Source organism: Paucibacter sediminis (assembly GCF_030254645.1).
Taxonomy (GTDB): domain Bacteria; phylum Pseudomonadota; class Gammaproteobacteria; order Burkholderiales; family Burkholderiaceae_C; genus Paucibacter_B; species Paucibacter_B sediminis.
On record NZ_CP116346.1, the window covers coordinates 3,137,069 to 3,246,697 of the forward strand.

The window sequence follows — 109,629 nt, forward strand, 5'->3', positions numbered from 1 at the left end:
GCGTTGCCCAGCTCCTTGTAGAAGGGCACGTTGGAGTCGCCATTGATGGTGGAGACCACCGCGGTCTTGCCACCGGCCGAGAACTTCTTGATGTCGGCCACGATGGTCTGGTAGTCGCTGTGGCCAAAGGGCGTGTACTTCTCGTCGATGTCGCCGTCCTTCACGCCCTTGCTCTTCAAGTAGGCGCGCAGGATCTTGTTGGTGGTGCGCGGGTAGACGTAGTCGGTGCCCAGCAGCACCCAGCGCTTGGCCGCGCCGCCGTCCTTGCTCATCAGGTAGTCCACCGCGGGGATGGCCTGCTGGTTGGGCGCGGCGCCGGTGTAGAACACGTTCTTGGAGAGTTCCTCACCCTCGTACTGCACCGGGTAGAAGAGCAGGCCGTTGAGCTCTTCCACCACCGGCAGCACCGACTTGCGCGACACGGAGGTCCAGCAGCCGAAGATCACCGCCACCTTGTCCTGGGTGAGCAGCTGCTTGGTCTTCTCGGCGAACAGCGGCCAGTTGGAGGCCGGGTCCACCACCACCGGCTCGAGCTTCTTGCCCAGCACGCCGCCCTTGGCATTGATCTCGTCGATGGCCATCAGCACCGTGTCCTTGAGCACGGTCTCCGAGATCGCCATCGTGCCCGAGAGGCTGTGCAGCACGCCCACCTTGATGGTGTCGGCCGCCTGGGCCGAGAGGCCCGTGAAGCTCAGGCCCGCCAGGGCGCTCGCAGCGGCGAGGGTCTTGAGGGAGAAGGATCGGCGCTTCAGCATGGGGTTTCGCTCCTGAATGACCGGCATGCGGTCAGGTTGGTGGGCTTGTCGCGCGGCAGCAAGGTTGTGCCAGGCGGACAGGGCCAATGTAGGGAGCGAAGGGCAGGGGGCATATACGGCGGATGGCGTATGGAGACTGTCCGCTCCGTGGCTCAGGACTGCGGGCGAAGCGCAGGCCTTGATGCAGCTGAAGTGCTTGAGCGGTCGCACCTAACGCTGCTCAAGGCAGCACGGGGCGGTGCGCAGTGGTTGGGGTAGGGCGCATTCACAATTCCGTCTCGCGTTGTTGCGCAGGCGGGTGACCCTGCCAGCCTGGGTCGCGATCCGAGCAACAGCCGCTGGCCGCGCCTACCCCCGCACCGCGCTCCTGAACGCCGCCGCAAGCGCTCCCAGCGCCTGGTGCGGCCGGCCACTCTTGACGCGCGAATGCAGCAGCACCGGCAGGCGTGGCAGCGCGGGCAGACCGAGCCTGGGGCCAACGTCGACGGCGCCGAAGGGCAGCATGCGCGGCGCTAACGCCGCAACGCCCAGCCCGGCCATCACGGCCGCGGTGACTGCCGCCACGCCACCTCCGCAGAAGATTTCCTTCCAGGGCTGGCCCGCCGCATCGAGCAGCTGGCCGGCCATCGCCCGCACGCCGCAGGGCTCGGCCAGGGTGGCCAGCGGCAGCGGTTCGCCAGCGCGATGCTGCCAGCCCGGCGCGGCGAACCAGCCGAACTGTTCCTCGGCGAGCAGGGTGCCTCCGCGGCGCCCCAGATGCTGGCGCACGATCACGGTGTCGAGCTCGCGGCGGTCGAAGGCTTGCAGCAGATCGCCCGACGACGCGATGCGGATCTCGATCAGCAGCTGCGGGTCCTGGGCATTCATGCGGGCGATCAGCGCGGGCAGGTCCGGCCCCGCCACGTGGTCGCTGATGCCGATGGTGAGCCGCTGGCGGGCCTCGACAAACACCGCAAGTGCGCGCTCATGGGCGTCCATGAGCGCGTGGGCATGGTCCAGAAAGGCGGCGCCTTGCGCCGAGAGCTGCACATAGCGCGGCGTGCGTTCCAGCAGCCGGCAGCCCAGCCTTGCCTCCAAACGCTTGAGCTTCAGGCTCACCGCGGCCTGCGTGGTCTGCAGCGCTTCGGCCGCGCGCGTGAAGCTGCCGAGTTCGGCGATGCGCACGAAGGTCCGCACGGCATCCAGATCCAAGGGGCGATCAATCATTTCAAGCCATTATCTTTGATATCAGGGTTGATGGCTTGTTGAAATGATTCGTGCCCCTTACCGTGGAGCCCGCACTGACTGAAAGAAACGGACGCCGCACCATGCCCTTGCTTCACCTTTCCATGCGCGCCGGCAAGCCGCCGGCCTACCGCCAGGCGATTCTTGACGGCCTCTACCGCGCCATGCGCGAAACCTTCAACGTGCCGGAAGACGATCAGTTCATGCTCATCACCGAGCATGAGGCGGCGAACTTTTGCTACAACGCGTCCTACCTGGGCGTGGCGCGCAGCGACGCGCTGCTGTTCATCCAGATCACCGCCAACAACACGCGCGGCCTGGAGCAGAAGCGGGCGCTGTACCGGCGCATCGTGGAGCTGCTGGGCGAGCGCCCGGGCATCCGGCCGGACGATGTGTTCATCAACCTCGTGGAGGTGGCGAAGGAGAACTGGTCCTTCGGCCACGGCCTCGCGCAATACGCGTGATGGCTCAGGTCTTGTGCTGCTGCGCTGCCGCCGCGTCCTCGGCGATGTGCCGCAGGAAGTAGCGGATGTAGAACACGCCCATGCCCAGCATGAAGAGCAGGCCGGCCGCGCTCATCAGCCCCACGTCGGAAGTGAACAGATCCTTGAAGACGTTCATGCTTGACTCCAGTCCGGGCTGCTTGCCCATGGCTGAATTGGGCGCCCGGCCGCGCGGCGCTGGCTTGCGCTGGCGCAAGCGGGGGCATCGTTGTGCCGCACCGGCCCGCATCGCATACTGCGCGCTGCGGCCAGCTGCCGCCCATCGAAAGGACCCCATGACGCCTGACCCGATCTCCCGCTGGCACCAGATCATGCAAAACCGCGACGTCGCCGGCCTGGACGCGCTGCTGGCCCCGGACGCGGTGTTCTTCTCGCCGGTGGTGCACAAGCCCCAGCAGGGCAGGGCCATCACCCGCATGTACCTGGCGGCGGCCTTCTCGGTGTTCGGCAACGAGAGCTTCCGCTATGTGCGGGAGCTGAAGTCCGAGCGCGACGCGGTGCTGGAGTTCGAGCTGGAGCTGGACGGCATCAGCATCAACGGCGTGGACATGATCAAGTGGAACGAGGCCGGCCAGATCAGCGAGTTCAAGGTGATGCTGCGCCCGCTCAAGGCGGTGAACCTGATCCACCAGAAGATGGCGGCGATGCTGCAGGCCATGGCCTGAGGCCGGCTGACACCGGAAGACGGGACACAAGCGGCGCCGGCGTCCGGCTCGCTTCGCCTGCGGCTGCCTCAGTCCGGGCCAGATGGCTAAACATACAGGCGGGAAAACCGCGTCATGGCGGGCCTTGACGCAACGCATAGTGGCCTCGCGCAGCTGTGCGCAAGCGCCATCACCAGCGCCTTCTTGGTGAAGGAGTCCTTGCCATGAGTCTCACCAGAATCGCGATCGCCTCGCTCTTCGCATCCGCCACACTCATGCTGGGCAGCGCGGCCAGCGCCCAGAGTTCCAGCTACACGCCCGGCACGGTCTGGACCTTCTCGCACATCAAGGTCGAGCCCGGGCAGTTCGAGAACTACATGGACTTCCTGGCCAAGACCTGGAAGAAGTCCAACGAGTTCGGCATGAAGGAGGGCACGGTGGTTTCCTACCATGTGTTCTCGGTGAACAACCCGCGCGAGGGCGAGCCCGACCTGATCCTGGCGATCGAAGCCAAGGACTACATGAACAACGCCGATCAGCAGGCGCTGCAGAAGAAGTTCGAGGCCTTCATGGCGATGGACCAGCGCAAGATGGACCAGGCCGGTGGCGAGCGCAAGGTGATGCGCAAGCTGGCCGGCAGCATGGAGCTGCAGGAGCTGAAGCTCAAGTAAACGAGCGCAGGCTCAGGCGCCGCGCAGGGCGGCGTCGGCCAGCTTCCAGCTGCGCTCCAGCGCGGGCTTGAGTTGCTCGGCCTCGGCCTGCCGGCCCTGCGCCAGCAGGGCGCGGCGCAGGCCCTGCAGGGCCCAGCCGCTGTGCGGATGCTCGGCCAGGCTGGTGCGGTAGCTGGCCTCGGCCTCGGCATAACGCCTGGCCTGCAGCTGCATGGCGCCCAGCTGCAGGCGCGCGCCGCCGGCCAGCATGGGCGGCTCGCTGCGGTCGGCCACGGCGGCGGCGCTCACCACTTCGGCTTGCAGGGCCAGGGCCTCGTCGACGCGCCGCTCGGCCCATGCCAGCTCGGCGCGCAGCTGCAGCTGCGCACTCTGCGCCAGGCTGCGCAGCATCTTGTGGAACTCGCTCGTGCCGGCAAACTTCTTCAGCAGCGCGGCCGCGGCCGGCTCCAGCTTGGCCAGGGCCTGGGCGGCCTCGGCGGTCTGGCCGCTGCGCGCCAGCGCGGTGCCGCGCGCCAGCTGGCCCAGCAGGGTGGCCACGCCCAGCTCGCCGGCGGGCAGCGGCTCCTTGAGCAGCTCGTCCCAGCGCTGCAGGCGCAGCAGGGTCAGCATCGGCAGGCTGCGCTGGTACTCGGCATAGCTGTAGTTGCCGCTGCCCAGCGCGGCGGCGGCGCGCGCGGATGCCAGCGCCAGCTCGCCGCGGCCCTCCATCAGCGCGCCATACCACTGGAAATGCGTGTTGTGCTGGCGCCAGTCCTTGCTGACGCTGAAGTTCTGCGTCTTCAGCTCGGCCATCATGGCCAGGTCGGCCGCGTTCGCCTGCTGGTTCACGCGCGTGGCGTCGGCATAGCGGCCGATCTGCGCGTAGGTGTGGGCCGGCATGTGCAGCAGATGTGGCGACTTCGGTGCCAGCGCACCCAGGCGGTCGGCGGCGGCCTCGGCGCGCTGCGCCACCTGCGGCGCATCCACCGTGTGGATCAGGTAATGGTTGAGGCCGGTGTGATCGGGATGCCGGGCCAGGCCGGCCTCGAGCCGGTCGGCCAGCTCGCCGATGCGGCCGGCGGGCTTGCCGCTCGCCGGATCCCACCAGTCGCCGCGCGTGGCCACCAGCTCGGCCTCGGCGTAGATCGCCAGCACGTCGGCATCGCCGGCAAAGCGATCGGCCAGCTCGCGCATGCGCTCGGCATAGGCGATGTCCAGCGGGTCGGCCTTGTCCTCGGCCTGGTCCGAGGCGCCGCAGACGGCGGCCTGCAGCGGGGCGAGATTCCTGGCCTCGCTGCCATGGCCGTAGCGCAGTGCCAGCGATTCGATCAGCGCCCGCTCCAGCGGCGTGGCAGCGGCGCTGTGCTTGAGGGCATGGTCGACATGGCGCAGCGCCTCCTTGAGATCGCCGCGCGTGGTGTTGTTGATATTGGGGCCCAGCTGGTAGGCCACGCCCCAGGCGCACAGGGCGCAGCCGGGGTCCTGCGCGAGCGCGGCCTTGAAGGCGCGCACCGCCTCATGCTCGTTGAAGCCGTAGGCCTGGCTCATGCCCTGGGCGAACAGGCGGCGCGCCGCGGCGTTGGCATGGCTGGGCGTGAGGCCCACGGTGCCAAAGCCGTCCAGCAGCGGCGCGGTGGCGTGGCGGTCGGGCCCCCAGGGCAGTATCGCGCAGGCCCCCAGGGCCAGCAGGCTCAGCGTCAGGAGCGTCGGGCGCCAGGCGCGGCGCGCTGGGAGGTGGCTGGGCATGGTGGCTCGCAGTCAGTGGAGGGCGGTGGCGCAGTATCGCCCGCGCCGGCCGGCCTTGGGGGCGCGGCTTGACGCCTGCAAAAGGCCTACCGCCAGGCCGGGGTTCCCGGAATAATGGTGCCTCATTCGCTAGCCCTGGAGTGCACAAGATGACGCATCTGCTCAGCCTCGTGGTCTGTATGGCGGGTATCAGCTGGTTGCTGCTGCTCGCGGCCAGCCTGATACGTGCCCAGGCCTGGACCCCCGCGGGCATGCGCTACGCGATGGGCAATCGCGATCAGGCGCCGGCGGACACGGCCTTTGCCGGGCGCGCCGAGCGCACCGCCAGGAACACGCTGGAGAACTTCGTGCTGTTCGCGGCGCTGGCCCTGGTGGCCCATGTGTCGGGCGTGCAGTCGCCGCGCATTGCCCAGGGCGCCGAGCTGTTCTTCTGGTCGCGCCTGGTGTTCATCGCCGTCTACTACCTGGGCATCCCCTATCTGCGCACCCTGGTGTGGGGCGTGGGCGTGGTGGGCCTGGGGATGATGGCGTCGGCGCTGGCCTGAGGCCGCGGCTGGTAATGGTGGTAATGCCGGCGATGCCGGCATTACCGGTACTGGCCGTTCAGCGCGGCAGCAGGCCCGCCACGCGCAGCACCTCCATGCCCGTGCCGGCCAGCGCCGCTCCCAGCAGCACCGCGGTGGGGATCAGGCTGAGCATGAAGCCGAGGTTGCGGCTGCTGGGCTCGCGCAGGTAGGCGCGCACGTAGACGAGCCGGCCGACCAGATAGACGCAGCCCACCGCGGCCATGCCGCGCGGCCACCAGTATTGCGAGGCTAGCCACAGCGAGGGCACCAGCACGACCAGCAGCTCCAGCGTGTTCATCTGCACACGGTAGTAGCGCTCGAACATTTCGTGGCCCGTGACGGCGGGCCCGCGCACGCCATAGCGTTCGCGCGCGCGCGCCACCAGAGCAGCGAACACCAGGTATTGCAGCAGCGCCAGCGCGGTCACCAATCCGACAGCATGCATGATGTCTTGTCCTCTCTCGTCAGTGAGGCGGCCGGGGTCAGGCCTTGCCACCGCGCCGATGATACGAGGCTTCGCACGGCCGCGGACAAAAGCTGGCACGGAAGCTGCAATACCCAAGCATCTACGTTTGTCTCCTCCACCGCCCCTGGGTGGACTTCAGCCCCAGGCCACAAGCCTGGGGCTTTTTTTATTCATGCCTGCTTGCCGGGCATGCGGCCGCCGCAGCGCACGCTATGCGGGCGGCGATGCACCAGCAGGGCTCAGACGGGGCGCGCCGCGAAGTGCCGGGCCTCGCCGTCCTCGGGCACCCACAGGCGCGGCAGCCAACCCTGGGCGCTGGCCAGCGCGCGCATGCCGGCACGGCTGCCCGGGCAATGGTCCAGCGCTTCCAGATGGTTGGCGATGATGGTGCCCCGCGGTAGCAGGGCGGCGGCGCTGGCCACGTCGGCGGGCGACAGGATGACCTCGCCGCCCATGTCGAAGCGCGCGCCGCCGGCCGGCAGCACCGCCAGGTCGGGGCGCAGTGCCTGCAGGCAATGCCGCAGCGGCGCGCACAACACGGTATCGCCGGCCAGGTAGACGCTGGGCTCGCCGGGCAGTTCGAGCAGATAGCCGTGCCCATGCTCCATCAGCCGGCCCACCAGGCCATGGCCGTGCACGCAGGGCACCGGGGTGATGTGGCCGCCGCCAAAAAAAGGCTGGCGCTCGGCGCCCAGCAGGGGCCAGACCTGCAGGCCGCGCTGGCGCAGATAGTCGGCATCGCGCGGCATGCAGATCACCGGGATCTGGCGCTCGCGCAACCAGCGCTTGCCGGCGCGGTCCAGGTGGTCGAAATGGCCGCGCTGGCAATGCGTGATGAGGCAGTGCGTGACGCGCGCCAGCAGCGCCTCGGCCGCATCCGGCAGCGCCACCAGCGGATTGCGGCGGCGCTGGCCGCCCAGGTACTTGAGGCTGGGCAGGGCGCCCCGTGGGGCCAGCATGGGGTCGACCAGGATCACGAAGTCCTGGCCCTCGGCCTGAAATTCGAGCACCAGGGTGGCGTTGCGCAATTGGGTGATCAGCATGAGCTCGGGCTCCAACTCTTGGGGTGCGGCCATTGTTGGAAAAGCGGTGCCGGCGCAGAATGGCAAAAAATGAAAATCTCCTAGCGTTTCATGCCAAACCCTCTGCCCACCACGCTTGGCCTGCTGCTGTTCGAGGGCTGCATGCCGGCCGGTTTGTTCGCGGTGGCCGATCTGGTGGCCGCCGCCAATTTGCGCGCCGGCCGCGAACTGCTGCGCCTGCGCTGGCTGAGCCTGGATGGCCGGCCGGTGGCGTGCGCCCATGGTCTGGCGCTGCCGGCCGAGGCGGCGCTGGCCGAGCAGCCCTGCGATGCGCTGCTGCTGCCCGGCCTGTGGGTGATCTCCGAGCCTGGGCTGCGCGCCGCGCTGCAGACCCTGGCGCCGCTGGTGCGGGCGCTGCGCGATCTGCCGGCGCGCTGCCAGCTGTGGAGCTACTGCGCGGGCGTGCCGCTGCTGGCGGCCAGCGGGCGGCTGAACGGCCAGCCCGCCACCGCCACCTGGTGGATGGCCGGGCCGCTGCAGGCGCTGTTCCCCAAGGTGCAGTGGCGTTTCGACGCGCCGTTGGTGAGCGCGGCGCGCGGCGTCACCGCGGCGGGGGCCAGCGGCTACCTGCCGCTGATGCTGGCGCAGCTGGCACGCCGCATGGAGCCGGCCGCGCTGCGCGAGGTGCAGGAGGTGCTGATGCTGCCGCTGCCGCGCGTGCGCCACGCGGCCTTCGCCAGCGTGGAGCTGCTGGCCCTGCAGCAGCCCTGGCTGCGCGAGCTGCTGCTCACCGCCCAGCAGACGCCCGCCACGGCGCTGACCCTGGAGGCGGCCGCGGCGGCGCTGGCGCGCTCGCCCCGCACCCTGTGCCGCCATGTGCAGGCCGCCACCGGCCTGCCCGCCGCCCGCTGGCTGCGCCTGGTGAAGCTGCGCCAGGCGGGCGAGCAGCTGATGCGCGGCGGCCAGCCGGTGAAGACGATTGCCGAGCAGCTGGGCTTCAGCAGCGAGGGCGCGCTGCACCGCATGTTCAAGCAGGCCACCGGCATGACGCCGCAGGCCTACCGGCGCGCCTACGCGGAGCGCGCCGCGGCATGACGAATGCATGCGGGCGGCGCGACGCCGATACTCGCCGCTATTGCCAATCCGGGCCTGCCCATGCTCAAACGCGTCCGCCATCTCCTTGCCGGGTTTGCCCTGCTCGCAGGCCTGTCGATGGCCGCCGCCGCGCCGCCCGACTGGGTGGGCAGTTGGTCGGCCTCGCCGCAGGCGGCCATGGCCGGCAAGCCGGCGGCTTATGCGGACCAGAGTCTGCGCCTGATCCTGCGCCCCAGCCTGGGTGGCGAGCGGCTGCGCGTGAAGCTGTCGAACCGCTATGGCGAGCAGCCGCTGGTGCTGGGCAACGCCCGCCTGGCCTTGCGCCAGGCGGGCGCCGGCATCCAGGCGGGCAGCGACAGGGCGCTCAGCTTCGGCGGGCTGCCCGGCGTGACCTTGGCGCCCCATGCCGAGGTCTGGAGCGATGCCCTTGATCTGCCGGTGTCGGCATTCGCCGAGCTGGCACTGAGCCTCTACCTGCCCCAGCCCACGCTGGCCAGCACCTCGCATTTCCTGGCCATGCAGACCAGCTATGTGGCGGCGGGCGACCAGACCGCCGCCGTCGCCTGGCCCGAGGCCAAGACCATCGGCGCCTGGCCCTTTGTGGTGGGCCTGGATGTGCAGCGCGAGGGCGCGGCGGTGCATGCCCTGGTGGTGTTTGGCGACTCCTCGGTGGACGGCGATGGCTCCACCGAAGACGCCAACGGCCGCCTCACCGATGCCCTGGCGCAGCGCCTGCAGGGGCGTGGCTGGGCGGTGCTGAACCAGGGCCTGATCGGCAACCGGCTCTTGCGCGATGCACCGCGCCAGCCCAGCAACCCGGCCGGCGCGGCGCTCGGTGAGGCGGCCACGCTGCGCTTCGAGCGCGATGTGTTGCAGCAATCCGGTGTGCGCGCCGTGTTGCTGCGCATTGGCACCAACGACATCGCCTTCCCCGGCTCGCTGGCCACGCCCGAGGCGCCGGTTTCGGTGGCCGCGCTGATCCAGGGCTACCGGGCGCTCGCCGCGCGTGCGCGCCAGCAGGGCCTGCGCGTGATCGCCAGCACCATCCCGCCCTTCGAGGCGGCCGATATCGCGCCGGGCTACTACAGCCTCGCCAAGGACGGGCAGCGGCGCGCCTTCAACCGCTGGCTGCGTGCCCATGCGCGTGAGTTCGATGCCCTGGTCGATGCGGATGCGGTGCTGCGCGATCCGCGCCGGCCGGCGCGCCTGCTGCCGGCCTACGACAGCGGCGACCATGTGCACCCCAATGACGCCGGCTATGCCGCCATGGCCGCGGCCGTGCCGCTGTCCCTGTTCGTCAACGACTGAAGCTGCGCTTCAGCACCGCCACGCCGGCGCCGCTGCCGCTGTCGGGTGCGGTGCTGTCGCGCGTGTCGAGCGCGGCCTGTGGCGCGCAGCGCAAGGAGGCAAAGGTGGCCGCCAGCTCGGCCCTGAGCTGCTGCAGCTGGCCGATCTGGCCATCGATCTCGGCCATCTTGGCCTGCAGCTTGTGCTCGATCTCGGCGCGCCCGAACTGGCCCTCGGCCAGCTGCGGCAGGATGGCCGCAATCTCCTTCAGCGAGAAACCCAGCGCCTGCGCGCCGCGTATGAAACGCAGCCGCTCCAGCTGCGCCGGCCCGTAGCGGCGATAGCCATTGGGCTGGCGGCCCGCGGCCTGCAGCAGCCCCTGCTTCTCGTAGTAGCGCAGGGTGTCGGTGGAGATCTGGCTGGCCTTGGCAAGCTGGCTGATGTTCATGGCGGCAACAAGGTGCGTGAGGGGCTTGACCTTGGAGCATAGACCCAGCTTTAGGCTGCGCCCATGCTCAAACGAATCCTTCCACTCCTCGCCCTGAGCCTGGCGCTCAGCCATGGTGCCCATGCTGCACCGTCGGTGCAACTGGCCATCATCAAGACCGCCCGCGTCGCCGTGGCCGAGGGCCTGCTGGTGCCCGGCGGCAGTTTCACCAAACAGATCGATTCCAACTTCTCGGCCTTCCTGGTCCGCCATGGCGACGACATGCTGCTCTTCGATACCGGCATGGGCAGCCAGATCGACGCCCAGTACCGGCAGGACATGCCGGCCTGGTGGCGGCCCTTCTTCAAGTACGAGGCGCCGGTGCGGCCGGCGCGCCAGCAGCTGGACGAGGCCGGTCTGGCGCCGCCCGGCCTGCTGCTGCTGAGCCACAGCCATTGGGACCATGCCGGTGGCGTGCCGGACTTTCCGGCCGCGCGCATCGGCGTGGCCGCGGCGGAGCTGCCGCTGATCCAGCGGCCCAGCCGCGGCCCGGGTGGCAGCTGGGCCTCGCAGCTGGCCGCGCCCGGCATCCGCTGGGAGGCGCTGCAGTTCCAGGCCCGGCCGCATCGCGGCTATGCGCAAAGCCTGGACCTGTTTGGCGACGGCACGGTGGTGCTGGTGCCCATGCCCGGCCACACGCCCGGCTCCATGGGCCTGTTCGTCAAGGTGGACTCGGGCCGCGAGTTCTTCTTCATCGGCGACGTGGCCTGGACCCTCGCCGCGCTGCGCGCCGGCACGCCCAAGTTCTGGGCCGCCAGCCTGCTGGTGGACGGCCATGCGCAGCAGACCCTGGAGAGCCTGGCCCAGGTGCGCGCGCTGATGGCCGCCGAGCCCGCCCTGGTGGTGGTGCCGGCGCATGACAGCGCGGTGCAGGACGCGCTGGGTTACTTCCCGCAATGGTTGAATTAGTTCGGTACGCAGGCGCACAGAGCGACGGCACGGCGCGCACTATCCTTCCAACACTGCATTCGTACACCGGAGGATCAAGCCATGCGACACACCCTGGTCATGTTGACGATGCTGATGGGCCTGGCCGGATCCGCCACGGCGCAGTTCACGGTCTCGATCGGCATCAACGTGCCGAGCTATCCCGAGCTGCGGCGCGTGCCCGGCTACCCGGTTTATTACGCCCCGGGCCTGCGCGTCAATTTCTTCTTCTACGACGGGCTTTACTGGGTGCTGGAGGGCGACGACTGGTATGCCAGCCCCTGGTACAACGGGCCCTGGCGGCTGACGCGACCCGAGCTGGTGCCGCTGTATGTGCTGCGCATTCCGGTGCGCTACTACCGCAGCCCGCCCAGCTATTTCCAGGGCTGGCAGCTGGGCGCGCCGCCGCGCTGGGGCGATCACTGGGGCCCCGCCTGGCAGCAGCAGCGTCCGGGCTGGGAGCGCTGGGATCGCCGCAGTGCGCCGGCGCCGGCGCCGCTGCCCAGCTACCAGCGCCAGTACCCGGCCGCGCGCTACCCGCAGCCCGAACAGCAACAGGCGCTGCAGCAACAGCAGTACCGCTATCGGCCACGCGATGCCACGGTGCGTGAGCTGATGCCGCCGCCGCCGGCCCCGCATGCCCCGACGGTGAAGCCCAACCCGCCGCCGCGCAGCGAGGCCCTGCGTCAGGCGCCGCCGCCGGCACCCATGCGCGAGAAGCCTCAGGCTCATGAAAGGCCGCCGGAGCGCGAGCAGCAGCCGCAGGCGCATGAGCCACCGGCACGCGGCAAGCCGCCCGCCGCCGAGAAGCGCAAGGAGCATGGCGACGAACGCGGAAATGAACGCGGCAACGAGCGCGATCAGGATCGCAAGAAGTAGCGAGCGCGCTACAGCTCCCAGCTGGGATGCAGCTGGCGGATGCGCGTGAGCGCCATGGCCGCCGCGGCGGTGCGCGTTTCAACGCCCAGCTTGGCGTGGATGCGCTCGAGGTGCTTTTTCACCGTGGCGGTGCTGGCGCCCAGGATGTCGGCGATGTCGCGGTTGATCTTGCCCTTCACCACCCAGTACAGCACCTCGGCCTCGCGCGAGGTGAGCCTGAAGGCCAGGCCCATCGATTCGATGATGGCGGCATCGCTGAGCTCGTGCATCACGATCAGCCAGTCGCCGCTTTCTTCGCCCGCCTCCTCGCCGGCGCCGAGCCGCTGGTGCAGGCGCAGGCTCAGGCGCTTCTTGCCCAGCTCGGCATAGAGCCGCGGCGGCTCGATCTGGGCCTGGGCCTCGTGCAGATGGCGGCGCAGCCAGGCCAGCACCGGGGCGGGCGTGGTGGGGGCCTGGGTGCCGTAGTAGCTCATCAGCAGCTGGCGCGCCAGGGGGGTCTGCCACATCAGCCGGCCATCCTCGGCATTCACCGTGATGCTGGCATAGCCGAAGGCGTCGAGCGCGCGGCGCGTCTGCTTGGCCTGGCGCGCCTGGCGCGCGCCGCGTAGATGCACCTGCATGCGTGCCAGCACCTCCTTGGGCTTGATGGGTTTGGTGACATAGTCGCTGCCGCCGGCATCCAGCGCCGCCACCAGATGCTCGGTCTCGGTGAGGCCGGTCATGAAGATGATGGGGATATGGGCGGTGGCGGGTGCGGCCTTGAGGCGCTTGGCCACCTCGAAGCCGTCCAGCCCCGGCATCAGCGCGTCCAGCAGCACGATGTCGGGCAGGGCCTGGGCCGCGCGTGCCAGCGCCGCCTCGCCGCTGGTGGCCACCAGCACGGTGTAGCCGGATTCGTCCAGCGCGTCGTGCAGCAGGGCGAGGTTGTCGGGCACGTCGTCGACGATCAGCACCAGCTCGCCGCTGTTTGGCCCGCGTTGTTGTTGCTGCAGCGTCATGCGGTGGACTCCCGGCGCAGCAGCTGGCTCATGGTGTCGAACTGGAACTGCCGCGCCAATTCGCGCAGCTGCTCGATGAAGCCCTGCTGCTCGGGCGCGAGGCGCGCGATCGCGTCCAGCTGCTGCAGCACGCCGCGGTAATAGCCCAGCTGCAGGGCCTCGTGCAGGGCGGCCAGCTCCTGGGCGGGCAGGGCCGTGCCGGCCGGGGCGGCGGGCGGGGGCCCGGCGTCGGCCTGGCTGGTCCAGCCGAGCCGCAGGCGCTGGCCCAGCCAGTCCAGCAGCTCGGCGTGGCGTACCGGTTTGGTGATGAAGTCGGCGGCCGTGATGCCCACCTCGTTCTCCTGCCCCTTCTCGAAGGCATTGGCCGAGACCACCGCCACCGGCAGATCCTGCAGGCCCAGCAGGCGCAGGCGGCGGATGGTTTCCCAGCCGTCGATGCCGGGCATGGCCAGGTCCATCAGTACCGCGTCGGGCCGGTAGCCGCCGGCGATCAGGTCCAGCGCATCGTGGCCGCTGGCCGCGCTGCGCAGCGTAAAACCCAGCGGCTGCAGCAGTTCGACGAGCAGCTGGCGATCGGCGGCCTCGTTGTCCACCAGCAGCAGCCGGCGGCGCGCGCCGCTGTAGCCGCGCCGCGGCGGGGCCGGCCGGCCGCGCGCCGCGTTCGGCGGCGCCTCATGCAGGGCGGGCAGGAACAGCTTGACGGCAAACACCGAGCCTTCGCCCGGCGTGCTGCGCGCGCTCAGCTCGCCGCCCATCAGCTCGGTGAGCATCTTGGCAATCGTGAGGCCCAGGCCCGCGCCCGGCGCCGCGCCGGTGCCGCGCGTGCTGCCGCGGGTGAAGGGCTCGAAGATGCGCTGCAGCTCGGCCTCGCTGAGCCCGGGGCCGCTGTCCTGCACCTCGATCTGTGCAATCTCGCGTGCATGCCGCACGCGCAGCGTGACGCTGCCGCTGGCGGTGAACTTGAGCGCATTGCCCAGCAGGTTGATGAGGATCTGGCGCAGGCGCTTCTCGTCGGCGCGCACCTGGGCCGGCAGCTCGCCCTGCGGCTCGAACACGAAGCTGAGGCCCTGGGCGGCGGCCTGCGGCTCGAACATCTCGGCCAGCTCGTGCATGCAATCCTCGAAGGCCATCGGCGCGGCCTCCAGCGAGAGCTTGCCGGCCTCGATGCGCGCCAGGTCCAGCGTGCCGTCGATCAGCGAGAGCAGGTGCTCGCCGCTGCGCTTGATCACCTGCACCGCCTGGCGCCGGCGCGGCGGCACATCGCCGTCCCCGGCCATCAGCTGGGCGTAGCCAAGGATGCTGTTGAGCGGGGTGCGCAGCTCGTGGCTGATGGCGCTGACGTAGCGGCTCTTGGCCTGGTTGGCGGCCTCGGCGGCGGCCTGCGCGCGCTCGGCCACGGTGCGCGCGGCCTGCAGGGCCTCGTCGGTGCGGCGGTGCGATTCGATCTCGCGCATCAGCGCCTCGGTCTGGCGGTTCGATTCTTCCTGTGCCACCTCGCGGCTCTGGTGGGTGAGCACCAGCCACCAGGCCACGATGCCCGAGCCCAGGCCCAGCAGCGCATAGGCCTTGAGGAAGCCGGCGCCCAGGCTCTGGATCGCGGCCGGGTCGCGCGGTGCCGGCATGCCGCGCAGCTCCTGGTGGTAGAGCAGGCCGAACAGCGCCGCCAGCAGCGGCATCACCACCGCCATCAGCAGGATGAAATGGCCGAGGCCGGTGTCCAGATAGGGCCAGGTCTTGCGCGGCAGCAGCGCGCGCAGCGCCGCCGACCATTGCGCCGCCAGCCGCGCCTGCGGCTTACACAGATCGCCGCAGCGCGCATCCAGGGTGCAGCACAGCGAGCAGATCGGGCCCTGGTAGGCGGGGCAATGCGCCATGTCGGGGCCCTCGTACTCGCGCTCGCAGATCACACAGTGCCTGGCCTGCAGGCGCGCATAGCTGCCCGCCTCGCCCTGGCGTGCCAGGTAGTAGCGCCCCTGCGTGGCCCAGGCGATCAGGGGCGCGGTGATGAAGGCGGTGGCCATCGCGATCAGCGCCGAGAAGGCCTGGGCCAGCTCGCCGAACAGGCCGAGATAGGCGCTCACCGAGAGCGTGGAGGCGAGTGCCATCGCGCCCACGCCCACCGGGTTGATGTCGTAGAGATGGGCGCGCTTGAACTCGATGCCGGGCGGCGACAGGCCCAGTGGCTTGTTGATCACCAGATCGGCCACCACCGCCATGATCCAGGCGATCGCCACATTGGCGTACAGGCCCAGCACCGCGCCCAGCGCCTCGAACACATTCATCTCCATCAGGAGGAAGGCGATCAAGGTGTTGAACACCACCCAGACCACGCGGCCGGGGTGGCTGTGGGTGAGGCGCGAGAAGAAATTGCTCCAGGCGAGCGAGCCCGCATAGGCGTTGGTGACATTGATCTTGAGCTGCGAGATCAGCACGAACAGCGCGGTGGCCGCCACCGCCCAGCCATAGCGCGGGAACACCACCTCGTAGGCCGCCAGGTACATCTGGTTGGGGTCCACCGCGCGCTCGGCCGGCACCATATGGCTGAGCGCCAGCCAGCCGAGCAGGGCGCCGCCCAGCATCTTCAGCACCCCCAGGAGCACCCAGCCCGGGCCGCCGATCAGCACCGCGGCCCACCAGCGCCGGCGGTTGGCGGGGGTCTCGGCCGGCATGAAGCGCAGGTAGTCGGCCTGCTCGCCCATCTGGGTGATGAGGGCGATGCCCACCGTCAGTGCCGCACCAAAGTAACGCAGCTCGAACCCGGCGCTGTGCGATTGCTCCCCGGCATGGTGCACGATGCCCGCGAACGTGCCGGGGTCGCGCCACAGCACCACCGCAAAGGGCAGGATCAGCATCAGCAGCCAGAGCGGCTGGGTGATGAGCTGCAGCCGGCTGATGGCCGAGACGCCGTGCGTGACCAGCGGGATCACCACCAGGGCGCAGATCAGATAGCCCCAGCGCGGCGGGATGTCCAGCGCCAGGTCCAGGGCATAGGCCATCACCGCCGCCTCGAGCGCGAAGAAGATGAAGGTGAAACTGGCGTAGATCAGCGAGGTGAGGGTGGAGCCGATATAGCCGAAGCCCGCGCCGCGGCTCAGCAGGTCCATGTCCACGCCATGCCGGGCCGCGACGATGCTGATGGGCAGGCCGGCCAGGAAGATGATCAGGCCGGTGGCGCAGATCGCCCAGGCGGCGTTGGCCCAGCCGTATTGCAGCAGCAGGGTGGCGCCCACCGCCTCCAGGATCAGGAAGCTGGCGGCGCCAAACGCGGTGTTGGCCACCCGGAACGGCGACCAGCGCCGAAAGCGCTGCGGCGTGAAGCGCAGCGCATAGTCCTCCAGGGTTTCGCTCGCGACCCAGGCGTTGTAGTCGCGGCGCACCTTGATGACGCGTTGGGGGGCGGCAGTCGACATGGCCCTCCCATGTCGCAGCTTCCGTGCCTGGATGGCGAGGCACGGGGCTTGCTATGTCCTGTGCATGGAACTCACACCCAGAGAACGCGACAAGCTCCTGATCTTCGCCGCCGGCCTCTTGGCCGAGCGCCGCCGCGCCCGCGGCCTGAAGCTCAACTACCCGGAAGCGGTGGCCTTCATCAGCGCCGCGGTGATGGAAGGCGCGCGCGACGGCAGGACCGTGGCCCAGCTGATGAGCGAGGGCCGCACGCTGCTGACGCGCGCCGACGTGATGGACGGGGTGGCCGAGATGATCCCCGACATCCAGGTGGAAGCCACCTTTCCGGACGGCACCAAGCTCGTGACCGTTCATCAACCCATCGTCTGAGCCAAGGAACTCCCATGAAGCGCATCCTCACCCTGAGTCTTGCACTGCTGCCGGCGCTGGCCCTGGCCCATGCCGCCGACCAAGCCCACAGCCATGCGGCATTGGACGAACTGCTGGAGTGGCTGTCCGAGCCCGCCGCGCTGGCGGGCCTGGTGCTGCTGCTGCCCGGCGCGGGCGTGGCGCTGCGCCAGCTGTGGCTGAAGCGGCAGGCAAGGGCGGGGCGCGCATGATCCCCGGCGAGCTCTTCACCCCCGCGGGCGAGCACGAGCTCAACCCGGGACGCCGCACCCTCAGCCTGGTGGTGCAGAACCGCGGCGACCGGCCCATCCAGGTGGGCTCGCATTACCACTTTGCCGAAACCAATGCGGCCCTGGCCTTCGATCGCGAGGCCGCGCGCGGCATGCGGCTGAACATCGCCTCGGGCCTGGCGGTGCGCTTCGAGCCGGGCCAGCAACGCACGGTGGAGCTGGTGGCGCTGGCCGGTGCGCGCATCGTCTACGGTTTTCGCGGCCTGGTGCAAGGGAGTCTGTGATGGCCCAGATCGGACGGCGTGCCTATGCCGAGATGTACGGCCCCACCGTGGGCGACCGCCTGCGTCTGGCGGACACCGAGCTGATCATCGAGGTCGAGCAAGACCTGACCCTGCGCGCCGGAGGCTATGGCGAGGAAGTGAAGTTCGGCGGCGGCAAGACCATCCGCGACGGCATGGCGCAATCGCAGCGCGGCAGGGATGAAGGCGCCGTGGACACGGTCATGACGAACGCCCTGATCCTGGACCATTGGGGCATCGTCAAGGCCGATATCGGCCTCAAGAACAGCCGCATCGTCGCCATCGGCAAGGCCGGCAATCCGGACACCCAGCCGGGCGTGGACATCATCATCGGCCCGGGCACCGAGGTGATCGCCTGCGAAGGGCTCATCGTCACCGCCGGCGCGATCGACACCCATATCCACTTCATCTGCCCGCAGCAGATCGAGGAGGCACTGGCCAGCGGCGTCACCACCATGCTGGGCGGCGGCACCGGGCCGGCCACCGGCACCTTTGCCACCACCTGCACGCCGGGGGCCTGGCATATCGAACGCATGCTGCAGGCGGCCGAGGCCTTCCCGATGAACCTGGGTTTTCTGGGCAAGGGCAACGCCAGCCTGCCCGGCGCGCTGCACGAGCAGATAGCCGCGGGCGCGATCGGCCTCAAGCTGCACGAGGACTGGGGCACCACGCCGGCGGCCATCGACAACTGCCTGAACGTGGCCGAGGCCACCGACACCCAGGTGGCCATCCACACCGACACCCTCAACGAGAGCGGTTTTGTGGAAGACACGGTGGCGGCCTTCAAGGGCCGCACCATCCACACCTTCCACACCGAGGGCGCCGGCGGCGGCCATGCGCCGGACATTCTCAAGGTGGTGGGCGAGGCGAATGTGCTGCCCAGCTCCACCAATCCGACGCGGCCCTACACCATCAACACCCTGGACGAGCATGTGGACATGCTGATGGTGTGCCACCACCTGGACCCGGCCATCGCCGAGGACCTGGCCTTTGCCGAGAGCCGCATCCGCCGCGAGACCATCGCGGCCGAGGACATCCTGCACGACCTGGGCGCGATCAGCATGTTCAGCTCCGACTCGCAGGCGATGGGCCGGGTGGGCGAGGTCATCATGCGTTGCTGGCAGACCGCCCACAAGATGAAGCTGCAGCGCGGTGCCTTGCCCGGAGATGGAGCTGGCCACGACAACGCGCGCGTGAAGCGCTATGTGGCCAAGCTCGCCATCAACCCGGCGATCGCGCATGGCATCAGCCATGAGGTGGGCAGCGTGGAGGTGGGCAAGTGGGCCGACCTGGTGCTGTGGAAGCCGGCCTTCTTCGGCGTCAAGCCCAGCATCATCCTGAAGGGCGGCAGCATCGCGATGGCCGCGATGGGCGACCCGAATGCCTCCATCCCGACGCCGCAGCCGGTGCATTACCGGCCCATGTTCGGGGCCTATGGCGGCGCGCTGGCGCGTGGCTCGCTGAGCTTTGTCTCGCAGGCCGCGCTTGCCGCCGGCGTGGGCCAGCGCTATGGCCTGGCCAAGACCCTGGCGGCGGTGAAGCACATCCGCGGCGTTGGTAAGCGCCACATGATCCACAACGACTATGCGCCACGCATGGAAGTCGATGCCCAGACCTATGCGGTGCGCGCCGACGGCCTCTTGCTGACCTGCGAGCCGGCCAGCGTGCTGCCGATGGCGCAGCGCTACTTCCTGTTCTGAATGCGATGAATCCCGCCAGCCTCCTGCAGCTGATCTGGCTGGCCTCGCCGGCCCTGCCGGTAGGGGGCTTCTCCTACTCCGAGGGCCTGGAGTCGGCGATCGAGCATGGGCTGGTGCGCGACGAAGCCAGCGCCGCGAGCTGGCTCGGGCAACACCTGACCCTGGCGCTGGCGCGCGGCGACCTCGCCCTGCTGGCCCAGGCCCTGCCGGCCTGGGCGGCGCACGATGTGACGCGGCTGCGCGCGCTCAACGACTGGGTGCTGCAGACGCGCGAGAGCGCCGAGCTGCGCCTGCAATGCGAGCAGATGGGCCGCTCGCTGATCGAGTGGCTGCGCAACCACGACAGCGCCAGCCCGGCGCAGATCCAGGCCTGCCTGGCGCTGGGCCCGCCCACCTACCCGGTGGTGATGGCGCTGGCCTATGCGGCGGCCGGAGCCGACACCGAAGCCGCCCTCTTGGCCTATGCCTTTGGCTGGGCCGAGAACATGGTGCAGGCCGCCATCAAGGCCGTGCCCCTGGGCCAGCTGGCGGGGCAGCGCATCCTGGCTTCGCTCAGCCATGCGATCCCCTCGGCCGTGCAGGCCGCGCTGACCCTGGGCGACGGCGAGCGCCAGGCCTTTTCTCCCATGCTCGCCATCCTCTCGGCGCGGCATGAAACCCAGTACTCCAGACTGTTCCGATCATGAGCATCCTGCACCACATCCCGAACCGCACCAAGAAGCTGCCGCCGCTGCGCGTGGGCATAGGCGGGCCGGTGGGCTCGGGCAAGACCACCTTGCTGGAGATGCTCTGCAAGGCCATGCGCGAGCGCTGGGACCTGGTGGCCATCACCAACGACATCTACACCAAGGAGGACCAGCGCCTCCTGACCATCAGCGGCGCATTGCCGCCCGAACGCATCATGGGCGTGGAGACGGGCGGTTGCCCGCATACCGCGATCCGCGAGGATGCCTCCATCAACCTCGAGGCGATCGACCGCATGCTGGGTGAGTTCCCCGACGCGGACGTGGTGTTCATTGAGTCGGGCGGCGACAACCTGGCCGCCACCTTCAGCCCCGAGCTCAGCGACCTGACCATCTATGTGATCGACGTGGCGGCGGGCGAGAAGATTCCGCGCAAGGGCGGGCCCGGCATCACCAAGAGCGATCTCTTCGTCATCAACAAGACCGACCTGGCCCCGCATGTGGGGGCCGACCTCGCGGTGATGGAAGCCGACACCCAGCGCATGCGGCCCACCCGCCCCTATGTGATGACGAACCTGAAGACCCTCAGTGGGCTGGATCAGGTGGTGGCCTTCATCGAGCAGCGCGGCATGCTGCTCGGCTGACGTGAGCCTCGCAGGCTCTTGCGCTACATCAAGGCCGCAAGGCGCGAGTCAGGCATCGTAGAGCCATGCCAAGCGGGATTCGCGACCATCAGGGGCGCGGCCGCTGGCGACAACGAGGAGAAGACTCTCATGAGGCAAGCACTGCATGTCCGCTTCCAAGGCATGGAAGAATCCGCCGCCCTGCGCGCCGCCGCCGAGGAGCGCGCGCTCAAGCTGGAGCAATTCTGTGCCGACCTGACCAGCTGCCGCGTCTGCATCGAACTGGACCACAAGCACAGCCAGCAAGGCCGCCCCTTCGTCGTGCGCATCGACCTGACCTTCCCCGGCCACGAGCTGAGCGTCAGCCATGTGCAGAACGAGGATGCCTATGTCGCGCTGCGCGACGCCTTCGACAATATGCGGCGCCAGCTGGAAGACCGCATCGGCCGTCTGCGCGGCCAGCAAAAGGCGCGTGCCGAGCTGGGCGAGTAGCCAGCGCGGCAGCTTATTGAGCCAGCGCAAAGCACCCGGCCCGGCAGCGACTAGATTTGCAATGTGGCGAAGCCGGTAGCAGGGAAAGCAGACGGTAGCGCCACGAGACTGAGGATTCCCCGGGAAGGGGAAACAGCCTGATGTCCCCGACATCAGACGTGGTGAAGGCAGCATCCTCAGGCTGGACGGGCCGTGAAACCGCCGCGTCCTGAGGCCTTCACCTGACCCGCCAGTTCGAAGGAGCTGGCGGGTTTCTTTTTGCCGGCCCTAGACGGCCGGTGTGATGCGCAGCTGCAGCTCGGGCAGGCCGTCGATATGGCACTCGATCAGATCGCCCGGCACGACCGGGCCGACGTTCTCGGGTGTGCCCGAATAGATGATGTCACCGGCCTGCAACTCAAAGGCCTGGGAGAGCTGGCTGATCTGCTCGGCCACGCTCCAGATCATCTGCGAGAGCCGCGCGTTCTGCTTCAGCTCGCCGTTCACCTTGAGCCAGATGGCGCCGTCGGCAAAGGGCGCACCGCCGCGCGCCGGGTGGAGCGGGCCGATCGGCGCCGAGCGGTCGAAGCTCTTGCCAATCTCCCAGGGCTTTTTCTGGTCGCCCATGCCGCGCTGCAGGTCGCGGCGCGTCATGTCCAGGCCGACGGCATAGCCGTAGACCAGGGCGAGGGCCTGCTCGGCCTTGATGTTGCGGCCGCCAGCCTTGAGGGCCGCCACCAGTTCCACCTCGTAGTGGTAGTTCTTGGTGAGCGTCGGGTAGGGGTGGTCGGCAATGCTGCCGGGCGCGACGTTCTGGATCGCGTCGCTGGGCTTCTGGAAGAAGAAGGGGGGCTCGCGCGTCGGGTCCGAGCCCATCTCGCGTGCGTGGGCGGCGTAGTTGCGCCCGATGCAGTAGATGCGCCGCACCGGAAAGCGCTGGCTGCTGCCGGCAATGGCAATCGTGGTGAGCGGCAACTGGAACAGGGGCCCGCCCTCCGCGGCACGCGGCGTGTCGGCACAGGCGGCGCTGAGCGCGCCGGCGCCCAGCAGGGCGGATTGATGCAGCAAGCGGCGACGGTCCATCTCGGCTCCTGGGCAGGGGTTGAGAGCCCAGGGTATGCGGCGCGGCGCGGCGGCACAAGCCGGGTCAATCCCAGATCATCGCTTCGGTGAAACCGAGTTCGGCGAATTCGGCGGCGCGCAGATGGGCCTCGCCGGCGCAGAAGAACTCGTCCAGCTGCGGCGGCTTTACCGAGCTGCTGGAGAGCATGCAATGCGCCTGGCCGCGGTGGTGGATCTGGTGCTGCAGCAGATGCGCCAGCAGGCGGCTGCGCGTGTCCTGCTGCTGGCGGCCGGGGCGGTCTATGGTCACCAGCCGCTCCAGCTCACTGTCCATCAGCTGCGCGCAATAGGCCAGCAGGCGGCGGTCGGATTGACGCTGTTCCTGGCTCAGCTGTTCCAGGCTCTGGCAGGGTTCGTCCTGCGCAAAGAACTGGTAGCAATCCGGGTTGGGCGCCGCGCCGCGCAATTCGCGCTCCAGCGCATCGATATAGAACCAGTCGACCGTCAGGTTGTGGTTCAGCGTGGCGCGCAGCGAGGGGAAGAAGCCGCTGCGCGCGGCCTCGAACTCGCCGGGCTGCAACTTCGCACAGGCCGACAGCAGGCGGTGGTTCGCCCAGGCGTTGTTGTAGGCCATCTGGTGGAAGTGGCGGGCTAGGCTCATGGGCGGCGCCTTTTGGGCTGTGGTGCTGCCGCCAATGCTAGCCGCGCTGGCGCCCGCGGTGTCAACAGGCTGGGCCTATGGCTGGCTGAGCGCTTTCTCGCGCGCCTTGCCGCTGGCCGCCTCCACGCTCGGCGCGGCCGGCTTGCGCCAGTTGCTCAGGCGCGGGATGCGGGGGCCTCGGCTGGGGGCGGGTGCTGTACCGGCGTTTGGCGCGCTGGCTGAGGTTGCCGCGACGGCCACGCGGCGCTGGCGGGTCGAGACGCGCTCGGGCACGGTCCAGAGGCCGATCACGGCGCCCAGGAAGATGCCCACGGTATTCATCAGGCCCCACAGGGGCGGCAGATGGGAAGAGAACAGCATGGACGCGACCGGCCAGGTGCGCTCGCCGGTCTGTACGGCGAAGACGACGAAGCCATACATCAGCCAGCCCAGCCAGCCGGTCACCAGGCCACCGAACAGCCAGGCCACCACATGCTTGCGGCTGCGCTGACGGGCGCGGAGGGTGATGTTGACCCAGATGGCGGCCAGCACCACCAGGGGCAGTGCCAGCAGGCCGGCCTTCCAGGCCTGGGCGATCATGGTGTCGCTGCGCCCTGAGACCAGCACCCAGCTGCGCGGCAAGGTGATGGTGGTGAGCAGATTGGACGCCACCATGGCGCTGGTATAGAGCGCGATGCCGGAAAGAAAGCTGAAGAAGCGGCGTGCGCTTTGCATGGCGGGCCCCGGTGTCTGTATGGCTTCAGATTGTCCTCGCTGGCCCGCCGCGCCGGGGCTGGTGTCCACCCTTGTTCCGCGGGGGGGAGGGTGTGAATTTCTTCACACGAGCGCGCTACAGCGCATGCGTACAGAGCCTGAAGTCCGGGTCCTCGGGGAAGGGCTTGACGGCAAAGCCCAGGCTGCGCATCAGCTTGAGCATGCCGGCGTTGTTGGCCAACACCAAGCCGTCGATCTCAGCCAGGCCCTTGTCGCGCGCCACGTCCATGATGGACTCCATCAGCCGCGAGCCCAGGCCCTTGCCGTTGAAATCATCGGCCACCACCAGGGCGAACTCGCAGCTGCTGCGATCGGGGTTGGTGATGTAGCGCGACACGCCGATGATGCGCTCGCTCTCCACCATCGCGCCATCGGCCCCTGGCTTGCGCTCCTTCACCACCGCCACCAGGGCCATCTCGCGGTCGTAGTCGATCAGGGTGAAGCGCGCCAGCATCGAGGCCGGCAGCTCGCTCATGTGCGAGACGAAGCGGAAGTAGCGGCTCTCGGGCGAGAGCTGTTGCACCAGCACCTGCAGCATCTGCGCATCGTCGGGATGGATGGGGCGCAGCAGGTATTCGCCACCACCGCGCAGCGGCAGCATGCGCTCGTAGCGCGCCGGGTAGGGCAGGATGGCCAGGTGCTGGTAGCTCGGCGCGCGGCCGGCCGCGCCGGCGGGCGGCGCGTGGTCCACCACGATGCGCGCGTCCACCGCCACCGCGCCCTGCGCGTCGATGATGATGGGGTTGATGTCCATCTCGCGCAGCTGGGGCAGCTCGCACACCATCTCGGAGACGCGCAGCAGCAGCTGTTCCAGTGCCTCCATGTGCACGGCCGCCGCGCCGCGCCATTCGCCCAGGGTCTCGGCCACGCGGGCGCGCTCGATCAGGCGCCGCGCCAGAAACTGGTTCAGCGGCGGCAGCTCCATGGCGCGGTCGTTCATCAGCTCGATGCGCGTGCCGCCGGCGCCGAACACCACCACCGGGCCGAAGGGGTCGTCGGTGACCAGACCGATATAGATCTCGCGGCCGCGCCTCGCGCGGGCCATCTTCTGCACCGTCACGCCGTTGATGCGCGCCTGCGGCTGCAGACGCGCCACGCGCTCCACCATCTCGGTATAGGTGTCGCGCGCGCCGGCGCCGTTCATCACGTTCAGGGCCACGCCCTCGACATCGGACTTGTGGCTGATGTCGGGCGAATCGATCTTCAGCGCCACCGGGAAGCCCAGCTGGGTGGCGATCATCATCGCCTCGGTGGCGCTGCGCGCCAGGATGGTCTGCGTGACCGGGATGTGGAAGGCCGAGAGCAGGGTCTTGGATTCCAGCTCGGTCAGCACCTTGCGGCGTTCGGCCAGCACGCTCTCGATCACCAGGCGCGCCGATTCGATGTCGGGCTTGGCCAGGGTGGAGAGCGGCGGCGGGGTCTGCTGCAGCAGGCGCTGGTTCTGGTAATAGGAGGCGATGTTGTCGAAGGCGCCCACCGCCGCCTCCGGGGTGCGGAAGCTCGGGATGCCGGCGCGGTTGAGCAGGCTGCGCGCCGCGCCCACCGAGGCATCGCCCATCCAGCAGGCCAGCAGGGGCTTGCCCAGCGCGGACTTGAGCGCGGCCAGCGCCGCCGCCACCGCCTCGCCATCGCCGCCCGCCTTGGGCGAGCAGATCGCCAGCACGCCGTCGATCTGGGCATCGCGCGCGGCGGCCTCGACGGCGGCGCGGAAATGCGCCGGCCCGGCCTCTTCCGAGAGGTCGACCAGATCGCTCAGCGAGGCCAGCGCCGGCAGCTGCGGCTGCAGGGCTGCCGCCGTCTCGGGCGCGAGTTTGCCCAGCTGCAGGCCCAGCTCGTTGACCCAGTCGGCCGCCAGCACGCCGGGGCCGCCGCCGTTGGTGACGATGGCCAGGCGCCGGCCCACCGGCCGGTAGCGCGAGGCCAGGCATTTGGCGGCCGAGAACAGTTCCACGAAGGAGCGCACGCGCACCGCACCGGCGCGGCGCAGCGCGGCGTCGAACACCTCGTCGCTGCCGATGATGCTGGCGCTGTGGGTGTGCGCGGCCTCGTTGCCGGCCGGCTTGCGGCCCGCCTTCAGCACCACCACCGGCTTGGCGATGGCGGCCGAGCGCAGCGCGCTCATGAAGCGGCGCGCGCTCGAGATGCCCTCCAGGTAGACGATGATGCTTTGCGTCTGCGCGTCATGCGCCAGGAAGTCCAGCACCTCGGCAATGTCCACGCCGGTGTGCGGGCCCAGCGAGACCACGCTGGAAAAACCCACCGCATTCTTGCTGGCCCAGTCCAGCATCGCGGCGGTCAGCGCGCCCGACTGCGACACCAGGGCCAGCGGGCCCGCCGCGGCCAGCGGGCCGGCCACGCTGGCATTCAGCTGCAGGGCGGGGCGCTGCAGGCCCAGGCTGTTGGGCCCGAGCAGATGCACGCCCTCGCGGCGCGCGATCTTCTTCAGCTCCGCCGCCTGCTCGGCGCTGATGCCGCTGCTCAGCAGCAGGGCGGCGCGGCAGGTCATGCGGCCGGCAATCTCCAGCGCGGCGGCCAGGTCGCCGGGTGGCAGGGCGATGATGGCCAGATCGGCGCGCGCCTGGGCCAGGTCGGCCAGCGTGCCGCTGGTGTGGATGTCCAGGAACTGCAGCGTGCCGGTGTAGCGCTGGCCGCGCAGTGCGGCGTGCAGGTTCTGCGCCTGCGGGGTGAGGCCCTCGGGCGTCTCCGCCTGCCCCGCAAACACCACGATGGAGCTGGGCGTGAACAGCGGCGCGAGATAGTGTTTGTCCATGGACGCCGAGTCTAGGCGCGGGCCGCAGGCCGCGGCATGACTTTAATCAGCCCGCGGGTTGAGCTCGGGCAGCAACTGCCGGATCGCCTGGTCGATGCGCTCCATGGTGCGCGGGTCCACCTGCCTGGAGCACATCAGATAGCGCTTGAGGCCCTCGGGAGCGTCCGGGTAGTTGATGCGCACCAGGTTCAGCGCGTTGATCTCGCCCTTGGTGTCGATCCAGTTGAGGTCCTCCTGGTCGATCAGCATGTAGTCGGCGCGCCGCACCGCCACCATCTTGGCGAGCTGCACCGGCGAGATCACCGCGCGTATCGGCGGCCGCGCCATCGCGGCGATCGCCTTGTCGAGCTCGGGTCCGTAGGACACGCCCTCCACCACGCCCAGACTGAAGCGGGTGTCCGCCATCATGGCGGCCATGCTGGCATGGGCGCGCAGGGCCGGCGCGGCCGCGCCGCTGGCCAGCACCACATGCGGCTTGTCCTGGTGGATGGGCAGCGAGAAGCGCGCGAACTTCTCGCGCTCCGGCAGCTTGTACCAGCTCGGCGAGCACAGCTCCTCCTGGTTGGCCTGGATGTCGTTCATGATGCGCTTCAGCGGCATCTCGACATACAGGGCCTCGACCCGGGCCAGCTTCATGATCTCGATGGTGCGCTTGAGCAGGAAGCCGGCGGGCTGGCCGCGGTCGGTGAAGCTGTAGGGGGGCTTGTCGCGGTATTCGACGGTGATGCGCTGGGCCACAGACGCAGTTCCCGCCAGACACAGCAGCGGCATCAAGACGCGACTGGCCTTGAGGAGAAATGGGGTGGGTTGCTGCGTCGACAAGTATTCGGACCCAGGGGCAAAGGTGTTGCCATTCTGATCCAGCCGGGGAGGCTCGCGCGGCGAGGCAGTCGTGACAAGCATCACGCGGTGCTTGGCCTGGTGCGAAGCTGCTTGGCGGAGACGGTGAGATTCGAACTCACGGAGGGGATAAACCCTCGGCGGTTTTCAAGACCGCTGCCTTAAACCACTCGGCCACGTCTCCCGAGTGAAGAGCGCGAATTCTAGCTGTGATTGCATCGGCTATTCCCCGGGTTTCTGGGACTGCGCGCAGGGCACCTGGATCAGTTCCAGCGCGTGGCCGTTCTCCACCCGCGCCGCGCTCAGGCTGCCGCCCCAGACGCAGCCGGTGTCCAGGGCCAGCAGGCCGGGGCGCTGCAGCAGGCCCAGGGTGGACCAATGGCCGAAGGCGATGGGCGTGTCGGCGCTGCGCCGACCCGGCACGTCGAACCAGGGCATGAAGCCGGGCGGGGCGCTGCCGGCGCCGTCCTTGGTCTTGAAGTCCAGCGTGCCGTCGGCGGCGCAAAAGCGCAGCCGCGTCAGCACGTTGACGACGAAGCGCAGGCGAGCGACGCCGGCAAGGCCGGCATCCCAGCGCGCCGGCTCGTTGCCATACATCTGGGCCAGGAACTCGGGCAGTTCCGGGCCGCGCAGCAGCGCCTCCACCTCGCCGGCCAGCGCCAGGGTCTGGGCCAGGTCCCATTGCGGCACCACGCCCGCATGCACCATCAGCCAGCCCTGCTCGAAGCAGGCCATGCGCTGCTGGCGCAGCCACTCGAGCAGGGCGGCGCGGTCGGGTGCTTCGAGGATCTCGTGCAGGGTGTCGCTGCGGCTGGGCTTGCGCGTGCCCTGGGCGGCGGCCAGCAGGTGCAGGTCGTGGTTGCCCAGCAGACAGGTGGCGGCCGCACCCAGGCCCTGCAGGCGGCGCAGGGTCAGCAGCGAGGCCGGGCCGCGGTTCACCAGGTCGCCCAGCAGGTAGATGCGGTCGCGCGAGGGCGAGAAGTCGATCTTCTGCAGCAGGCGCTCGAGCGCATCGCAGCAGCCTTGGAGGTCACCGATCAGGTAGTTCATACCGGGATTGTGCTGTCGGAATCGTCTTGGGCTTCTGCTACTCTTGCCGGCTTCTTCGAACCCACAGCGCCGCATCGCGGGTAAACCCGGATCAGACGGCGCGCTCAATGGATACCGCCTTACTTCTCTTCCTGTTGTTGCTGAACGCCTTTTTTGCGATGTCTGAAATGGCCCTCTCGGCCAGTCGCAAGGCGCGCCTGCAGGTGCTGGTGGAGGCGGGCGAGTCGGGTGCCCAGGCCGCCATGGACCTGCACGACAACCCGACCAAATTCCTCTCCACGGTGCAGATCGGCATCACCTCCATCGGGGTGCTGAACGGCATCGTGGGTGATGCCGCCTTCTCGGCGCCGCTGTCGCGCTGGCTCAGCGAGACCTTCGGCCTGCATGGCAATGCGGTGGACATTGCCGCCACCGCCCTGGTGGTGGTGATCATCACGGTGGTGACCATCATCTTCGGCGAGCTGGTGCCCAAGCGCCTGGGTCAGATCTATCCCGAGACGGTGGCGCGCATGGTGGCGCCGCCGATGGAATTCCTCTCCCTGGTGGCGCGCCCGCTGGTGAGGGCGCTGACCTTCAGCACCGAGGCCACGCTGGGCCTGATGGGTTTGCGCGGCAAGACCCAACGCAGCGTCACCGAGGAAGAGATTGCCGCCAGCCTGGAAGAGGGCCTGGACGCCGGCGTGATCGAGGAGCACGAGCACCAGATGGTGCGCAATGTGTTCCGCCTAGACGAGCGCCAGATCGGCTCGATGATGATCCCGCGCGCCGAGATCGCCTGGCTGGACGTGAGCGATTCGCCCGCCCAGGTGCTGAAGATGCTGCAGGCCCATGGCTACAGCCGCTACCCGGTCTGCCGCGGGGGCCTGGGCGATGTGCTGGGCGTGGCCAGCACCCAGGGCCTGCTGGCGCGCGCGCTCGCCGGGCAAGACCTGGCCCTGGGCGAGGGCCTGGAGGCGCCGGTGTTCGTGCCCGAGACGCTCTCGGGCATGGAGCTGCTGGAACACTTCCGCGCGTCCGACGCGCCGCTGGTGTTTGTGGTGGATGAATACGGCGAGGTGCAGGGGGTGATCTCTGTGCGCGACGTGCTGGAAGCGATCGCTGGCGAGTTCAATGCGCCCAGCGATGGCGATGCCTGGGCGGTGCAACGCGAGGACGGCAGCTGGCTGATGGATGGCCTGATACCCGTGCCCGAGCTGAAGGACCGCCTGGACTTGAAGGAACTGCCCGAAGAGGACCGTGGGCGCTACAACACCCTGGCCGGCATGGTGATGCTGCTGCTGGGGCGCTTGCCGCGCACGGCCGATGTGGTGGAGTGGAACGCCTGGAGATTCGAGGTCGTGGACCTCGATGGCAAGCGTGTGGACAAGGTGCTGGTCTCGAGACTGGCCGCTGATGGAGAAACTGAATGAGCAACCCCCCGATGTACGGCAACCTGGTGCCGCTGGACCGTGAGCAGCACAAGAAGCTGCGCCTGCAGACCGAGCTGAGCAGCGTGGATCGCGTGGCCGGCATGAACTCGCTGTTCCTGGCCGTGGTGGAATTCGCCGACGCCTGCAAGGAGTTCCCGATCGTGTTCGTGCGCGTCGGCGACCCGACCAACGCCACGGGCGGCAAGGCGCCGGTGGCGCCCCTGGCCGTGTTCGGCCTGAAGGCCGGCAGCAATCTGTTCATCAAGAACGGCGAGTGGCAAGGCCAGTACATGCCCGCCTATCTGCGCCGTTATCCCTTCGCGATGGCCCGCATCAATGAGAGCGAGGACATGGCGGTCTGCTACGACGCCGACTGGAAGGGCTTCTCGGACACCGAGGGCACCCAGCTGTTCTCCGAAGATGGCCAGCCCACCGAGTTCACGGTCAACGCCAAGAACTTCCTGGAGAGCTTCGAGCGCGAGGCCGAGCGCACCCGCCTGGCCTGCGAACGCCTGGTGCAGCTGGAACTGCTGCGCGACATGCGCTTCGAGGCCACGCTGACGAACGGCGAGAAGATCGACGTCGAGGGCTTCCTGGCCCTGGACGAAGAGAAGTACGCCGCGCTGGACGATGCCACCGTGGGCGAGCTGCACCGCAACGGCCTGCTGGCCCTGCTGGAAATGCACCGCCTCTCGCTGGGCCATATGAGCCGCCTGGCCGGCATGCATAACGCTGCCTGAGTACATGCAGCCTTGTGACAAACCCGCCCCGGGTTTGTCGCGACGGCTGCCGGGCGCAGCCCTCGCTAGCATCCCGCCGAACAAAGATCCTTTGGGACGCGGTGATGTCAGTGTTGGTATTTGAGGGATTTTTGTCGACGCCCGAGATGGTCGAGGTCTTTGACGAGACCGCGGTCGTGCAGGCGATGATGGATTTCGAGGCCGCGCTGGCACGCGCCCAGGCGAAGGCCGGCGCGATACCGCCGGGCGCTGCGCAGGCCATTGCCAGCCTTTGCCGGGCCGAACTCTACGATGTGGCGGCGATGCTGGCCGCCAGCGGTCGCGCCGGCAGCCTGGCGCTGCCGGTGGTACGCAAGCTCAGCGAGACGGTGGCCCTGTTCGACCCGCTGGCCGCCGGCTTCGTGCACTGGGGCAGCAGCCACCAGGACCTGCTGGATACCGCCATGGTCCTGCAGACGCGCAAGGCCCTGCAGCTGATCGAGCAGGATCTGCTCAGGCTGTGCGGGCAGTTGCTGGACCTGGCCGAGCGCCATGCCCGTACCGCCCTGCTGGCCCGTACCCAGCTGCAGCCGGTGCAGGTGACCAGCCTGCGCCACAAGCTGGTGGCCTGGGTGAGCCCCTTGCTGCGTTCCGCGCAGGCGCTGCGTGAGCGCGCCGACGAGGCGCTGCTCCTGCAACTGGGCGCTGGCGGGGACGGCACCTCCGCACAAGTGAGCGTCTTGATGGGCCAGGAGCTGCAGCTGCCGCTGCCGGCAATGCCCTGGCCGACCCAGCGCGACCGCCTGGCGAGGCTGGCGGCCGAGCTGGGCGTGCTGTGCGGCTCGCTGGGCAAGTTGGCCCTCGACCTGGCGTTGCTGGCGCAGGCCGAACTGGGCGAGCTGAGCGGGCCGGTCGCCTGCCAGCAGGCCCTGGCGGCGGCCCAGCGCGCACCCCAGCGCGTCGCGGCCCTGCTGGGCTGCATGCAGCAGCAGCAGGAGGGCGGCCTGGGCAACTGGCCGGCCGAATGGGCCGAATGCTGCGGGCTGCTGGTGTGCACGCATGGTGCGGTGAAGGCGCTGGCCCAATCTGCCGAAGGCATGCAGCCGCAGGGCGCGCGCATGCTCGAGAACATCGATGCGCAGCGCGATCTGATCTTCGCGCAGGGCCTGAGTATGTTGCTGGCACAGGTGCTGGGCGGCGCACGCGCCCGGCTTTGCGTGGACGCGCTGGTAGCGCGGGTGCGGCAGGGCGAGGCGCCCTTGCGCGTGCTGGCACGCGCGGCCGTGGCCGCCGACGCCGAGCTGGCGGCGGGCATCGTGCCGGCGCAGCTGGAGGCGGTGTTCGATGTGCATGCGGCGGCCCAGCAGGCCGACGAACGCGTGCAAGCCGCGCTGCTGCAGGCGCGCGCTCAATGGGCCGCCCTGATGGACAGCCCGAGGCCTTGATGCCGCCGCGGCTGTGTGTTTGAGGCCACGCCAAGCCCTGCTTGTGTAAGCAACTGCAAGCCTTGAGGCTCATTCGTGTGACAGCGGTGGGTTCGTGAAATTGGTCACGGAGAGTCGCATAGACTCGCGCCTGGCTTGAGGGAGTGGTTGTATGGCGGCGGATGGCATGGACTTGGCGGCGGACATGGCGCAGATGGTGCGCGACCATGGTGCCGGCGCGCTCGTGTCGGCGCGGCGCGGCGAGAGCGATTTCCGCTCCTTGCTGACGCGCACCACCGAGGCCGGCCTGATCAGCGTGCTGGCCGGTGACGCCTCGACCGCCGAACATCCGGCGGGGCAGTTGGTGCGGCGGCGCTATGCCGACAGCGGCTACGACCTGAGCGCAGCCCAGATGGCGCACCGCGGCGTGGTGTGCACGGTGCAGGCCCTGCTGGATCGCCAGATCGCCGGCACGGTGGGCGTGCGCCCCGACAGCATGGAAGGCTTGACCGCCGACCTGGCCTTCGGCCATGTGCTGGATGCGCTGCGCGACGAGGGCTATTCCCTGTGCGAGGTGACGCGCCTTGCGGTGGAGCGCGATGCGCCCGCGCGCGCGGTGCTGGCCAGCCTGTTCCACGTCGTCTACCTGCTGGCCAAGGATCGCTTCCAGGCCGACCGCCTGGTGATCGAGGTGAACCCGCGGCATGTCTCGTTCTACAAGCGCATGCTGGGCTTTGTCGAGCATGGCGAGGTGTGGCGGCATCCGGTGGTGGATGCGCCGGCCACCTTGTTGAGCCTGGACCTGAGCTTTGTGCAGGGTCAGATCATGCTCTATGGCGGTCAGCCCGAGCTGGTGCGCCTGTCGCGCAATCTCTATCCGATGTGCCTGCCGATGGCCGAGGAGGCCGAGGTGATGCGCGCCATCTGGAGCTGGGACTGACTGAGCACCGAGGGCAAGCCCCGCGGCTTGCCCGACGGCTCAGTCAGGCCAGGGCGCCTGCCAGCGCCCGGGCTGACTGAACACCGAAGGCAAGCACGTCACCCCCGCCAACCCAGTTGGCGCGACAGCTCGCTGCCGGTGCGCTTGAGCGCCTGGGCCATCGCACCGTTCGCCGCCAGTTCGAAGCCGCTGCTGGGCCCGATCGCGGTGATGCTCAGCACCATGCGGCCCTGATCGTCGAACACCGGCGCGGCCAGGGCCGAGACGCCCGCCACCACGCCGTCGCGTGAGCTGGCGATGCCCAGCGCGCGCGCCTGATCCAGGTGGGACTGGAGTTCAGCGTCAAACGTCGCTGGGCCGCCCTCGCTGCCCAGCGCCTCCAGCACCTGCTCGCGCGGCAGATAGGCGGCGAACAGCCGGCCCGAGGCGGTGCCACGCAAACTCATCACCGTACCATGGCGCATGCTCACATGCACCGGGCTGGGTGCCTCGGCCACGCGCACGATGGTGGGGCCGCGGTTGCCCCAGACGGCGATCGCCACCGTCACGTCCAGCGCCTGGGCCAGCTCTTCCACGCGCGGCGTGGCCAGGCGCACCGGGTCGTATTGCTGCAGGCTGATCAGGCCCAGCTGCAGGGCCAGCGGCCCCAGGCCGTAGCGGCCGCTGCCGGCCTCCTGCTCCACCAGGCCCAGCTTGATGAAGCTCACCAGATAGGGGTGGGCCTTGGCCGGCGGCATGCCGGCCTCGCGCGCCAGATCCTTCAGCGCCAGCGGCCGGCCCAGATGCGCCAGGGCAATCAGCAGCGCGCCGCCGACCTCCACGCTCTGGATGCCGCGCGGGCCGCGCTCGGCGGCGGGGGCTTCTTCATCAAGGCTCTGGCTATCGGGCATGCGGGTTTATACCTAAAACAATCAATTAGACATTAACAAACGGCCTAACTAAGATCAAGCCCTGTTGTTTGTTATAGGCGAATTAGTTTGCTTATGACGAAATGTAGCCGCCCCATTTGAGGAAAGCCAGTCTCATGAGTACCAAGACCTTTGCCTCCCAGGCCGATCTGGAAGTGAAGCGCGTCAGCTTCGATCGCCTCTCCGACCATGCCTATGCCTATACCGCCGAGGGCGATCCCAATACCGGCATCGTGATCGGTGACGATGCGGTGATGGTGATCGACACCCAGGCCACGCCGGTGATGGCGGCCGACGTGATTCGCCGCATCCGCGAGGTCACCGACAAGCCGATCAAGTACGTGCTCTTGAGCCACTACCACGCGGTGCGGGTGCTGGGTGCCTCGGCCTATCAGCCCGAGCACATCATCGCCAGCCAGGACACCTACGAGCTCATCGTCGAGCGCGGCGAGCAGGACAAGGCGAGCGAGATCGGCCGCTTCCCACGCCTGTTCCAGAACGTCGAATCGGTGCCGCCGGGCCTGACCTGGCCCACGCTCACCTTCCAAAACAAGATGACGCTGTGGCTGGGCAAGCTGGAGGTGCAGATCCTGCAACTGGGCCGCGGCCATACCAAGGGCGATACGGTGGTCTGGCTGCCGCAGGACAAGGTGCTGTTCTCGGGCGATCTGGTCGAGTTCGACGCCACGCCCTATGCCGGCGATGCCTATTTCCAGGACTGGCCGCAGACCCTCGACAACATCGCTGCGCTCAAGCCCGAGAAGCTGGTGCCGGGCCGCGGCGCCGCGCTGCAAAGCCTCGCGCAGGTGGCCGCCGGCCTAGCCGGCACGCGCGCCTTCGTGAGCGAGCTTTATGAAAGCGTCAAGGCCGGTGCCAGCGCCGGCCGTGACCTCAAGACCGTGTACCGCGAGACCTACGAGCGTCTCGCGCCCAAGTACGGCCAGTGGGTGATCTTTGCCCACTGCATGCCGTTTGACGTGACGCGCGCCTACGACGAGGCGACCGCGTACCCGGACCCGCGCATCTGGACCGCCGAGCGCGACATCGCCATGTGGCAAGCCCTGGAAGGGAATTGAAGCAATGACCAAGATCGAACGCATCCACCACGTCGCCTACCGCTGCAAGGACGCCAAGACCACCGTCGAGTGGTACCGCAAGCACCTGGGCATGGATTTCGTGCTCGCCATCGCCGAGGACAAGGTGCCCTCCACCCATGCCCCCGACCCCTATATGCATCTCTTCATGGATGCGGGCAATGGCAACATCCTGGCCTTCTTCGAGCTGCCCAACTCGCCCGAGATGGGGCGCGACACCAACACGCCCGACTGGGTGCAGCACATCGCCTTCAAGGTGGGCAGCGTGGCCGAGCTGGAAGAGACCAAGGCGCGCTTGCAGGCCGAGGGCATCGAGGTGATCGGCATCACCGACCACACCATCTTCAAGAGCATCTATTTCTTCGACCCCAACGGCCACCGCCTCGAACTCGCGGCCGATGTGGGCACGCCGGCGATGTACCAGGCGCTGGATGCCTGCAAATGGGAGATGCTCAATGAATGGGCCGCCACCAAGAAGGCGCCCAAGCATGCCGCCTGGATGCACGACAAGGAATTCGCGCAACCCCGTTGAGTGAGAGAAAAAAAGGGCAGGAGACGGCCATGCAGAAGACATATACCTATCCCGAGTTCGCCTACCGCCAGAGCGAGGAGCAGCGCAGCGGCCGGCCACAGCACCACGCGGTGCTGATCGTCGGCGCCGGGCCCATCGGCCTGACCCTGGCGCTGGACTGCGCCGCGCGCGGCCTGCGCTGCGTGCTGCTGGACGACAACAACAGCGTCAGCATCGGCTCGCGCGCGGTCTGCTATGCCAAGCGTCCGCTGGAGATCTGGGACCGCCTGGGCGTGGGCGCGAGCCTGGTGGAGCAGGGCGTGCGCTGGCAGGTCGGCAAGGTGTTCTTCCGGGACGAGCTGGCCTACCAGTTCGACCTGCTGCCCGAGGCCCATCACCAGATGCCGGCCATGATCAATCTGCAGCAGTACCACCTGGAAGAAAAGCTGGTGGCCGCCTGCGAGGCTGAGCCCCTCATCGACCTGCGCTGGAAGCATCGCCTCTTGAGCCTGGAGCAGGACGTTGATGGCAATGGGGGCGTGCGCCTCACCATCGAGACGCCCGACGGCGTGTTCCACAGCACGGCCGACTGGGTGGTGGCCTGCGACGGCGCCAACAGCGACACGCGCCGCATGATCGGCGCCGAGTTCACCGGCCAGGCCTTCCAGGATCGCTTCCTGATTGCCGACGTGATCATCAAGGACGCGAACTTCCCCACCGAGCGCTGGTTCTGGTTCGACCCGCCCTTCCATCGCGGCCAGTCGGTGCTGCTGCACAAGCAATGCGACGGGGTCTGGCGCATCGACTTCCAGCTCGGCTGGGGCGCCGATCCCAACGAGGAGAAGAAGCCCGAGAAGGTGATCCCGCGCATCCAGGCCATGTTGGGGCCGGAGGTCGAATTCGAGCTGGAGTGGGTGTCGGTCTACCAGTTCGCCTGCCGCCGCATCGACCGCCTGCGCCATGGCCGCGTGCTGTTTGCCGGCGACTCGGCGCACCAGGTCTCGCCCTTCGGCGCGCGCGGTGCCAACACCGGCGTGCAGGATGCCGACAACCTCGCCTGGAAGCTGCAGGCGGTGCTGAGCGGCCGCGCGCCCGAGCATCTGCTGGACAGCTACCACGAGGAGCGTGCCGTCGCCGCCGACGACAACCTCTTGAACTCCACCCGCTCCACCGACTTCATCACGCCCAAGAGCCGCATTTCGCTGCGCCTGCGCAATGCAGTGCTGGAGCTGGCGCGCACCGAGGCCTTTGCGCGCCCGCTGGTCAACAGCGGCCGGCTTTCCACGCCCACGCCCTACCTGAACTCCTCGCTCAACACGCCCGACGAGGAGCTGTTCCGTGGCCGCATGAAGCCCGGCAGCCACTGTGCCGATGCGCCGGTGCACAACCGCGCCGGCCAGCCGGACTGGCTGCTCAAGCACCTGGGCCAGGGCTTTGTGCTGCTGAGCTTCGGGCCGGTGCCGGCCGTCGAGGGCCTGAGCGTGCTGGAGATCGGCCGCGACCTGATCGACAGCGAGGGTGTGCTGGCCCAGCGCTACGATGGCCGGCCCGGCACGGTCTACCTGTTGCGCCCCGACCAGCATGTGGCCGCGCGCTGGCGCGGCTTCGACGCCGCCAAGGTGCAGGCCGCGCTGCGCCGCGCCCTCGCCATCCACTGAACGCCGGAGTGACCATGATGACCCAGCTGATCCGCTCCCCCAATATTCCCGATCCCGACGGCTTCTACGAGCAGCTGATCCATGCCCAGCGCGATCTCAGCGACGAGCAGGCCGAGATGCTGCTGGCCAAGCTGGTGCTGATCCTGGCCAACCAGGTGGGCGACCGCGCGGTGCTGGCCGAGGCGCTGGCGCTGGCCCGTACGAACACGCTGAACTGAGAACGATGAGCGACGACGCATTGCAATACCTGGCCGGCTTCGGCAACCAGCACCAGAGCGAGGCCGTGGCCGGCAGCCTGCCGCGGGGCCAGAACAGCCCGCAGCGCGTGGCCCACGGCCTCTATGCCGAGCTGCTCTCGGGCAGCGCCTTCACCGCGCCGCGCGCCGACAACCAACGCAGCTGGCTCTACCGCCGCCAGCCCTCGGTGGTGGTGGGCGGCTACGCGCCGCTGGCGCATGAGTTCCTGAAAACCGGCGCCGCCGAGGGTCAGGTCGTGCCTCCCGATCCGCTGCGCTGGGCGCCCACGCCGGTGCCCGCGGCCGACTGCGACTTCGTCAGCGGCCTGCGCACCCTGTGCGTGAACGGTGACCCGGATGCGCAAGTGGGCATGGCGGCCCACCTCTATCTGGCGAATCGCTCGATGGAGCGCACGGCCTTCGTCAATGCCGATGGCGAACTGCTGATCGTGCCGCAGCAGGGCCGCCTGTGCATCACGACCGAGCTGGGTCGCCTGGACGTGCGGCCCGCCGAGATCGCGCTGATCCCGCGCGGCCTGGTGTTCAAGGTGGCGGTGGACGGGCCCTCGCGCGGTTATGTGTGCGAGAACTACGGCGCCGCGCTGCGCCTGCCCGAGCTCGGCCCGATCGGCTCCAACGGCCTGGCGAATGCGCGCGACTTCCTCGCGCCGGTGGCCTGGTTCGAGGACGAGGAGCCCGGCGACTACGAGATCGTCAAGAAGTTCGGCGGCAGGCTCTGGCGCGCGCGGCAGGCACACAGCCCCTTCAATGTGGTGGCCTGGCACGGCAATCTGACGCCCTACAAGTACGACACCGCGCACTTCATGACGGTGGGCTCGATCAGCTTCGACCATCCGGACCCCAGCATCTTCACCGTGCTCACCAGCCCCTCGGATACGCCCGGCTGGGCGAATGTGGACTTCGTGATCTTCCCGCCGCGCTGGATGGTGGCCGAGCACAGCTTCCGCCCGCCCTGGTACCACCGCAATGTGATGAGCGAGTTCATGGGCCTGGTGCTGGGCCAGTACGATGCCAAGCCCGAGGGCTTCAAGCCGGGCGGCGCCAGCCTGCACAACGCCTTCGTGCCGCATGGCCCCGACACCGAGGCCTTCGCCAAGGCCTCGGCCGCCGCGCTGACCCCGCACAAGCTGGACCACACCCTGGCCTTCATGTTCGAGACCCGCTACCGCCTCTTGCCCACCGCCTTCGCGATGCAGGCGGGGGGCGCACTTGAAACCACTTATGCCGACTGCTGGAACGGTCTGGCCGACAACTTTACGACACCATGAGCCAACTCGACTTCACCCATGACCCGGCCGCGCAGAGCTGGGTGGTCAGCGCGAATGCCGCCGCCACCGATTTCCCGCTGCAGAACCTGCCCTATGGCCTGTTCCGCCGCGCCGGCAGCAACGAGGCCGCCCGCGTCGGCGTGGCCATCGGCGACCAGATCCTGGACCTGCAGCTGGCCGCGGCCGCGGGCCGCTGGAGCAGCGCCGAGCAGGTGCTCTTGCAGGCCCTGGCCCATGGCGATCTGAACGCCTTCATGGCGCAGTCGCAGGCGCGGCGCCGCGCCCTGCGCCAGGCCCTGTTCCTGGCCCTGCAGGCCGGCAGCAAGCAGGAGGCCGCGCTGCGCCCCTGCCTGCTGGCGCAGGCCGCTGCGCAGATGGCGCTGCCCTGCCGCATCGGCGACTACACCGACTTCTATACCGGCATCCACCATGCCACCACGGTGGGCAAGCTGTTCCGCCCCGACAACCCGCTGCTGCCCAACTACAAATGGGTGCCGATCGGCTATCACGGCCGCAGCTCGTCGATAGTCGTGAGCGGCTCCACGGTACGCCGCCCGCTCGGCCAGCTGATGGCCCCCGGGGCCGAAGCCCCGGTGCAGGCCGCCAGCAAGCGCCTGGACTACGAGCTGGAGCTGGGCCTGTTCGTGGCCGGCGGCAATGCGCTGGGCGAGCCCATCCCGATGGCCGAGGCCGAGCAGCATATGTTCGGCGTGACGCTGCTGAACGACTGGTCGGCGCGCGATATGCAAGGCTGGGAGTACCAGCCGCTGGGCCCCTTCCTGGCCAAGAACTTCGCCACCACGATCTCGCCCTGGATCGTCACCATGGAGGCGCTGGAGCCCTTCCGCACCCCGTTCTCGCACCCGCCCAGCGACCCGCAGCCGCTGCCCTATCTGGACTCGCCGGCCAACCGCGCCGCGGGCGGCTACGAGATCGAGCTGGAGGTGTGGCTGCAGACCGAGGCGATGCGCGCGCAAGACCTGGCCCCGACGCGGCTGATGCGCAGCAACTTCAAGCACGCCTACTGGACGCTGGCGCAGATGCTCACCCACCACGCCAGCAATGGCTGCAATCTGCAGCCCGGCGACCTGCTGGGCACGGGCACGCAGTCGGGCCCGGCGGCGGAGGAGGGCGGCTCGCTGCTGGAACTCTCGAATGGCGGCAAGCAGGCGCTGAGCCTGCCCAATGGCGAGACCCGCAGCTTCCTGCAGGACGGCGATACCGTGATCCTGCGCGGCTATGCGGTCAAGGAGGGGGCGCGCCGCATCGGCTTTGGCGATTGCGCCGGCACCATCACGCCGGCGCCTCGAGCCACAGCAGGCTGAACCAGCCGCGCGCGTCGGTCCAGACCGGGCCGGCGCGAAAACCGGCGCGCGCCGCCTGGGCCTGGAAGCCGGCGATGCTGTACTTGTGCGAGTTCTCGGTGTGTAGGGTCTCGCCGGCGGCAAACTCATAGTCCACCCCGTCCAGCCTGAACCGCTGCTCGCGCAGGCTCAGCAAATGCATCTCGATGCGCTGCTGCGGCGCGTTGTAGAAGGCGCTGTGCTCGAAGCCCGCGGGGTCGAACTCGGCGCCCAGCTCGCGCCGCGCGCGCGCCAGCAGGTTGAGGTTGAAGGCCGCGGTGACGCCGGCGGCATCGTTGTAGGCGGCATGCAGCACGGCGGGGTCCTTGATGAGGTCGATGCCGATCAGCAGGCCGCCGCCGCGCAGCTCCTGGGCTGTCATCTGGAAGAAGGCCTGGGTTTCCGCGGGCGAGAAGTTGCCGATGCTGGAGCCCGGGAAGAAGCCCACGCGGCGGCCGCGTGCGGGCCGCGGCGGCAGGTCATGCGGCTGGGTGAAATCGGCCACCACCGGCTTGATGGCGAGCGCCGGGTAGGCCTGCTGCAACTCCGCGCAGGCGCTCAGCAGATGCGCGCCCGAGATGTCCACCGGCACGAAGGCATGGGGCTCGTCCAGATGCGCGATCAGATGCCGCACCTTGCGCAGTGCGCCGGCGCCGTACTCCACCAGCTGCGCATGCGGCCCCATGCAGGCGGCCATTTCGGCGCCATGGGCCCGCAGCAGGGCCAGCTCGGTACGGGTGGGGTAGTACTCGGGCAGCTCGCAGATCTGCTCGAACAGCTGCGAGCCGATCTCGTCGTAGAAGTACTTGGGCGCAACGCTGCGCGGGCGCTGGCTCAGGGCCAGGTGCAGATCGCTGGCAAACCGCTGTTTGGCGCTGGCCGCTTGATTCATGATGCGTGATCTCCCAGATCGCGCGCCAGGCGCAGGCCGCTGAACTGCCAGCGTGCGGCCGGCGGGAAGAAGTTGCGGTAGCTGGGCCTGGCATGGCCCGGCGGGGTGGCCAGGCTGCCGCCGCGCAGCACCAGCTGGCCCACCATGAACTTGCCGTTGTACTCGCCCACCGCGCCCGCCATCGGGCGAAAGCCCGGATAGGGGTGGTAGGCCGAGTAGGTCCATTGCCAGGCCTGATCGGCCGCCTGCGCGAAGCCGGGCAGGGCGCTGGCGGCCTCCCATTCGAATTCGCTGGGCAGGCGCGCACCCGCCCATTCGGCGAACGCGGCGGCCTCGTAAAAGCTCAGCTGCAGCACCGGCGCCTGCGGGTCCAGCGGCTGCAAGCCGGCGAGGCCGAACACCTGGGTCTGCCCGTCCTGCTCGCGCCAGTAGGCCGGGCCTTGCCAGCCCTGTGCCTGCACCAGCGCCCAGCCGTCCGAGAGCCACAGCGAGGCGCGCCGGTAGCCGCCGTCGGCGATGAAGGCGGCATAGTCGCCGCAGCTCACCAGCCGGTTGGCGATCTCGAAGGGCCGCAGCAGCTGGGCATGGCGCGGCAGCTCGTTGTCGAAGGCAAAGCCCGCGCCCGCATGGCCGATCTCCACCGTGCCGCCGCCATGGGCCAGCCAGCGCAGCGGCGGGGCGGCAGCGGGCGGCGGGTTGTGCGCCCGGTAGGCGGGCAGCAGGGGATGGCAGGAGAAGGCGTGCAGGATGTCGGTGAGCAGCAGCTCCTGGTGCTGCTGCTCGTGCTGCAGGCCCAGCTCGACCAGGGCCAGGTCTTGCGGCCCCAGCGCCTGGCCCAGAAAGTCCCGCATGGCGGCGTCGACATGGCGGCGATAGGCCTGCACCTCGGGCAGGCCGGGCCGGCTCAGCAGGCCGCGCTGCGGGCGCGGATGGCGCGGGCCCAGGGCCTCGTAATAGGAGTTGAACAGGTAGGCGTAGGCGGGGTCGAAGCAGCGGTAGCCCGGCATGCGTGGCGCCAGCAGCAGGGTCTCGAAGAACCAGCTGGTGTGGGCCTGGTGCCATTTGCTGGGGCTGGCATCGGGCATGGACTGCAGCGCCTGGTCTTCCGCCGACAGCGGCGCGGCCAGCGCCTCGGTATGGGCGCGCACGGCCAGATAGCGCTGGCGCAGGGTCTGTGCTGTGCTGCTCATGTTCACCGGGACCTCCTTGGCGCAACGGTAGCCTATCTTGCTGCCCAAAGATGTCAGCAGTTGCAGGGCAAACCTCAGGCGCCCGCCCGCGCCCGTGGGCATAACATCGCCGGCTTGGCGCAGGCCCCCAGAGGAGACATCCGTGACCAACCCCGCAACCCCCTTGTTCCGATCTGCCATGGCCCTGGCCGCCGCGCTGGCCCTGGCCACGCCGGTGCTGGCGCAGGAGCTGACGCTCAAGGTGCATCACTTCTGGCCGCCGGCGGCGATGCCGCCCACCAAGATCCTGCAGCCCTGGTGCGACAAGATCGCCGCCGATTCGGGCGGCAAGCTCAAGTGCCAGATCTTCCCGGCGATGCAGCTGGGTGGCACGCCGGCGCAGCTGATCGACCAGGCCAAGGATGGGGTGGTGGACATCGCCTTCACCCTGCCGGGCTACACGGCCGGGCGCTTCCCCATCATGGAGGTGTTCGAGCTGCCCTTCATGACCAATTCCGCCGAAGCCGGCGCGCGCGCCGCCTGGGACTTCTACGGCAAGTACGCCGGTAAGGAATTCGCCGGCCTCAAGCCGCTGATGTTCAGCGTGCACGACGAGGGCTATCTGCATACGCGCGAGAAGCAGATCAAGACCCTGGCCGACTTCAAGGGTCTGAAGCTGCGTGCGCCCACGCGCCAGACCAACAAGCTGCTGGCCTCGCTGGGTGCCACGCCGGTGGGCATGCCGCTGCCGGCGGTGGCCGATGCGGTGAGCAAGGGCACCATCGACGGTTTTGCCCTGCCCTGGGAGGTGATCCCCTCGGTGAAGCTGCATGAGATGGTGAAGTTCCACACCGAGACCGACCGCACGCGGCCGGCGCTCTACAGCGCGGTGTTTGTGCTGGCGATGAACCAGGCCCGCTACGAGGGCCTGCCCGCCGAGCTGAAGGCTGTGATCGACAAGAATTCCGGCGCCGCGTTCTCGCAGCAGGCCGGCAAGACCTGGGACGAGAGCCAGGCGGTGGGCCGCAAGCCGGCGCTGGACCGCGGCAATGTCTTCTACACCGTGCCGGCCGCCGAGGTCGATCTGTGGATCAAGGCCAGCCATCCGCTCTACGACGAATGGGCGGCCGATATGGACAAGCGCGGTCTGCCCGGCAAGCAGATGCTGCAGGACGCGCAAGGCCTGCTGGCCAAGTACAAGAAGTAAGGCGTGGCCGTGCCCGCCGGCCTGCGAACCCTGGCGCGCTGGTGCGCGCTGGCCGGCTGCCTTTGCGCCAGCCTGACCGCGCTGCTGACCGTGGCCAGCATCATCGGGCGCTCCTGGCTGGCGCGCCCGATCCAGGGCGATGTGGAGCTGACCCAGTTCGGCATCGCGCTGTGCATCGCGCTGTGCCTGCCCTGGTGCCAGCTGCAGCGCGGCAACATCATCGTGGACTTCTTCACCCAGGCCGCGCCCGCGCCGGTGCAGCGCGGGCTGGACCGCCTTGGCGCCCTGCTGTTGGCGGTGATGCTGGGTCTGCTGGCCTGGCGTGCCGGCGCCGGCGCGCTGGCGGTGCGCGAGGCCGGGGAGACCAGCATGATCCTGGGCTGGCCGATGTGGTTCAGCTACGCGGCGCTGGCGCCCGGCCTGGCGCTCAGCGGCCTGATCGCGCTGCTGCAGGCCTGGCGGGGCGGAGCGGGGCGATGACGGTCGGCCTCGCGATCTTCGCCGCCATGCTGCTGCTGATGGCGCTGCGTGTGCCCATCGCCGCGGCGATGTTCATTCCCGGCGCCCTCGGCTACGCCTGGATGACCAGCGACATGGCGCTGCTGAACCTGCTCAAGGGCAGTGCGGTGGCGCGGCTGTCGGTCTACGACCTCTCGGTGATTCCGCTGTTCCTGCTGATGGGCCAGTTCGCCACCCAGGGGGGCTTGAGCCGCGCGCTCTTCAAGGCGGCGGCGGCCTTCGTGGGGCACAAGCGCGGCGGCCTGGCGATGGCGGCCATCATGGCCTCGGCAGCCTTCGGCGCGGTGTGCGGCTCGTCCGTTGCCACCTGTGCCACCATCACCCAGGTGGCCTATGAGGAAATGAAGCGCGGCGGCTACCACGGCCGCCTCTCCACCGCGGTGCTGGCCACCGGCGGCACGCTGGGCATCCTGATCCCGCCCTCGGTGCCCCTGGTGGTCTATGCCATCCTGACCGAGCAGAACATTGCCAAGCTGTTCGCCGCGGCCTTTGTGCCGGGGCTGATCGCCACCGCCGGCTACCTGATCGTGATCGCGCTCTACTGCAGGCTGCGGCCCGAGCTGGCCCAGCCCTCGGTGCGCCTGCCCTGGAGCCAGCGCTGGCGCGCGCTGCTGGGCGTGTGGCCCATGGTGCTGATCTTCGTGATCGTGTTCGGCGGCATCTACGGCGGCCTGTTCTCGCCCACCGAGGGGGCGGCGGTGGGCGCGATCGCCACCTTCGTGACCGGGCGCTTCAGCGGCGAGCTGAACAACGAGGGCCTGCGGCGCAGCTTCCTGGGCACGGCCGAGACCACCGCCATGGTGTTCATGATCTTTCTCGGCGCCGACATGATGAACTCCTCGCTGGCGCTGACCCAGATGCCGGCGCGCCTGGCCGACTGGGTCGGGCATCTGCAGGTGCATCCGCTCGTCATCGTCGCATCCATCCTGGCCTTCTACATCGTGCTGGGCTGCGTGATGGACGAGCTCTCGATGCTGCTGCTGACGATTCCGGTGATCTTCCCTACCGTGATGGGCCTGGACCTCTGGGGCCTCAGCCCCGAGCACAAGGCGATCTGGTTCGGCGTGCTGGTGCTGATGACGGTGGGCATAGGCATGCTGGCGCCGCCGGTGGGTCTGAACGTCTATGTGGTGAACGGCATGGCGCGCGACGTGCCGATGAACGAGACCTACAAGGGTGTGATGCCCTTCCTGGCCTCGGACCTGCTGCGCATCGTGCTGCTGCTGTTCTTCCCGGCCGTCACGCTGGCGGCGCTCAGCCTGTTCTGAATTCACCGGGCTGTCACGGCCGGGGGCTAGGCTGGCGCGCAACGCGACCATGCCGAGCAGCGCCTATGCCGGGACATCCCGCCCATGACTGGACCGAGCCCGACCCGGCCCTGCCCGAGCGCATGGTGGCGGTGGCGGCAGCCAGCCTGGGGCTGCGCCAGCGCGCCGCCTTCTTTGTCTGGGCCCAGACCCAGATGCAGGGCCTGCTGCCGCATCAGCTGCTGGTGTGCGCGCTGGAACAGCAGGGGCAGTGGCGGGCCGATGTGTTCAATAGCCTGCCGCTGCCGGCGCCCTTGGGTGCGCGCCTGCAGGACCTGCGCCAGCCCGCCTGGCTGGCATTGCAGAGGCAATGGCGGCAGGCGCCGCTGAGCATGGCGGTGGCGGAGCTGCCGGATGAGCTGGCCGGGGCGCTGGGCCAGGCGGGCTATGCGCAGCTGCTGCTGCATGGGGCCGCCGCGCCCGGGCGTGCCCAGCGCGCCGAGGCCTGGTTTCTCTGGGCCCGCAGCGGCGCGGCCTATACCCGGGCGCATGGCCAGCTCGCCGCCTGGTTGATGCCCCATCTGCACGCGGCCTGGCGTCAGGTGCAGGCCGCCGGCCAGCGCCTGGCAGAGCCGGGCGACGCAGCGTCGGGCCTCACCGCACGCGAGCAGCAAATCCTTGCCCTGCTGTGCCTGGGCCTGAGCAACCAGGCGATCGCGCAGCGCCTGGACCTGAGCGCGCTGACGGTGAAGAACCATGTGCAGAAGCTGCTGCGCAAGCTGCGCGCCAGCAACCGCGCCCAGGCCGCGGCGATGGCCATGGCGCAGCGCCTTGTCAGCGTTTGAGGGGCGGCAGGCGCTCCAGCCCGGCCAGCAGCAGCAGGCCCAGGGCCACACCCACCATATCGGCCAGCACATCGGCCGCCTCGGCGCTGCGGCCGGGTACCTGGGTCTGCACCAGCTCGATGAAGATGCCGTAGGCCAGCAGGCCCAGCACCACCTTGCCCACCTTCCGCTCGCGCCTTGCGCCCGTCAGGCTCAGTGCGCTCACCACCGCCAGGGTGGCGAAGGCCAGCAGGTGGTTGGCCTTGTCCCAACCGGTATCGATGCCTTCGGGCGGCTTGGGGCTGAAGGCCAGCCAGCTGATCACCAGCAGCAGCAAGGCGAGCAGGGCGCGCCAGCAAGCTCGGCCGCGCGGCGAGAACAGGATATCCATCGAGAGCCTGGTGATGTTGTCGAGGCCGGAATTCTCGTTGATGGCGACGATGCGTCGAGGTTTAATGCGGGCCATGCACCAGGCCGCCAAACTTCTTTCTCTGCCGCTCGCCTGGCTGACCTGCACATGCGCGCATGCGCAGCAGAGCGAGCCCGCCGCCACGCCCTTCCGCCCCACCGTCACCAGCGGCGCGGCGATTTCCCTGCCCGGCTGGCTGGAGCTGGAACTGGGTGGCCAGCGCCTGGGCGGGCACGGCGCCGATCGGCGCAGCAGCCTGCCCTATCTGCTCAAGTACTCGTTCAACGAGCAGTGGGCGCTCTTGCTGGGCGGCGACGCCCGTGTCAGCAGCCGGCCCGCGGGCGCGCCCGCGCTGAGCGGCATGGGCGATACCGCGCTGACGCTCAAATGGCGCGGCAGCGCCGCACCCGAGGGCACGAGCTATGGCGTCGAGGCCAGCATCAAATTCCCCACCGCGGGCACCGGCCTGGGCAGTGGTGAGCGCGACTACGGCCTGAAGGGCATCTACGGTCTGGACATCGCCGAGGGCTGGCATCTGGACGGCAACCTGCTCGCCACCCAGCTGGGTGCGGTGGATACGGGGCAGGGGCGTTTGCAGTCGGCCTGGGCGATGGCCTTGTCGCATAGCGTCGGCCCGGCCTGGACGCTGGCCGCCGACCTCTCGGGCACGCATCAGCGCGGCGCAGCGGACACGGCCCAGCTGCTGGCCGCGGCGAGCTATGCTCTGAGCCCGCGCCTGGTGCTGGACGGCGGGCTGGCGGGTGGCCTCAATCGCAATACGCCCAAGTGGACCCTGTTCGCCGGCATGACGGTGCTGCTTGGCCAGCTGCACTGATCCGCGCCCACAATGAGAAATGGCCCTTCCTTGCGGAAGGGCCATCTTCATTTTTTGGTGCCGGAGAGATGAATCGAACACCCGACCTTCTCATTACGAATGAGCTGCTCTACCGACTGAGCTACACCGGCGTCAAGCCTGCTATTCTAGCAGAGTTTATTGGGCGCTATCAAGATGGTAGGACGTGATGCGCTCAACTTCGTTCTTGGAGCCCAGCACCACGGCCACGCGCTCGTGCAGCTTGCCGGGTTTCAGGTCCATGATGCGTTCGCGCGCATTGGTGGCCGCGCCGCCCGCCTGCTCGACCAGGAAGGCCATCGGATTGGCCTCGTACATCAGGCGCAGCTTGCCGGCCTTGTTGGGCTCGCGCTTGTCCCAGGGGTACATGAAGACGCCGCCGCGGGTGAGGATGCGGTGCACATCGGCCACCATGGAGGCGATCCAGCGCATATTGAAGTTCTTGCCGCGCGGGCCCTCTTCGCCGGCCAGGCATTCATCGATATAGCGCTTCACCGGGGCATCCCAGTGGCGCATGTTCGACATATTGATGGCGAATTCCTTGGTGTCCTCGGGGATCTTCACGTCCTCATGCGTGAGCACGAAGGAGCCCTGCTCGCGGTCCAGCGTGAACATCGCGACGCCGTCGCCCACCGTCAGCACCAGGGTGGTCTGCGGGCCGTAGACGCAGTAGCCGGCCGCGGCCTGGGCCGAGCCGGGCTGCAGGAAGTCGTCCTCGCTGACACCCTTGCTGCCTTCCACCTTCTTGAGCACCGAGAAGATGGTGCCGATGGAGACGTTCACGTCGATGTTCGACGAGCCATCCAGCGGGTCGAACATCAGCAGGTACTCACCCTGCGGGAAGCGGTTCGGCACCAGGTAGATGCCTTCCATCTCCTCCGAGGCCATCGCCGCCAGGTGGCCGCCCCATTCGTTGGCCTCGATCAGCACCTCGTTGGCGATGATGTCGAGCTTCTTCTGCACCTCGCCCTGCACGTTCTCGCTGCCGGCCGTGCCCAGCACATCGCCCAGCTCGCCCTTGTTGACGCTGATGGCGATACGCTTGCAGGCGCGCGCCACCACCTCGATCAAGAGACGCAGCTCCTGCGGGATATGGCCATGCTGGCGCTGCTGCTCGATCAGGTACTGGGTCAGGCTGATGCGGCGCGTCATGCTTGCTCTCCCTTGGCCTCGGAGGCGAGTGCACGCTCGACGATCTCGCGCACATCGTTGGACAGATCGGCCTTGGCGGCGACGCGGGCGATCGCCTCGCGGGCGGCGCTGCGGTAGGGCTCGGCCAGCACGGTCCAGCGGTCCATCACGCGCGCCAGGCGGCTGGCGATCTGCGGATTGATGGCGTCCAGCGCCAGCACCTGCTCGGCCCAGAACACATAGCCGGCCGCGTCCTTGCGATGGAAGGCGGCGGGGTTGAACATGCACAGCGAGAAGATCAGGCTGCGCGCGCGGTTCGGGTTCTTGAGCGTGAAGTCCGGATGCTGCATCAGCTGCTTGACGCGCGCGAAGCTCTTGCCGTCCAGCTCGGGCGTGCGGCCCTGCAGCGCGAACCACTTGTCGATCACCAGCTCGTCGCCCTTGAAGAGGGCGTGGAAGCGTGCCAGCGCCGGCTCGGCCAGCTCGGCATGGGCGGCCACCAGGGCCGACAGGGCGCCCAGGCGGTCGGTCATATTGCCGGCGTCCTTGAAGCGCTGGTAGGCGCGGCCGGGCCACACGCTGTCGCCGCTCTGCGTGGCGTTCAGCACCAGCATCGCCAGCGCCAGATTGGCCAGCGCGCGCCGGCCCGACTGCACCGGATCGGGCGCATAGCCGGCCTTCACCTGGTGGGCCTCATAGGCCTCGGCCCAGTCGGTCGCCAGGGCCTGCGCCAGTTGCAGGCGCGCCGCTTCCACCGCGGCGTGGATGGCCTGCGGGTCGACCACGTCCAGCTGCTCGGCGATATAGGCCTCGCCGGGCAGGGTCAGGGCCAGCTCCTTGAAGGCGGCGTCCAGCTCAGCGTGGCGCAGCACGGCGCGCATCGCCTCGATATAGGCCGCGTCCAGCACCAGCGGCGCGCCGCTGCGCACCGCCGCGAGGATGCGGTTCAGCGCCAGGCGCTGGCTGGCTTCCCAGCGGTTGAAGGCGTCGCTGTCGTGCTTGAGCAGGGTCAGCAGCTCGGCATCGCTGAGGCCGTCGTCCAGCACCACCGGGGCCGAGAAGCCGCGCAGCAGCGAGGGTACGGGGGCGCTCGCCACCTCCACGAACACAAAACTCTGCTCGGCCTGGTCCAGCACCAGCACGCGCTCGGTGCCAGCCGCAGCCGCTTCGCCCTGCAGCTGCAGCGGCAAGGCCTGACCCTCGTGGGTCAGCAGACCCAGCGCCACCGGGATCACCTGGGGCAGCTTGTCGGCCTGGCCCGGCGTGGCGGGGGTGGATTGCTTGAGCGTGAGCGTGTAGGTCCGGGCCTCGGCGTCGTAGCTGCCGCGCGCCTGCAGATGCGGCGTGCCGGCCTGCGAGTACCAGCGCTTGAAGGCGTCCAGGCGCGTCGTCAGGGCGGAGCCGGGGTTGGCGTCGGCAATGGCCTGGGCGAAGTCGTCGCAGGTCACGGCCTGGCCGTCGTGGCGCTCGAAGTAGAGCTTCATGCCGGCCTCGAAGCCGGCGCGGCCGACCAGGGTCTGGTACATGCGCACCACCTCGGAGCCCTTGTCGTAGACCGTGGCGGTGTAGAAGTTGTTGATCTCCACATAGGAGTCGGGGCGCACCGGATGCGCCATCGCGCCCGAGTCCTCGGGGAACTGCATGGCGCGCAGCTGGCGCACGTCCTGGATGCGGCAGACCGCGCGCGCGCTCGGCGTGGCGGCCATGTCCATGCTGAATTCCTGGTCGCGGAAGACCGTCAGGCCTTCCTTCAGCGAGAGCTGGAACCAGTCGCGGCAGGTGACGCGGTTGCCGGTCCAGTTGTGGAAGTACTCATGCGCGACGATGCTCTCGATGCGATGGAAGTCGGCATCGGTGGCGGTGGCGGGCGAGGCCAGCAGGGCGCTGGTGTTGAAGATGTTGAGGCCCTTGTTCTCCATCGCGCCCATATTGAAGTCGGACACGCCGACCACCATGAAGCGTTCCAGATCCAGCGGCAGCTTGAAGCGCGCCTCGTCCCAGACGATGGAGGCGATCAGCGAGTTCATCGCGTGCTCGGTCTTCTCCAGATCGCCGCGGCGCACGAAAACCTGCAGCAGATGGTCCTTGCCGGCGCGGGTGCGGATGCGCTGCTCGCGTGCCACCAGGTCGCCCGCCACCAGGGCGAACAGATAGCTGGGCTTGGGGAAGGGGTCGTGCCACTTGGCAAAGTGGCGGCCATTGTCGAGCTCGCCCGCTTCCAGCAGATTGCCGTTCGACAGCAGCACCGGGTACTTGGCCTTGTCGGCGCGCAGATGCACCGAATAGACCGCCATCACGTCCGGGCGATCCAGGAAGTAGGTGATGCGGCGGAAGCCCTCGGCCTCGCATTGCGTGAAGAAGCTGCCGCCCGAGGTGTAGAGACCGCTCAAGGAGGTGTTCTTCTCGGGCGCGCAGCTGTTGCGGATCTCCAGCGTGAAGTCGGCATCGGGCGCGCCCTCGATGATCAGCTCATGCCCTTCCTGGCGGAAGGACACGCTATCGCCATTGATCAGCACGCGCAGCAGGTTGAGCTCTTCGCCATGCAGGCGCAGCGGGCCATGCGGCACGGCGCTGTTGCGCTCGATCTGCATCTTGCTGGTCACCAGGGTCTTGGCCGGCTCCAGGTCGAAGGTCAGGTCTACGGTGCGAATCCAGAAGGCCGGGGCCAGGTAGTCTTCGCGGCGGATCAGAGTGGCAGAGCCTTCACGCATGGTGGGCATCCTTGGAATAAAGCGAAGCCCCGGCTGGATCGCAGCCGGGGCAGGGTGGGTTTAAACGCCTTGCTTCAGGCTCTCGGAAATGAAGGGGTCGAGATCGCCGTCCAGCACCTTCTGGGTGGCCGAGGTCTCGTAGTTGGTGCGCAGGTCCTTGATACGGCTCTGGTCCAGCACATAGCTGCGGATCTGGTGACCCCAGCCCACATCGGTCTTGGTGTCCTCGAGCTTTTGCTGCTCTTCCTGGCGCTTGCGCATCTCGTGGTCGTACAGGCGCGAGCGCAGGCGCTTCCAGGCCACGTCGCGGTTGCTGTGCTGGCTGCGGCCGTCCTGGCATTGCACCACGATGCCGGTCGGGATGTGGGTCAGGCGCACCGCCGAGTCGGTCTTGTTGATGTGCTGGCCGCCGGCGCCCGAGGCGCGGAAGGTGTCGGTGCGTACATCGGCCGGGTTGATGTCGATCTCGATCGAGTCATCGATCTCGGGGTAGACGAACAGCGAGGCAAAGCTGGTGTGGCGGCCGCCCGAAGAGTCGAACGGGCTCTTGCGCACCAGGCGGTGCACGCCGGTCTCGGTGCGCAGCAGGCCGAAGGCATATTCGCCCTCCACCTTGATGGTGGCGCTCTTGATGCCGGCCACGTCGCCAGGGGTCTCGTCTTCCAGCGTTGCCTTGAAGCCCTTGCGTTCGCAGTACTTCAGGTACTGACGCAGCAGCATGCCGGCCCAGTCGCAGGCCTCGGTGCCACCGGCGCCGGCCTGGATGTCGATGAAGCAGTTGCTCGGATCGGCCGGGTTGTTGAACATGCGGCGGAACTCGAACTGCTCGACGATCTCCCGCAGCTTGGCCGCGTCGGCCTCGATCGCCTCCAGGCCGGCGAAGTCGTCGTCGGCCTTGGACATCTCGTACAGCTCGCTGTTGTCCGAGAGGTTGCTGGTGAGGTGGTTGATGGTCTCGACCACGTTTTCCAGCGTGCGCTTTTCCTTGCCCAGCTCCTGGGCCCGCTTGGGCTCGTTCCAGACGTTGGGGTTCTCCAGCGCGGCGTTGACCTCGTTCAGTCGCAGTGCTTTGCGGTCGTAGTCAAAGATACCCCCTTAGCGCGTCGGTACGCGCTGTCAGATCGGCGAGGGTGGACCCGATGGCATTGATGCGTTCGATATCCATGGTGTTTCCAGTTCTAGGCTCGGGTGCGAGCAACCGCGCATTTTTACATGAGCCGGCATGGGGCACACTGGGAGCCCTGCTCATTCAGCCACGGAATCGGTGCCCATGAACCTTGAATCCGACCCCAGCCGGCCCAGTCTTGCCGAGGCGCAGCGGCAGAGTTACTGGCTCAGGACGCGGCGCCTGACGCTGTGGCTGCTGCTGATCTGGGCCGGGGTGAGCTTCGGCCTGATCTACTTTGCGCGCGATCTGAGCTTCACCTTCTTCGGCTGGCCGTTCAGCTTCTGGGTGGCTTCGCAGGGCGCGCTGCTGGTCTATCTGGCCATCGTCGTCTACTACGCCTGGGCGATGCGGCGGCTGGACGCGGCCCAGCGCGAGCTGGACTGAGTGCGCACCGAGGGCGAGCCCTGCGGCTTGCCCGACGGCCCACGAAGGCCCGGGCGCCTGCCCGCGCCCGGGCTGACCGGTCAGCCCAGAAAGGCCGCCAGGGCCTCGGCCAGCTCCTCCGGCTGGTCGTGGTGCAGCATATGGCCGGCATCCTTGAGCGTGACGCTGCGCACGCTGGGCACCACCGCCAGGCGGGCCTCGAAATCGGCGCGCGGGTAGCGATCGCCCCACCATTTCGTCATGTCGGTGCTGTCCCCCTCGACCCAAAGCGTGGGCGCCTGGATGCGCGCCCAGGTGGCGAGGATCTCGGCCTTGCGGTAGAGCACCGGATTGCTGCGCTTGTGGGCGGCATCGCCCAGGATGTGCCAGGCGCCGTCGATCTCGCGCGACCAATGCGGCGCCAGCCAGGCGGCCTTGGCCGGCGAGAGGCGCGGGTTGGTCTTCATCAGGCGCTCCGCCACCGCCTGCAGGCTGCCATAGGTCTTGAGTTGGGGCTGCTGCTTCAGCTCGTCCAGCCATTGCGTCAGGCGGCCTGGCGCCTGGGCGGGGATGGTCTCGGGCAGACCGAAACCCTCCAGGTTGACGAGGCGGCGGATGCGCGCCGGCCGCACGCCGGCGTAGCTCATCACCACATTGCCGCCCATGCTGTGGCCCAGCAGATCCACCGCTGCCTCGGGGCTGACGGCGTCCAGCAGGGCGTCCAGATCGCCCAGGTAGTCGGGGAACCAGTAGCTGTCGGCGCCGCTCGAGTCGGTGAGACCGAAGCCGCGCCAGTCCATCGCCACCACATGGCGATCCTGCTGCAGCGCGTCCACCACGAACTGGAAGGAGGCTCCCACGTCCATCCAGCCATGCAGCATCACCAGGCTGGGCCGGCCGGGCTGCGGCTGGCCCCAGCTCAGCACATGGTGCCTGAGCCCCCGCAACGTGAGGAACTGGCTTTGATGGGGCCGGCGGGCGAGGTAGGGCGTGGCTTGCATGGCGGCAATGTAGCGCGCACAAGCGCGGCACGCTGTCGGCCGCGGGACAAGACCCGGCAGGCAGAATTGCGGCCATGAGCACCCCTGACTATCAATTGCGCCCCGCCGAGCCCCGCGACATTGCCGCCATCGTGGGCCTGATCGCCGAACTCGCCGAGTTCGAGCAACTCAGCCACCTGCTGGAACTGCGCCCGCAGGACTTGCAGCGCCATATGTTCGGCGAACGCCCGGTGGTGGAGGGTCTGGTCGGCGAACTGGCCGGCGAGGTGGTGGGCTACGCGCTCTTCTTCACCAACTTCTCCACCTTCCTGGGCAAGCCGGGCCTGTATCTGGAGGATTTGTATGTGCGCCCCGCGCACCGCGGCAGCGGCCTGGGCAAGCGCATGCTGAGTCGGCTGGCGCAGCTCGCGGTGGAGCGCGACTATGGCCGCTTCGAGTGGAGCGTGCTGGACTGGAACGAGAGCGCGATCCGCTTCTACGAGAAGATGGGCGCCAGCCTGCTGCCCGACTGGCGCATCTGCCGGCTCAGCGGCGCGGCGCTGCAGGCCTACCGTTAGAGAACGGTGAGCGCCAGCTCGGGCGGCCGGGCGATCACGGCGCGCCGGCCGTTCACCACGATGGGGCGCTGCAGCAGCCTGGGATGGCTGGCAATGGCTTGCAGCAGCGCGTCGTCGCCGAGCTCGGTGTCGGCCAGGCCCAGCTGGACATATTCGTCCTCGCCACTGCGCAGCAGCGCACGCGCGCTCACGCCCAGACGCTGCTGCAAGGCCTGCAAATCGGCCATGCCGGGCGGGGTCTGCAGATACTCGATCACCTCGGGCCGCAGGCCGCGCTCGGTCAGCAGGGCCAGCGCCTCGCGGGACTTGGAGCAGCGCGGGTTGTGGTAGATCTGCAGCGACATATGGATTCTGGGGATGGACGGGCGCTCAGTGTAGGGGCCGCGGACACTCGGGGAATCCATGACTTGTGGCAGGGCGAGTGTCGCTAGCATGTGCCCTCCGTTGCCGCGACTGAGGATGGAGGGTGCATGACCAAGCGTTCCGAGTTGCCGTGTGATGCCCGATTCGATGGGTATGCGGCCCTGCATCAGGCCTTCCGCTGGCAGGTGCCGGAGGACTTCAGCATCGCCGAGGCCTGCTGCGGCCGCTGGGCGCGCGAGACGCCCAATGCCCCGGCCATCCTGTTCGAAAGCGACAGCGGCTGCCGCGCGCAGTACAGCTATGGCCAGCTGCAGCGTGCCGCCAACCGCCTCGCCAACGCCTTGCAGCGCCTGGGCGTGCAGGCCGGCGACCGCGTCGCCATCGTGCTGCCGCAACGCTTCGAGACCGCGGTGGCGCAAATCGCGGTGAACCAGCTGGGCGCGGTGGCCATGCCGCTGTCCATGCTGTTCGGCCCCGAGGCCCTGGAATTCCGCCTGCAGGACAGTGCGGCGGTGGTCGCCATCGTGGAGGGCGCGGCGCTGGCGTCGATGCGCCAGGTGCGCGCGCGCTGCCCGGCACTGCGCCAGCTGCTGGCGGTGGGCGAGGGTGCGCAGGCCGACGAGCTGGAATGGATGGCCGCCCTGCAGGCCGAGGATGCCCGTTTCGTGTCGGCGCGCCGCAAGGCCGACGATGCCGCGGTGCTGATCTACACCAGCGGCACCACCGGCCCGCCCAAGGGCGCCCTGATTCCGCAGCGCGCGCTGATCGGCAATCTGAGCGGTTTCGTGGCCAGCCAGAACTGGTTCGGCTTCGATCCGGCGGCGCCGGAGCGCGGCACCGAGGCGGTGTTCTGGAGCCCGGCCGACTGGGCCTGGACCGGCGGACTGATGGACGCGCTGCTGCCCACGCTCTACTTCGGCCGCCCCATCGTGGCGTACCAGGGCCGCTTTGCACCCGAGCGCGCCTTCGAGCTGATGCAGCAGCATGGCGTGACGCACAGCTTTCTCTTCCCTACCGCGCTGAAGGCGATGATGAAGGCCGTACCCGCGCCGCGTCAGCGTTATGCCCTGAAGCTGCAGGCCATCATGAGCGCCGGCGAGGCGGTGGGCGATGCGGTGTTCGGCTGGTGCGAGCAGCAGCTGGGCATCACCGTCAACGAGATGTTCGGCCAGACCGAGATCAACTACGTGGTGGGCAATTGCAGCCTGCTGTGGCCGGCGCGGCCCGGCAGCATGGGGCGCGCCTACCCGGGGCACCGCGTGGCGGTGGTCGACGACGAGGGCAAGATCTGCCCCCCCGGCGAGCCCGGCGACGTGGCGGTGCATCGGCGCGATGTGCATGGCGATCCCGACCCGGTGTTCTTCCTGGGCTACTGGAACAAGCCCGAGGCCACCGCGGCCAAGTTCACCGGCGAGCCGAGCAACAGCTGGTGCCGCACCGGCGACACCGCCATCATGGATGAGCAGGGCTATCTCTGGTACCAGGGCCGCAGCGACGATGTCTTCAAGGCCGCCGGCTACCGCATCGGCCCCAGCGAGATCGAGAACTGCCTGGTCAAGCACGAGGCGGTCGCGAACGCGGCGGTGGTGCCCAAGCCCGATGCCGAGCGCGGCGCGCTGGTGAAGGCCTATGTGGTGCTGGCGCCCGGCCACCAGGGCAGCCCCGAGCTGGTGGCGGCCTTGCAGGCCCATGTGCGCGGGCGCCTTGCGCCCTATGAATATCCCAAGGACATCGAGTTCATCGAGGCATTGCCCATGACCACCACCGGCAAGGTGCAACGCCGCGTGCTGCGCCTGCAGGAGGAGCAGCGCGCACGCGAAGCGGCACTTGCCTGATCACCAACTGCAGGGTTTGAGCTGCGCCGGCGCCTGCTTGACGCTGGCGTTGAAGGGGTCGAGCTGGGCGTCGCGCGACTGCTGCACGTCGTAGCAGCCACCGCGGTAGCGGATGCGGCGCCGGGTCGGGCCGTGGATCTCGTCGGGCTGGTCGGCCTCGCCGCCAATGGCGCGCGCGATGCGCTGCTCCACGCTCGCCCGGGGGCTGTTGCTGCGCTCGTCGGCCAGGGCCGGATTGCGCCAGGCTTGCGACGCGGCCGGACCGGCCGGCAGGGCCAGCTGCAGCGGCGCAACGCTGCCGCGCGGCGTGGCAGCCGGCTCCTCGGGCACAGCGGTGCGGGTCGGCGTTGCGGGAGCCGGCTCCAAAATCGTCTTGAATGGGGGAGCTGCCGCGGGACGCTCGGCCCGAGGCATGGCATGAGCTGGCACGGGCGTCGCAGTCGGCAACTTCGGCTGCGGCTGCAGCAGCCAGACCACCAGGCGCTCGCGCATCTGCGGCACGCCACGCGTGCCTTGCCGCTGGGCGAGCAATATCAGGCCCGCCGCATGCAGCATGAGCACCAGCATCCAGACCCAGTGCGGGCGCCTGGGCGAAGCGAGGCTTGGCATCTCAGCCGCCGAACAACTTGCCCAGCAGGCGCACGCTCAGCTTGCTGCCGGCGGGCGCCAGCAGGCGCGCCGCATCGGGCCAGCGCTCTTCGCCGCTCAGCGTGGTGCAGCTGCGCGACGGCTGGCCGGGCTTGGCGTCGGGGTCCTGGTCGCTAGGGTCGGCGGCCAGCGGCAGGCCCAGCAGCTGGCCTTGTTCGCGCCATTCCAGCTCCCATTGCGGGCTGCTGCTGCAGACGCGCACACCGGCGATCTGCGGAAACGCCCAGCGCAAATACCAGGGCAGCAGCTCGCTGCGCAAGCGCCGCGCCACCGCGACGATGCGGCGCACCATCGCCATGTCCAGCTCGGCGGCGGGCACCGTCAGTGCCAGCGTGCCGCGCAGCAGCGCGCTGCCCTTGGGCAGGTTGGAGCTCAGCGAGCTGCCCTTGGCCTGCTCCAGCGGCAGCACGGGCAGCAGCAGGCTGCCGTCGTCGGCCGGGCGGAAGGGCAGGTATTGCTCGTCGCTCACGATCGCCAACCGGGCCGCGGGCAGGGGCTGCTGGGTGTCGCGCGCAAGCAGCCGCATGTCGATGCGGAACAGCCCTTCGCCATGCCGGTGCAGCTCGTGCAGCACGCGGTTGATGGGCTCGTAATCCATCAGCTGGCCGGCGCGGGTGATCTTGACCTCCACCTGCTCCAGCTGCGTCACCGGCCCCCGCGCCAGATCCTGGGCGCCCGCCATGGCCGCGGCCAGGCCCAGCGCGCAGGCGGCGCTCATGCGCTTGTTCATCTGCTCACTCCCTCAAGGTTCTTGTTGTTCCGCCGGCGCGTCGGCGCCCGCCTGGTAGGCCAGCAGGTCGGCCGGCTGGCATTGCAGCACCTCGCAGATGCGCGCCAGCGTGTCGAAGCGCACGCCGCGCACCTTGCCGCTCTTCAGCAGGGACAGATTGGCCTCGGTGATGCCCACGCGCTCGGCCAGCTCCTTGGAGCGCATCTTGCGTTTGGCCAGCATCAGGTCCAGGGTCACGACGATGCTCATCAGACGAACTCCGCGTTCTCCTCGGCCACGCGCGTGGCCTCGGCCATCACCGTGGCCATGGCCAGCAGCACCAGGCCGAACATCAGGGCCAGGTAATGGTGGAAGGCCAGCGCCACCACCAGCACACGCTGGCCCGGTGGGTTCTGCCAGGTCAGTGCCAGCACCGAGAGCGTGTGCGAGAGCGGCAGCGCGGGCGCCAGCACCACCAGGGCCAGGCCCATGCGGCGCAGCCGCTGCACCGGTTCGGCGCTGAAGATCCGGCCGCGCGCATAGCAGCCGAACAGCGACCACAGCTGCCACAGCGCCAGCAGCGCGGCCGTGCCGGGCAGGGCGGCAATGGCCAGGCCGAGGCCGCGCGTGAGCGGGTTCAGGTTCAGCGGCTGCTGGCCGGCCTCCCATTGATGCCTTGCCACCTGCAGCAGCCAGACATCGCTGGTCCACAGCAGCAGCGGCGTCAGCAACACCGCGGCCGCGCCCAGCACGCACATCAGGCGCAGCCAGAAGGCCAGGCGGCGGATGCGCGGCAGGCCGGCAAATGACGAGGTCGCGATGGGCATGGGGAAGGGGCGTGAACGGAATGAAATTACTGTAAAACAATAATATATTTTTGTGAAGCAGAAAACTTTTGGCATGGGTGGGCGCCGCAAGCGCAGCGGCGGCTTCTGCGGCACACTGCCGGCCACGCGTTTTTTTGCTGCTGCAAGGAGTTGTTGATGGACATGGAATTCACCACGCTGGGCCGTTCGGATCTGCGGGTCAGCAAGATCTGCCTGGGCACCATGACCTTCGGGGAGCAGGTGGACGAGGCGGGCAGCCAGGCGCTGCTGGACCATGCGGTGGCGCGCGGCATCAATTTCATCGACACCGCCGAGATGTATCCGGTGCCGGCGCGTGCCGCCACCTTTGCGCAGACCGAGGCCATCATCGGCCGCTGGCTGGCGGCCCGCCCGGGCCTGCGCAGCCGGCTGGTGCTGGCCACCAAGGTGGCCGGCCCTTCGCGCGGTTATGACTGGATACGCCAGGGCTCACCCGATCTGAGCGCGGCCGACATCGTGCAGGCCTGCGAGGACAGCCTGCGCCGCCTGCAGACCGACGTCATCGATCTCTACCAGATCCATTGGCCGGCCCGCCATGTGCCGATGTTCGGCGGCGTCTATTTCGAACCCGCCAAGGACCAGGCGGTGACGCCCATGCTGGCCCAGCTGGAGGCGCTCGACCGCCTGGTGCGCGCCGGCAAGCTGCGCCAGGTGGGCCTGTCCAACGAGACCGCCTATGGCGTGAGTGAATTCGTGCACCTGGCCGAGCGCCATGGACTGGCCCGCATCGTCTCGGTGCAGAACCCCTATTCGCTGGTGAACCGGGTGCTCGAGAACGGCCTGGACGAGGCGCTCTACCGCCACCAGGTCGGCCTGCTGGCCTACTCGCCGCTGGGCTTTGGCGTGCTCACCGGCAAGTACGACGCGCTGCGCCTGGACGACCCGGCCCGCCCCGGCCGCCTGAGCCTGTTCGAGAGCATGAAGAAGCAGCGCTGGGCCCGCCCCGAGACCCTCGCCGCGGCCAAGCGCTACAACGCCCTGGCGCGCGCGCATGACCTGACCCCCACCCAGCTGGCGCTGGCCTGGTGCGGCTCGCGCTGGCAGACCGCCAGCACCATCATCGGGGTGACCACGCGCGCGCAACTGGACGAGAACATCGAGGCCTTTGCCGCCAGCCTCGCGCCCGAGCTCGTGGCCGAGATCAACCGCATCCGCTGGGAGCTGCGCGACCCGGCGCAGTGAATGAAGGGGCGCAGGCGGCGACAATCCGGTCATGGCCAAGAAGCAAGCCCATGTCAGCGAGACCCCCGCCACGCAGTTCCTGCGCGAGCGCCAGGTCACCTTCACCGAGCATGTCTACGATTATGTGGAGCATGGCGGCACCGCCGAGTCCTCGCGCCAGCTGGGCGTGCCCGAGCACGAGGTGGTGAAGACCCTGGTGATGCAGGACGAGCGCGCCCAAGCCCTGATCGTGCTGATGCATGGCGATTGCCAGGTCAGCCTCAAGGAGCTGGCGCGCCAGATTCCCTGCAAGAAGGTGGAGCCCTGCAAGCCCGAGGTGGCACAGCGCCACAGCGGCTATCTGGTGGGCGGCACCTCGCCCTTCGGCACGCGCAAGCCCATGCCGGTGTTCGTCGAGGCCAGCATCCTGGCCTTGCCGAGGATCTGCATCAATGGCGGGCGGCGCGGCTATCTGGTGGGGCTGGACCCGAAGGTCTTGCCAGCGCTGCTGGGGGCGCGGGCGGTCGAGTGCGCGATCCGGAGCGAGGCGCGGGGCAGTGCAGAATAGCGCCCCATGCAAGAACTGCTTCCCCCCCTGCTGGCCACCCTGCTGGCCTATCTGATCGGCTCGCTCTCGTTTGCCGTCATCATCAGCCGCCTGATGGGTCTGTCGGACCCGCGCAGCTATGGCTCGGGCAATCCCGGCGCCACCAATGTGCTGCGCTCGGGCAACAAGGCCGCGGCCATCCTTACCCTGCTGTTCGATGCCTTGAAGGGCTATCTGCCGGTGCTGGCGGTGGCGCTGTGGGGCGAGCGTTACGGCCTGGGCGAGGGGACGGTGGCGCTGGTGGGCCTGGCGGCCTTCGTGGGCCATCTCTGGCCGGTGTTCTTTCGCTTCGTGGGTGGCAAGGGCGTGGCCACCGCGGCCGGCGTGCTGCTGGCGATCAACCCCTGGCTGGGCGGCGCCACCCTGCTGACCTGGCTCATCATCGCCTACTTCTTCCGCTACTCCTCGCTGGCCTCCATCGTGGCGGCGGTGTTCGCGCCCTTCTACCAGATGCTGATCTGGGGCTCGAGCCCGGCGGTGCTGAGCATCGCGCTGATGAGCCTGCTGCTGGTGTGGCGCCATGAGGCCAATATCAAGAAGCTGCTCAAGGGCACCGAGAGCAAGCTGGGCCAGAAGGCGGCCGGCGCCAAGCCGGCCGAGGGCACCAGCAAGAAGCACCCGCATGGCGAGGGTTACCAGGCCCATGGCCACTCTCACCATCACGGCCCATCGCATTCCCACAAAGCTGCCAAGAAGGGCAAGAAATCATGATCGAACGTTTTGAAGTCGGCGCGCGCATGTCCGAGATGGCCGTGCACAACGGCGTGGTCTACCTGGCGGGCCAGGTGGCCTCCGACGCGAGCCTGGACATCACCGGCCAGACCGCGGATGTGCTGGCCCAGATCGACCGCCTGCTCAAGCTCGCCGGCAGCGACAAGACCAAGATCCTGCGTGCCCAGATCTATATCGCCGATGTGGCCGAGTTCGCCGGCATGAACAAGGCCTGGGATGCCTGGGTCGTGGCCGGCCACACGCCGCCGCGCGCCACCGTCGAGGCCAAGCTGGCCAAGCCGGAGTGGAAGGTCGAGGTCGTCATCACCGCCGCGGTCTGAACCTGTCTTCGCGCGGCTTGATCCGACTCAAGCCGCGCCGGGGCACGCTCGCCTAGAGTTGGCGCTCGCCAACCCTGGGGGTGCCTGTGCCCGTTGAACTCTTCCGCCGCGATCAGCATGTCTGCCTGATGTTCTCCAAGCTCAGCACGGAGGACGGCGAGGCGGTGCAATCCAACCAGTTCCTGCTGGTGAACCGCGGCACCGGGGCCATCCTGGACCCGGGCGGCAACATCGCCTACAACGAGCTCTACCTCGGCATGACGGCGCATTTCCCGCCGCACAAGCTGGCCGCCATCCTGGCCTCGCATGCCGACCCCGACATCATCGCCTCGCTCGACCGCTGGATGACGGCCAGCAGCGCGCCGGTCTATATCTCGCGCATCTGGGAGCGCTTTGCGCCGCATTTCTGCAAGCCCGGCAAGACGCTGGGCCGGGTGATCGGCATTCCCGACGCCGGCGCGCGCCTGCGCCTGGGCGAGGGCGACGCGGCCTTCGAGCTGCTGGCCCTGCCCGCGCATTTCCTGCATTCCGAGGGCAATTTCCAGTTCTACGACCCGCTCAGCAAGATCCTGTTCTCGGGTGACCTGGGCGCCTCGCTGGGGCCGGATCTGAAACCGGAGCAGATCGTCACCAGCCTGGCCGAGCATGTGCCGCGCATGGAGGCCTTCCACCGCCGCTACATGGTCAGCAACAAGGTGCTGCGCCTGTGGGCGGCGATGGTGCGCGAGCTCGACATCCGCATGATCGTGCCGCAGCATGGCGCGCCGCTGGCGGGCGAGGCGGTGCCGGCGTTCATCCGCTGGGCCGAGAACCTCGCCTGCGGCATCGACCTGGTCGGGCCGCAGGACTACCGCGTGCCGCAGGAGGCCCTGCCGGCGTAGCATGGCGCCATGGGCGAACGTATCTCGGCCGCGTTGAGTGGCCCCATCGGTCTGGTGGTGCTGGTGCTGGCGGTGCTGGGCCTGAGCCAGGCCGCGCGCAGCTGGAACGAGGCCGGGCAGGCGCAGCAGCTGCGCGAGCGGGCCCGGCCGGGCGACATCCTGATGCTGGCCAGCAGCAGCTGTGTCTACTGCCAGCGTGCGCAGCGCTGGCTGGACGCCGAACGCGTGCCCTATCGCATGTGCCTGATCGAACAGGATGCCGCATGCGCGCGCGACTATGTCGCGCTGCAGGCGCCCGGCACGCCGACCTTTCTGGTGCGGGGTGTCCGGGTGGTGGGCTGGGACCGGGCGACGCTGCTGAAGGCGCTGGAGTGAACGCCTCATCAGCCTCTGCGCTTGCAAGCGCAGGGGCCTCAATCAGTCTTCGTTGCTGAAGACCAGCTTCACCTCGTGGCTCTGCTTCTCGCCGGTGCCTTCGAACTTCCACTCCATCAGGGCATTGATCACCGCCTTGTCGAACACGCGCTTGGGCTCGGCCTCGACGATGGCCACCTCGCTGACCTTGCCGTCGGCCTCAATGGTGAGCTTGGCCTTCACCGTGCCCTTGTTGACGCCCTTGCGCGAGGCCTCGGCCGGGAACTCGGGGGGCACCTTCTTGATCACCTTGGGCGCCGCCTGCGCGGCCGTGGCGATCAGCAGGGCGCCCAGCAGACCCAGGGCCAAGCGCGCCGCGCTCGAAATCTTCGACATGGTGTAGTTCTCCTTGCAGCTTGCGGAATGGGGTGCGGGATAGGTCGCGGGATTAACGGGTACGGAAGAAGCCGACGGCCTCCAGCAGGCGCGATGAGCTGCCGGTCAGCTCTTCGGTGGAGCGGGTCAGCTCGCTGACTAGGCTGGCGTTCTGCTGGGTGCTGCGGTCCAGCTCGTTCATGGCCTGGTTCACCACGCCCACGCCGCTGGCCTGCTCCTGGGCCGAGTGCGAGATCTCCTCGATCAGCTGGCCCATGTTGTTGACCTCGTCCACCACGCTGTTGATGGTGTTGCCGGCGTTGTTGACCAGGGTGGTGCCGTTCTCGACCTTGACCGAGGATTCCTGGATCAGCACCTTGATCTCCTTGGCGGCGGCGGCCGAGCGCGAGGCCAGCGCGCGCACCTCGGAGGCCACCACGGCGAAGCCGCGGCCATGCTCGCCGGCGCGCGCCGCTTCCACCGCGGCGTTCAGCGCCAGGATGTTGGTCTGGAAGGCGATGCCGTCGATCACGCCGATGATGTCGCCGATCTTGCGCGAGCTGGCGCTGATCTCCTGCATGGTGTGCACCACCTGGGCCACCACCTGGCCGCCGGCCGAGGCCGACTGGCGCGCCTTGGTGGCGATGCCGGCGGCCTTGCGGGTCAGCTCGCTGGCGCCGCTGAGGTTGGCGGCAATCTCTTCCACCGAGGCGGCGGTGGTCTGCAGGCTGGAGGCCGAGCGGGCGGTGCGGTCCGACAGGTCGTTGTTGCCGCCGGCGATCGCACTGGAGCTGTGCGCCACGTCGCTGGCCGCGCTGCTGACGCTGCTGACCACGCCCGAGAGCGCCTGCTGCATGTCGCGCATCGCGGTGAGCATCTGGCTCAACTCGTCGCTGCCCTCGGTGCTGATCTCGTGGGTGAGGTCGCCGTCGCGGATCGCCTCAGCGGCCGAGCGCGCCTTGTTCACCGGCGCCACGATGGAGCGTGCAATGGCGAGGCCACCCACGCCGCCGATCACCACCGCGGCCACCACCAGGATCAGCGTCACCAGCACCGAGTTGCGCGCCAGCTCGCCACCGGCGACGGCCAGGTCATGGGCGCTCTCGAACTGCAGGTCCACCAGGCCCTTGAGGCCGTCCTGGTAGGCCTGCTGGGCCGGGCGCACGTCGGTGATCAGGCTTTCGCGTGCCTCGTCGGGGCTGCCGTCCTTCTGCACCTTGCGGAACTTCTCCACCGCGGCGAAGAACTTGCCCTGGCGTTCCTTCACCTGGGCCAGCAGATCGCTTTCCTTGGCACCCTCGATGCTGCCCTGCAGGCTGCCGAGCTGCTTCTCGCTGTCCTGCAGCGCGCCGTCGATGGCAGCCTGCTGCTTCTTGATCTGGCGCGCCTCGTCGAGCAGCAACAGGTCGCGCGCGGCACGCGCCACCACATTGACGTTACCCTCCAGCGAGTTCGCCGCGGCGATCTTCACCAGGCTCTGGTTGGCGGTGCGATCCAGGTCTTTGGAGAGGCGGTTGGCGCTGTAGGCGCCGTAGCTTCCGATGATGACGAGCAGGACGATCAACAGACCGTAGCTCAATGCGAGGCGCTGGCTGATGCGCAGCTGGGTCAACAGACTCATGCTCTGCCCTTTCGGAGGCTTCTTCGTTTCCCGACGACCATTCTTTGTGCAGCGCAGGGGTGCCGTGTCAGCTCACCCCTGATCTGATGGCTATCGGCACGGTCTGCCGCGGCTTGAGGACAAAAGTCACGCTTCCTGCAAGCCCAGCGTGGCCGGGTCGCCGCGGCCGCGGCGTATCAGCTGGGCCTCGTCGGCGGTGAGGTCCACCACCGTGGTGGGCTGCAGGGGGCAGGCGCCGGCGTCGACGATCACCTGCAGCACGCGGTCGAAGCGCTCGCTGATCTCGCCGGCGTCATTCAGCGCCTCGCTCTCGCCGGGCGGGATCAGGGTGGTGGCCAGCAGCGGCTCGCCCATCAGGGCCAGCAGATCCTGGGTGACCTTGTGATCCGGCACGCGCAGGCCGATGGTGCGGCGCGAAGGGTGCGAGACGCGCCGCGGCACTTCCTTGGTGGCTTCCAGGATGAAGGTGAAGGGGCCAGGTGTTGCCAGCTTGAGCAGGCGGTACTGGCGGTTGTCGACGCGGGCGAAATTGGCCAGTTCGCTGAGATCGCGGCACAAGAGCGTGAGGTGATGCTTGTCGTCCACGCCGCGCACGCGGCGCAGCTGGTCGACGGCGGCCTTGTCGTCCAGCCGGCATACCAGCGCGTAGCTGGAGTCGGTCGGGATCGCACCGACGCCGCCGGACTGGAGGATTTGCGCGGCCTGCTTGAGGAAGCGCTGTTGCGGGTTCTCGGGGTGGACTTCGAAGAATTGCGCCATGGCTTATTGTTGACCAAGCCGAGGGCCCGGCGCATCAGTCGGCGATGGTGTCGGCGGTGACTGTGGCGGGCCGGGTACGCTGACGCACGTTCAGCCAGGCCGAGCTGGCGCCGCTGGCCGACACCACCGCCATGCCCAGCCAGGCATAGCCATCGGGCACATGGTCGAAGGCCAGCCAGCCGATCGCCGCCGCCACCGCGATCTGCACATAGACAAAAGGCATCAGCACGCCGGTGGGTGCCAGGCCCAGGGCCAGGATCAGCAGCAGATGGCCCACCGTGCCGAGCGCGCCGATACCCAGCAGCAAGCCCCATTGCCAGGGCGGCGCGGCGCGCAGCGGCGCCATCACCTCGACAGGCCCCAGCGCCAGCAGCAGGCTCAGCAGCAGGGCGCCGGTGAGGCCGGTGTAGAAATGCGTGGTGTAGGGGTCTTCCAGCGAGGCCAGCTTGGCCGTCAGCACCTGGAAGCTGGCGTAGAAGCAGGCGCCGGCAAGCGGGAACAGCACCGCCCAGCCGAAGGTGCCGCTGCCCGGTCGGATCACGATCAGCGCGCCGGCGAAGCCGCCCACCACCAGGGCCCAGCGCAGCGGCGAGACATGCTCGTGCAGCAGGGTGGCGGCCAGCAGGGTGACGATCACCGGGGTGAGCATATTGATGGCGCTGAACTCGGCCACCGGCATCGCCTGCACGCCGTAGAAGCTCATCGCGCTGGTGGCCAGCAGCAGCAGGCCGCGCACCAGCTGGAAGCGCGGATGGGCGGCGCGCAGCCCCGCCAGCGAGCCCTGCCGGGCGGCGCGCCAGCCCAGCCAGGCCGCCATCACCAGGGCCTGCACGCTGTAGCGCGCCCACAGGATCAGCAGCACCGGCAGGAAGGCGCCGAGATAGCGGATCGTGCTGTCCATGCTGGCGAAGCAGCTCGCCATCAGGATGATCAGCGCAATGCCCAGGCCCGGGCGCTGTGCGTTCACGGGGCGGGGCGCTGCACGCGGTGTTGCAGCGCCTGCCAGACCGGCGTGAGGCGGCCGGAGAGATCGGGCAGGCGGCCCAGATCGGTGTGGCTCTCGGTGGGGCTGTGGAAGTCCGAGCCGCGCGAGGCCAGCAGGCCGAACTCCAGCGCCGTCTCGGTGTACTTCTGGGCCTCGGCGGCGGTGTGGCTGCCGGTCACCACCTCGATGCCGCGCCCGCCATGGGCGATGAATTCGGTGATGAGGGCGTATTCCTCGGTGGGCGTGAAGTCGTAGCGGCCCGGGTGGGCGATCACCGCCAAGCCCTCGGCCTCGTTGATCCAGCGCACCGCATCGCCCAGCGCGGCCCAGCGGTGCGGCACATAGCCGGGCTTGCCCTCGGTGAGGAAGCGGCGGAACACCTCGGAGACATCGCTGCAGACACCGCTGTCGACCAGGAAGCGCGCGAAATGGGTGCGCGAGATCAGCTCGGGGTTGCCCACATAGTGGCTGGCGCCCTCGAAGGCGCCCTTGATGCCCACCTGGGCCAGGCCGGCCGCCATCTCGCGGGCACGCGCCTCGCGGCCGCCGCGGGTGGCATGCAGGCCGGCCACCAGGGCGGCGTTCTGAGGGTCGAAACCCAGGCCGACGATGTGCACCACGCGCCCGGCAAAGCTCACCGAGATCTCGGTGCCGGTCAGATAGGGCAGGCCCAGCGCCAGCGCGGCATCGCGGGCGCGCGCCTGGCCGCCCACCTCGTCGTGATCGGTCAGCGCCCACAACTCCACGCCATTGGCCTTGGCGCGCGCGGCCAGCAGTTCGGGGCTCAGGGTGCCGTCGGAGACGACCGAGTGGCAGTGCAGATCGGCGTTGGTACAGGCATGCAGGGTAGTCACGCCCCGATTCTAGGTGGCGGGCCTCAGACGAGCGCCTCGACCACCATTTGGATGCGCTCCTGACCCTGGTATTCGTCCAGGCTCAGGCGGTAGGCCAGGCGTGCCTCGTCGGGCACCGGCTCGCTGCGGCCGAACCAGATCGCATCGCGCAGCAAGCCGCCCTGGCGCAGGCGCAGCTTCAGGTGCCGCTCGCCCACCAGGCGCTGCGAGACGATCTGCACCTGGTCGCAGAACAGCGGTGCCTCGAAGGCCTGGCCCCAGACCTGGGCATCGAGCTCGCGCACCGTGGCGGCGTTGAAGAGCTCGGGCGCCAGCGGGCCGTCGGTGCGCAGGGTGCGCGTGAGGGCCTGCTCATCCAGCCACTCGGCCGCGACCTGCTGGAAGGCACTGTTGAAGCGCTCGAAACCGTCGTCGGCCAGGGTGCAGCCGGCCGCCATCGCATGGCCGCCGAACTTCTTCAGCAGATCGGGATGGCGCTTGGTGATCAGGTCCAGCGCGTCGCGCAGATGGAAGCCGGGGATCGAACGCCCCGAGCCCTTCAGCTGGCCGTCGGCGCCGCGCGCGAACACGAAGGCGGGGCGGTGCACGCGGTCCTTCAGGCGCGAGGCGACGATGCCCACCACGCCCTCGTGGAAGGCGGGGTCGAAGATGGCCAGCGCGGCCGGGGCATCGCCGGCCGGCATGAGGGCCTCCAGCTGGGCCTCGGCCTGCTCGCGCATGCCGGCCTCGATCTCGCGGCGCTCGCGGTTGATGGCGTCCAGCAGCTTGGCGAGTTCGAGCGCGCGCGTGCTGTCATCGCAGAGCAGGCATTCGATGCCCACCGTCATGTCGGACAGGCGGCCGGCGGCATTGATGCGCGGGCCCAGCGCAAAGCCGAGGTCGAAGGCATTGGCGCGGCTGGCATCGCGGCCCGCCGCGGTGAAGAGCGCGGCGATGCCCGGCTGCATGCGGCCGGCGCGCATGCGGCGCAGGCCCTGCGCCACCAGGCGGCGGTTGTTGGCATCGAGCTTCACCACATCGGCCACCGTGCCCAGCGCCACCAGGTCGAGCAGGCCATCCAACTTGGGTTGCGTGCTGGAATCAAATCGACCGCGCTTGCGCAACTCACCGCGCAGCGCCAGCAGCAGGTAAAAAGCCACGCCCACGCCCGCCAGGTTCTTGCTCGCGAACTCGCAGCCCGGCTGGTTGGGGTTGAGCATCGCGTGCGCCTCGGGCAGCAGCACCGCGCCGTCCACCAGGGCCGGCAGATGGTGGTCGGTCACCAGCACCTTCAGCCCGAGCGCGCGCGCATGCGCCACGCCGGCATGGCTGGCGATGCCGTTGTCCACCGTCATCAGGAGTTGCGGCCGCAGCGGCAGCGCCAGCTCGACGATGGTGGGCGTGAGGCCATAGCCATGCACGGCGCGGTCCGGCACCACATAGTGCAGGGTGTCGGGTCTTGCCCCCAGCAGGGCCAGGCCGCGCAGCGCCACGGCGCAGGCGGTGGCGCCGTCGCAGTCGTAGTCGGCCACGATGCAGATGTGCTCGCCGGCGAGCAGGCTGTCGGCCAGCAGGCCGGCGGCCTCGGCGATGCCCTTCAGGCCCTCGGGCGGCAGCAGCTTGGCAAGCCCGTCGTCCAGCTCCTCGGCCGAGCGCACGCCGCGCGCGGCGAACAGGCGCGCCAGCAAGGGCGAGATGCCAGCCTGCTCCAGCGCCCAGGCCTCGCGGGGCGGTACATCGCGGGTGACGAGGCGCGGCTGATTCATAAGGCCTCCAGTGTGAGAGTCGCGTCTGCGCTGGGCGGCAGCAGCGCCTGCCTGAGCTTGCGCCAGCCCTGGGCGGGCGTGCCGGCCCAGCTGCGCGCATGGCGCTCGCCACACAGGGTGAGGCGCACCGGCTGCGTGGCCGAGGCGCGCAGCAGCGCCGCCAGCGGGCCGGCGTCGAGCGCGCGCCAGGCCTCCATCCAGGCCGGCCAGTCGCCGCTCAGCAGGGGCTCGCGCAGGCCGAATTCCTGCTGCAGCTCGGCCGGCAAGACCTGGCCCCGGCCGATGCCGCAGCCGCTGATCCAAACCGAGTTCAGCGCCAGGGCGCCGCGCGCCTCGCGCGCGGCGTTGAGCGGCAGGCCGTGCAGCATCAGCTGGATCTCGTTCTGCAAGAGGCGCAGCGCGCGCGCCTCCGGCATCCAGCTGCTGACGCTGCGGTCCAGCACGCGCTCCAGGCTGGCGCTGGGCAGGGCGTCGAGGCTGGGATGGGCGACCAGCCATTGGTCGGGCGCCAGGAATTCGCAGGCCCAGCCCTCATCGGCGGGGAACAGCGGCGCCAGGGCCGCGAAAAAGGCGCGCGCCTCGGCCTCGTCCAAGGCCAGATGGCGCGGGCCCAGGGCGGTGACCTGGTCGGTGCCCACCGAGAGGTGCAGGGGCGTCAGCAGCGCCCAGGCCTGGCCGTCGCGCGGCCTCGTCTGTTCGCGCAGCCAGGCGGCGGTCGGCAGTGCGGTGGCGGCTGGCAAACCGCGCAAGCGGGCCAGCGCCAGCTCCTGGGCGGTGTTCAGGCTGTACTCATCCTCGCCCAGCAGTTCGGGCTCGGCGACCAGGCGCCCCAGCAGGGCAGAGAGATTGGGCAGGGTCAGTTCACGCAGGCAGTGCCGCGCTTCCTCGCCCAGCGCGCTGGCGTAGGGAATCATCAAATGCATGGGCCGCATTATCCGGGTCGTCACCGGCGCGTCATGCCGGCTTGGCAAGCTTGCGGTCCATGCAGCCCGATTACGTGATGGCGCGCGTCGCCAGCCCCAGCGCCTTCATCGCCGAGCCGGCCGCGCCCGCCGACGCGGAAGAGGGGCGCTTGCGCTACCGCAGCGTCTGGATTTCCGATCTGCACCTGGGCACGCCCGGTTGCCAGGCCGGCGCGCTGCTGGAATTCCTGCGCACGGTGGAATGCGAGCAGCTCTTTCTGGTGGGCGACATCATCGACGGCTGGCAGCTGCGCCGCAGCTGGTACTGGCCGCAGACGCACAACGACGTGGTGCAGAAGCTGCTGCGCAAGGCGCGCAAGGGCTGTCGGGTGATCTTCATCCCGGGCAACCACGACGAGTTCGCGCGCAAATACCTGCAGCACAGCTTCGGTGGCATCGAGGTGGCCGAGGACTGGATCCACGAGACGGCGGATGGCCGCAAGCTCTGGATCACCCACGGCGACCTGTTCGACGGCGTGATCCAGTGCGCGCGCTGGCTCGCGCATCTGGGCGACAGCGCCTACGAATTCACCCTCAAGCTGAACCGGCACCTGAACTCGCTGCGCGCGCGCCTGGGCCTGCCCTACTGGAGCCTGTCCAAATACCTCAAGCTCAAGGTCAAGCGCGCGGTCAGCTATGTCTCCGACTTCGAGGTGGCGGTGGCGCGCGAGGCGCGCAAGCGCGGCGTGCAGGGCGTGGTGTGCGGCCATATCCACCATGCCGAGCTCCGCATGATCGACGGCATCCTCTACTGCAACGACGGCGACTGGGTGGAAAGCCTGACCGCCCTGGTCGAGCATGCCGATGGCGAGCTGGAGATCCTGGACTGGGCGGCCGTCACGAATTCGTCACGAGGCGTTCATAGAATCGGCGCATGACCCTGCCAGACGTCGCCTTGCTCAATCGCGAGCAGGCCATCCTCGAATTCAACAAACGTGTGCTGGCCCAGGCTGAACGCAGCGATGTACCGCTGCTGGAGCGGCTGCGCTATATCTGCATCGTCTCGTCCAATCTCGACGAGTTCTTCGAGGTGCGCTTCGCCGACATGCTGGATGCCGCGCGCGACCCGGTGAATGCGGTGAGCTCGCGCGACGTGGAGCGGGTGGCGCGTGCCGCCCATGACCTAATCGACGAGCAGTACGCGATCTTCAACGAGCAGGTGATGCCGGCGCTGCGCGAGGAGCGCATCGTCATCCTCAACCATGCCGATCGCAACGAGACCCAGCGCCACTGGGTGGCCAAGTTCTTCGAGCGCGAGGTGCGCCCGCTGCTGGTGCCGGTGGGCCTGGACCCCGCCCATCCTTTTCCGCAGGTAGCCAACAAGTCGCTGCACTTCATTGCGCGGCTGTCGGGCAAGGACGCCTTCGGGCGCGACAACCGCATCGCCATCGTCAAGGTGCCGCGCGTGCTGCCGCGCGTCATCAAGCTGCCGGCCACCGTCAGCGAGGGCCAGCAGGCCTTTGTGCTGCTGACCAGCGTGATCCGCGCGCACCTGGAGGAGCTGTTCCCGGGCCGCCATGTGGAGGCCTTTTCGCAGTTCCGCGTCACGCGCGACTCCGACCTGGAGGTCGACGAGGAGGAGGTGGCGAACCTGCGCCATGCGCTGCGCTCGGGCCTGACGACGCGCCACTTCGGCCGCGCGGTGCGGCTGGAGGTGGTGAACACCTGCCCGGCCGAGCTCTCCAACTTCCTGCTCGAGCAGTTCGACATGCCGGCGGCGGCGCTCTACCACGTCAACGGCCCGGTGAACCTGGTGCGCCTGAACGAGCTGATCGACCAGTGCGATGCGCCCGAGCTGCGCTTCCTGCCGCACGAACCGGTCTGGCCGCAGGGCCGGCTGCCGCGCCAGAAGTCCATATTCCACCGCCTGCGCAAGGGCGATGTGCTGCTGCACCATCCCTTCGAGAGCTTCGAGCCGGTGGTGCAGTTCCTGCGCGAGGCGGTCGAGGACCCCGACGTGCTGGCCATCAAGCAGACGGTCTACCGCACCGGCAGCAAGTCCGAACTGATGGACCTGCTGATCGAGGCGGCGCGGCGCGGCAAGGAAGTGATGGTGGTGGTGGAGCTGAAGGCGCGCTTCGACGAAGAGGCCAATATCAACTGGGCCGAGCGCCTGGAGGCGGTGGGCGCTCAGGTGGTGTACGGCATCGTCGGCATGAAGACCCATGCCAAGCTCTTGCTGGTGACGCGCCGCGAGGTCGGCAAGCTGGGCAAGCCGGTGCTGCGCCGCTATGCCCATCTCTCCACCGGCAACTACAACCCCAAGACCGCGCGCCTCTATACCGATCTGGGCCACCTGACCGCCGACCCCGAGCTCACCGCCGACGCCGATCTGGTGTTCCGCGAGCTGGCCGCGCTCTCCAAGTTCAAGGCGCCCAAGCGCCTGCTGCTGGCGCCCTTCAATATGCACAGCCGCATGCTCGAGCACCTGGCACAGGTGGCGCGGGCGGCGCGCGCGGGGCAGCCGGCGCGCGTGGTGGTGAAGATCAATGCGCTCACCGATGCCGAGCTGATCGCGGGCCTGATCGCGGCCGGCCAGGCCGGCGCCAGGATCGACCTGATCGTGCGCGGCGCCTGCATGCTGCCGCCGGGCCTGCCCGGCCAGACCGACAACATCCTGGTGCGCTCGGTGGTGGGGCGCTTCCTCGAGCACACGCGCATCTGCTACTTCCGCTGGGGCGTCAGCGAAGCCGACGAAGTTTTGTATTTGTCCAGTGCGGATTGGATGAGCCGCAATATGTTCCGCCGCATCGAGGTGGCCTGGCCGGTGCTCGACCCGGCGCTGCGTCAGCGCGTCATCGACGAGGCGCTGATGCCCTATCTGCACGACCGTCTGGACGCCTGGCAGCTCGGCCCGGACGGGCACAGCCAGCGCGTCGCCGAGACGGGCGTGAGCGCGCAGCAGGCGCTGATGCGCCGCTATATCGCTGGTTGAGCGGCCGGCTGATCGGCAGCCGACCGCTCAGGCCTGCAGCGTCAGCTCGACCAGCTCGAGCTTGGACCAGGCCTGCAGCTCTTCCTGCATCAGGTAGAAGGCGCGCGGCTGTGCCGCGGCCCAGTCCCGGTCCAGCTGCACCCGCACGCGCCGGCCCTGGCGCTGCAGGCGCATGGAGCCCTCGGCGATGGCGCCGCGCGCATGGGCATGGATGACGGCCAGGCGCAGCGCCAGCACCTGCCACAGCAGGGTCTCGTCGCCGAGCTGCGGTTCCAGCTTGCGCAGGCCGCCGCGCTGGCCCAGGGCCAGATCGCCCAGGCGCTTGAGCTGGTTCTGCGAGAAGCCGCTGGCATCCACATGGGCGAGCAGGTAGGCGGTGTGGCGGTGGTGGTCGTGGTGCGAGACCATCATGCCCAGCTCATGCAGGGCGGCGGCCCAGCCCAGCTCGCGCTGCAGCTCGCGCGGCGCGCGCGGCTGCAGCTGCTTGTAGAGCGCCAGGGCCAGGTCTTGCACGCGGCCGGCCTGCTCGCGGTCCACGCCGAAGCGCCGCTGTAGCTCGGCCACCGACTGGTCGCGCATGTCGCGGCCCTGGGCCAGCTGGGCGGCCTCCAGGCGTTCCGCCAGATCGAAGATCACGCCCTGGCGCAGCGCGCCCTTGGCGGGCTGCAGGCGCTCGATGCCGAACTGCGTCAGCAGGGTGTAGAGGATGCACAGGCCGCCACCCACCACGGCGCGGCGGTCTTCTTTCAGCCCTGGCAGCTTGAGCTTGTCCATATGGCCCACCGCGATGCATTGCTCGATGCACCAGCGCAGCGCCTCGGGGGTGATGCTGCCATCGGTGACGCCGGTGGCGGCGAGGATCTGCGCCACCGCGCCGACCGTGCCGGAGGAGCCCAGCGCCTCCACCCAGGCGGGCTGGGCGAGCGGGCGCGAGAACTGGCTCAGCGCCTCTTCCAGCTCGGCGCCGGCGGCCACCTGGGCGGCACGGAAGGCCTCGGCGCTGAAGCGGCCCTCGGGAAAGAAGCGCATCGACAGGCTGACGCTGCCGACCTGGAAGGACTCGGCCTTCAGCGGCACGCGGCCATGGCCCAGGATCATTTCGGTGGAGCGGCCGCCGATGTCGATCACCAGGCGCGGCGTCTGCGAAGGCTGCAGCCGCGCCACCCCCGCAAAGATCAGGCGCGCTTCCTCGCGGCCCGAGATCACCTCGATCGGATGGCCCAGCACCGCCTGGGCACGCGCCAGAAAGCTGTTGCGGTTGCGCGCCTCGCGCAGCGTCTGCGTGGCCACCGCACGCACCCGGCCGGGCTCGAAGCCCTGCAGACGCTGGGCAAAGCGGGCCAGGCAATCCAGGCCGCGCTGCATGGCCGCCTCGGTGAGCTCGCCGTTGGCGTCAAGACCTGCCCCCAGGCGCACCGTCTCCTTCAGGTATTCCTGGCGGCGGTAGTTGCTGCGGTTGAGCTGGGCAATCTCGAGCCTGAAGCTGTTGGAGCCCATGTCGATGGCGGCAAGGGCAGGGGGGGCGGTACGGGGCACGGTCATGGGCGGCGATTGTCGCTGCTGATTGCGTCAAATCACGCCGCCATGGGCGTCCTGCCACGAGGTCTTGACAGGTCTGCGAGAATCAAAGCCAACAAGTCTTCGCTGCCGGCGCACCATCGGGTGCGCCTTTTGTTTGCCATCCATGACCCTGCTCTATATCGTGCTCGCGACCCTGGCCGGCGGCCTGCTGTCGGTGCTCATCGCGGCCAGCCTGACGGTGGCGCTGCTGAGCCGCGTGGTCAAGCATCTGGTGAGCCTGTCGACCGGCGTGCTGCTGGCCACCGCGCTGCTGCATGTGCTGCCCGAGGCCTTCGAGAGCCAGGCCAGCCCGCACAGCCTGTTCCTGACGCTGCTGGGCGGCCTGATGTTCTTCTTCCTGCTGGAGAAGGCCGAGCTCTACCGCCATACCCACCACCACGAGGGCGACGGCCACCACCACCATCATCACTTCGACGAGGAGCAGGCCGGGCGCGGCGGCCTGGCGGTGCTGGTGGGCGACAGCATCCACAATTTCTGCGACGGCATCATCATCGCCGCGGCCTTTCTGGCCGACCAGCACCTGGGCTGGATCACCGCGCTGGCCATCATCGCGCACGAGATCCCGCAGGAGGTGGGCGACTACATCGTGCTGCTGAACGCCGGTTTCTCGCGCGCCAAGGCGCTGCTGTTCAATGCCATCTCGGGCCTGGCGGCGGTGGCCGGCGGGGTGCTGGGCTACTTCCTGGTGGGGCCCTGGGAGCAGCTGTTCCCCTATCTGCTGGTGGCGGCCTCGAGCAGCTTTGTCTATGTGGCGGTGGCCGATCTGATCCCGCAGTTGCAGCGCCGCCTGCCCTGGCGCGAAACCGCGCTGCAGCTGCTGTGGCTGGCTGTGGGCATGGGCATCGTGGTGCTGGCGGTGGGCGGCCAGCACTGAAAGAAAAAACGCCCCGGCCGCGAGGCACGGGGCGTTGGCGCGCGCGGGCGCTGAGGCGTCAGCGCACCACCAGCACCGGGATGGTGCTGTGGGTCAGCACCTTCTGGGTCTCGCTGCCGAGCAGCAGGGCCTGCACACCGCGACGGCCATGCGAGGCCATCACCACCAGGTCGCCGTCGACACGCTTGGCATGCTCGATGATGGCTTCCCAGGCGTGCAGGGCTTCGATGCTGTGGGCCTCGCAGGGCACGCCGCCGGCTTCGGCCGCGGCCAGCACGCTCTTCAGGCGGCTCTGGGCAATGCGCTCCTGGGCGTCGAAGAACTCCTGCGGCGGGGTCGGCTGCATCTCGGAGACTGCGCTGTAGGGGAAGGGTTCCTTGACGCTCACGGCATAGAGCTTGGCGCCATGCACCTTGGCCAGCGCCACGGCGGTGCTGATGGCGTTGCTGGTGATGTCCGAGCCGTCGGTCGGGACGATGATGCGTTTGAACATGGCGGTCCTCCTGTCTCAGGGTGGGGTTTTGATGCGTCCAGTGTGGCGCCCTGATCTTCCGCCCGCCTTGCGCTATGTCAAGGCTAGCCTTGCGCCACCGGTCGCGAGGGGTCGGACGACCATTCGCTCCACGAGCCCGGGTAGAGCTGCGAGCCCGCTAGCCCGGCTACTTCCATTGCCAGCAGGTTGTGACAGGCGGTGACGCCCGAGCCGCACTGGTGCACCACGGCCTCGGCCGCATAGGGCGCGAGCAGGGGGGCGAACTCGGCGCGCAGGGTGTCGGCGCTCTTGAAACAGCCGTCGGCCTGCAGGTTGTCCTTGAAGAAGCGGTTGCTGGCGCCGGGGATATGGCCGGCCCGTGCATCCAGCGGCTCGACCTCGCCGCGGAAGCGCTCGCCGGCGCGCGCGTCGATCAGGCGCACCCGGCCAAGCTGGGCTTGCAGGGCGGAGGCGTCCAGCGCGGGAGCCAAGGAATCGCCCGCCACGAAGTGGCCGGCCAACGCCGGCACGACGGGCGCCTCGGTGCCGAGCGCGCCGCCGCTGGCCAGCCAGGCCGCCTTGCCGCCGTCCAGCACCGCCACGGCCTCATGGCCCAGCCAGCGCAACATCCACCAGAGCCGGGCGGCGTACATGCCGCCCTGGGCGTCGTAGGCTACCACCTGGGTCTGGGGCGTCAGGCCCAGCGCGGCCATGCGTGCGGCAAAGGCGCCGCGCTCGGGCAGGGGGTGGCGGCCATTGCTTCCCGTCTTGGCGCCGCTCAGCTCGCGATCCAGGTGCAGATAGTGGGCGCCGGGCAGATGGCCCTCGGCATGGCTGCGCTCGCCGGCGCCGGTGTCGGCGAGGTCGAAGCTGGCGTCCACGATCAGCAAGACCTGACCCTGTGCTTGCAGGGCGCGCAGCTCGCTGGCGCTGATGAGTGTGCGGTAGGGCATGTTCATGATTCGCTCACGGAATGTTGGCTGTCGATCGGTGTGCTGCGGGTGCGCAGCAGGGTGGCGGCCAGGCCGGCGGCAATGATGAGGGCGATGCCCAGCAGGGCGCTGGCCCCCAGCGCATCCTTGAACAGCAGCACGCCGTAAAGGGCCGAGAACACGATGCCCAGGTATTGCAGGCTGGCGTTCACCAGGGTCTTGCCGCGCCCGTAGGCACGCGTCATCAGCCATTGTGCCGTGGTGGCCAGCAGGCCCACGGCGAGCAGCAGGGTCAGGCCTTGCGGATCGTGGCCATGCCAGTCGCCCTGGCCGCCCAGTTTCAGCGCCAGCGTGCTGATGCATCCCGCCAGCGCCCCGCCCAGCGAGAAGTAGAAGACGATGCGCACCTCGGGCTCGCCGGCCCGACCCAGCGCGGTGACCTGCAGATAGGCCATCGCCGAGAGCATGCCCGAGAGCAGGCCGGCGATGCCATGCCAGGCCTGCTGCTGATCAATGGTGGGGCGCAGCACCAGGGCCACGCCGGCAAAGCCCAGCAGCACCGCGGCAACCAGGCGGCCATCGATGCGGGCGCTGCCCAGCATCACCGCGCCGCCGATCAGGAACAGCGCCATCCACACCGAGGACATGTAGTTGAGCGTCATCGCGGTGGCGAGCGGCAGCTTGCCGATCGAGTAGAACCACAGCGAGAGCGCGATCACGCCCGAGAGGCTGCGCCAGAAATGCATCGCCGGCACCTGGGTGCGCAGGCTGATGCCCTGCTGCCAGGCCAGGCCCGCCATCACCAGGGTGCCGACCAGGCCGCGGTACATGACGATCTCGCCCGCGTCGTACTGGCCCGAGGCCAGCTTGACGCACACGCCCATGGAGGCGAACAAAAAGGTGGCAAGCACCATCATCAGGGAAGCGGGCATGGCCGGCATTCTCCACGCGGGCATGAAAAAACCGCCCGACCGATCTTTCGGTGGGGCGGTGTGTGGATGGCCTGCAAAGGCCTCAGAGCTGCATTTCGCGGCGGTACCACTCGTGGAAATGCTGCATGCCGTCCTCCATCGGGCTCTGGTAGGGCCCGACCTCGTTGTCGCCGCGCTCCATCAAGGCCTTGCGGCCCCAGTCCATGCGCAGCGCGATCTCGTCGTCCTCGATGCAGGTCTCCATATAGGCGGCCTGGTTGGCTTCGACGAACTCACGCTCGAAGGCGGCGATCTCCTCAGGGTAGTAGAACTCCACCACATTGGTGGTCTTCTGCGGGCCCTTGGGGAACAGCGTCGACACCACCAGCACATGCGGATACCACTCCACCATGATGTGCGGGTAGTAGGTCAGCCAGATCGCGCCCTGCTTGGGCGGCTCGCCGCCGCGGAACTGCAGCACCTGCTGGTGCCACTTGCTGTAGACCTCGGAGCCGGGCTTCTCGAGCGCCTTGTGGATGCCCACCGTCTGCACCGAGTGGTGCTTGCCGAATTCCCAGGCCAGATCGTCGCAGGTGACGAACTTGCCCAGTCCGGGGTGGAAGGGGCCGACGTGGTAGTCCTCCAGATAGACCTCGATGAAGGTCTTCCAGTTGTAGTCGCACTCGTGCACATGGATCTTGTCGAGCACATAGCCACTGAAGTCCAGCTCGGCGCGCGGGCCCACGGCCGCCAGTTCGGCCGCGATGTCGCGACCGTTGTCCTCGAACAGCAGGCCGTTCCAATCCCTGAGCTGGTAGCGGTTCAGGTTCAGGCAGGGGTCCTGCTCGAAATGCGGCGCGCCGACCAATTGGCCCTTCAAATCGTAGGTCCATCGGTGCAGCGGGCAGACCACATTGCTCTTGGTATTGCCGCGGCCACGCAGCATCACCGCCTGGCGGTGCCGGCAGACGTTGGAGATCAGCTCCAGGCCCTCGGGCGTGCGCACGATGGCGCGGCCCTCGCCCTCCTGGGGCAGTGCATAGAAGTCGCCTACCTCGGGCACGGCGAGCGCATGCCCCAGGTAGCGAGGCCCAGGCTGGAAGATCAGTTCCTGTTCCTTGCGGAACAGGCCCTCATCGAAATAGGAAGTGACAGGCAGCTGCGTCTTGCTGCGTTCAAGCGCCGAGAGAGGGATGCTCAGGTCGGACATGATCCAAGAGGGTCTCCAAGAAACCAATGTCAACCCCCCGAGTCCGTCGCGGTGGGGCGCCAATGAAGCTTGACGCCTGGGCGCGGAGCCGGGTTTGTGTCAAAAAGCCCGGCCAGAAGGTTGCTTCCAGGCCGGGCTCCCATACGCCGCGCCACCGTCGCAAGGGCGGTGGGCAGCGAGGGCGGGATTGTACCCATGCCGCGGCATTCCGGGCAGGGTCTCGGCAATGGCCGCCATCGCCATCCTCCCTGCGGGGGGTGTGGTGGGTGTGTGACAAGGTGTGGGTGCTCTAAGACCGGCCTTGCGCCGGTGACTACAATCCCGCTTTCGCATTTCGACATGAGCAAGCCTCCCATGCCCACCAGCAAAGCCGCTGCACCAGCGGCAGTTCCAGCCAGTTACGAGCTCGCGCTCGACGAGCTGGAGCGCCTGGTCGCATCCATGGAGGCCGGGGCATTGCCGCTGGATCAATTGCTGGACAGCTATCGCCGTGGCGCGGAGCTGCTGGGTTTTTGCCGCGCCCGCCTGCAGGCCGTGGAGCAACAGGTCAAGGTGCTGGAGGGTGGCGAGATGAAAACCTGGGAGGAGTCCTGAGCGTGGATGCAGGCGTATTTGAACAATGGATGCAGCGCGCTCTGCTGGCTTACGAGCGGGCGCTGGACGAATGGGTGCCTGCGGATGCGCCCGCCGGACTGGGCGAGGCGATGCGTTATGGCGTGCTGGGTGCCGGCAAGCGCCTGCGGCCGCTGCTGGTGCTGGCCGCCTGCGAGGCGGTCGACGGCGACGCCCCGGCCGCCCTGCGTGCCGGCACGGCGGTGGAGCTGATCCACGCCTACTCCCTGATCCATGACGATATGCCCTGCATGGACAACGACGTGCTGCGCCGTGGCAAGCCCACCGTGCATGTGCAATTCGGCGAGGCCCAGGCCATGCTGGCGGGCGACGCCATGCAGGCCCTGGCCTTCGAGGTTCTGACGCCGGAGGCCGGCATCGCGCCGGCCCTGCAGGCGCGCCTGTGCGCGCTGCTGGCGCGCGCCTCGGGCCATGCCGGCATGGCCGGCGGCCAGGCCATCGATCTGGCCAGCGTTGGCAAGGACCTGGACGAGGCCACGTTGCGCGACATGCACCGCCGCAAGACCGGCGTGCTGCTGCAGGGCAGCGTGCTGATGGGCGCCGCCTGTGGCGAGACCACGCCCGCGACCTGGGCCGCGCTGACCGACTATGGCGCCGCCATCGGCCTGGCCTTCCAGGTGGTGGACGACATCCTGGACGTGACCCAGGACTCCGCCGTGCTGGGCAAGACCGCCGGCAAGGACCAGGAGGCCAACAAGCCCACCTATGTGAGCCTGATGGGCCTGGACGGCGCGCGCCGCTACGCCGATGAACTGCGCGCGCAAGCCCATGCGGCGCTGGCGCGCTCGGGGCTCACCAACACCGCCTGGCTCAGCCTGCTGGCCGACCGCGTGGTGGACCGGGACAACTGACAGCTCGGGATGCATCGCACATGAATTTCTCGCTCCTGCGCACCATCAACAGCCCGGCCGATCTGCGCCGGCTGCCGCGCACCGATCTGGCCAAGCTGGCCGACGAGCTGCGCGCCTATGTGCTGGAGAGCGTCTCCAAGACCGGTGGCCACCTGGGCTCCAACCTGGGCGCGGTGGAACTGACTGTGGCGCTGCACTATGTGTTCAACACCCCGCATGACCGGCTGGTCTGGGATGTGGGCCACCAGACCTATCCGCACAAGGTGCTGACGGGCCGCCGCGAGGCCATGGCGGGCCTGCGCCAGCTGGGCGGCATCAGCGGCTTTCCGCGCCGCGACGAGAGCGAGTACGACACCTTCGGCACCGGCCATTCCTCCACCTCGATCTCGGCCGCCCATGGCATGGCCATGGCCGCCAAGCTCAAGGGCGAGCATCGCAAGGCCGTGGCCATCATCGGCGACGGCTCGATGACGGCGGGCATGGCCTTCGAGGCACTCAACAATGCCGGCGTCTCGCATGGCGGCCTGATGGGCGACGTGCTGGTGATACTGAACGACAACGACATGTCGATCAGCCCGCCGGTGGGCGCACTCAACAAGTATCTGGCGCGCCTGATGAGCGGCAAGTTCTACGGCGCCGCGCGCGAGGGCGCCAAGAGCGTGCTGAAGAACACGCCGCTGTACGAGTTTGCGCGCCGCTTCGAGGAGCACACCAAGGGCATGGTCGTGCCCGGCACCATCTTCGAGGAGTTCGGCTTCAACTATGTGGGCCCGATCGATGGCCATGACCTCGATGCGCTGATCCCCACGCTGGAGAACCTGCGCAGCCGCTCGGGCCCGCAGTTCCTGCATGTGGTGACCAAGAAGGGTCAGGGCTACAAGCTGGCCGAGGCCGATCCGGTCAAGTACCACGCCGCCTCGGGCAAGTTCGATCCGGCGGTGGGTTTCGTCAAGCCGGCCACGCCGCCCAAGCCCACCTTCACCCAGATCTTCGGTGACTGGCTGTGCGACATGGCCGAGGCCGACGCGCGCCTGGTGGGCATCACCCCCGCGATGCGCGAGGGTTCGGGCATGGTGGACTTCCACAAGCGCTTCCCGACCCGCTATCACGACGTCGGCATTGCCGAGCAGCATGCGGTGACCTTCGGCGCGGGCCTGGCCTGCGAGGGGCTGAAGCCGGTGGTGGCGATCTACTCCACCTTCCTGCAGCGCGCCTACGACCAGATGATCCACGATGTGGCGATCCAGAACCTGCCGGTGCTGTTCGCGCTCGATCGTGCCGGCCTGGTGGGTGCCGATGGTGCCACCCATGCCGGCAACTACGACATTGCCTACACGCGCTGCATTCCGAACATGGCCCTGCTGACGCCGGCGGACGAGAACGAATGCCGCCAGGCGCTCTACACCGGCTTCCAGCACGATGGCCCGGCCACGGTGCGCTATCCGCGCGGCGCTGGCGTGGGTGTGCCGGTGCAGAAGCAGATGACGGCCCTGCCATGGGGCAAGGGCGAAATGCGCCGCGAGAGCGGCCGCCTGCAGGGCCAGGGGCCGCGCATCGCCATCCTGGCCTTTGGCACCTTGCTCTACCCCTGCCTGCAGGCGGCCGAGCAGCTCGACGCCACGGTGGCGAATATGCGCTTCGTGAAGCCGCTGGACGACGCCCTGGTGGCCGAGTTGGCACGCACGCACGACGCCCTGGTGACGGTGGAAGACGGCTGCGTGATGGGCGGTGCCGGCAGCGCGGTGCTGGAGTCTCTGCAGGCCGCCGGCCTGAGCCTGCCGGTGCTGCAACTGGGCCTGCCCGATGTGTTCGTCGAACATGGCGATCCGGCCAAGCTGATGTCGCAATGCGGCCTGGACGCCGCGGGCATCGAGCAATCCATCTTCAAGCGCTTTGGCGGCCGTCCGACGCTGCTGCGCGCAGCCGCAAACCAGTAAGCCCCGACCGAGGCAAGGTTCCTCGGTTGGTGCGATGCTCCCCTTATGAATCAATTGACGAGCGCCCTGCACATTCCCGACACCCAAAGCGAGCGCGATGAGCGCCATCTGGTGATCCAGCGTGTCGGCGTCAAGGATGTGCGCTATCCCCTGCAGCTGCGCATCGCTGGCAAGGCGCAGCCCACGGTGGGCCAGTGGACCCTGGACGTGGCCCTGCCGGCGGAGAAGAAGGGCACGCATATGTCGCGCTTCGTGGCCTGGCTGGATGCCTTGCACGAGCCGCTGGACGCGGCCGGCCTGCGCGCATTGCATGCCCAGATGCTAGCCAAGCTGGAGGCGGTGGAGGGGCGCATCGAGGTGCGCTTTGCCTTCTTCCTGCGCAAGCGCGCGCCGGTCTCGGGCATCGAGAGCATGCTGGACTACCAGGGCGCGCTGATCTCCGAAACGCGGGCCGGCAAGACGACGGTGCGTGCCGAGGTGGCGGTGCCGGTGAAGAGCCTGTGCCCCTGCTCCAAGGAAATCTCGGACTACGGCGCCCACAACCAGCGCTCGCTGGTCACCATCAGCGCCGAGCTGAAGGACGATAGCCTGAGCTGGCAGGAGCTGGTGCGCTTTGCGGAAGAGAGCGCGTCCAGCGAGATCTGGCCCCTGCTCAAGCGCACCGACGAGAAGTGGATCACCGAGCACGCCTACGAGAACCCCAAGTTCGTCGAGGACCTGGTGCGCGACGTGGCGCTGCGCCTGAATGCCGAGCCGCGCATCGGTGCCTATGCGGTGGACGTCGAGAATTTCGAGTCCATACACAACCACTCGGCCTACGCCCGCATCGAGCGCCTCTGATCAGCCCGCTGACAAGCGCTCGGAAATGCGCTTGAGCGCCTGCTTCACAAGGTTCAGGTAGTCGGCCGTCAGCGCCTGTGCCGGCCGGTGTTCCGGCAGCAAGGCGTTCAGCTCGAAGGGCAGGGATACCGCAAAGCGCCGCCATTGCAGGCGCTCGTTGGCGCAGGCAAGTGCGGTGAGTGGGTTCACGATGGCCAGGCCCAGCCCCGCTTCGACCATGGCGCACACCGCCACCGCGCTGTGTGTTTGCAGCTGCATGCGGCGCTGCACACCCGCAGTGGCAAAGATGCGATCCAGTTCGATGCGGTAGGGGTCCTCGGCCGCCAGGCTGATGAAGCGCTCGCCCTCGAAGTCGGCCGGGCTCAGCACCGGCTTGGCCAGCAGGGCGTGACCCGCCGGCAGCACGCACAGCTCGTCCAGGCTGGTGAGCCGCTCCAGGCGCGTGCCGGCCACCGTCTGGCGCTGCTCGCTCAGGCCCAGGTCGAAGCGCTGGGCGCTCATCCACTCTTCCAGCAGCGGGGATTCCTGCGGCGTGATGCTCAGCTGGGCCGCGGGATGGTGCACCAGGAAGGCCGCGCTCACCGCCGGCAGCAGGGCATGGCCCAGGGCCGGCAGACAGAGGATGTTGAGCCGCTCCTGCTCGGCGCGCCCCAGTTCGTTGGCGCGGCTGATGACGCGCTCCAGGCCCTGGAAGGAGCGCTGCACCTCGTCAAACAGCTGCAGGGCCCGGGCCGTGGCCTTGAGCCGTCCGCGCTGGCGCTCGAACAGGGCATAGCCCAGCAATTGCTCCAGGCGCGCCAGCTCCCGGCTGATGGTCGGCTGCGAGCTGTGCAGCGCCGCCGCTGCCGCCGTGACGCTGCCGGCATGCATGACGGCACGGAACACCTCGATATGGCGGTGGCTGATCATGCTTAAACCATATCAGAAGTGGATCATCTTGCGAAACCAAAGCATTTGAATGAATGCAAGAGGGATGGCACGATGCCGCCATGCCTCAAGACCTGAACCCCTCCCTGCTGCGCTCGCTGGCCCAGCGCTTCGGCACCCCGCTGTGGGTGTACGACGCCGCGGTGATACGCGAGCGCATCGCCGCGCTGAAAGCCTTCGACACGGTGCGTTTTGCCCAGAAGGCCTGCTCCAACACCCATATCCTGAAGCTGATGCGCGAGCAGGGCGTCAAGGTCGATGCGGTCTCGCGTGGCGAGATCCTGCGGGCGCTGGCGGCCGGCTATCGGGCGGGTGGCGACGAGATCGTGTTCACCGCCGACCTGCTGGACCGCGAGACGCTGGCCACCGTGGTCGAGCACCGCGTGCCGGTAAACGCCGGTTCGATCGACATGCTGCGCCAGCTCGGTGCCATGTCCAAGGGCCACAAGGTCTGGCTGCGCATCAACCCCGGCTTCGGCCATGGCCACAGCAACAAGACCAATACCGGCGGCGAGCACAGCAAGCATGGCATCTGGCACAGCGAGCTCACCGAGGCGCTGGCCGTTATCAAGGACGAGGGCCTGCAGCTGGTGGGCCTGCACATGCACATTGGTTCGGGCGTGGACTACGGGCATCTGAGCCAGGTCTGCGGCGCCATGGTGGGCCTGGTGCGCCAGACCCAGGCAGCGGGCCATGACCTGCAGGCGATCTCGGCCGGCGGTGGCCTGTCGATCCCCTATCGCGATGGCGATGCCGGCATCGACACGGCCCATTACTTCGGCCTCTGGGATGCCGCCCGCCAGGAGGCCGAGGCCCTCTTGGGTCACAAGCTGCATCTGGAAATCGAGCCGGGCCGCTTCCTGGTGGCCGAGTCCGGTCTGCTGCTGGCCGAGGTGCGTGCTACCAAGAACGCCGGCAACAACCATTTCGTGCTGGTCGACGCCGGCTTCAACGAGCTGATGCGTCCGGCCATGTACGGCGCCTTCCATGCCATGAGCCTCCTGCCGCGCGATGGCAGCCCGCGCCCCAGCCGCCCCACCGTGGTGGCCGGGCCGCTGTGCGAATCGGGCGACGTGTTCACCCAGGAAGACGGCGGCGTGGTCGTGCCGCGTGAGCTGATGGCGGCCGAGGTCGGCGACCTGCTGGTGATCCACGACACCGGGGCCTATGGCGCCTCGATGTCCAGCAACTACAACAGCCGGCCCCTGATTGCCGAGGTGCTGGTCGATGGCGCGACCGAGGCGCGCCTGATCCGCCGCCGCCAGATGGTCGAGGAACTGCTGGCGCTGGAGGCCTGATAGGGAATTCCAATAAGGGTGATTTGATTAACCAAAACTAACGGCACGCTAGTGTCGATATAGTTCAGTCATTCCATCAACCACCCTAGCAAGGAACCCCCGATGTCCCTGATCAACACCCAAGTCCAGCCCTTCAAGACCGAGGCTTTTCACAACGGCAAGTTCATCACCGTCACCGAAGAGTCGCTGAAGGGCAAGTGGTCCGTGCTGATCTTCATGCCGGCTGCCTTCACCTTCAACTGCCCGACCGAAGTGGAAGACGCGGCCGACCATTACGCCGAATTCCAGAAGGCCGAGACCGAGGTCTACATCGTCACGACCGACACGCATTTCGCCCACAAGGTCTGGCACGAAACCTCGCCGGCCGTCAGCAAGGCCAAGTTCCCCCTGGTCGGCGACCCGACGCACCAGCTGACGAACGCCTTCGGCGTGCACATCCCCGAAGAAGGCCTGGCCCTGCGCGGCACCTTCGTGATCAACCCGGAAGGCGTGATCAAGACGGCCGAAGTGCACTCGAACGAGATCGCCCGTGACGTCAAGGAAACCCTGCGCAAGCTCAAGGCGGCCCAGTACACCGCCAAGAACCCTGGCCAGGTCTGCCCGGCCAAGTGGAACGAAGGTGCCAAGACCATCGCTCCCTCCCTCGATCTGGTCGGCAAGATCTAAACCATGATCGCCCTTGCTGCGAGCCCGGGAGGGCTTGCGGCAATCCCCCAAGAGCCGCGCAAGCGACTCTGAGAGCGCCTCGTCCAAGGGGGTGTTCCCAGAGTGGCTTATCCCGCCACGCCTGAACAAGGAGCCCTACCACCATGTTGGACGACACCCTCAAATCCCAGCTCAAGGCCTATCTCGAGCGCGTCACCGTCCCCTTCGAGATCGAAGCCTCGCTGGACGACAGCGACAGCGCCAGGGAACTGCTGGCCCTGCTGCAGGACATCGCCGCGATGTCCGACAAGATCAGCCTCAAGGCCGATGGCCAGGACCAGCGCCGCCCTTCCTTCAGCCTGAAGCGCCTGGACTCAGAGATGAGCCTGCGCTTTGCGGCGATCCCGCTGGGCCATGAGTTCACCTCCCTGGTGCTGGCCCTGCTGTGGACCGGCGGCCATCCGCCCAAGGTCGAGCAGGACGTCATTGATCAGATCAAGGGCCTGGACGGCGAGTACAGCTTCGAGGTCTATATGAGCCTCAGCTGCCACAACTGCCCGGACGTGGTGCAGGCGCTGAGCCTGATGTCCGTGCTCAACCCCAGGGTCAAGACGGTCGTCATCGACGGGGCGTTGTTCCAGGACGAGGTCAATGCCCGCGAGGTCATGGCCGTGCCCAGCGTCTACCTGAACGGCCAGCCCTTCGGCTCGGGTCGCATGACGGTGGAAGAGATCGTCGCCAAGCTCGACACCGGCGCCGCGGACAAGGACGCCGCCAAGCTCTCGGCCAAGGACCCCTTCGATGTGCTGGTGGTGGGGGGTGGCCCCGCCGGCGCTGCCGCGGCGGTGTACGCCGCCCGCAAGGGCATCCGCACGGCAATAGCGGCCGAGCGCTTCGGCGGCCAGGTCAACGACACGCTGGCGATCGAGAACTACATCTCGGTGCTGGAGACCGACGGCCCCAAGTTCGCGATGAGCCTGGAGGCGCACGTCAAGGCCTATGGCGTCGACGTGATGAACCTGCAGCGCGGCGACAAGCTGATCCCGGCCGCCACGCCCGGTGGCCTGGTCGAGGTGCAGCTGGCCAACGGCGGCACGCTCAAGAGCAGGACCGTGATCCTCTCCACCGGCGCGCGCTGGAGGAATGTGAACGTGCCCGGCGAGCAGGAGTACAAGAACAAGGGCGTGGCCTACTGCCCGCATTGCGACGGCCCGCTCTTCAAGGGCAAGCGCGTGGCGGTGATCGGCGGCGGCAACTCCGGCGTGGAAGCGGCCATCGACCTGGCCGGCCTCGTGAGCCATGTGACCCTGATCGAATTCGGCGAGGCCTTGCGTGCCGATGCGGTGCTGGTCAGCAAGCTCAAGAGCCTGCCCAACGTCAGCATCCACACGCAGGCCCAGACCACCGAGTTGACCGGCGATGGCCACAAGCTGAACGGCCTGAGCTACACCGACCGTGCCAGCGGCGAGTCGCGCCACATCGAGCTGGAAGGCGTGTTCGTGCAGATCGGCCTGGTGCCCAATACCGAGTGGCTGCGTGGCGTGGTGGAACTCTCCAAGCACGGCGAGATCATCGTCGACGCCAGGGGCCAGACCTCGGTGCCGGGCGTGTTCGCCGCCGGCGACGCCACCACCGTGCCCTTCAAGCAGATCATCATCGCCGCCGGCGATGGCGCGAAGGCGGCGCTGGGCGCCTTTGATTACCTGATGCGCACCTGATGCGCAACTAATGCCCGCTGCTCAGGCGCGGCGGCTGTTCAGCCAGCCCTCCAGGCTGTAGACCAGCAGCGCCGCCCAGATCAGGCCGAAGCCCACCACCCGGGCCGCGGCAAAGGGCTCGTGGTACAGCCACACGCCCAGCATGAACTGGATGCTGGGCGAGATGTATTGCAAGAGGCCCAGCGTCGTCATCGGGATGCGGCGCGCGCCGGCGGCGAACAGCAGCAGGGGCAGGGCGGTGAGCGGGCCGGCGAACAGCAGCCAAGTGATCATGCCGGCGTCGCCCTGCGCCAGCGCGCTGTCGCCCTGGCTGGTCCACCAACCCAGCGCCGCCGCGGCCACGGGCGTCAGCAGCATGGTCTCGAGGGCCAGGCCTTCCAGCGCGCCCAGGCTGGCCACCTTGCGCAGCAGCCCGTAGATGCCGAAGCTGGCCGCCAGCACCAGGGCCACCCAGGGCAGGCGGCCGGTCTGCAGGGTCAGCCACAGCACGCCGGCCGCCGCCAGACCCACCGCCAGCCATTGCAGGCGGCGCGGCCGCTCGTGCAGGAACACATAGCCCAGCGCCACATTCACCAGCGGGTTGATGAAGTAGCCCAGGCTGGCGTCCAGCACATGGTCGTGCTGCACCGCCCACACATAGGTCAACCAGTTGGCCGAGAGCAGCAAGGCCGAGAGCGCAAACGCGCCCAGCACCTTGGGCTGGCGCAGCAGCGGGCCCAGCCAGGCCCAGCGTTTCAGGACCGCCAGCACGATCAGCATGAAGACCATGCACCAGACCGTGCGGTGCGCCACCACCTCCAGGGAGGGCACGCCGGCCAGTTGCTTGAAATAGAGCGGGAACAGGCCCCAGGCCGCGTAGGCGAGGGCGGCGTAGATGACGCCTTTAGAGGAATCGCGATTCATTGCCCGCATTGTCCCCATGCCGGGCCAGGCCTGCCGGCCAAGGGTCATGGCCGGGAAATCCTGTGTGCGGCGTGCGCCCCCCGCCGGTGCTTAAATGAGTGCCATGCCCCGCATTGTCTTCACCCCGCAGCTGCGCCGCCTGCTTGGCGAGGTGCCTGATTTTGACGCCGGCGCCCTGGTGCTGCGCGAGGCGCTGGCACAGGCCTTTGCCGCGCAGCCGCGCTTGCGCAGTTATGTGCTTGACGATCAGGGGCATGTGCGCGCCAATGTGGCGATCTTTGTGGATGGTCGTCGCCTGCACGATCGCGTGCGCTTGAGCGATGCGCTGCGGCCCGACAGCGTCGTCCATGTCCTGCAAGCCCTGTCCGGAGGATGAACTCATGAGCCTGAATGCCTGGGTCGCGACCCGCAAGGGTCTGTTCGAGATCGCGCATCGCGGCAGCGCCGGCTGGCAGATCGTCGGCCACAGCTTTGTGGGCGATCCGGTCAGCATGGTGCTGCCCGGCTCCGACCATGGGCAGTTCGACGGCCGCATGTTCGCCGCGCTGAACCTGGGCCACTTCGGCGTCAAGCTGCAGGCCTCGGACGACGAGGGCAAGACCTGGCGCGAGCTGCCGGCGCCGGTCTATCCGCCCCAGCCCGAGGGCGGGGATGCGGCTCAGGGGCCGGCCTGGAAGCTGCAGCAGATCTGGTCGCTGGCGCGCAGCCCCGCGGCGCTGTGGGCCGGCACCCTGCCGGGCGGGCTGTTCAAGAGCGTGGACGGTGGCGAGAGCTGGGCCTTGGTGGAGAGCCTCTGGCAGCGCCCCGAGCGCCTGGGCTGGTTCGGTGGCGGCTACGACGCGCCGGGCATCCATTCGATCTGCCCGCATCCCAGCCAGCCGGGCGAACTGCTGCTGGGCATCAGCTGCGGCGGTGCCTGGCACAGCGCCGACGAGGGTGCCAGCTGGGCGCTGCGCGCCAAGGGCATGCGCGCCGACTTCATGCCGCCCGATCAGCAGCAGCTTGAAAACATCCAGGACCCGCACCGCATCGTGCGCTGCGAGGCCGCCCCCGAGGTGCTCTGGTGCCAGCATCACAACGGCATCTGGCGCAGCAGCGACAACGGCCTGAGCTGGCAGGAGCTGAAGGCGCCGCTGTCCAGCTTCGGTTTTGCGGTGGCCGCGCATCCGCTGGACCCGCTCACCGCCTGGTTCGTCCCGGCGGTGAAGGACGAGCGCCGCATCCCGGTGGATGGCGCCCTGGTGGTGAACCGCACCCGCGACGGTGGCCAGACCTGGCAGACCCTGCGCATGGGCCTGCCGCAGCAGCATTGCTACGACCTGGTCTACCGCCATGGCCTGGCGGTGGACGAGAACGGCAGACATCTGCTGATGGGCAGCACCACCGGCGGGCTGTGGGCCAGCGACGATGGCGGCGACAGCTGGGCCACCGTGTCGCTCAATCTGCCGCCGATCTACGCCGTGCAGTTCGGCTGAAGCCGTCCCCACTCTGGCCCCAGCGGCGCCTCGATGCGCAACAGCCGGCCCGTGATTGGGTGGGGCAGCTCCAGCGTCAGCGCATGCAGCCACAGGCGCTGCAGACTCAGGTGGGCCGCCACCGCGCGGTTCAAGGGCCCCTTGCCGTGGGTGGCGTCGCCGATGATGGGGTGGGCGATGTGCTTGAAATGGCGGCGGATCTGGTGGCGGCGGCCGCTCTGCGGGCTTGCCTCCAGCAGCGCAAAGCGGCTGCTGGCGTGGCGCGGGTCGGTCTGCAGCGGCCATTCCAGGCGGCGCAGGCAGGCCCAGTCGGTGCGCGCCTCCAGCAAGACCTGGCCCTGCGAAGGCAGCTCGGGATCCTTGGCCAGCGCATGGGTGATGCTGCCGGCGTCGGCGCCGGGCCAGCCGCGCACCAGGGCCCGGTAGCGCTTGTGCACCAGGCCCTGCTCGAAGGCCTGGGCCGCCAGGCTGGCGCTGTCCGCATCGAGCGCGAACAGCAGCACGCCCGAGGTGCCCTTGTCCAGGCGGTGCACCGGCCAGACATGGCGGCCGAGCTGGTCGCGCAGCAATTGCAGCGCGAAGACCTCCTCGCGCGCATCCAGGGCACTGCGATGCACCAGCAGGCCGGCGGGTTTGGCGATGGCGACGAGCTGCTCGTCGGCATGGAGAATGGGTAACAAGCGGTTCATGGGCGGGTGCTGCCGGCCCCCTTGTTCGCGGGGCGCTGTGGCGTGGATGCCCCATTCCATGGGGCTTTCCCCACTTTGGGGGGCTTCAGGGTTGTCCCTGGGTTCTCAACAATCCTGTCATGCGTTGTGGCCATCATCACGCACATCAGGAGTCTTCCTCATGCCCCAGGTCTTTCACGTTGGATACCGCTCCCCCTTGGTCTCGGCCCTGGCCTGGGGCCTGATGCTGGCGGGCCTGTTCGGCATGGCCAGCGCGGGCTGGGGGCTGTGGCTGGGGCATTGGCTGGCCTTGGCGCTGCTGCTCTGGTCCGCGGCCGCGGCACTGGGAGGCCAGGCCCTGCTGCGGCGCCTGGAATGGGGCCGCCGCCTCAGCGCCCTGCTGCTGACCAGCCTGATGCCGGCCATGCTGCTGGGCATGTCGCTGGGCACATGGGCTGCCGACTGGCCGCGCGCGAGCCTGCTGTTGGGTCTGCTGGCCTTGGCCCTCTGTGCCGCACTGGTGTGGCTGCTGGCACGCCTGAACTCGCGCATGGTGTGCCAGGAATTCGCCTAGGCGATCTCTCCGTCAAGGTAATACCAGGCACCCCGCTCGCGCACGAAGCGACTGGTCTCGTGCAGGCGCTGGGCGCGGCCGCCGAGCTTGCTGCGCGCCACGAACTCCACGGTGGCATGGTCGGCGTCCTGCTGCCGGTGGCGCTTCACGTCCAGCCCCAGCCACTTCAGGCCGGGCTCGTTGCCCTCCAATGACACCGGACGCTGGCTGGGGTGCCAGCTGGCCAGCAGATAGTCGCGCAGCTCCCGTACATAGGCGCTGTAGCGCGAGCGCATCAGGGCCTCGGCCGTGGGCGCGCTGAGCTCGCCGCTTGCCGCAAAACGCTGGTGGATGGCGCCGCAGCAGGCGTCGTAGGGCTTGCCGCTGCCGCAGGGGCAAGAAAGGTCGTTCTTCATGGCGACATGATGCCAGTCCCTAAAATGCGCAGATGAGTCAGCCCCCCTTCGAAGACGATCTGTTCACGCCCCCCACCACGGGTTTGCTGAAGAACCTCAACCCCGAGCAACACGCCGCCGTCACCCTGGGCCAGGAGCCCGCGCTGATCCTGGCCGGCGCCGGCTCGGGCAAGACCCGGGTGCTGACCACGCGCATCGCCTGGCTGATGAGCCAGGGCCTGGTGGCGCCTGGCGGGGTGATGGCCGTGACCTTCACCAACAAGGCCGCCAAGGAAATGGTGACCCGCCTCACCGCGATGCTGCCGGTGAATGTGCGGGGCATGTGGATAGGCACCTTCCACGGCCTGTGCAACCGCTTCCTGCGCGCGCATTGGAAGCTGGCCGGCCTGCCGCAGGGCTTCCAGATCCTGGACGCGAGCGATTCGGTCTCTGCCGTCAAGCGCGTCATCAAGGCCATGAAGCTGGACGAAGAGCGCTTCGTGCCCAAGCAGGTGAGCTGGTTCATTGCCGGTGCCAAGGAGGACGGCCTGCGCGCCAAGGACATCGAGCAGCGCGATGAGCAGTCGCGCACCATGGTGGCGATCTACCAGGCCTACCAGGACCAATGCGAGCGCGAGGGCGTGGTGGACTTCGCCGAGCTGATGCTGCGCACCTACGAGCTGTTGCGCGACCACGCCGAGCTGCGCGCGCATTACCAGCAGCGCTTCAAGTACATCCTGGTGGACGAGTTCCAGGACACCAACAAGCTGCAATACGCCTGGCTGAAGATGTTCGCGCCGCCGGGCGCGGGCCAGGGCGTGTTCGCGGTGGGCGACGACGACCAGAGCATCTACGCCTTCCGCGGCGCGCGCGTCGGCAATATGGCCGATTTCGAGCGCGAGTACCGCGTCAGAAAGGTGGTCAAGCTGGAGCAGAACTACCGCAGCTTCGGCAACATCCTGGACGCCGCCAACGAGCTCATCAGCCGCAACAGCCACCGCCTGGGCAAGAACCTGCGCACCGAGATGGGCCCCGGCGAGCCGGTGCGGGTGAACGAATCGGCCAGCGATTTCGCCGAGGCGCAATGGCTGCTTGAGGAGGCCCAGGCCCTGCATCGCCAGGGCATGCCGCGCCAGGAGATCGCCATCCTCTACCGCAGCAATGCGCAGTCGCGCGTGCTGGAGTCGGCGCTCTTCAATGCCGGCATCCCGTATCGCGTCTATGGCGGCCTGCGCTTCTTCGAGCGTGCCGAGGTCAAGCATGCGCTGGCCTATCTGCGCCTGATCGAGAACGCCAACGACGACACCAGCTTTCTGCGCGTGGTGAACTTCCCGGCGCGCGGCATCGGCGCGCGCACCATCGAGCTGCTGCAGGACGCCGCGCGCGTCAGCGGCCGCAGCCTCTACCAGAGCGTGGGCGCGGTGGCGGGCAAGGGCGGCAGCAACCTGGCCGGCTTTGTGAGCCTGGTCGAGTCCATGCGCAACCTCACGCAAGGCCTGACCCTGCGCGAGATCATCTCGCAGATGCTCGAGAGCTCGGGCCTGGCCGAGTTCTACCGCAACGACAAGGACGGCGCCGAGCGCCTGGAGAACCTGGACGAGTTGATCAACGCCGCCGAGGCCTTCGTCACCCAGGAGGGCTTCGGCAAGGACGCCGTGGCCCTGCCCGTCGACGAACTCGCGCCGGGCGCCATCGCCGAGGGCCTGCCCAATGCGGTGGCCGCCGCGGCGGTGACGCCGGATGCCGAGACCGGCGAGATCATGTCGCCGCTGGCGGCCTTCCTGACGCATGCCTCGCTGGAGGCCGGCGACAACCAGGCCCAGGCGGGCCAGGACGCGATCCAGCTCATGACGGTGCATTCGGCCAAGGGCCTGGAGTTCGACGCCGTCTTCATCACCGGCCTGGAAGAGGGCCTGTTCCCGCACGAGAACTCGCTCGCCGACGGCGACGGCCTGGAGGAAGAGCGGCGCCTGATGTATGTGGCGATCACGCGCGCGCGCCAGCGCCTCTACCTGAGCTTCAGCCAGACCCGCATGCTGCACGGGCAGACGCGCTACAACGTGAAGAGCCGCTTCCTCGAGGAACTGCCCGAGGCCGCGCTCAAATGGCTGACGCCGCGCAACCAGGGCTTCGGCTCGGGCTTTGCGCGCGAGTATCAGAGCGCCTGGGAGCGCGGCTCCGGCCTCAAGTCCATGGTGGGCGCGGGCCGTGTCGAGACATCAACAGCAGCCAGGGCGCCCTATGTGCCGCCGGTGCCGCAGACCATGAAGCAGGCGGCGGCGCAGAAGGTCGGCAACGAGTATGGCGGCCTGCGCGTCGGCAAGGGCGTGTTCCACAACAAGTTCGGCGAGGGCGTGCTGGTGACGCTGGAAGGCAGCGGCCAGGATGCGCGCGCGCAAGTCAACTTCGGCCGCCACGGCATGAAGTGGCTGGCGCTGGCGGTGGCCAAGCTGACGCCGATCGATTGATCGATCGCTACTTGGCGGGCGCTGGCTCGCCGCCCGTCACCACGTCCACGGTCTTTTCAACCACCTTGCCGGTGACCTTGACCCCGGTGGTGACCACGGTGGAAGCCACTGAGACCGTGGTGCTCACCACCGTGCCGGCCACGCTGACGACGGCGCAGCCGCTCAATGCCAGGCATGCGGCGAGGCCTGTGGCGGCAATGGCGAGCGGGGCTTTCATGGTCGGTGCAGCGAATGACAAACGGGCGCCCATTATGGGCGCCCGTCGTATGTCGCGGGTGCAGCTTTACAGCTTGTTGAGCTTCACGCTGGTGGCCTCGGCGGTCAGGTAACCGACGGCGGCGCCGAAGCGGTCCTTGTAGTTGGCGCGCACCAGCGGGTCCAGCGTGGCCTGCACCTTGGCGTGCAGGGTGGCGCTCCAGTCGCCGGGATGCTGGAAGTTGCTGGTGATATAGGTCCAGCCATTCAGATCGTCCACCACGCCCAGGCCGGTGGCCTCGGCGCCCGAGGGCATGGAGGCCAGGCGGCTCAGCGTCTTGGTGTCGACGTTGTAGGCCCACACGAAGTTGTTGACGTGGTAGCTGCTGTCCTCACCGATGAAGAGGGTGCGCAGCTTTTCCGAGAACTTGAGGTTGTCGGGCGCGCCGATCTTGTCGGGGTTGGCCAGATTGCCCAGCGCGTCGGCAGCGATGTCCTCGCCCACCAGCAGGGTCTTGGTCAGCGAGGGCACCCAGTCGCTCGCGATGGCGGCGCCGGCCGTATCCTTCTGGCCCGCGCTCAGGGTGTGGGCCAGCACGCCGCCGGCGTTGAGCGCCTTGTCCAGCGTGATGCCATAGGCCTCATTCCAGGCGGCATTGCCCTTGACCATGGAGCTCTGCATGTTCTGCAGCGCCGAGTAGGCGATCTTGTCCTTGATGTTGACCGTCGTGCCTTCCATCTTGGTGAAGGCCATGGTGCCGCCCATCAGGGCCGCGTAGCGGTGCGTCTCCAGGAAGGCGGCGGCCTTTTCCATGCCGGGCTTGAGCTTGACCCATTGCTGCTTGCCGCCCAGATAGATCTTGCTGAAGGAGGCGTCCTTGGGGTCGGTGGTCGAGACCTCCATGATGTCGGTGGGCTTGAGCGTGTCGGCCAGCTTTTCGATCTCGGCGCTGGTGGCGGCGCCGAGCTTGATCCAGCTCAGCGGCGCACCGGCGGCGGCCGGGTCGAGGGAGAAGCCGGCGCCGAACTTGGCCACGTAGAGGCTGCCGGCGGCGAGGTCCTTCTCCTTGTCGGCCACGAACATGAAGAAGCCGCCGTTGGTGGCGTCGTCGCCCATGATGGCCGTGCGGTTGTCGGGCATCACCTGGATCAGCTCGTGCGAGATGCGGCCCAGGCAGTAGTGCTTCTTGATCGTGCCGGTGCCGTCGGGATTGACGCTGACCTCGGGCAGGTGGCCGTAGTGGTAGGGGTTGGCCTTGCTCTCGTCGCCGAAGGTGTTCTTGCTGAAGGCCTTGAACATCGTGTTGGCGGCGATCGTGAAGGCGTCGGGCTCGTACTCTTCGCTGGAGAGATGGGTGCCCCAGGGCGAGAGGCTGGAGCCGCAGGTGATCCACAGGCCATGGGCCGAGGAGGTGTCGACGTTGTGGTACTTCACCAGGCTCAGCTTGCCGGTGGCCTGGTCCTGGTCCAGCGTCAGCACGGCGATGGGCGAGGGCAGCTTGCCATACATATCGGTCTTGCCGTCCTGCGCCCAGGTGGTGTATTCGAACTGCACCACCGCGAACACCGGCTTGCCCTTGATGCCCGTCACCGAGGCGTTAGGCAGGCTCAAGAGCGAGGTGCCGTCGGGCGAGTCGGAGAAGAACTGGCGCTCCTTGCCGGCCACCGTGGTGTCGATGATGGGCTTGTTGTTGATGTCGAAGTAGGCGCCGGCCTGCACGGTGCCGCCCTTGCCGTCCGGCACCAGGTCGCCGGTCAGGAAGAAGGCCTGGTAGGCCAGCTTGAAGCTCTGCTTGCTGCCGTCGCTGAGGGTCACGTCCAGGCTGGAGGCCACCAGGGTCTTGGCCATGTCGGCCGGCACCGCCAGGCTGGGGGCGGCCATGGCGGCGAAGCTGGCCGAGCTGAAGATCACCGGCGCGGGCGTGGGCGCCGGCGTGTCGTCATCGCCACCACCGCAGGCGCTCAGGCTGGCGGCAGCAAGGCCGCCCAGGGGCAGCATCAGCGGAGTGCCCAGGAACTTCAGGGCCTGGCGGCGGGTGGGATGGGTAGGCTTGGACATGGTCTGGCTTCCGGTTCTAAGGTCGTCAACTGAATGCCGGAGCACAGGGCCCCGGCCGCGGCGCGACTGTAGGAACTCGGTATGTCAGGACGATGAATGCGCTCGCCAAGAAAAACGGCCCCGGGGTTGCCGGGGCCGTCGGAGGTGGGAAGCAGCGCGAGGCGCGGGGGAGGCTCAGCGCTTCTCGCTGAGCAGATCGCGCGGTGCGCCGAACATGAAGCAGTCGACGAAGGTGAAGTACAGCGAGCTGTAGAACATGGTCGAGAGCATCAGGCCGGCCGGCAGCATCAGCATCGGCAGCAGCTTGCCCAGGCCCAGCAGCGACAGCACCAGGGTCAGCAGCGAGCTGAAACCCAGTGCCAGGCCGCCCCAGCATGCCGCGCTGAGCGCGAAGGCGGTCTTGTTGCGCCACACGCCCAGGGTGCTGGAGAACAGCGCCTGCAGCGCGCCCTGGCCGCCCCAGTGCACCAGGGCCGGCGCGTGCCAGAAGGGAATCGAGAGCAGGGTGGCCAGACCCAGGCGCGTCACCGCGCCCCACAGCAGGCGCGGCTCGGCCAGCGCGGCCTCCAGCGCGGCCTCGTCCACATCGCCGCCCTTGCCCAGCAGCTCCTGCAGGGCGGCAAAGCTGCCGCCATCGACCCAGTCGCTGAAGAACATGATGGCCACGGTGGCCAGCGCATAGGCGGCGCCCAGCGTGAGCTGGGTGCGGCGGCGTTCCGGCGTCAGCTGCAGCGGCGCGACGAACACCGCCACGGTGGGGGTCTGCGCCTGCAGCACCTGGTGGGTGGCCAGCATGAAGCCCAGCGACACCAGCGGCAGCGTGGCCAGCAGCAGCAGCGGGCCCAGCGCCGGGACCAGCATCAGCGCAAAGCCCAGGAACATGAAGATGCCGAACAGGCCGGTGAGCGCCAGCGGCTTGCGCTGGAACACCTTCAGGCCATGCCGCACCCACAGCGCGCCGTTGCGCGCCGGCACGGTTTGCAGATGCAGGATCATCGAAGACGAAGAAGCACTCAAGGTTATCAATCCTTCAAGGCGTGCCAGGGCTCGGCAATGCGCGCGCGCAGTACCCGCTCGAAATGCGTCGGGTCATGGGGCTTGAGCAGGGCGGCGTCGCGCGGCAGGTGGAAGTCCCACAGGCGCGAGATCCAGAAGCGCAGCGCCGCTGCACGCAGCATGCCCGGCAACAGGCGGTGCTCGGCGCCGCTCAGCGGCCGCACGCTCTCGTAGGCGTTCACGAAGGCCTGGGCGCGCTGCTCGTCGAGGCGGCCGCTGGCCAGATCGATGCACCAGTCGTTGATGCAGACCGAGAGGTCGAACAGGAAGCTGTCGACGCCGGCGAAGTAGAAATCGAAGAAGCCACTCAGGCGCTCGCGGCCGGGCAGGCCGTCGAACATGACGTTGTCGCGGAACAGGTCGGCATGGATGGGGCCGCGCGGCAGCTCGGCAACTTCGGCGGAGGCGGCCAGCGCGTTCTGGAAGCTCAGCTCGGCGCCTATCAGCTCGGCTTGGGGCGCGTCCAGATAGGGCAGTACCACCGGCACGGTCTCGCGCCACCAGGCCAGGCCGCGCAGATTGGCCTGTTGCAGCGGGAAGTCCTGACCCGCCAGATGCATGCGCGCCAGACCCGCGCCCACCTGCTCGCAATGGAACAGGTCGGGCGCCAGCTGGTGGCCGCCGCGCAGGCGGTTCACCACCGCGGCCGGCTTGCCCTGGATGCTGTGCAGGATCTCGCCCGTGGCGTCGGCCTGCGGGTCGGGCACGGCCACGCCCTTGCGCGCCAGATGCTGCATCAGGCGCAGATAGAAGGGCAGTTGCTCGAAGGACAGGCGCTCGAACACCGTCAGCACATAGTCGCCGCGCTCGCTGCTGACGAAGTAATTGGTGTTCTCGATGCCGGCGGTGATGCCGCGCAGCGAGCTGAGGGTGCCCAGGTCCAGACGGCTCAGCAGGGCTTGCGCCTCGGCCTGCGTGACTTCGGTGAATACAGCCATGAAGGAGAAAGAAATAGGTGTGAGCCGCGCGGCGCGCGGGGGCTCAGAAATCCAGCAGGCGCCAGACGCGCTGCCCGGCGGCGCCGCGCGTCGAGCCCGGGCCTTGCGACAGATCGCGGCTGCCATCGCCCATCAGGATCTCGTAGGCGGGGGCCTTGCTGCCCTTGTTGTGCACCGTCACCTGGCGGGTCTGGCCGCGCTCGCGCAGCTCTTCCACGCGCACCGCGTCGTCTTCGATCACGCTGCGTTCGACCTTGGCATCGGGGGCCGGCTCGGCATGGGGCGCGGTGGCGCCCAGCGACAACAGCAGACCAAGCATCACGATACGGCAAGCCTCATGGGGTGCGCTGCGCCGTCCCTGGCTGTGGAAGGGACGCTCGGCGGTCTCGTGTGAATGCGCGGTGCTCATGCGGGGATTCTAGAGCCTGCGTGACAATGCCTCCCATGAGCGACAAACCCATCCTGCTGCTGGTCGACGGTTCCAGCTTCCTCTACCGTGCCTACCACGCCCTGCCCGATCTGCGCGGCCCCGAGGGCCAGCCCACCGGGGCGGTGCACGGCCTGGTGGCGATGATGAAGAAACTGCGCGAGGATGTGGGCGCCGAGCACGCGGCCTGCGTCTTCGATGCCAAGGGCCCGACCTTCCGCGACGAGTGGTACCCCGAATACAAGGCCCAGCGCGCCCCCATGCCCGATGCGCTGCGTGAGCAGATCGCGCCGATCCACGAGGTGGTGAAGCTGCTGGGCTGGCCGGTGCTGGAAGTGCCCGGCATCGAGGCCGACGACGCCATCGGCACGCTTGCCAGGCTGGGTGCCGAGAGCGGCCACCGCGTGGTGATCGCCACCGGCGACAAGGATCTGGCGCAGTTGGTGAATCCCGATGTCAGCCTCGTCAACACCATGAGCAAGCCGCCCGAGCGCCTCGACGAGGCCGGCGTGCTGGCCAAGTTCGGCGTGGCGCCGGATCGCATCATCGATTACCTCAGCCTGATGGGCGATACCGTGGACAACGTGCCCGGCGTGGAGAAGGTGGGCCCCAAGACCGCTGCCAAATGGATTGCCGAATACGGCTCGCTGGACGGCGTGATCGCCAGCGCCGACCAGATCAAGGGCGTGGCCGGCGAGAACCTGCGCAAGGCCCTGGACTGGCTGCCGATGGGCCGCAAGCTCGTCACCGTGGTGCTGGATTGCGATCTGAGCGGCCATGTGCCCGGCTGGCCGGCGCTGGACGCGCTGGCGTTGAAGGCGGTGGACCAGGCTGCGCTGCAGGATTTTTACAAGCGCTACGGCTTCAAGACCTGGCTGCGCGAGCTGGAGGGTGGGGCGGCCGCTGCCGCCAAGCCCGCGCCGCTCGTTCAGAGCATGCAGGGCACGCAGGACATGTTTGCCGACGCGCCGCCGGCGGCTGCCGTCGACAAGCGCTACGACACGGTGCTGAACTGGGAACAGTTCGACGCCTGGCTGGCACGCTTGAACGCCGCCGCGCTGACCGCGCTCGATACCGAGACCGACAGCCTGGACGGCATGCAGGCGCACATCGTCGGCCTGTCTTTCAGCGTCAAGCCCGGCGAGGCCTGCTACATCCCCTTGCGCCATGCCGGGCCGGACGCGCCCGCGCAGCTGCCGCTGGACGAGGTGCTGGCGCGGCTGAGGCCCTGGTTCGAGGATGCCGGCAAGAAGAAGCTGGGCCAGAACATCAAGTACGACACCCATGTGCTGGCCAACCACGGCATCGCGGTGGCCGGCTATGCGCACGACACCATGCTGCAGAGCTATGTGCTGGAGGCGCACAAGACCCATGGCCTGGGCGCCCTGGGCGAGCGCTATCTGGGCCGCGCCGGCCTGAGCTACGAGGACCTGTGCGGCAAGGGCGTGCACCAGATCCCCTTTGCCCAGGTGGACGTGGCCAAGGCCGCCGAATACAGCAGCGAAGACTCGGACATGTGCTTGCAGGTGCACGAGCTGCTGGCGCCGAAGCTGCAGGCCGAGGCCGGGCTGAGCTACGTCTACGAGCAGATCGAGATGCCCGTCTCGGCCCTGCTGGCGCGCATCGAGCGCAACGGCGTGCTGATCGATGCCGCGCGCCTGCAGGCGCAGAGCCATGAGCTGGCGCAGCGCCTGGTGCTGATCGAGCAGGAGGCCTACACGATCGCCGGCCAGCCCTTCAATATGGGCAGCCCCAAGCAGATCGGCGAGATCCTCTTTACCAAGCTGGGCCTGCCGGTGGTGAAGAAGACCGCCACCGGCGCACCCTCCACCGACGAGGAGGTGCTGGACAAGCTGGCGGCCGACTATCCGCTGCCGGCCAAGATCCTCGAGTACCGGGGCCTGGCCAAGCTCAAGAGCACCTATACCGACAAGCTGCCGCTGATGGTCAACGCCCAGACCGGCCGCGTGCATACCAACTATGCGCAGGCGGTGGCGGTGACGGGCCGGCTCTCCAGCAACGACCCGAATCTGCAGAACATCCCCATCCGCACCGCCGAGGGCCGGCGCGTGCGCGAGGCCTTTGTGGCGCCGGCCGGGCATCACATCGTGAGCGCCGACTATTCGCAGATCGAGCTGCGCATCATGGCCCATATCAGCGAGGACCCGGGCCTGCTGCGCGCCTTCGGCGAGGGCATGGACGTGCACCGCGCCACCGCCAGCGAGGTGTTCGGCACCCCGGTGAATGAGGTCACGACCGAGCAGCGCCGCTATGCCAAGACCATCAACTTCGGCCTCATCTACGGTATGGGTGCCTTCGGCCTGGCCCAGTCGCTGGGCATCGAGCAGAAGGCCGCCAAGGACTATATCGACCGCTACTTCACCCGCTTTGCCGGCGTGAAGCGCTATATGGACGACACCAAGGCGCGCGCCGCCGAGCTGGGTTATGTCGAGACCCTGTTCGGCCGCCGCATCTATCTGCCCGAGATCAAGGGCGGCAACGGCCCGCGCAAGGCCGGTGCCGAGCGCCAGTCGATCAACGCGCCCATGCAGGGCACGGCTGCCGACCTGATCAAGCTCGCCATGATCGCGGTGCAGGCGGCGCTGGACCAACAGGGCAAGCAGACCCGCATCGTCATGCAGGTGCACGACGAGCTGGTGTTCGAGGTGCCCGATGCCGAGCTGGACTGGGTGAAGGCCCAGGTGCCGGCGCTGATGGCCGGCGTGGCCCGGCTCAAGGTGCCGCTGCTGGCCGAGGTGGGCGTGGGCAGCAACTGGGACGAGGCGCACTGACCCGTCAGTTAGCATCCGCCCTCTATGAACTGGCCTTATGAACTGCAAGTCGGCTGGCGCTACACCCGCGCCGGCCGCGGCGGGCGGCGCAACCGCTTCATCTCCTTCATCTCCGGCGTCTCGGTGCTGGGCATCGCCCTGGGCGTGGCGGCGCTGATCATCGTGCTCTCGGTGATGAACGGCTTCCAGAAGGAGGTGCGCGACCGCATGCTGTCGGTGATCTCGCATGTGGAGCTGCTCTCCTACCAGGGCGAAGGCCTGGCCGACTGGCAGGCCACCGCGGCGAAGGCGCGCGAGAACCCGGCCGTGGTGGCGGCGGCGCCCTTTGTGGCCTCGCAGGTGCTGATCGCGCGTGGCGAGGACATGCGCGGCGCCATCGTGCGCGGCATCTCGCCGGCCGAGGAGGCCAGCGTCACCCCACTGGCGGCGCAGCTCAAGGATGGCGCGCTGGCGCGCCTGAAGCCCGGCGCCTGGGGCATCGTGCTGGGCATCGAGCTGGCGCGCCAGCTGGGCGTGGCCGAGGGCGACAAGATCACCGTGGTGGCGCCCAGCGGCGATGTCTCGCCGGTGGGCGTGACGCCGCGGCTGAAGACCTTCACCCTGGTCGGCGTTTTCAACGCCGGCCACTACGAGTACGACAGCGGCATGGCGTTGATCCATGTGGCCGATGCCGCCAAGTTCTTCAAGGTGGCCGGGCCCACCGGCGTGCAGCTGAAGCTGCGCGATGTGCACGAGGCCCGCCAGGTGGCCGACCAGCTCGCGCGCAGCATGGGCCCCGAGATCCGCGTGCGCGACTGGACCCGCACCAATGCCAACTGGTACGACGCGGTGCAGGTCGAGAAGCGCATGATGGGCATCATCCTGACCCTGATCGTCGCGGTGGCGGCCTTCAACCTGGTCTCCACCCTGGTGATGACGGTCACCGACAAGCAGGCCGACATCGCCATCCTGCGCACCCTGGGTGCCAGCCCGCGCTCCATCATGAGCATCTTCATGGTGCAGGGTGCGGCCTCGGGCGTGATCGGCACGCTCTCGGGCGTGGGCCTGGGTCTGCTGGTGGCCTTCAATCTGGACGTGATCGTGCCGGCCATCGAGCGCCTGCTCAACACCCAGTTCCTGCCCGGCAGCATCTACATGATCACCCGCATGCCCAGCGATCCGCAGTCGGGCGATATCGTGCCCATCGCCATCACCTCCCTGATCCTGGCCTTCCTGGCCACGCTCTACCCCAGCTGGCGCGCCAGCCGCGTGCAACCCGCGGAGGCGCTGCGTTATGAATGAGCCGAGCATCGTGCTGCAGGGGCTGGGGCTGGGGAAGCGCTTCAGCGAGGGCGGCCTGAACGTGCAGGTGCTGGCGGGTGTGGACCTGACGGTGCGGCGTGGCCAGACCCTGGCCATCGTCGGCGCCTCGGGTTCGGGCAAGAGCACCTTGCTGCACCTGCTGGGCGGGCTGGACCAGCCCAGCGCCGGCCGCGTCAGCCTGATGGGGCAGGACCTGGCGGGCCTGAGCGAGACCGCGCGCGGCGAGTGGCGCAACCAGCATCTGGGCTTTGTCTACCAGTTCCACCACCTGCTGCCCGAGTTCAGCGCGGTGGACAACGTCGCAATGCCGCTGCGCATCCGCCGCATGCCGCTGGGTCAGGCGCGCGAGGTGGCCGCGGCGATGCTGGCGCGCGTGGGACTGGGGGCACGCGTGGCGCACCGGCCCGGCGAGCTCTCGGGTGGCGAGCGCCAGCGCGTGGCGATTGCGCGCGCCCTGGTCACCAAGCCGGCCTGCGTGCTGGCCGACGAGCCCACCGGCAATCTGGACCGCGGCACCGCGCAGGCGGTGTTCGAGCTGATGCTGGCGATGGCGCGCGAGCAGGGCACCGCCTTTGTGATGGTGACCCACGACCAGGGCCTGGCGGCCCAATGTGAAACCCGTTTGAACCTGGCCGGCGGGCTTGCCACCGCGGCGCTGCAGTAGCATCCGCGCATGACCACCCGCTTCATCCTCAAGCTCAGCTGCCCCGACCAGCCCGGCATCGTGCACACCGTCACCGGCTTTCTGCTGGAGCAGGGCGGCAACATCCTCACCTCGGCCCAGCATGGCGACGCGGCGCACCAGCGCTTCTTCATGCGCATCGAGTTCGAATGCGCCCGCCCGGTGGAGGCCCAGGCGCTGCGCCAGGCCTTTGCCGGCCATGCCGAGCGCCTGCAGATGGACTGGGAGCTGGTGGCCAGCGCCGCCAAGACGCGCGTGCTGCTGCTGGTCTCCAAGCTGGGCCATTGCCTCAACGACCTGCTGTTCCGCGTGCAGACCAACCATCTGCCGATCGAGATCCCGGCCATCGTCTCCAACCACCGCGACTTCTACCAACTCGCGGCCTCGCACAACATCCCGTTTCACCACTTCCCGCTGCTCAACGCCAGCGAGGAGCAGAAGCAGGCCCAGGAGCGCAAGATCCGCGAGGTGATCGAGGAGAACCGCATCGACCTGGTGGTGCTGGCGCGCTATATGCAGATCCTCTCGCCCGCGCTGTGCGAGTACCTCTCGGGCCGGGCCATCAACATCCACCACAGCTTCCTGCCCAGCTTCAAGGGCGCCAAGCCCTATCACCAGGCGCATGAGCGCGGCGTCAAGCTGATCGGCGCCACCGCCCATTACGTCACCTCGCACCTGGACGAGGGCCCCATCATCGAGCAGGAGGTGGCGCGCATCGACCACAGCATGCCGCCCGAGCAATTGGTGGCGATCGGCCGCGACGTGGAATGCGTGACCCTGGCCCGCGCGATCCAATGGCATGCCGAGCACCGCGTGCTGATGAATGGCAATCGCACGGTGGTGTTCCGCTAGTGTGGATCGACAGCCACTGCCATCTGGACGCGCCGGAGTTCGACGCGGATCGTGAGGCGGTGGTGGCGCGCGCAAGGGCGGCGGGCGTGGCGCAGATCGTGATTCCGGCCGTAGCGGCCGCGAACTTCGAGAGCGTGCGCGACCTTGCCCACCAGCACGACTATGTCTACGCGCTGGGCATCCATCCCCTGTATGTGATGCGGGCCGGCGAGCAAGACCTGGCCCTGTTGGCCGAGGCGCTGGAGCAGCATCATGGCGACCCTCGCCTGGTGGCGGTGGGCGAGATCGGGCTGGACTTCTTTGTGCCCGGCATCGACGTCCAGCGCCAGCAGCATTTCTATCTGGAGCAGTTGAAGCTGGCGCGGCGCTTCGAGCTGCCGGTCATTCTGCATGTGCGGCGCAGCGCCGATCAGCTGTTGGCCGGCCTGCGACGCGTTGGCGTGCGCGGCGGCATTGCCCATGCGTTCAACGGCAGCGCCCAGCAGGCGGCGGCCTTTGTCGAACTGTGCTTCAAGCTGGGCTTTGGCGGCACGCTGACCTTTGATCGCTCCCTGCAGATCCGCCGCTTGGCGGCCGAGCTGTCCGAGCAGGCCCTGGTGCTGGAAACCGATGCACCGGACATCCCGCCGCATTGGCTCTACAAGACGATCGAGCAACGCGCCGCCGGCGATAGCGCACGCAACGAGCCGGCCGAGCTGCCGCGCATTGCGCAGAGCCTGGCGGCGCTGCGCGGCTGGACGCCGGCCCAGACCGCGGCCATCACCAGCGCGAATGTGCGCGCGGCCTTGCCGCGTCTGACCTAGCGCGCCTGCCTTAGCGATTCCGCGGCGTGATCGGCGTCTCCGGCACCGGATAGCCGGCCGCGCCAAAGGTCGCCACCACCGCCTTGTGGGTGTCGAAGTAGACCTGCCAGTAGTGGTCGGTGTGGGCGTAGGGGCGCACGCACAGCAGCGGGCCCTCGGGGGTGAAGCTCATGATCTCGATGTCGGGGGCCGGTGTGGCCTTGACGTTCGGGATCGCGGCCACGGCGCTGCGCAGGCGCGCGATCGCGTCCAGCGGGTCCACCGAGTTGGCCACCTTGGCCACGCAATCGACGCGGCGATGCGGCAGGGTGGAGAAGTTCTGGATCGTGTCCGAGAAGATCTTGTTGTTGCCGACGATGGTCTGCACATTGTCCGGCGTGGTCACGGTGGTGCCGAACAGGCCGATCTCGGTGACGGTGCCGACCACGCCGCCCACCTGCACGAAGTCGCCCACCTTGAAGGGGCGCAGCACCTGCATGAAGACGCCGGCGGCGAAATGGGTCAGCAGGCCGCCCCAGGCGGTGCCGATCGCCAGGCCCGCGCCGGCCAGCAGGGCGGCAAACGAGGTGGTCTGGATGCCGAAGATGTCCAGGATCGCCAGCACCAGCACGATGTTCAGGAGCACCGTGAGGATGGAGCGCAGATAGGTGGAGAGCGTGGAGTCGATGCGCTTGCCGCGCTCCAGCGCGGCCGTGAAGACGCGCACCAGCAGATTGATCAGCCAGCGGCCCACCACCCAGGCGGCCAGGGCCGCCAGGATCTTGAGCCCGAAGTCGGCCCCCTGGGTGCTGAGAAAATGCCAGATGGCTTCGGTATTTGCGGCGGTATTCATTTGCAGAAAACTCCCTTTGAAAGAAATGAGACGCTGGCTCCGATTGCACGGGCAGGCGAGGGCCCGCGTCTAGTGGGTTTGGCCCCTATCTGGACGCCGTCGGCGCGCCTGCTGCTGCTGGGCAGCTTCCCCAGTGTCGCCTCGTTGCAGGCGCAGCAGTATTACGGCCACCCACGCAACCAGTTCTGGCGCCTGCTCGGTGACGTGCTGGGCGAGGATCTGGCCGGCCTGGCCTACGCGGCGCGGCTCGAGCGGCTGCGCGCGCGCCAGGTCGCGCTGTGGGACGTGATCACCGAGACCGAGCGCGAGGGCAGCCTCGACAGCAGCATCCGCGAGCCGCGGACCAGCGACCTGAGCGCCTTGCTGGCCGAGCTGCCGCGGCTCGAGACGATTGGCTTCAATGGCGGCACGGCCGCGCGTTTGGGGCTGCGTCAGCTGGGGGCGAGCCGCGCACGCTGGCGCGTGTTGAACCTGCCCTCGTCGAGCCCGGCCTACACGATGGCCTACGATGACAAGCTGAAGGCCTGGCGCGCGCTGGGCGACTGAGAAAGTAGTTCCGAGATGTTGCCGATGAAGAAATTGCTGGTGGCCGCGCTGGCGGCCTGGGCGGGGCAGGCCGGCGCCGCGCCGCAGAAGGTCGACCTGGTCCTGCGCGACGCCACCGTCGTCGACGTGGCGGGCGGCCGCCTGCTGCGGGGCCAGGCGGTGGTCACGCGCGGCGACCGCATCGTCGCCGTCGTCGACCAGCGCCGGCTCGGCGCCTACAAGGCAGGCCGCACGCTGAGCCTGAAGGGGCGCTACCTGATTCCCGGGCTGTGGGACAACCATGTGCATTTCGGCGGTGGCACCGAGCTGATCGACGAGAACAAGCAGCTGCTGCCCCTGTACCTGGCCCATGGCATCACGACCGTGCGCGACTGCGCCGGCGACCTCAGCGACACCGTGCTGCAGTGGCGCGACGAGATCGCCGCCAGGACGCTGCTGGGGCCGACGATCCTGGCCTCGGGCGCCAAGCTCGAGGGCTACAAGCCGCTCTGGAAGGGCACGCAGGAGGTGGGCACGCCCGAAGAGGTGGGCCAGGCGCTGGACCGGCTGAAGGCGGCCAAGGCCGACTTCGTCAAGATCACCGAGAACACGATGCGCGCCGACATCTACCTCGACGCGCTGCGCCAGGCGAGGGCGCGCGGCCTGCCGAGCTCGGCCCACCTGCATGCGCAGGTGACGCTGGACCAGGCGGCGGAGGCGGGCCTGGGCACGGTCGAGCACATGCCCTACCTGCTGCGCGCGGCCACGCCGCGCGAGGCCGAGCTGACGGCCCAGGTCGTCAGCGGCGCGATCACCGGCCGCGCGGCGGCCGAGCAGAGCCTGGCCACGTTCGACGAGGCGACCGCGCGCGCCGCCTTCCGCCGCCTGGCCGCGCGCGGCACGGCCGTCGTGCCGACGCTGTCGGTGATCCGCATCACCGCCTATCTGGACGAGGACGACCACGCGCGCGACAGCTACCTGCAGTACATCGGCCCGAAGCTGCGCCAGACCTACGACTGGCGCGTCAAGCGCGCGGCGCTGGACGGCCCCGAGGCAATTGCCTACCGGCATGCCAACTACGAGAAGGCGGCCGCGCTGCTGCCGCTGCTGGCGCAGGAGGGTGTGGCCATCGTCGCCGGCACCGACGCCGGCTTCCTGAACTCCTTCGACTACCCGGGCCAGGCGCTGCACGACGAGCTGGCCCTTTATGTGAAGAACGGCCTGACGCCGCAGCAGGCGCTGGCGTCGTCGCTGATCGCCGGGCCGCGCTTTCTCGGCAAACTCGAACAGCATGGTGCGCTGGCCGCCGGCAAGGTGGCCGACATCGTCGTACTGCGCGCCAATCCGCTGGCCGACATCGCGGCGACGCGCCAGATCGAGGCCGTCGTCACGCAGGGCCGGCTGCTCGACCGCCGCCGGCTCGACGCGATGCTGGCCGCGGTGCGCGAATGGGTGGCCAAGCAATGAGCGGCAAGCTGAAGACGGGCAAGAGCGCCCGCACCTGGACGCCGGCCACGCTGAGCGAATTCGACGGCGTACGCTTTCTGCACCTGGACAGCATCTGGGTGCAGGGCGCCATGCGCATCCGCAAGCCCCAGGCCCTGGAGCTGGAATATGTGCAGCGCATGATGGCCTGGATGCTGTGGCGCGACAGCGCCGAGCTGCGCCAGGGCCATGCGGTGCAGCTGGGCCTGGGCGCCGCCGCGATCACGCGCTTCTGCCACAAGGTGCTGCGCATGCGCACCAGCGCGGTGGAGATCAACCCGACGGTGATCTCGGCCTGCCGCGCCTGGTTCCACCTGCCCGAGGACGACGCGCGCCTGACCGTCTACAACGAGGACGCCGCGCGCTGGGTGACCGAGCCTGAGCGCCTGCAGACCGTGCAGGTGCTGAATGTGGATCTCTACGACCACGACGCCGCCTCGCCGGTGCTGGACGACGAGGCCTTCTACGCGCATTGCCGCGGCCTGCTGGCCGACGGCGGGCTGATGACGGTGAACCTGTTCGGCCGCGATGCCAGCTTTGCGCGCAGCGCGGCGCGCATTGCCAAGGTGTTCGGCAGCAACCAGGTGTGGAGCCTGGCGCCCACCAAGGAGGGCAATACCATCGTGGTGGCGGCGCGCGGCGTGCAGGTGCCGGAGCGCGAGGAACTCGAGCGCCGAGCGGCTACCATCGAGTCGCAGTACGACTTGCCGGCGCGCAAATGGCTGCGCCTGGTGAGGCCGCTGCCCCTGTCCATCATCAACCAGCTCGTGGCCGAGCCCCAGACATGAACAGCAGCAAGCACACCAGCAGCAAGAGCGGCAGCGACTCGGTCCCGGCCGGCCCGGCCGCCACGGGCGCTGCGGCGGCCCCGCCGGCCGGGCGTCTGGAGTGGCGCAAGCTGCTGCACTGGCTGCGCGAGGACGGCGTGATCGACGAGGCCCAGGTGCTGCGCACCGAGCAGCGCTTCGCGGCGGGCGACAGCTCCCTGCATCCGCTGGTGCGCCTGGGCCATGCGGGGCTGACGCGGGTGGCCAATGGCAAGCCGCTGGATGTGGATGCCCTCTCCGAGTGGCTGGCCACGCACCTGAAGCTGCCCTATCTGCGCATCGACCCGCTCAAGGTGGACGTGGGCCGCATCGCCGATGTGATGTCGGTGGGCTATGCCGAGGCCAAGCGCTGCCTGCCGGTGATGGTGGGCCTGACGGACGTGACCATCGCCACCTCCGAACCCTTCGACACCGCCTGGGTGGCGCAGATCGAATCGCACACGCGCAAGAGCATCAAGCTGGTGATCGCCAGCCCGCTGGAGATCGCGCGCTACACCACCGAGTTCTTCACGCTGGCGCGCTCGGTGCGTGCCGCCACCAAGACCGGCGAGGTCACCCAGGTCTCCAGCTTCGAGCAGCTGGTGGAGCTGGGCCGCAGCAACAAGCAGCTGGATGCCAATGACCAGGGCGTGGTGCAGGTGGTGGACTGGCTGTGGCAATACGCCTTCGACCAGCGCGCCAGCGATATCCACCTCGAGCCGCGCCGCGAGATGGGCGTGATCCGCTTTCGCATCGACGGCGTGCTGCACACCGTCTACCAGCTGCCGCCCTCGGTGATGAGCGCGATGACCTCGCGCATCAAGCTGCTGGGCCGCATGGACGTGGTGGAGCGCCGCCGCCCGCTGGATGGCCGTATCAAGACGCGCAACCCCGCCGGCGACGAAGTGGAAATGCGGCTCTCGACCCTGCCCACCGCCTTCGGCGAGAAGATGGTGATGCGCATCTTCGACCCCGATACCGCCGTCAAGGACCTCGACCAGCTCGGCTTCACCGCCCACGACGCGGAGCGCTGGAACCGCCTCACCGCCCAGCCCCACGGCATCATCCTGGTGACCGGCCCGACCGGCAGCGGCAAGACCA

112 protein-coding genes and 2 tRNA genes (2 of these 114 only partly in view) are annotated in these 109,629 nt (G+C 68.6%); 62 read left to right on the plus strand and 52 right to left on the minus strand.

The genetic code is table 11. The annotated features are described in order from the left end of the window. Together urtA and PFX98_RS14490 are read right to left on the minus strand one after the other, a co-directional pair. On the minus strand, positions 1-755 hold the 5' portion of the coding sequence (urtA, locus tag PFX98_RS14485) for an urea ABC transporter substrate-binding protein (protein ID WP_285231210.1). It extends 520 nt beyond the left edge of the window; the window shows 755 of its 1,275 coding nt (coding positions 1-755); the start codon lies at positions 753-755; its stop codon lies off the left edge, out of view. Between the two features lie 348 nt (positions 756-1,103). Next, positions 1,104-1,961 (minus strand): LysR family transcriptional regulator, encoded by an 858-nt coding sequence (locus PFX98_RS14490; RefSeq protein WP_285231211.1) that lies wholly within the window; start codon positions 1,959-1,961, stop codon positions 1,104-1,106. Positions 1,962-2,062: 101 nt separating this feature from the next. Here PFX98_RS14490 and PFX98_RS14495 point away from each other — a divergent pair, with 101 nt between their 5' ends. After that, complete coding sequence (locus PFX98_RS14495) at positions 2,063-2,443, plus strand: tautomerase family protein (RefSeq protein ID WP_285231212.1); 381 nt, start codon at positions 2,063-2,065, stop codon at positions 2,441-2,443. Positions 2,444-2,447: 4 nt separating this feature from the next. Here the strand turns inward: PFX98_RS14495 and PFX98_RS14500 are convergent, their stop codons facing one another. Further along, positions 2,448-2,600: a DUF3149 domain-containing protein gene (locus PFX98_RS14500; protein WP_285231213.1), complete on the minus strand. Its 153-nt coding sequence runs from the start codon at positions 2,598-2,600 to the stop codon at positions 2,448-2,450. Between the two features lie 157 nt (positions 2,601-2,757). Between PFX98_RS14500 and PFX98_RS14505 the strand changes: the two genes are divergently transcribed. Further along, positions 2,758-3,147: a nuclear transport factor 2 family protein gene (locus PFX98_RS14505; RefSeq protein WP_285231214.1), complete on the plus strand. Its 390-nt coding sequence runs from the start codon at positions 2,758-2,760 to the stop codon at positions 3,145-3,147. Between the two features lie 203 nt (positions 3,148-3,350). Next, positions 3,351-3,797 carry a hypothetical protein gene (locus PFX98_RS14510; RefSeq protein WP_285231215.1) on the plus strand — a complete coding sequence of 149 codons (447 nt, stop codon included), beginning with the start codon at positions 3,351-3,353 and terminating at the stop codon, positions 3,795-3,797. A 12-nt stretch (positions 3,798-3,809) separates the two neighbouring features. Here PFX98_RS14510 and PFX98_RS14515 read toward each other — a convergent pair whose 3' ends face one another. Beyond that, on the minus strand, positions 3,810-5,522 hold the full coding sequence (locus PFX98_RS14515; protein ID WP_285231216.1) for a tetratricopeptide repeat protein: 1,713 nt from the start codon (positions 5,520-5,522) through the stop codon (positions 3,810-3,812). Between the two features lie 149 nt (positions 5,523-5,671). Between PFX98_RS14515 and PFX98_RS14520 the strand changes: the two genes are divergently transcribed. Then, positions 5,672-6,067 (plus strand): MAPEG family protein, encoded by a 396-nt coding sequence (locus PFX98_RS14520; protein WP_285231217.1) that lies wholly within the window; start codon positions 5,672-5,674, stop codon positions 6,065-6,067. A gap of 58 nt (positions 6,068-6,125) precedes the next feature. Here the strand turns inward: PFX98_RS14520 and PFX98_RS14525 are convergent, their stop codons facing one another. Together PFX98_RS14525 and PFX98_RS14530 are read right to left on the minus strand one after the other, a co-directional pair. Further along, positions 6,126-6,533, minus strand: coding sequence for an MAPEG family protein (locus tag PFX98_RS14525; protein WP_285231218.1), 408 nt, complete (start codon positions 6,531-6,533; stop codon positions 6,126-6,128). 260 nt (positions 6,534-6,793) lie between these two features. Then, positions 6,794-7,597, minus strand: coding sequence for an MBL fold metallo-hydrolase (locus PFX98_RS14530; RefSeq protein WP_285231219.1), 804 nt, complete (start codon positions 7,595-7,597; stop codon positions 6,794-6,796). 90 nt (positions 7,598-7,687) lie between these two features. Between PFX98_RS14530 and PFX98_RS14535 the strand changes: the two genes are divergently transcribed. Beyond that, complete coding sequence (locus PFX98_RS14535; protein WP_285231220.1) at positions 7,688-8,671, plus strand: helix-turn-helix domain-containing protein; 984 nt, start codon at positions 7,688-7,690, stop codon at positions 8,669-8,671. A 60-nt stretch (positions 8,672-8,731) separates the two neighbouring features. Continuing rightward, on the plus strand, positions 8,732-9,979 hold the full coding sequence (locus tag PFX98_RS14540) for a GDSL-type esterase/lipase family protein (protein ID WP_285231221.1): 1,248 nt from the start codon (positions 8,732-8,734) through the stop codon (positions 9,977-9,979). On the opposite strand, the gene PFX98_RS14545 is transcribed toward PFX98_RS14540, so the two are convergent. Then, entirely contained in the window at positions 9,969-10,406 is a 438-nt protein-coding gene (locus tag PFX98_RS14545; RefSeq protein ID WP_285231222.1) for a heavy metal-responsive transcriptional regulator, read from the minus strand. The two genes, PFX98_RS14540 and PFX98_RS14545, sit on opposite strands and share 11 nt — an antisense overlap. A 63-nt stretch (positions 10,407-10,469) precedes the next feature. Between PFX98_RS14545 and PFX98_RS14550 the strand changes: the two genes are divergently transcribed. Beyond that, the gene (locus tag PFX98_RS14550; protein WP_285231223.1) at positions 10,470-11,354 is read left to right on the plus strand and encodes an MBL fold metallo-hydrolase; all 885 of its coding nucleotides are present in this window, start codon (positions 10,470-10,472) and stop codon (positions 11,352-11,354) included. A gap of 81 nt (positions 11,355-11,435) precedes the next feature. Then, on the plus strand, positions 11,436-12,251 hold the full coding sequence (locus PFX98_RS14555) for a hypothetical protein (protein ID WP_285231224.1): 816 nt from the start codon (positions 11,436-11,438) through the stop codon (positions 12,249-12,251). Positions 12,252-12,259: 8 nt separating this feature from the next. Here PFX98_RS14555 and PFX98_RS14560 read toward each other — a convergent pair whose 3' ends face one another. Together PFX98_RS14560 and PFX98_RS14565 are read right to left on the minus strand one after the other, a co-directional pair. Next, the gene (locus PFX98_RS14560) at positions 12,260-13,249 is read right to left on the minus strand and encodes a response regulator (protein ID WP_285231225.1); all 990 of its coding nucleotides are present in this window, start codon (positions 13,247-13,249) and stop codon (positions 12,260-12,262) included. Next, positions 13,246-16,659 carry a hybrid sensor histidine kinase/response regulator gene (locus PFX98_RS14565; protein ID WP_285231226.1) on the minus strand — a complete coding sequence of 1,138 codons (3,414 nt, stop codon included), beginning with the start codon at positions 16,657-16,659 and terminating at the stop codon, positions 13,246-13,248. Before PFX98_RS14565 ends, PFX98_RS14560 begins: the two co-directional genes overlap by 4 nt. Before the next feature lie 64 nt (positions 16,660-16,723). Here PFX98_RS14565 and ureA point away from each other — a divergent pair, with 64 nt between their 5' ends. The 7 genes from ureA to PFX98_RS14600 all read left to right on the plus strand — a co-directional run bounded on the left by ureA (position 16,724) and on the right by PFX98_RS14600 (position 21,074). After that, positions 16,724-17,026, plus strand: coding sequence for an urease subunit gamma (gene ureA, locus PFX98_RS14570; RefSeq protein WP_285231227.1), 303 nt, complete (start codon positions 16,724-16,726; stop codon positions 17,024-17,026). A gap of 14 nt (positions 17,027-17,040) precedes the next feature. Further along, positions 17,041-17,256 carry a hypothetical protein gene (locus PFX98_RS14575; RefSeq protein WP_285231228.1) on the plus strand — a complete coding sequence of 72 codons (216 nt, stop codon included), beginning with the start codon at positions 17,041-17,043 and terminating at the stop codon, positions 17,254-17,256. Beyond that, complete coding sequence (locus tag PFX98_RS14580) at positions 17,253-17,558, plus strand: urease subunit beta (protein ID WP_285235596.1); 306 nt, start codon at positions 17,253-17,255, stop codon at positions 17,556-17,558. Before PFX98_RS14575 ends, PFX98_RS14580 begins: the two co-directional genes overlap by 4 nt. After that, on the plus strand, positions 17,558-19,276 hold the full coding sequence (ureC, locus tag PFX98_RS14585) for an urease subunit alpha (protein WP_285231229.1): 1,719 nt from the start codon (positions 17,558-17,560) through the stop codon (positions 19,274-19,276). Before PFX98_RS14580 ends, ureC begins: the two co-directional genes overlap by 1 nt. A 5-nt stretch (positions 19,277-19,281) precedes the next feature. Further along, positions 19,282-19,962: an urease accessory protein UreF gene (locus PFX98_RS14590; RefSeq protein WP_285231230.1), complete on the plus strand. Its 681-nt coding sequence runs from the start codon at positions 19,282-19,284 to the stop codon at positions 19,960-19,962. Continuing rightward, a complete protein-coding gene (gene ureG / locus PFX98_RS14595) occupies positions 19,959-20,603 on the plus strand; it encodes an urease accessory protein UreG (RefSeq protein ID WP_285231231.1) in 645 nt (214 codons plus the stop codon). Before PFX98_RS14590 ends, ureG begins: the two co-directional genes overlap by 4 nt. Positions 20,604-20,732: 129 nt before the next feature. After that, a complete protein-coding gene (locus PFX98_RS14600; protein ID WP_285231232.1) occupies positions 20,733-21,074 on the plus strand; it encodes an HPF/RaiA family ribosome-associated protein in 342 nt (113 codons plus the stop codon). A gap of 267 nt (positions 21,075-21,341) precedes the next feature. Here PFX98_RS14600 and PFX98_RS14605 read toward each other — a convergent pair whose 3' ends face one another. From PFX98_RS14605 to PFX98_RS14635, 7 genes are all read right to left on the minus strand, one after another. Further along, positions 21,342-22,136 (minus strand): fumarylacetoacetate hydrolase family protein, encoded by a 795-nt coding sequence (locus PFX98_RS14605; protein ID WP_285231233.1) that lies wholly within the window; start codon positions 22,134-22,136, stop codon positions 21,342-21,344. Between the two features lie 64 nt (positions 22,137-22,200). Further along, on the minus strand, positions 22,201-22,776 hold the full coding sequence (locus tag PFX98_RS14610) for a DinB family protein (protein ID WP_285231234.1): 576 nt from the start codon (positions 22,774-22,776) through the stop codon (positions 22,201-22,203). A 75-nt stretch (positions 22,777-22,851) separates the two neighbouring features. Next, on the minus strand, positions 22,852-23,490 hold the full coding sequence (locus PFX98_RS14615; protein WP_285231235.1) for a hypothetical protein: 639 nt from the start codon (positions 23,488-23,490) through the stop codon (positions 22,852-22,854). A gap of 115 nt (positions 23,491-23,605) precedes the next feature. Next, positions 23,606-26,299 carry a bifunctional acetate--CoA ligase family protein/GNAT family N-acetyltransferase gene (locus tag PFX98_RS14620; protein WP_285231236.1) on the minus strand — a complete coding sequence of 898 codons (2,694 nt, stop codon included), beginning with the start codon at positions 26,297-26,299 and terminating at the stop codon, positions 23,606-23,608. 42 nt (positions 26,300-26,341) lie between these two features. Next, the gene (locus PFX98_RS14625) at positions 26,342-27,037 is read right to left on the minus strand and encodes a substrate-binding periplasmic protein (protein ID WP_285231237.1); all 696 of its coding nucleotides are present in this window, start codon (positions 27,035-27,037) and stop codon (positions 26,342-26,344) included. Positions 27,038-27,233: 196 nt separating this feature from the next. After that, positions 27,234-27,323, minus strand: a tRNA-Ser gene (locus tag PFX98_RS14630). 38 nt (positions 27,324-27,361) lie between these two features. Continuing rightward, positions 27,362-28,189: a symmetrical bis(5'-nucleosyl)-tetraphosphatase gene (locus tag PFX98_RS14635; RefSeq protein ID WP_285231238.1), complete on the minus strand. Its 828-nt coding sequence runs from the start codon at positions 28,187-28,189 to the stop codon at positions 27,362-27,364. A gap of 107 nt (positions 28,190-28,296) precedes the next feature. Here PFX98_RS14635 and PFX98_RS14640 point away from each other — a divergent pair, with 107 nt between their 5' ends. From PFX98_RS14640 to PFX98_RS14655, 4 genes are all read left to right on the plus strand, one after another. Next, entirely contained in the window at positions 28,297-29,598 is a 1,302-nt protein-coding gene (locus PFX98_RS14640; protein ID WP_285231239.1) for a hemolysin family protein, read from the plus strand. Further along, positions 29,595-30,338 (plus strand): SapC family protein, encoded by a 744-nt coding sequence (locus PFX98_RS14645; RefSeq protein WP_285231240.1) that lies wholly within the window; start codon positions 29,595-29,597, stop codon positions 30,336-30,338. The genes PFX98_RS14640 and PFX98_RS14645 overlap by 4 nt, the downstream gene beginning before the upstream one ends. 131 nt (positions 30,339-30,469) lie before the next feature. Then, complete coding sequence (locus PFX98_RS14650) at positions 30,470-31,762, plus strand: lyase family protein (RefSeq protein WP_285231241.1); 1,293 nt, start codon at positions 30,470-30,472, stop codon at positions 31,760-31,762. 166 nt (positions 31,763-31,928) lie between these two features. Beyond that, positions 31,929-32,681 carry an N-acyl amino acid synthase FeeM domain-containing protein gene (locus PFX98_RS14655; RefSeq protein WP_285231242.1) on the plus strand — a complete coding sequence of 251 codons (753 nt, stop codon included), beginning with the start codon at positions 31,929-31,931 and terminating at the stop codon, positions 32,679-32,681. A 98-nt stretch (positions 32,682-32,779) separates the two neighbouring features. Here the strand turns inward: PFX98_RS14655 and PFX98_RS14660 are convergent, their stop codons facing one another. Beyond that, the gene (locus tag PFX98_RS14660; protein ID WP_285231243.1) at positions 32,780-33,571 is read right to left on the minus strand and encodes an IclR family transcriptional regulator; all 792 of its coding nucleotides are present in this window, start codon (positions 33,569-33,571) and stop codon (positions 32,780-32,782) included. Positions 33,572-33,705: 134 nt separating this feature from the next. Between PFX98_RS14660 and PFX98_RS14665 the strand changes: the two genes are divergently transcribed. From PFX98_RS14665 to fahA, 6 genes are read left to right on the plus strand one after another with little or no spacing between them, the layout of a single operon-like run. Further along, the gene (locus PFX98_RS14665) at positions 33,706-34,665 is read left to right on the plus strand and encodes an MBL fold metallo-hydrolase (RefSeq protein ID WP_285231244.1); all 960 of its coding nucleotides are present in this window, start codon (positions 33,706-33,708) and stop codon (positions 34,663-34,665) included. 4 nt (positions 34,666-34,669) lie between these two features. Next, positions 34,670-35,215 carry a VOC family protein gene (locus PFX98_RS14670; protein ID WP_285231245.1) on the plus strand — a complete coding sequence of 182 codons (546 nt, stop codon included), beginning with the start codon at positions 34,670-34,672 and terminating at the stop codon, positions 35,213-35,215. 29 nt (positions 35,216-35,244) lie between these two features. Beyond that, positions 35,245-36,852: an FAD-dependent oxidoreductase gene (locus tag PFX98_RS14675; protein WP_285231246.1), complete on the plus strand. Its 1,608-nt coding sequence runs from the start codon at positions 35,245-35,247 to the stop codon at positions 36,850-36,852. 14 nt (positions 36,853-36,866) lie between these two features. Next, positions 36,867-37,070, plus strand: coding sequence for a DUF2783 domain-containing protein (locus PFX98_RS14680; RefSeq protein ID WP_425334607.1), 204 nt, complete (start codon positions 36,867-36,869; stop codon positions 37,068-37,070). Between the two features lie 5 nt (positions 37,071-37,075). Then, positions 37,076-38,377, plus strand: a complete 1,302-nt coding sequence (hmgA, locus tag PFX98_RS14685) for a homogentisate 1,2-dioxygenase (protein ID WP_285231247.1) — start codon at positions 37,076-37,078, stop codon at positions 38,375-38,377. After that, on the plus strand, positions 38,374-39,702 hold the full coding sequence (fahA, locus tag PFX98_RS14690; RefSeq protein WP_285231248.1) for a fumarylacetoacetase: 1,329 nt from the start codon (positions 38,374-38,376) through the stop codon (positions 39,700-39,702). The genes hmgA and fahA overlap by 4 nt, the downstream gene beginning before the upstream one ends. On the opposite strand, the gene egtD is transcribed toward fahA, so the two are convergent. Together egtD and egtB are read right to left on the minus strand one after the other, a co-directional pair. Further along, positions 39,671-40,612: an L-histidine N(alpha)-methyltransferase gene (egtD, locus tag PFX98_RS14695; RefSeq protein ID WP_285231249.1), complete on the minus strand. Its 942-nt coding sequence runs from the start codon at positions 40,610-40,612 to the stop codon at positions 39,671-39,673. The genes fahA and egtD overlap by 32 nt on opposite strands. Next, positions 40,609-41,802, minus strand: coding sequence for an ergothioneine biosynthesis protein EgtB (egtB, locus tag PFX98_RS14700; RefSeq protein WP_285231250.1), 1,194 nt, complete (start codon positions 41,800-41,802; stop codon positions 40,609-40,611). The genes egtD and egtB overlap by 4 nt, the downstream gene beginning before the upstream one ends. Positions 41,803-41,980: 178 nt before the next feature. On the opposite strand from egtB, the gene PFX98_RS14705 reads away from it, so the two are divergent. The 4 genes from PFX98_RS14705 (at position 41,981) to PFX98_RS14720 (ending at position 45,599) form a co-directional block, all read left to right on the plus strand. Continuing rightward, the gene (locus PFX98_RS14705) at positions 41,981-42,988 is read left to right on the plus strand and encodes a TRAP transporter substrate-binding protein (RefSeq protein ID WP_285235598.1); all 1,008 of its coding nucleotides are present in this window, start codon (positions 41,981-41,983) and stop codon (positions 42,986-42,988) included. 3 nt (positions 42,989-42,991) lie between these two features. Continuing rightward, positions 42,992-43,468, plus strand: coding sequence for a TRAP transporter small permease (locus PFX98_RS14710; protein WP_285231251.1), 477 nt, complete (start codon positions 42,992-42,994; stop codon positions 43,466-43,468). Continuing rightward, positions 43,465-44,775 (plus strand): TRAP transporter large permease, encoded by a 1,311-nt coding sequence (locus tag PFX98_RS14715; protein WP_285231252.1) that lies wholly within the window; start codon positions 43,465-43,467, stop codon positions 44,773-44,775. The genes PFX98_RS14710 and PFX98_RS14715 overlap by 4 nt, the downstream gene beginning before the upstream one ends. 65 nt (positions 44,776-44,840) lie before the next feature. Beyond that, on the plus strand, positions 44,841-45,599 hold the full coding sequence (locus PFX98_RS14720; protein WP_285231253.1) for a LuxR C-terminal-related transcriptional regulator: 759 nt from the start codon (positions 44,841-44,843) through the stop codon (positions 45,597-45,599). Here PFX98_RS14720 and PFX98_RS14725 read toward each other — a convergent pair. Then, positions 45,589-46,044: a VanZ family protein gene (locus PFX98_RS14725; RefSeq protein ID WP_285231254.1), complete on the minus strand. Its 456-nt coding sequence runs from the start codon at positions 46,042-46,044 to the stop codon at positions 45,589-45,591. The genes PFX98_RS14720 and PFX98_RS14725 overlap by 11 nt on opposite strands. Here PFX98_RS14725 and PFX98_RS14730 point away from each other — a divergent pair. After that, a complete protein-coding gene (locus tag PFX98_RS14730; RefSeq protein WP_285231255.1) occupies positions 46,043-46,822 on the plus strand; it encodes a transporter in 780 nt (259 codons plus the stop codon). The genes PFX98_RS14725 and PFX98_RS14730 overlap by 2 nt on opposite strands. Before the next feature lie 55 nt (positions 46,823-46,877). Here PFX98_RS14730 and PFX98_RS14735 read toward each other — a convergent pair. The 4 genes from PFX98_RS14735 to prfB all read right to left on the minus strand — a co-directional run bounded on the left by PFX98_RS14735 (position 46,878) and on the right by prfB (position 51,847). Further along, positions 46,878-46,953, minus strand: a tRNA-Thr gene (locus tag PFX98_RS14735). Between the two features lie 25 nt (positions 46,954-46,978). Beyond that, entirely contained in the window at positions 46,979-47,992 is a 1,014-nt protein-coding gene (locus tag PFX98_RS14740; protein WP_285231256.1) for a class 1 fructose-bisphosphatase, read from the minus strand. After that, positions 47,989-50,682, minus strand: coding sequence for an aminopeptidase N (gene pepN, locus PFX98_RS14745; protein WP_285231257.1), 2,694 nt, complete (start codon positions 50,680-50,682; stop codon positions 47,989-47,991). Before pepN ends, PFX98_RS14740 begins: the two co-directional genes overlap by 4 nt. 60 nt (positions 50,683-50,742) lie before the next feature. After that, positions 50,743-51,847, minus strand: a protein-coding gene (gene prfB / locus PFX98_RS14750) for a peptide chain release factor 2 (protein WP_285231258.1) whose coding sequence is annotated in 2 segments (ribosomal slippage) — positions 50,743-51,765 and positions 51,767-51,847 — 1,104 coding nt in all. Because the reading frame shifts where the segments join, the coding sequence is not laid out codon by codon here. Between the two features lie 105 nt (positions 51,848-51,952). Between prfB and PFX98_RS14755 the strand changes: the two genes are divergently transcribed. Beyond that, positions 51,953-52,234: a DUF4212 domain-containing protein gene (locus PFX98_RS14755; RefSeq protein WP_285231259.1), complete on the plus strand. Its 282-nt coding sequence runs from the start codon at positions 51,953-51,955 to the stop codon at positions 52,232-52,234. Positions 52,235-52,314: 80 nt separating this feature from the next. On the opposite strand, the gene PFX98_RS14760 is transcribed toward PFX98_RS14755, so the two are convergent. Further along, complete coding sequence (locus tag PFX98_RS14760; protein ID WP_285231260.1) at positions 52,315-53,214, minus strand: alpha/beta fold hydrolase; 900 nt, start codon at positions 53,212-53,214, stop codon at positions 52,315-52,317. A gap of 74 nt (positions 53,215-53,288) precedes the next feature. On the opposite strand from PFX98_RS14760, the gene PFX98_RS14765 reads away from it, so the two are divergent. After that, positions 53,289-53,771, plus strand: coding sequence for a GNAT family N-acetyltransferase (locus PFX98_RS14765; RefSeq protein WP_285231261.1), 483 nt, complete (start codon positions 53,289-53,291; stop codon positions 53,769-53,771). Here the strand turns inward: PFX98_RS14765 and arsC are convergent. Further along, positions 53,768-54,109 (minus strand): arsenate reductase (glutaredoxin), encoded by a 342-nt coding sequence (gene arsC, locus PFX98_RS14770; RefSeq protein ID WP_285235599.1) that lies wholly within the window; start codon positions 54,107-54,109, stop codon positions 53,768-53,770. The two genes, PFX98_RS14765 and arsC, sit on opposite strands and share 4 nt — an antisense overlap. A gap of 132 nt (positions 54,110-54,241) precedes the next feature. On the opposite strand from arsC, the gene PFX98_RS14775 reads away from it, so the two are divergent. Next, on the plus strand, positions 54,242-55,969 hold the full coding sequence (locus PFX98_RS14775) for an acetate--CoA ligase (RefSeq protein WP_285231262.1): 1,728 nt from the start codon (positions 54,242-54,244) through the stop codon (positions 55,967-55,969). On the opposite strand, the gene PFX98_RS14780 is transcribed toward PFX98_RS14775, so the two are convergent. The 4 genes from PFX98_RS14780 to PFX98_RS14795 are packed head-to-tail and all read right to left on the minus strand — an operon-like array spanning position 55,970 to position 58,153. Continuing rightward, on the minus strand, positions 55,970-56,578 hold the full coding sequence (locus tag PFX98_RS14780; RefSeq protein ID WP_285231263.1) for a hypothetical protein: 609 nt from the start codon (positions 56,576-56,578) through the stop codon (positions 55,970-55,972). Between the two features lies 1 nt (position 56,579). Continuing rightward, positions 56,580-57,347: a hypothetical protein gene (locus tag PFX98_RS14785; protein WP_285231264.1), complete on the minus strand. Its 768-nt coding sequence runs from the start codon at positions 57,345-57,347 to the stop codon at positions 56,580-56,582. 12 nt (positions 57,348-57,359) lie between these two features. After that, positions 57,360-57,596 carry a helix-turn-helix domain-containing protein gene (locus PFX98_RS14790; RefSeq protein WP_285231265.1) on the minus strand — a complete coding sequence of 79 codons (237 nt, stop codon included), beginning with the start codon at positions 57,594-57,596 and terminating at the stop codon, positions 57,360-57,362. Beyond that, positions 57,596-58,153, minus strand: coding sequence for a DUF2975 domain-containing protein (locus PFX98_RS14795; protein WP_285231266.1), 558 nt, complete (start codon positions 58,151-58,153; stop codon positions 57,596-57,598). Before PFX98_RS14795 ends, PFX98_RS14790 begins: the two co-directional genes overlap by 1 nt. Before the next feature lie 162 nt (positions 58,154-58,315). On the opposite strand from PFX98_RS14795, the gene PFX98_RS14800 reads away from it, so the two are divergent. The 6 genes from PFX98_RS14800 (at position 58,316) to PFX98_RS14825 (ending at position 62,268) form a co-directional block, all read left to right on the plus strand. After that, positions 58,316-59,374, plus strand: a complete 1,059-nt coding sequence (locus tag PFX98_RS14800; RefSeq protein WP_285235600.1) for an aldo/keto reductase — start codon at positions 58,316-58,318, stop codon at positions 59,372-59,374. 31 nt (positions 59,375-59,405) lie between these two features. Beyond that, the gene (locus PFX98_RS14805; RefSeq protein WP_285231267.1) at positions 59,406-59,921 is read left to right on the plus strand and encodes an aminoacyl-tRNA deacylase; all 516 of its coding nucleotides are present in this window, start codon (positions 59,406-59,408) and stop codon (positions 59,919-59,921) included. 6 nt (positions 59,922-59,927) lie between these two features. Beyond that, positions 59,928-60,671 (plus strand): glycerol-3-phosphate 1-O-acyltransferase PlsY, encoded by a 744-nt coding sequence (plsY, locus tag PFX98_RS14810; protein WP_285231268.1) that lies wholly within the window; start codon positions 59,928-59,930, stop codon positions 60,669-60,671. Next, entirely contained in the window at positions 60,668-61,012 is a 345-nt protein-coding gene (locus tag PFX98_RS14815) for a RidA family protein (protein WP_342399153.1), read from the plus strand. The genes plsY and PFX98_RS14815 overlap by 4 nt, the downstream gene beginning before the upstream one ends. A gap of 86 nt (positions 61,013-61,098) precedes the next feature. Beyond that, entirely contained in the window at positions 61,099-61,893 is a 795-nt protein-coding gene (locus tag PFX98_RS14820) for an oxygen-binding di-iron domain-containing protein (RefSeq protein WP_285231269.1), read from the plus strand. A 9-nt stretch (positions 61,894-61,902) separates the two neighbouring features. Continuing rightward, positions 61,903-62,268: a glutaredoxin family protein gene (locus PFX98_RS14825; protein ID WP_285231270.1), complete on the plus strand. Its 366-nt coding sequence runs from the start codon at positions 61,903-61,905 to the stop codon at positions 62,266-62,268. A 42-nt stretch (positions 62,269-62,310) separates the two neighbouring features. Here PFX98_RS14825 and PFX98_RS14830 read toward each other — a convergent pair whose 3' ends face one another. From PFX98_RS14830 to PFX98_RS14860, 7 genes are all read right to left on the minus strand, one after another. Beyond that, on the minus strand, positions 62,311-62,643 hold the full coding sequence (locus tag PFX98_RS14830; RefSeq protein WP_285231271.1) for an energy transducer TonB: 333 nt from the start codon (positions 62,641-62,643) through the stop codon (positions 62,311-62,313). A gap of 52 nt (positions 62,644-62,695) precedes the next feature. Continuing rightward, a complete protein-coding gene (locus PFX98_RS14835; RefSeq protein ID WP_285231272.1) occupies positions 62,696-64,243 on the minus strand; it encodes a methyl-accepting chemotaxis protein in 1,548 nt (515 codons plus the stop codon). Between the two features lie 126 nt (positions 64,244-64,369). Continuing rightward, positions 64,370-65,002, minus strand: a complete 633-nt coding sequence (locus PFX98_RS14840) for an L-threonylcarbamoyladenylate synthase (RefSeq protein WP_285231273.1) — start codon at positions 65,000-65,002, stop codon at positions 64,370-64,372. A gap of 34 nt (positions 65,003-65,036) precedes the next feature. Next, a complete protein-coding gene (locus PFX98_RS14845; RefSeq protein WP_285231274.1) occupies positions 65,037-65,969 on the minus strand; it encodes a DMT family transporter in 933 nt (310 codons plus the stop codon). Then, a complete protein-coding gene (locus PFX98_RS14850; protein WP_285231275.1) occupies positions 65,966-66,841 on the minus strand; it encodes a 3',5'-nucleoside bisphosphate phosphatase in 876 nt (291 codons plus the stop codon). The genes PFX98_RS14845 and PFX98_RS14850 overlap by 4 nt, the downstream gene beginning before the upstream one ends. 23 nt (positions 66,842-66,864) lie before the next feature. Next, positions 66,865-68,586, minus strand: coding sequence for a single-stranded-DNA-specific exonuclease RecJ (gene recJ, locus PFX98_RS14855; protein ID WP_285231276.1), 1,722 nt, complete (start codon positions 68,584-68,586; stop codon positions 66,865-66,867). Then, on the minus strand, positions 68,583-69,509 hold the full coding sequence (locus PFX98_RS14860; protein ID WP_285231277.1) for a hypothetical protein: 927 nt from the start codon (positions 69,507-69,509) through the stop codon (positions 68,583-68,585). Before PFX98_RS14860 ends, recJ begins: the two co-directional genes overlap by 4 nt. Positions 69,510-69,568: 59 nt before the next feature. On the opposite strand from PFX98_RS14860, the gene PFX98_RS14865 reads away from it, so the two are divergent. After that, positions 69,569-70,426: a UDP-2,3-diacylglucosamine diphosphatase gene (locus PFX98_RS14865; RefSeq protein WP_425334608.1), complete on the plus strand. Its 858-nt coding sequence runs from the start codon at positions 69,569-69,571 to the stop codon at positions 70,424-70,426. Beyond that, the gene (ppk1, locus tag PFX98_RS14870) at positions 70,423-72,483 is read left to right on the plus strand and encodes a polyphosphate kinase 1 (RefSeq protein ID WP_285231278.1); all 2,061 of its coding nucleotides are present in this window, start codon (positions 70,423-70,425) and stop codon (positions 72,481-72,483) included. Before PFX98_RS14865 ends, ppk1 begins: the two co-directional genes overlap by 4 nt. 27 nt (positions 72,484-72,510) lie before the next feature. Here the strand turns inward: ppk1 and PFX98_RS14875 are convergent, their stop codons facing one another. After that, positions 72,511-74,025: a Ppx/GppA phosphatase family protein gene (locus PFX98_RS14875; RefSeq protein WP_285231279.1), complete on the minus strand. Its 1,515-nt coding sequence runs from the start codon at positions 74,023-74,025 to the stop codon at positions 72,511-72,513. A 142-nt stretch (positions 74,026-74,167) separates the two neighbouring features. Between PFX98_RS14875 and PFX98_RS14880 the strand changes: the two genes are divergently transcribed. Beyond that, positions 74,168-74,938 (plus strand): ZIP family metal transporter, encoded by a 771-nt coding sequence (locus tag PFX98_RS14880; RefSeq protein ID WP_285231280.1) that lies wholly within the window; start codon positions 74,168-74,170, stop codon positions 74,936-74,938. Between the two features lie 58 nt (positions 74,939-74,996). Here PFX98_RS14880 and PFX98_RS14885 read toward each other — a convergent pair whose 3' ends face one another. From PFX98_RS14885 to PFX98_RS14900, 4 genes are all read right to left on the minus strand, one after another. Then, a complete protein-coding gene (locus tag PFX98_RS14885) occupies positions 74,997-75,431 on the minus strand; it encodes a universal stress protein (RefSeq protein WP_285231281.1) in 435 nt (144 codons plus the stop codon). A gap of 83 nt (positions 75,432-75,514) precedes the next feature. Continuing rightward, complete coding sequence (locus PFX98_RS14890; protein WP_285235603.1) at positions 75,515-76,363, minus strand: sulfurtransferase; 849 nt, start codon at positions 76,361-76,363, stop codon at positions 75,515-75,517. A gap of 2 nt (positions 76,364-76,365) precedes the next feature. Then, positions 76,366-77,274: a DMT family transporter gene (locus PFX98_RS14895; RefSeq protein WP_285231282.1), complete on the minus strand. Its 909-nt coding sequence runs from the start codon at positions 77,272-77,274 to the stop codon at positions 76,366-76,368. An 82-nt stretch (positions 77,275-77,356) separates the two neighbouring features. Further along, complete coding sequence (locus PFX98_RS14900; RefSeq protein ID WP_285231283.1) at positions 77,357-78,463, minus strand: aromatic ring-hydroxylating oxygenase subunit alpha; 1,107 nt, start codon at positions 78,461-78,463, stop codon at positions 77,357-77,359. A gap of 354 nt (positions 78,464-78,817) precedes the next feature. On the opposite strand from PFX98_RS14900, the gene PFX98_RS14905 reads away from it, so the two are divergent. Genes PFX98_RS14905 through folE2 form a run of 4 tightly spaced genes read left to right on the plus strand, consistent with a single transcriptional unit; the run spans position 78,818 to position 82,724 of the window. Beyond that, positions 78,818-79,057, plus strand: a complete 240-nt coding sequence (locus tag PFX98_RS14905) for an exodeoxyribonuclease VII small subunit (protein WP_425334609.1) — start codon at positions 78,818-78,820, stop codon at positions 79,055-79,057. A gap of 29 nt (positions 79,058-79,086) precedes the next feature. After that, on the plus strand, positions 79,087-79,947 hold the full coding sequence (locus tag PFX98_RS14910; RefSeq protein WP_285235604.1) for a polyprenyl synthetase family protein: 861 nt from the start codon (positions 79,087-79,089) through the stop codon (positions 79,945-79,947). A 20-nt stretch (positions 79,948-79,967) separates the two neighbouring features. Continuing rightward, positions 79,968-81,884, plus strand: a complete 1,917-nt coding sequence (dxs, locus tag PFX98_RS14915; RefSeq protein ID WP_285231285.1) for a 1-deoxy-D-xylulose-5-phosphate synthase — start codon at positions 79,968-79,970, stop codon at positions 81,882-81,884. Positions 81,885-81,929: 45 nt separating this feature from the next. Continuing rightward, on the plus strand, positions 81,930-82,724 hold the full coding sequence (gene folE2 / locus PFX98_RS14920) for a GTP cyclohydrolase FolE2 (RefSeq protein WP_285231286.1): 795 nt from the start codon (positions 81,930-81,932) through the stop codon (positions 82,722-82,724). On the opposite strand, the gene PFX98_RS14925 is transcribed toward folE2, so the two are convergent. Next, positions 82,725-83,633 carry a LysR family transcriptional regulator gene (locus PFX98_RS14925; RefSeq protein WP_285231287.1) on the minus strand — a complete coding sequence of 303 codons (909 nt, stop codon included), beginning with the start codon at positions 83,631-83,633 and terminating at the stop codon, positions 82,725-82,727. An 80-nt stretch (positions 83,634-83,713) separates the two neighbouring features. On the opposite strand from PFX98_RS14925, the gene lysA reads away from it, so the two are divergent. The 3 genes from lysA (at position 83,714) to ahpF (ending at position 87,312) form a co-directional block, all read left to right on the plus strand. Next, positions 83,714-84,949, plus strand: a complete 1,236-nt coding sequence (lysA, locus tag PFX98_RS14930) for a diaminopimelate decarboxylase (RefSeq protein ID WP_425334701.1) — start codon at positions 83,714-83,716, stop codon at positions 84,947-84,949. A gap of 102 nt (positions 84,950-85,051) precedes the next feature. After that, complete coding sequence (ahpC, locus tag PFX98_RS14935) at positions 85,052-85,615, plus strand: alkyl hydroperoxide reductase subunit C (protein WP_285231289.1); 564 nt, start codon at positions 85,052-85,054, stop codon at positions 85,613-85,615. Positions 85,616-85,758: 143 nt separating this feature from the next. Then, positions 85,759-87,312, plus strand: coding sequence for an alkyl hydroperoxide reductase subunit F (gene ahpF, locus PFX98_RS14940; protein WP_285231290.1), 1,554 nt, complete (start codon positions 85,759-85,761; stop codon positions 87,310-87,312). Between the two features lie 21 nt (positions 87,313-87,333). On the opposite strand, the gene rarD is transcribed toward ahpF, so the two are convergent. After that, a complete protein-coding gene (gene rarD, locus PFX98_RS14945; protein WP_285231291.1) occupies positions 87,334-88,215 on the minus strand; it encodes an EamA family transporter RarD in 882 nt (293 codons plus the stop codon). Positions 88,216-88,318: 103 nt separating this feature from the next. Here rarD and PFX98_RS14950 point away from each other — a divergent pair, with 103 nt between their 5' ends. Together PFX98_RS14950 and PFX98_RS14955 are read left to right on the plus strand one after the other, a co-directional pair. After that, positions 88,319-88,591 carry a MoaD/ThiS family protein gene (locus PFX98_RS14950; RefSeq protein WP_285231292.1) on the plus strand — a complete coding sequence of 91 codons (273 nt, stop codon included), beginning with the start codon at positions 88,319-88,321 and terminating at the stop codon, positions 88,589-88,591. A gap of 4 nt (positions 88,592-88,595) precedes the next feature. Continuing rightward, the gene (locus PFX98_RS14955) at positions 88,596-89,690 is read left to right on the plus strand and encodes a WD40/YVTN/BNR-like repeat-containing protein (RefSeq protein ID WP_285231293.1); all 1,095 of its coding nucleotides are present in this window, start codon (positions 88,596-88,598) and stop codon (positions 89,688-89,690) included. Here the strand turns inward: PFX98_RS14955 and PFX98_RS14960 are convergent. Then, positions 89,669-90,379 (minus strand): pseudouridine synthase, encoded by a 711-nt coding sequence (locus PFX98_RS14960; RefSeq protein WP_285231294.1) that lies wholly within the window; start codon positions 90,377-90,379, stop codon positions 89,669-89,671. The genes PFX98_RS14955 and PFX98_RS14960 overlap by 22 nt on opposite strands. 160 nt (positions 90,380-90,539) lie before the next feature. Here PFX98_RS14960 and PFX98_RS14965 point away from each other — a divergent pair, with 160 nt between their 5' ends. Next, the gene (locus PFX98_RS14965; protein ID WP_285231295.1) at positions 90,540-90,932 is read left to right on the plus strand and encodes a hypothetical protein; all 393 of its coding nucleotides are present in this window, start codon (positions 90,540-90,542) and stop codon (positions 90,930-90,932) included. Here the strand turns inward: PFX98_RS14965 and PFX98_RS14970 are convergent. After that, the gene (locus PFX98_RS14970) at positions 90,929-91,327 is read right to left on the minus strand and encodes a YchJ family protein (RefSeq protein ID WP_285231296.1); all 399 of its coding nucleotides are present in this window, start codon (positions 91,325-91,327) and stop codon (positions 90,929-90,931) included. The genes PFX98_RS14965 and PFX98_RS14970 overlap by 4 nt on opposite strands. A gap of 32 nt (positions 91,328-91,359) precedes the next feature. Here PFX98_RS14970 and PFX98_RS14975 point away from each other — a divergent pair, with 32 nt between their 5' ends. Next, the gene (locus tag PFX98_RS14975; RefSeq protein ID WP_285231297.1) at positions 91,360-93,774 is read left to right on the plus strand and encodes a UvrD-helicase domain-containing protein; all 2,415 of its coding nucleotides are present in this window, start codon (positions 91,360-91,362) and stop codon (positions 93,772-93,774) included. Between the two features lie 7 nt (positions 93,775-93,781). Here the strand turns inward: PFX98_RS14975 and PFX98_RS14980 are convergent, their stop codons facing one another. The 5 genes from PFX98_RS14980 to PFX98_RS15000 form a co-directional block, all read right to left on the minus strand. Further along, positions 93,782-93,991, minus strand: a complete 210-nt coding sequence (locus PFX98_RS14980; protein ID WP_285231298.1) for a hypothetical protein — start codon at positions 93,989-93,991, stop codon at positions 93,782-93,784. A 66-nt stretch (positions 93,992-94,057) separates the two neighbouring features. After that, complete coding sequence (locus PFX98_RS14985; RefSeq protein ID WP_285231299.1) at positions 94,058-96,028, minus strand: PhoX family protein; 1,971 nt, start codon at positions 96,026-96,028, stop codon at positions 94,058-94,060. A gap of 174 nt (positions 96,029-96,202) precedes the next feature. Next, entirely contained in the window at positions 96,203-97,045 is an 843-nt protein-coding gene (locus PFX98_RS14990) for a BPSS1780 family membrane protein (RefSeq protein WP_285231300.1), read from the minus strand. Between the two features lie 5 nt (positions 97,046-97,050). Beyond that, positions 97,051-98,022: a homoserine kinase gene (locus PFX98_RS14995; RefSeq protein ID WP_285231301.1), complete on the minus strand. Its 972-nt coding sequence runs from the start codon at positions 98,020-98,022 to the stop codon at positions 97,051-97,053. 43 nt (positions 98,023-98,065) lie between these two features. After that, positions 98,066-98,431 (minus strand): hypothetical protein, encoded by a 366-nt coding sequence (locus PFX98_RS15000; RefSeq protein ID WP_285231302.1) that lies wholly within the window; start codon positions 98,429-98,431, stop codon positions 98,066-98,068. Positions 98,432-98,466: 35 nt separating this feature from the next. Here PFX98_RS15000 and polA point away from each other — a divergent pair, with 35 nt between their 5' ends. From polA to PFX98_RS15025, 5 genes are read left to right on the plus strand one after another with little or no spacing between them, the layout of a single operon-like run. Next, the gene (polA, locus tag PFX98_RS15005; RefSeq protein ID WP_285231303.1) at positions 98,467-101,241 is read left to right on the plus strand and encodes a DNA polymerase I; all 2,775 of its coding nucleotides are present in this window, start codon (positions 98,467-98,469) and stop codon (positions 101,239-101,241) included. Between the two features lie 24 nt (positions 101,242-101,265). Further along, positions 101,266-102,522 (plus strand): lipoprotein-releasing ABC transporter permease subunit, encoded by a 1,257-nt coding sequence (locus tag PFX98_RS15010; RefSeq protein WP_285231304.1) that lies wholly within the window; start codon positions 101,266-101,268, stop codon positions 102,520-102,522. Next, the gene (locus PFX98_RS15015) at positions 102,515-103,207 is read left to right on the plus strand and encodes an ABC transporter ATP-binding protein (protein ID WP_285231305.1); all 693 of its coding nucleotides are present in this window, start codon (positions 102,515-102,517) and stop codon (positions 103,205-103,207) included. The genes PFX98_RS15010 and PFX98_RS15015 overlap by 8 nt, the downstream gene beginning before the upstream one ends. A 9-nt stretch (positions 103,208-103,216) precedes the next feature. After that, entirely contained in the window at positions 103,217-104,077 is an 861-nt protein-coding gene (gene purU, locus PFX98_RS15020; protein ID WP_285231306.1) for a formyltetrahydrofolate deformylase, read from the plus strand. Then, positions 104,077-104,880: a TatD family hydrolase gene (locus tag PFX98_RS15025; protein ID WP_285231307.1), complete on the plus strand. Its 804-nt coding sequence runs from the start codon at positions 104,077-104,079 to the stop codon at positions 104,878-104,880. The genes purU and PFX98_RS15025 overlap by 1 nt, the downstream gene beginning before the upstream one ends. Before the next feature lie 10 nt (positions 104,881-104,890). Here the strand turns inward: PFX98_RS15025 and PFX98_RS15030 are convergent, their stop codons facing one another. Then, complete coding sequence (locus tag PFX98_RS15030; RefSeq protein WP_285231308.1) at positions 104,891-105,712, minus strand: mechanosensitive ion channel family protein; 822 nt, start codon at positions 105,710-105,712, stop codon at positions 104,891-104,893. 72 nt (positions 105,713-105,784) lie between these two features. Here PFX98_RS15030 and PFX98_RS15035 point away from each other — a divergent pair, with 72 nt between their 5' ends. The 4 genes in view from PFX98_RS15035 to tfpB are tightly spaced (at most 24 nt apart) and all read left to right on the plus strand, a layout consistent with a single transcriptional unit that may run on beyond the window. Next, positions 105,785-106,258, plus strand: a complete 474-nt coding sequence (locus PFX98_RS15035; protein ID WP_285231309.1) for a DNA-deoxyinosine glycosylase — start codon at positions 105,785-105,787, stop codon at positions 106,256-106,258. Between the two features lie 24 nt (positions 106,259-106,282). After that, entirely contained in the window at positions 106,283-107,704 is a 1,422-nt protein-coding gene (locus PFX98_RS15040; RefSeq protein ID WP_285231310.1) for an amidohydrolase family protein, read from the plus strand. After that, positions 107,701-108,510 (plus strand): class I SAM-dependent methyltransferase, encoded by an 810-nt coding sequence (locus PFX98_RS15045; RefSeq protein WP_285231311.1) that lies wholly within the window; start codon positions 107,701-107,703, stop codon positions 108,508-108,510. Before PFX98_RS15040 ends, PFX98_RS15045 begins: the two co-directional genes overlap by 4 nt. Further along, positions 108,507-109,629, plus strand: partial view of a type IV pilus assembly ATPase TfpB gene (gene tfpB / locus PFX98_RS15050; protein WP_285231312.1) — the 5' portion only. Its footprint extends 716 nt past the window's final position; 1,123 of the gene's 1,839 nt are visible here — the first part of the coding sequence; it begins with the start codon at positions 108,507-108,509; its stop codon lies off the right edge, out of view. Before PFX98_RS15045 ends, tfpB begins: the two co-directional genes overlap by 4 nt.

Coding starts and splice junctions, on each gene's coding strand:
- PFX98_RS14490 (WP_285231211.1), bottom strand. CDS start 1,961: ATGATTGATCGCCCCTTGGATCTGGATGCCGTGCGGACCTTCGTGCGC.
- PFX98_RS14495 (WP_285231212.1), top strand. CDS start 2,063: ATGCCCTTGCTTCACCTTTCCATGCGCGCCGGCAAGCCGCCGGCCTAC.
- PFX98_RS14500 (WP_285231213.1), bottom strand. CDS start 2,600: ATGAACGTCTTCAAGGATCTGTTCACTTCCGACGTGGGGCTGATGAGC.
- PFX98_RS14505 (WP_285231214.1), top strand. CDS start 2,758: ATGACGCCTGACCCGATCTCCCGCTGGCACCAGATCATGCAAAACCGC.
- PFX98_RS14510 (WP_285231215.1), top strand. CDS start 3,351: ATGAGTCTCACCAGAATCGCGATCGCCTCGCTCTTCGCATCCGCCACA.
- PFX98_RS14515 (WP_285231216.1), bottom strand. CDS start 5,522: ATGCCCAGCCACCTCCCAGCGCGCCGCGCCTGGCGCCCGACGCTCCTG.
- PFX98_RS14520 (WP_285231217.1), top strand. CDS start 5,672: ATGACGCATCTGCTCAGCCTCGTGGTCTGTATGGCGGGTATCAGCTGG.
- PFX98_RS14525 (WP_285231218.1), bottom strand. CDS start 6,533: ATGCATGCTGTCGGATTGGTGACCGCGCTGGCGCTGCTGCAATACCTG.
- PFX98_RS14530 (WP_285231219.1), bottom strand. CDS start 7,597: ATGCTGATCACCCAATTGCGCAACGCCACCCTGGTGCTCGAATTTCAG.
- PFX98_RS14535 (WP_285231220.1), top strand. CDS start 7,688: ATGCCAAACCCTCTGCCCACCACGCTTGGCCTGCTGCTGTTCGAGGGC.
- PFX98_RS14540 (WP_285231221.1), top strand. CDS start 8,732: ATGCTCAAACGCGTCCGCCATCTCCTTGCCGGGTTTGCCCTGCTCGCA.
- PFX98_RS14545 (WP_285231222.1), bottom strand. CDS start 10,406: ATGAACATCAGCCAGCTTGCCAAGGCCAGCCAGATCTCCACCGACACC.
- PFX98_RS14550 (WP_285231223.1), top strand. CDS start 10,470: ATGCTCAAACGAATCCTTCCACTCCTCGCCCTGAGCCTGGCGCTCAGC.
- PFX98_RS14555 (WP_285231224.1), top strand. CDS start 11,436: ATGCGACACACCCTGGTCATGTTGACGATGCTGATGGGCCTGGCCGGA.
- PFX98_RS14560 (WP_285231225.1), bottom strand. CDS start 13,249: ATGACGCTGCAGCAACAACAACGCGGGCCAAACAGCGGCGAGCTGGTG.
- PFX98_RS14565 (WP_285231226.1), bottom strand. CDS start 16,659: ATGTCGACTGCCGCCCCCCAACGCGTCATCAAGGTGCGCCGCGACTAC.
- ureA (WP_285231227.1), top strand. CDS start 16,724: ATGGAACTCACACCCAGAGAACGCGACAAGCTCCTGATCTTCGCCGCC.
- PFX98_RS14575 (WP_285231228.1), top strand. CDS start 17,041: ATGAAGCGCATCCTCACCCTGAGTCTTGCACTGCTGCCGGCGCTGGCC.
- PFX98_RS14580 (WP_285235596.1), top strand. CDS start 17,253: ATGATCCCCGGCGAGCTCTTCACCCCCGCGGGCGAGCACGAGCTCAAC.
- ureC (WP_285231229.1), top strand. CDS start 17,558: ATGGCCCAGATCGGACGGCGTGCCTATGCCGAGATGTACGGCCCCACC.
- PFX98_RS14590 (WP_285231230.1), top strand. CDS start 19,282: ATGAATCCCGCCAGCCTCCTGCAGCTGATCTGGCTGGCCTCGCCGGCC.
- ureG (WP_285231231.1), top strand. CDS start 19,959: ATGAGCATCCTGCACCACATCCCGAACCGCACCAAGAAGCTGCCGCCG.
- PFX98_RS14600 (WP_285231232.1), top strand. CDS start 20,733: ATGAGGCAAGCACTGCATGTCCGCTTCCAAGGCATGGAAGAATCCGCC.
- PFX98_RS14605 (WP_285231233.1), bottom strand. CDS start 22,136: ATGGACCGTCGCCGCTTGCTGCATCAATCCGCCCTGCTGGGCGCCGGC.
- PFX98_RS14610 (WP_285231234.1), bottom strand. CDS start 22,776: ATGAGCCTAGCCCGCCACTTCCACCAGATGGCCTACAACAACGCCTGG.
- PFX98_RS14615 (WP_285231235.1), bottom strand. CDS start 23,490: ATGCAAAGCGCACGCCGCTTCTTCAGCTTTCTTTCCGGCATCGCGCTC.
- PFX98_RS14620 (WP_285231236.1), bottom strand. CDS start 26,299: ATGGACAAACACTATCTCGCGCCGCTGTTCACGCCCAGCTCCATCGTG.
- PFX98_RS14635 (WP_285231238.1), bottom strand. CDS start 28,189: ATGAACTACCTGATCGGTGACCTCCAAGGCTGCTGCGATGCGCTCGAG.
- PFX98_RS14640 (WP_285231239.1), top strand. CDS start 28,297: ATGGATACCGCCTTACTTCTCTTCCTGTTGTTGCTGAACGCCTTTTTT.
- PFX98_RS14645 (WP_285231240.1), top strand. CDS start 29,595: ATGAGCAACCCCCCGATGTACGGCAACCTGGTGCCGCTGGACCGTGAG.
- PFX98_RS14655 (WP_285231242.1), top strand. CDS start 31,929: ATGGACTTGGCGGCGGACATGGCGCAGATGGTGCGCGACCATGGTGCC.
- PFX98_RS14660 (WP_285231243.1), bottom strand. CDS start 33,571: ATGCCCGATAGCCAGAGCCTTGATGAAGAAGCCCCCGCCGCCGAGCGC.
- PFX98_RS14665 (WP_285231244.1), top strand. CDS start 33,706: ATGAGTACCAAGACCTTTGCCTCCCAGGCCGATCTGGAAGTGAAGCGC.
- PFX98_RS14670 (WP_285231245.1), top strand. CDS start 34,670: ATGACCAAGATCGAACGCATCCACCACGTCGCCTACCGCTGCAAGGAC.
- PFX98_RS14675 (WP_285231246.1), top strand. CDS start 35,245: ATGCAGAAGACATATACCTATCCCGAGTTCGCCTACCGCCAGAGCGAG.
- PFX98_RS14680 (WP_425334607.1), top strand. CDS start 36,867: ATGATGACCCAGCTGATCCGCTCCCCCAATATTCCCGATCCCGACGGC.
- hmgA (WP_285231247.1), top strand. CDS start 37,076: ATGAGCGACGACGCATTGCAATACCTGGCCGGCTTCGGCAACCAGCAC.
- fahA (WP_285231248.1), top strand. CDS start 38,374: ATGAGCCAACTCGACTTCACCCATGACCCGGCCGCGCAGAGCTGGGTG.
- egtD (WP_285231249.1), bottom strand. CDS start 40,612: ATGAATCAAGCGGCCAGCGCCAAACAGCGGTTTGCCAGCGATCTGCAC.
- egtB (WP_285231250.1), bottom strand. CDS start 41,802: ATGAGCAGCACAGCACAGACCCTGCGCCAGCGCTATCTGGCCGTGCGC.
- PFX98_RS14705 (WP_285235598.1), top strand. CDS start 41,981: ATGGCCCTGGCCGCCGCGCTGGCCCTGGCCACGCCGGTGCTGGCGCAG.
- PFX98_RS14715 (WP_285231252.1), top strand. CDS start 43,465: ATGACGGTCGGCCTCGCGATCTTCGCCGCCATGCTGCTGCTGATGGCG.
- PFX98_RS14720 (WP_285231253.1), top strand. CDS start 44,841: ATGCCGGGACATCCCGCCCATGACTGGACCGAGCCCGACCCGGCCCTG.
- PFX98_RS14730 (WP_285231255.1), top strand. CDS start 46,043: ATGCACCAGGCCGCCAAACTTCTTTCTCTGCCGCTCGCCTGGCTGACC.
- PFX98_RS14725 (WP_285231254.1), bottom strand. CDS start 46,044: ATGGCCCGCATTAAACCTCGACGCATCGTCGCCATCAACGAGAATTCC.
- PFX98_RS14740 (WP_285231256.1), bottom strand. CDS start 47,992: ATGACGCGCCGCATCAGCCTGACCCAGTACCTGATCGAGCAGCAGCGC.
- pepN (WP_285231257.1), bottom strand. CDS start 50,682: ATGCGTGAAGGCTCTGCCACTCTGATCCGCCGCGAAGACTACCTGGCC.
- PFX98_RS14755 (WP_285231259.1), top strand. CDS start 51,953: ATGAACCTTGAATCCGACCCCAGCCGGCCCAGTCTTGCCGAGGCGCAG.
- PFX98_RS14760 (WP_285231260.1), bottom strand. CDS start 53,214: ATGCAAGCCACGCCCTACCTCGCCCGCCGGCCCCATCAAAGCCAGTTC.
- PFX98_RS14765 (WP_285231261.1), top strand. CDS start 53,289: ATGAGCACCCCTGACTATCAATTGCGCCCCGCCGAGCCCCGCGACATT.
- PFX98_RS14775 (WP_285231262.1), top strand. CDS start 54,242: ATGACCAAGCGTTCCGAGTTGCCGTGTGATGCCCGATTCGATGGGTAT.
- PFX98_RS14780 (WP_285231263.1), bottom strand. CDS start 56,578: ATGCCAAGCCTCGCTTCGCCCAGGCGCCCGCACTGGGTCTGGATGCTG.
- PFX98_RS14785 (WP_285231264.1), bottom strand. CDS start 57,347: ATGAACAAGCGCATGAGCGCCGCCTGCGCGCTGGGCCTGGCCGCGGCC.
- PFX98_RS14790 (WP_285231265.1), bottom strand. CDS start 57,596: ATGAGCATCGTCGTGACCCTGGACCTGATGCTGGCCAAACGCAAGATG.
- PFX98_RS14795 (WP_285231266.1), bottom strand. CDS start 58,153: ATGCCCATCGCGACCTCGTCATTTGCCGGCCTGCCGCGCATCCGCCGC.
- PFX98_RS14800 (WP_285235600.1), top strand. CDS start 58,316: ATGGAATTCACCACGCTGGGCCGTTCGGATCTGCGGGTCAGCAAGATC.
- PFX98_RS14805 (WP_285231267.1), top strand. CDS start 59,406: ATGGCCAAGAAGCAAGCCCATGTCAGCGAGACCCCCGCCACGCAGTTC.
- plsY (WP_285231268.1), top strand. CDS start 59,928: ATGCAAGAACTGCTTCCCCCCCTGCTGGCCACCCTGCTGGCCTATCTG.
- PFX98_RS14815 (WP_342399153.1), top strand. CDS start 60,668: ATGATCGAACGTTTTGAAGTCGGCGCGCGCATGTCCGAGATGGCCGTG.
- PFX98_RS14825 (WP_285231270.1), top strand. CDS start 61,903: ATGGGCGAACGTATCTCGGCCGCGTTGAGTGGCCCCATCGGTCTGGTG.
- PFX98_RS14830 (WP_285231271.1), bottom strand. CDS start 62,643: ATGTCGAAGATTTCGAGCGCGGCGCGCTTGGCCCTGGGTCTGCTGGGC.
- PFX98_RS14835 (WP_285231272.1), bottom strand. CDS start 64,243: ATGAGTCTGTTGACCCAGCTGCGCATCAGCCAGCGCCTCGCATTGAGC.
- PFX98_RS14840 (WP_285231273.1), bottom strand. CDS start 65,002: ATGGCGCAATTCTTCGAAGTCCACCCCGAGAACCCGCAACAGCGCTTC.
- recJ (WP_285231276.1), bottom strand. CDS start 68,586: ATGAATCAGCCGCGCCTCGTCACCCGCGATGTACCGCCCCGCGAGGCC.
- PFX98_RS14860 (WP_285231277.1), bottom strand. CDS start 69,509: ATGCATTTGATGATTCCCTACGCCAGCGCGCTGGGCGAGGAAGCGCGG.
- PFX98_RS14865 (WP_425334608.1), top strand. CDS start 69,569: ATGCAGCCCGATTACGTGATGGCGCGCGTCGCCAGCCCCAGCGCCTTC.
- ppk1 (WP_285231278.1), top strand. CDS start 70,423: ATGACCCTGCCAGACGTCGCCTTGCTCAATCGCGAGCAGGCCATCCTC.
- PFX98_RS14875 (WP_285231279.1), bottom strand. CDS start 74,025: ATGACCGTGCCCCGTACCGCCCCCCCTGCCCTTGCCGCCATCGACATG.
- PFX98_RS14880 (WP_285231280.1), top strand. CDS start 74,168: ATGACCCTGCTCTATATCGTGCTCGCGACCCTGGCCGGCGGCCTGCTG.
- PFX98_RS14885 (WP_285231281.1), bottom strand. CDS start 75,431: ATGTTCAAACGCATCATCGTCCCGACCGACGGCTCGGACATCACCAGC.
- PFX98_RS14890 (WP_285235603.1), bottom strand. CDS start 76,363: ATGCCCTACCGCACACTCATCAGCGCCAGCGAGCTGCGCGCCCTGCAA.
- PFX98_RS14895 (WP_285231282.1), bottom strand. CDS start 77,274: ATGCCCGCTTCCCTGATGATGGTGCTTGCCACCTTTTTGTTCGCCTCC.
- PFX98_RS14900 (WP_285231283.1), bottom strand. CDS start 78,463: ATGTCCGACCTGAGCATCCCTCTCTCGGCGCTTGAACGCAGCAAGACG.
- PFX98_RS14905 (WP_425334609.1), top strand. CDS start 78,818: ATGCCCACCAGCAAAGCCGCTGCACCAGCGGCAGTTCCAGCCAGTTAC.
- PFX98_RS14910 (WP_285235604.1), top strand. CDS start 79,087: ATGCAGCGCGCTCTGCTGGCTTACGAGCGGGCGCTGGACGAATGGGTG.
- dxs (WP_285231285.1), top strand. CDS start 79,968: ATGAATTTCTCGCTCCTGCGCACCATCAACAGCCCGGCCGATCTGCGC.
- folE2 (WP_285231286.1), top strand. CDS start 81,930: ATGAATCAATTGACGAGCGCCCTGCACATTCCCGACACCCAAAGCGAG.
- PFX98_RS14925 (WP_285231287.1), bottom strand. CDS start 83,633: ATGATCAGCCACCGCCATATCGAGGTGTTCCGTGCCGTCATGCATGCC.
- lysA (WP_425334701.1), top strand. CDS start 83,714: ATGCCTCAAGACCTGAACCCCTCCCTGCTGCGCTCGCTGGCCCAGCGC.
- ahpC (WP_285231289.1), top strand. CDS start 85,052: ATGTCCCTGATCAACACCCAAGTCCAGCCCTTCAAGACCGAGGCTTTT.
- ahpF (WP_285231290.1), top strand. CDS start 85,759: ATGTTGGACGACACCCTCAAATCCCAGCTCAAGGCCTATCTCGAGCGC.
- rarD (WP_285231291.1), bottom strand. CDS start 88,215: ATGAATCGCGATTCCTCTAAAGGCGTCATCTACGCCGCCCTCGCCTAC.
- PFX98_RS14950 (WP_285231292.1), top strand. CDS start 88,319: ATGCCCCGCATTGTCTTCACCCCGCAGCTGCGCCGCCTGCTTGGCGAG.
- PFX98_RS14955 (WP_285231293.1), top strand. CDS start 88,596: ATGAGCCTGAATGCCTGGGTCGCGACCCGCAAGGGTCTGTTCGAGATC.
- PFX98_RS14960 (WP_285231294.1), bottom strand. CDS start 90,379: ATGAACCGCTTGTTACCCATTCTCCATGCCGACGAGCAGCTCGTCGCC.
- PFX98_RS14965 (WP_285231295.1), top strand. CDS start 90,540: ATGCCCCAGGTCTTTCACGTTGGATACCGCTCCCCCTTGGTCTCGGCC.
- PFX98_RS14970 (WP_285231296.1), bottom strand. CDS start 91,327: ATGAAGAACGACCTTTCTTGCCCCTGCGGCAGCGGCAAGCCCTACGAC.
- PFX98_RS14975 (WP_285231297.1), top strand. CDS start 91,360: ATGAGTCAGCCCCCCTTCGAAGACGATCTGTTCACGCCCCCCACCACG.
- PFX98_RS14980 (WP_285231298.1), bottom strand. CDS start 93,991: ATGAAAGCCCCGCTCGCCATTGCCGCCACAGGCCTCGCCGCATGCCTG.
- PFX98_RS14985 (WP_285231299.1), bottom strand. CDS start 96,028: ATGTCCAAGCCTACCCATCCCACCCGCCGCCAGGCCCTGAAGTTCCTG.
- PFX98_RS14995 (WP_285231301.1), bottom strand. CDS start 98,022: ATGGCTGTATTCACCGAAGTCACGCAGGCCGAGGCGCAAGCCCTGCTG.
- PFX98_RS15000 (WP_285231302.1), bottom strand. CDS start 98,431: ATGAGCACCGCGCATTCACACGAGACCGCCGAGCGTCCCTTCCACAGC.
- polA (WP_285231303.1), top strand. CDS start 98,467: ATGAGCGACAAACCCATCCTGCTGCTGGTCGACGGTTCCAGCTTCCTC.
- PFX98_RS15010 (WP_285231304.1), top strand. CDS start 101,266: ATGAACTGGCCTTATGAACTGCAAGTCGGCTGGCGCTACACCCGCGCC.
- PFX98_RS15015 (WP_285231305.1), top strand. CDS start 102,515: ATGAATGAGCCGAGCATCGTGCTGCAGGGGCTGGGGCTGGGGAAGCGC.
- purU (WP_285231306.1), top strand. CDS start 103,217: ATGACCACCCGCTTCATCCTCAAGCTCAGCTGCCCCGACCAGCCCGGC.
- PFX98_RS15030 (WP_285231308.1), bottom strand. CDS start 105,712: ATGAATACCGCCGCAAATACCGAAGCCATCTGGCATTTTCTCAGCACC.
- PFX98_RS15040 (WP_285231310.1), top strand. CDS start 106,283: ATGAAGAAATTGCTGGTGGCCGCGCTGGCGGCCTGGGCGGGGCAGGCC.
- PFX98_RS15045 (WP_285231311.1), top strand. CDS start 107,701: ATGAGCGGCAAGCTGAAGACGGGCAAGAGCGCCCGCACCTGGACGCCG.